The sequence below is a fragment of the Bacteroides faecichinchillae JCM 17102 genome (genome assembly GCF_000614145.1).
In the GTDB taxonomy this organism is placed as follows: domain Bacteria; phylum Bacteroidota; class Bacteroidia; order Bacteroidales; family Bacteroidaceae; genus Bacteroides; species Bacteroides faecichinchillae.
Genome location: NZ_BAKK01000002.1, coordinates 115,344 through 210,826 on the forward strand (window position 1 = coordinate 115,344; position 95,483 = coordinate 210,826).

Below are 95,483 nucleotides of genomic sequence, written 5' to 3' on the forward strand. Positions count from 1 at the left end.
AATACGTTCCAACTGCAACGGCTCCAACTCTTCATAAAATTTCTTATTAACGCGAAGGTTCACCTTATTAAGCCGGATAGAAGGTGAACGGATTTCTTTCTTCTCCATCACCGAACGATCACATTTTAATGACAAAGAAAAATATCCCAACTCTCCAACTTCTACGGTCCACCCTTGCGAGAGCCAACGCTGCAGTTCGTCTGTCACAGCTTGTAGACAACCTTCAATGGTAGCTTGACTAAAACCATTGGATTTGGATACCAATTCGATAAACTTCTTGGCATCAAGGGTTCCTGATGGAATAACACGCGCGTGAAGCGGTTGTTGTTCCTTCCGTTTCAGCAGATTGCCACTGGCGTAAAGATCATAATAAATGCTCATACTATAATTAATATATAATGGTTCAACAATTAATAGTTTTGTGTATACACATTAATTCGTAGAACTATAGTCCTTCGAAGCGACAACTATAGTTTTCGTTTCGTAGAATTATAGTCCAACAAAAGAAAAACTATAGTTCTACGAATTAATTTATGCACCCAAAGATATTACTTTATTCAGAGAAATAACTAAGTTTTTGGAATTAAACTTCATAATTGATATTTCTATATGAGGATAAGGATTATATAAAAGAGACAACAAAAATAAACATAAAAAGCTAATCATGTCATTTTGTAGAATTATTACTGAGAATAATTTTGATAGTTAAAAAATAATTATTTGTAGAAAGATTACAAATTAACAGATGATGATTAAATTAAAAAATATAGTAGAAATACAATCTAGTATCTACCTTAAACCATCGACAGTAGCTAATAGTTTGTATCTACAAGTTAATAACTTCGACAGTAATGGCAGTATACACTCAAGGCTAAAACCCACTATTGCACTTGACAGCACAAATATTAAATATCTTCTCAGAGAAAAAGATTTGTTATTATTTAAAGAATTTTTAAACAAAAACCCACGTCAATCACACCTAAAAAATATACCACCAAGAATCATCCGTATTATTTCTATACCCACCATTTAGTCTCGTATAAGAATTTACATATCATACATTATATAATATACCATTACAACTTAATAAAGACAGACAAGTGAAGCATGAATCTTGCTCATTACAGTACTGATTATAAGCCAAATAAATCAGTTAATAATTTAATTGAGAAACTTTTTTGAGATTTCCCCCTTAATTATTTTCGATTACATATCTTTGCATCGTGATCACGAAACAAAAACTATAAGTATTAACTATTAAAACTATTAAAAATTATGGCACTGAGATATGTAGTCAAAAAAACAACCTTTGGCTTTGATAAGGACAAAGCCGAAAAGTATGTAGCACGTCCGTTCAATGTAGTGAATGTTGATTTTAAGATGCTATGCAATCAAGTAACAGCGGTAGGATTCGTCCCACGCGGTGTAGTAAAATCTGTCCTCGACGGATTAATCGATTCCCTGAAAACATACATGGAAATAGGGGCCTCCGTCAGTCTCGGAGAATTCGGAACTTTCCGCCCTTCGTTCGGATGTAAAAGTCAGGATGAGGAAGGAGAAGTGGGTACAGATACGCTAAGAAATCGAAAGATTATTTTCACACCCGGCAGTTTATTAAAAGATATGATAAACAAGGTCAGTATTCAGAAACTGGAAACGGCAAGTAAAAATAATACAGTCCCTCCCAGCAGCGGCGGAGAAAGCGGTAGTGAAGAAGAAGGCGGTGGAGAATCACCGGACCCAACCTTGTAAGGCTAGCTTCATTCATTAGTATCAGAAAATCCGGCTTGATTTCATTCAAGTCGGATTTTTATTTTCCTATGATTTGCATTTTCCATATAAATTCCCGAATATTGCGAGGCTAATACTAATGAAATTCCCATGAAAAGAGTCGATTCCGTTATCTCCCTGATATATTCTCTATCAAAAGCTGAAAAAAAGCATTTCTCCCTTTTAGTCGTAAAGGACAGGGATGAGAAAGATTATCTGGTGATTTATGATATTATCACAAAAAGTAAACAACCAAACGGAAATACAATAAAGGAGGAGTTTTATAAACGCAGGCCGAACGGGTCTTTTGAAGTTTCTATTCAATATTTATATGAGAAATTGACAGATGCTTTACTCATTCTCCGAAAGAAAAAAGACATCTGCTATGACTTGTTCAACAATCTTTGCAAAGCCCGCATGCTTTACGAACGTTCTCTGTTTGAGGAATGCTTCGAAATACTATCCGACACCATTGAACAGGCACAATATTATGAAAATAATGAGGTATTGATCATTGCCCTCAAGCTAGAACTCGAATATCTGCTCCGGCTGAACTTTCCCGGTATGACTGAAAAAGAACTTTTTCACAAACACTTTATGCAGAATGAAGCATTAAAGAAAATCAGGAAGATCACCGAACAATCCTCACTGCACAATCTTCTAAAATACCGTCTGGCTCACATCGGATCCATTCGGACAGCTCAACAGAAACAAGACATGAACGATCTCATGGTCAATGAGCTTTATATCGCAGCCTCGTCCGAAACCGAGGGAAACTTTGAATTAACCCGGAATCACAAGCTTTTTCAGGCCAATTATTTAATGATGACAGGAAATTACAAAGCTGCCTTAAACTCATACAAAGAGCTTGATCTGTTATTTGAGAAGAATCAACAGTTCTGGTCGAATCCACCCATTTATTATCTATCTGTACTCGAAGGAGTACTTAGCAGTTTACGTTTTGTCGGCAACTATGAAGAAATGCCTTATTTCCTCGAAAAACTGAAAAAGCTAATTACAACCACTTCATTCGAATTTAAAGTCAATGCAACTTGTTTGCTTTTTCAATACGAACTCTTCCCGTCACTTGACAAAGGAAATTTCCTGGAATGCACCAAGCTTATGAATCTTTATCACGAACCACTTTATGACAAAGAAGTATGGTTAAGCCCCATTCGGAAAAGTGAATTATTACTTTATACTACACTAATTCATATCGGAAATCAGGACTACAAAGCTGCCAAAAAGCACATCAGCAACGCAATTATAGATCATAACATCAAATATCTTCCTCTAATGAGAACCATTCGGCTGGTCCGCTTGATTGTTTATTACGAAATGCAGGAATATGACTTAATCCGGCACGAATCCCGATCCATCAGTCGAGGCCTCTCATCTTCTAAAGAACAATCATTCAAAACAGAACACCTCATATTATGGTTTCTGAACAAGAAGAATCTCCCAATCTACGAAACGAACGGGAACTATTCTGGGAAAAACTAACTCCTGAAATCGAACATTTATTCGATGATAAATTCGAAAACCAGCTACTCCGCATTTTCGACTTTACAGCATGGATAGAATCAAAAATACTCAAAAAAAACCTGACGGAAACTCTCCAACAGCATATCAATGCAAAAAAACTATGAGAAAGAAATTTATCTGATAAGAATGACATTGAAATTATATAAATAATCAACAGAAGTATAACCTTTACGCACCCTGAGAAAAAAGAACAATTCGTTAAATGACCTTGTTTAATCAAAGAATAGAATTCACATTCATTTCTCGATACATACAAGGCTCATCGAGAAATATAATCAATTTGAGATTATATAAATAGAAGATTAATGTAGAAAACGGTATATTATTATTTTCTTCTTTTGTACAATCCTAATTTAAATACCATGGAAATAACGTCCATTCATAGACCTAAGATCGTAGTAATCGGTAGTTGCAACACTGATATGGTTGTCAAGGCCAACAGACTGCCTGTGCCCGGTGAAACCATTCTGGGAGGAACTTTCTACATGAATCCGGGCGGCAAAGGAGCCAATCAGGCAATTGCCGCTTCCAGGTTAGGAGCCGAAGTCACATTTATCTCTAAAATAGGTTATGATTTATTTGGCCTACAGGCATTGGAAATATATAAATCGGAGAAGATTAATACTGATTTTATCTTCACTGATCAGAAAAGTCCATCAGGGGTAGCACTTATATCGGTCGATTCTTTTGGTGAAAACAGTATCATTGTTGCCCCGGGAGCAAGTCGCTCGCTTTCTTTAGAGGACATAGACAAGGCCAAAGAAAAGATTAAAGAAGCGGACATCGTACTTATGCAATTGGAAGTTCCTTTAGAAACAGTAGAATATGCTGCATCTATAGCTAATGAATATGGTAAAAAAGTAATCCTGAATCCAGCCCCGGCCTCTACGCTAAGCGATTCCTTTTTAAGTAATGTACATACCATACTCCCCAATCGTATCGAAGCCGAAATGTTGTCGGGAATCAAAGTTATGGATACGGAAAGTGCACATCGGGCTGCCGAAGCGATCGGAGAGAAAGGAATAGAAAATGTAGTTATCACATTGGGAAAAGACGGAGCTTACGTAAAAGAGAAAGATGAATTTACGATGATTCCGGCTAAAGAAGTGGAAACAATTGATACAACCGGAGCTGGAGATGTATTTTGTGGAGCTTTCAGTGTCCATTTGTCCGAAGGGCACAGTTTGGCAGAAGCAGTGAGATTTGCCAATGCCGCAGCCGCACTTGCCGTAACCCGTATCGGTGCGCAGAGTGCCATTCCTTATAAAAGAGAAGTGATAGTATAAGAATAAACCTAAGTCGAATATATAAATTTATTTTTAAATGAGAATAGTAGTTGTTGGAAGTTCAAATATCGATATGGTGGCACAAGTCAGCCATATTCCGGCACCCGGAGAAACTGTCGGTAATGCCAGGTTTATTCAATCTTTTGGTGGAAAAGGGGCGAATCAAGCCGTTGCAGCAGCAAGACTGGGCGGTTCTGTGACTTTTGTCACCGCATTGGGAAATGATATGTATGCAGATATCCTGAAAAAGCATTTCACAGAAGAAGGAATCAACACGAATTATATCATCGACGATTCCCACCACCCCACAGGAACCGCACTTATCTACGTTGCTAATAGTGGTGAGAACTGCATAGCAGTGGCTCCTGGGGCTAATTATTCCTTGCTACCCGAATCTATCACTCAATTTTCTGAAATAATAGAAGAAGCGGATATTGTTGTCATGCAAGCTGAGATTCCTTACGAAACAATTAAAAAGACCGCTTTATTAGCCAAACAAAAAGGCAAAAAAGTATTGTTTAACCCTGCACCTGCCTGTCTAATCGATGAGGAGTTAATGACAACCATTGACATACTGGTAGTTAATGAACTGGAAGCATCTTTCATTTCCGGAATCGAATATACAGAAAACAATCTGGATGATATTGCTCAAGCCCTACTAAGATCGGGAGCACGCAATATAGTGATCACGTTGGGAAGCCAAGGTGTTTACATGATGAATGAACGGGAAACGATACAACTTCCCAGTTTTAAAGTGAAAGCAATCGATACTGTTGCAGCAGGTGACACATTTTGCGGAGCATTAGCCGTAACTTGTTCCCAAAAAGGAATCAGCAGAGAAGCACTAAGTTTTGCAAATGCAGCAGCTGCAATCGCTGTGACACGATTAGGAGCTCAGTCCTCCATTCCGACTCTCGTTGAAGTTAATGCTTTCATCCAAACCATTAAATAAAATCTTTAAATCCTTTTGATACTATGTTTATAGTTGATAGCTACACATTAGCAGTCGTATTCTGCTTCATCACAATGATCTGTTGGGGTTCCTGGGGAAACACCCAAAAACTGGCCAGTAAGAATTGGCGTTACGAACTTTATTATTGGGATTACACGATCGGCATACTATTATTTGCCTTACTTTTAGTATTTACGTTAGGTAGCTTCGGAAGTTCCGGTGTAGGTTTTCTTGAAAACATACGACAAGTAAGTACAGAGAATATAGTCAGTGCACTAATCGGAGGTATTATTTTTAATGCTTCCAACATTCTCCTATCAGCCTCCGTATCCATTGCAGGAATGGCTGTCGCTTTTCCTCTTGGCGTAGGATTAGCGTTGGTATTAGGAGTATTCATCAACTATTTCAGTGCTCCCAAAGGAGACCCGATCTGGTTATTTACAGGAGTATTACTGATTGTTATCGCCATTATTTGTAATGGGGTAGCAGCCGGACAAAAGCAAAAGGGAAATGCCGGTAGTAATAAAAAAGGAATTATCCTTGCCGCAGTTGCTGGAATACTAATGTCTTTTTTCTATCGTTTTGTTGCCGCTTCCATGGATTTAAACAATTTCGAATCACCAACTGCGGGAATGGCAACTCCCTACACAGCATTTTTCATTTTCACCATCGGTATTTTTCTTAGCAATTTTGTGTTCAACACCCTAGTAATGAAACATCCTTTTGTCGGAAAGCCAGTCACTTATAAAGAATATTTTACCGGAAAAGCCAGTACACATTTAGTTGGGATTTTAGGTGGATGTATCTGGGGATTGGGAACAGCACTAAGTTATATCGCAGCTGAGAAAGCCGGAGCAGCCATCTCCTACGCATTAGGGCAGGGTGCTCCCATGATCGCTGCTTTATGGGGAGTCTTCATTTGGAAAGAATTCAGTGGTGCCAGCAAAAAGATCAATTTATTGCTGACTATTATGTTCATACTGTTCATTCTGGGACTGGTTCTTATCATTCTGTCGGGAGGAAACTAAGAGCCGGCGTAAAGTTACCTTTATATATTTATATCTTCAAACGTATAAAAATACAAAAGAAATTATTAACCATAAAACTCTAAAAAGGAAAGACAATGAAACAACTACTAATTTATCTGTTCGCAGTATGCTTGTTTAGTAATTGCTCAAATGACAAGCAAACCACAAATTTGATTTTTGATACTGATATGGCACCCGATTATGATGATGTAGGTGCTTTGGCAGTTCTGCATGCCTTAGCTGATTCGGGAGAAGTAAAAATACTCGCAACAGTATCTTCTAACAAGTGTGAGACGACAGTTCCTTGCATCGATGTAATCAATACTTATTTTGGTCGCCCTGATATTCCGGTTGGTTGTGTAAAAGGGGATGCTCCCAACCTGACCACTTGGCATCGAGAAGCACGTTGGACGGATGAATTACCCAAACGCTATCCTCATAAGGCTCAATCAGCCTCTGAAAGTGAAGATGCGCTGAAAGTATATCGCCGCATATTGAGTCTACAACCGGATACAAGTGTAACCATCGTAACTGTGGGATTCTTTTCTAATTTAAAAAACTTATTGCAATCGCAACCTGATGAGTATAGTAAGTTATCCGGAGTTGATTTGGTTAAAAAGAAAGTTAAACTACTGGTATCAATGGCAGGTAGAATGCCTCAAGGAAAAGAATTTAACGTAGAGAAGGATTCTACAGCTTCTGTAGTTGTTTTTGAAGAATGGCCTACACCCATTATATTAAGCGGATGGGACATTGGTAATGAAATCTTAACAGGTAAACGTTTAGCTTCGTCCGATATTCAAGGTAGTCCTATTATTGATGCTTTCTCAATGTGTCTCCCACAAGACAATCCTGAAGGCAGAATGAGTTGGGACCAGACAGCAGTCCTTGTTGCCGTACGCGGAGCCGCCCCCTATTTCAAACTAGAAAAAGGAATAATGAAAGCATTCCCCGATGGTAGTAACACATGGACAGCCGATCCAAAAGGCTTACATTCCCGACTAATCTTCCAAATGCCCATTCCACAACTGACAAATATCATAGAGGATCTAATGCTTCATAAGCCCCAAAATAAACAGAATTAACAAAACCTAAAATACAAACTCTTGAAATGAGAAAGAAATGTCTTTTAAACACAATCATTTTATCTGTTATTATTAGTTTATGTACTGCTTCCACCACTGATAAAGCAAAAGCTCTGCCTCAACAAACCACCCTTTCCAAAGTCCAATTATTAGACAAAATAAAAGGGGGATGGGCGGGACAAACCATCGGAGTAACTTTCGGCGGTCCTACCGAATTTCGTTTTCAAGGCACTTTCATCCAAGATTATCAAGTCATTCCCTGGTATGAAGGTTATATCAGTAAAACGATGGATGAATGGCCATGGCTTTATGATGATATATACATGGATCTCACCTTTGTGGATGTATTTGAAAAGAAAGGTTTAGACGCCCCGGTAAAAGACTTTGCAGAAGCGTTTGCTCAGGCAAAATATCCACTATGGCATGCTAATCAGGCAGCAAGATATAATATTCTTCAGGGAATAGAGGCCCCCGGACACTGGCTGAACAATCCTCATGCGGACGATATCGACTATCAAATAGAAGCCGACTTTGCCGGATTGATGAATCCGGGCATGCCCAACTCCGCTTCGCAAGTCAGTGACAGAATCGGACATCTTATGTGTTACGGTGATGGTTGGTATGGTGGTGTTTACGTAGGAGCTATGTATAGTCTCGCTTTCGTATCCGACGATATTCAATACATTGTAAAAGAAGCCTTGAAAACAATCCCTAAAGAAAGTGGATTCTATAAATGTATCTCAAACGTTATAAAATGGCATAAGAAGTATCCCAAAGACTGGAAACAAACTTGGTTTGAAATACAAAAATATCATGCGGAAGACATCGGTTGTCCGGAAGGAGTATTTCACCCCCTCGATATCGACGCTAAAATCAATGCGGCTTACATTGTTTTAGGGCTTTTATATGGAAATGGTGATTTCACACAAACAATGGAAATATCTACAAGAGCCGGACAGGATTCAGATTGTAATCCTTCTTCCGCCGGGGGGATATTGGGTACAATGATGGGCTATAGCAAAATACCGGAATATTGGATGAAAGGCTTAAAGGGGGCAGAAGACAAGGTATTTAAATATACATCACTTTCCTTAAACCAGACCTATCAGATCAGCTATAAACATGCTTTGGAAATGATACAGAAAAACGGTGGAAATGTAGAGCAAGACAAAGTTATAATCAATGTTCAAAAACCCAAAGCAGTCCGCTTCGAACAAAGTTTCCCACATATGGTTCCCATCGCGAAAGTAGATTTGAATAACCCGGATATTAAAACACTTACATTCGATTTTGATGGTACCGGATTTGTATTAAGAGGAGAAACAATCCGTAGAAACCATAACCTACCGGATGCCGAAGTGAAAGCCAAACTTTATATTGATGGGGAATTTATTGAAGAGGCTGTCTTTCCAACCAATGCCAATGCCCGTCGTTTGGATCTTTTCTGGCGTTATCAATTGCCTAAAGGAAAACATCAAGTAAAAATAGAAGTCCTGGAGGATAACTCTAATGCTCGGTTGAGATCATGGGATTATATCATCTATTCAGACTAAGTAAAAATAGAATATTCCAATAAAAAGAGACTCCTTTATTTTTACTGAAGAGTCTCTTTTTTTACATATTTTCATTTCTTACGAAACCATTCAATAATGATGACTAGCATTTCTGTCAATGCCAACTGATTTACACCTCATAGCTAAATAGCAATTGATATAACATTATCATATAAAAGACTATTTGTCCATCCGTAATTCTACAATCAACGGACGATGATCGGATGCTATCGGTTCATTCACTACTTCTGTAGATTTTACAGAAACTCCCTTCATATTACGTTTTAAACTCACAATATAGTCTATAGTCACTTTAGGTTTAGAAGCAGGAAAAGTTAATTGTTTAGGATTGGATATAATCTGGAATTCTTTTTGTAGTTCTTTGATGAATTCAGAGTCCGGTTGATCGTTCATATCACCCGCCAGAAACAAAGGCTTCTTGCAAGTAGAAACAAACTCCTTTAGTATCTGCAATGACTTTATACGATCTTCTTCCGTTAAAGACATATGAGTACAGCAATAAATATAATCCTTAAATTCTGCCATCACCAACATACGAGATTCTTCTCTTCCCGGCAAAGCCATCGTTTTCAAACGAACCGGGACTTGTTTAGACAGTATTCCTATTCCATATTTGCCTCCATCATGTTTAATAGCCGGAGCATAATATGCGTGCATCCCGGTGAGTTTAGCAAGTTCACCCAATACATATTTCTTCCCGCTTCGGTTAGTCATACTGTCCAATTCCTGTACAGCTACAATATCAGGAGCAGCTTTATTAATCACATCTGCTATGCGTTGGTAATTACAAATATTGTCCATGCCATTCCCATTTCTGATATTATAACTCATCAGCTTCAATGTATTCTGGGCTTGTACCGGAAGGATAAAGAGACTCGTAAGAATCAATAAAAAGATACTTTTCATGTTTTTCAATAGATTATAATTATTAGAATTCCCCAAAGATATGAAAAAAACAAAAAGCTACAAAGATATGTAGTCATACCTTTATAGCTTTTATTATCAACTTTTATATTCATCAGATATTTCCCCTGACCCGATCATCAAAGGCAGAAAGTGCAGCTTTTGCGCCTTCGCCCATAGAGATAATAATTTGTTTATAGGGCACTGTAGAAACATCACCGGCTGCATAAATTCCCGGAACATTGGTACGGCAAAAAGCATCGATCACAATTTCTCCCGGACGATTCGTTTCTACCAAATCGCGGAAAACTCCACTATTCGCTGTTAATCCGATCTGCACAAATACACCGTCCAGCTCTATCACACGTTCCTCTTCTGTCTTTCGATCTTTTACACGCAGGGCAGTCAGTTTATCTCCATTGCCAATAACTTCAGTAGTCTGAGAACTTACAAATACTTCTACATTCGATAAGCTTCTGAGTTTTTCCTGAAGGACTTGGTCAGCTTTCAACTCATCCATAAACTCGAATACAGTAACTCTGGAACAAATACTAGCCAAGTCAATAGCTGCCTCTATACCGGAGTTCCCACCACCAACAACCGCCACATGTTTACCTACGTAGAAAGGGCCGTCACAATGAGAACAGAAAGCAACACCTCTTCCTATATATTCCGTTTCGCCCGGAACATTCAGTTTCCTCCAACTTGCTCCAGTAGCAATAATCAATGCCGGAGTAGTCAGTTTCTCGCCTACAGAGGTAGTTACTTGTTTCTCTTTTCCCACAAGTTCCACTTTCTCAATCTTCCGATGTTCCAGCAGATCTACCGGATAACGCAACAAATGAGTTTTCAGATTATCAGCCAGTTCACTTCCGGTAGTTTCCGGAACAGAAATCAGATTCTCAATTCCTACTGTTTCTTTCACCTGACCACCCACACGTTCTGCAACAATCGCAACTTTCAACCTTTTCGGGCAGAATAGATAGCTGCGGAAACTCCTGCAGGCCCTCCTCCGGCCACAATCACATCGTATAGTTTCTCTTCCGTTGAAAGTGAAGCCTCATCAACCCCGTACTGTTCTTCAAGTTTTGCCAGTAACTCTCCAAACTCTCCACGTCCAACATGAATCAGTTTTCCGTCCGCAAAGACTGAAGGCACTCCTTGTATCTTCAATGTTTCCACTTCTTCCTGATTCAACGCTCCATCTACCATCTCATGTGAAATGGACGGATTTAGAGTAGTCATAGCATTCAACGCCTGTACTACATCTGGACAGTTGGTACAAGTCAGCGATACATAAGTAGTTAGGTGGATGGGACCCTTTAAAGCTTTTACGCGATTACAAACACCTTCATCCGGGAAATTCTTGCCTTTACCATCCAGATTCAATATAGCAAGTAGCAAAGAAGTAAATTCGTGTCCATTAGGAATACCTCTAAAAGTAATACCTGTACGAGCACCGTTCTTTAAGATCGTAAACTCCAATCCGTCCCCTTCATTCACAGAACAAGTCAGGTGATCGGAACAAGCAGCTACATCCTCCAAAAGTTCCAGAAGTTCATTCCGGTCTTCATGTTGCGACGATACATTTATATCGAAGGTAAAGTTCGCTCCCAACCCGGCGAAAATATCTTTTAATTGTTCTTTTAATGCTGAATCTAACATATTCTATCTCCTTTCATTTTTTTAAAAGAAAGGCCGGCAGCGTTTCCCGTTACCGGCCTTTCGTATACATTATCGAGGTAGTTTATCAAATTTTACCTACCAGGTCAATGCTTGGTTTCAGGGTTGATTCTCCCTTTTTCCATTTAGCCGGACAAACTTCTCCGTCGTGAGTTGCTACAAACTGAGCAGCTTCTACCTTACGAAGTAATTCGCTGGCATCACGACCAATGTTATTATCATTCAGTTCAACGACTTTTATCTTTCCTTCCGGATTTACTACGAACGTACCACGATAAGCCATTCCTTCCTCTTCGATATAAACTCCTAATGCACGACTCAAAGCACCAGTCGGATCTGCCAACATCGGATACTGAATCTTGCGGATACTATCAGAAGTATCATGCCAAGCTTTATGCACAAAATGTGAATCAGTACTTACCGAATAAATTTCGACTCCCATCTCCTTGAACTGGTCATATTTCTCAGCCATATCTACCAACTCTGTCGGACATACGAAAGTAAAGTCGGCCGGATAGAAGAATAGAATCGCCCATTTACCTTTCAGGTCGTTGTTAGTTATAGTTTTGAAAGCTCCGTTGTGGAATGCCTCAACACTGAATTCAGGAAGTTGAGAATTTAAAATTGGTTCCATAATCTTTTATTTTTTATTGTATTTAATTGATTGACTTATAACAGTAAAAACGATTTTTTGTTTTTCGTTTCTGATGCAAAGATAAAAGTAGAAAGGGGGCTTCTACAAAAAAAGTCCAATCGAATAAATCTATGCACTGATAGACGAAACTAATCAGTAAGCTCAGATTGATTAAGATGAACACCTATACTTTTTCGGCTATATAAACAGTTATTTCCAGACGTACGTCCAGGAATACTGATCTATATTACAAAATTCGGTTCTTTTCATACTTCATTTACTAAAGTTATATAAGTAATGCCCATTAATAACTAATTCTGTGTATTTTTGTTGTTTTAATACAAGAAACTATTTAGACAATGATGAAACATCCTCTTTCACTATTTCGATATTGCCCGGAATGTGGCTCTTCTCATTTTGAGATTCATAATGAGAAATCTAAAAAATGTGCCGATTGTGGCTTTGTCTACTATTTCAATCCTTCATCGGCAACAGTAGCACTTATTCTGAATGATAATAATGAGTTATTGGTCTGCCGCCGTGCCAAAGAGCCGGCGAAAGGAACACTGGATCTCCCAGGTGGTTTTATTGATATGAATGAAACAGGCGAAGAAGGCGTTGCCCGCGAAGTTTTGGAAGAAACAAACCTGAAAGTAAAAGAAGCCACTTACCTATTTTCACTGCCTAATATCTATATCTATTCCGGTTTTCCAGTTCATACCTTGGACATGTTTTTCCGTTGTACCGTAGAAAATACGGAACACTTTTCTGCAAGGGATGATGTATCCGACTCCTTTTTTGTACCGTTATCTAAGGTCAATCCGGAGGAATTTGGACTGGATTCTATCTGTCAAGGACTTAAAAAGTTCTTATCAATATAGATAAAGCATTAAAATACAGGCATATTTTATTTTTATCATTATCTTTGTGACCGTCATTTATTTAATGATTATTATGGCACCTTTGCATAAATACCCAATTATGAAAAAAGAAATTACCAGACTTATTTGTACAGCCATCTGCTGCACACCAATCATGGGATTGGCTCAGACGAGTGAACAGATTACTTCTCCCGACAACCTTTACAAAGAAGGAAAAGAGCTTTTCCTTGAAAAAAATTATGCGGCAGCTGTACCTGCCTTAAAAGCTTTCGTAAAACAAAAACCAGTAGCCAGTCTTCGTCAAGAAGCTGAATATATGCTGGTAAGCTCTGCTTATGAGCTGAAAGACAAAAACCGTATTGAACTGTTGCGTGGATACCTTGATCGTTATCCTGATACACCACATGCCAACCGCATTTATGCACTTATAGCTTCCTGCTATTTTTATGAAGGAAAGTATGACGAAGCTTTAGCTCTTTTCAACTCGGCACGACTTGATTTATTGAGCAACGCAGAACGTGACGATTGTACCTATCAGTTGGCAACATGTTACCTGAAAACGGATAATCTGAAGGAAGCAGCTATATGGTTTGAAACCTTACGTGCCAGCAGTCCTAAATATGCAAAAGATTGTAGTTATTATCTGGCTTATATCCGGTATTCGCAAAGACGTTATGACGAAGCATTAAAAGACTTTCTCCCTTTGCAGGATGATCCGAAGTACAAAGCATTAGTACCTTATTATATTGCAGAAATTTATGCAATCAAAAAGAACTACGATAAGTCTCAGATCGTAGCACAAAACTATTTGTCGGCTTATCCGAATAACGAGCACGCTGCTGAAATGTACCGTATTTTAGGAGACGCGTACTATCATTTCGGACAATATCAACAGGCAATAGAAGCATTCAATAATTATCTGGACAGAGATCAATCTGCTCCACGACGTGATGCGCTTTATATGTTAGGACTCTCTTATTATCAAACAAAAGTCTATACCAAAGCTGTGGAAACGCTAGGTAAAGTAACTACCACCAACGATGCCCTGACACAAAATGCCAATCTGCATATGGGCCTTGCTACTTACAATTAGCAGAGAAAAATAAAGCTCGTATGGCTTTCGAACAAGCAGCTGCTTCCGATGCGAATATTCAAGTAAAAGAACTAGCAGCTTACAATTATGCCCTTTGTCTGCATGAAACCTCTTTCTCTGCTTTCGGCGAATCAGTAACTGCATTTGAGAAATTCCTGAATGAGTTCCCTACGTCACCATATGCAGAAAAGGTGAGTAGTTATCTGGTGGAAGTCTATATGACTACCCGAAGTTATGACGCTGCATTGAAATCTATCGACCGTATCGCACATCCAAGTGCACAAATATTAGAAGCAAAACAGAAGATTTTGTTCCAACTGGGTACACAGGCTTTTGCTAATGCAAACTTTGAACAAGCCCTCAGCTATTTGAACCAATCAATCAATCTTGGTCAATACAACCGTCAGACTAAAGCAGACGCTTATTATTGGTGTGGAGAATCCTATTATCGCCTGAATCGGATGACTGAAGCAGCGCGTGACTTCAACGCTTATCTGCAACTGACATCACAACCTAATAATGAAATGTATGCACTCGCCAACTATAATCTAGGTTACATCGCTTTCCACCGGAAAGACTATACTCAAGCGAGTAATTATTTCCAGAAATACATTCAGCTGGAGAAAGGTGAAAACACTACAGCTCTGGCAGATGCGTACAATCGTATTGGTGACTGCCATTTGAATATACGCGACTTTGAAGAGGCTAAACGTTATTATTCACAAGCAGAACAAATGAATACTCCTTCCGGAGATTATTCTTTCTATCAACTCGCTCTCGTTTCCGGTTTGCAGAAAGACTACAGTGGTAAGATCACTCTTTTAAATCGTCTGATTGGTAAGTACCCGTCTTCACCTTATGCAGTGAATGCTCTTTATGAGAAAGGACGTTCCTATGTGTTTATGGAAAACAATGCTCAGGCAATTACCTCTTTCAAAGAATTATTAAATAGATATCCCGAAAGCCCTGTCAGCAGAAAAGCAGCAGCAGAAATTGGCTTGTTATATTACCAGAACGGAGATTTCAATCAGGCAATCCCAGCCTACAAACAAGTAATTGAGAAATATCCGGGTAGTGAAGAAGCACGCCTTGCTATGCTTGACTTGAAATCTATTTATGTTGATATGAACCGTATCGACGAGTTCGCAGCTTTGGCTAATGCAATGCCTGGTAACATTCGTTTCGATACCAACGAACAGGACTCTTTGACTTACGTTGCTGCGGAAAAGATTTACATGAAAGGACGGGCAGAAGAGGCTAAAAGCAGCTTTGAAAAATATTTGCAATCTTTCCCGGAAGGAGCCTTTAGTCTGAATGCTCATTACTATCTCTGTCTGATCTGGAACGAGCAAAAGAATTATGATATGGTGTTGGAACATTCCGGCAAGCTGCTTGAATATCCTAATAATCCGTTTGCTGAAGAAGCATTGGTAATGCGCGCAGAAGTGCAGTTCAATAAACTCCAAATGGAAGAAGCCCTAGCTAGTTACAAGATGTTGAAAGAAAAGGCAAGTAATGTAGAACATCGTCAGCTAGCTGAGACTGGTATTCTACGTTGTGCATATGCTTTGAGAGATGATGTAGAAACGATTCAGGCAGCTACGGACCTGTTGGCAGAAGCCAAACTAAGCCCGGAACTGAGAAACGAGGCTCTTTACTATCGTGGCAAAGCATATTTGAAACAGAAAGCGGACACGAAAGCATTGGCCGATTTGCGTGAACTAGCCAAAGATACTCGTAACCTTTATGGTGCCGAAGCAAAATATTTGGTTGCTCAATCACTTTATGATGCCCATCAATATACTGCAGCAGAAAAAGAACTTCTCGGCTATATCGAACAAAGTACGCCTCACGCCTATTGGCTGGCACGTAGCTTCGTCCTTTTATCGGATGTATACGTTGCTATGGGCAAAGACCTGGATGCACGCCAATATCTGTTGAGTTTGCAACAGAATTATAAAGGCGATGACGATATCGAGAGCATGATTGAAAGCAGACTACAGAAACTTAATAAATAAAAGATTGAAGAATATGAAACGATCTCTTTATATAGCAGGAGGGCTTACACTAGTAGCTTTAATGCCATTCGAACTCCAAGCCCAGACTACTCAACCCAAAGATACAACTATGAACCGTACTGTAGTTGTAGAACAAGAATATAATCCGGATATCATGGACGCTTCCAAAGTAAACGTCCTTCCCAAAGTAGAAGAACCGACCATCTCTAAAAAAGAGGTAGAATATGCAATCGGATTCCTACCGGCAAGTTCTATCCCGGCAGATTTGATGCGCCCTTACACCGGAACTGAAATCCAGCCCGGCAGTAAACTCGGATATGTACGTGCCGGATATGGTAATTACGGCAATCTGGATGTACTTGCCAATTACTTATTTAAAATTTCAGACAAAGATAAACTGAATCTACGTTTCCAGATGGATGGGATGGACGGCAAACTAACCATACCAACGCAAGAAGAGAAATGGAAAGCTTACTATTACCGTACGCGTGCCAACATGGACTATATCCATCAATTCAACAAAGTTGATCTTAACATCGCTGCAAACTTCGGACTCAGCAACTTCAACCTTGCTCCCAATGAACCGAGCAAGCAAAAATTTACGGAAGCTGATTTTCATTTAGGTGTAAAATCGACCGATGAAACTTATCCGGTACAGTTCAAAGCTGAAACTAATTTCATGATGTATAATCGTCAGAATAACAATCTTCTGTTCTTCAACGAGACATTGGGAGAAACCCAGATCCGCACGAAAGGATTAGTTAGTGGCGCTATCAGTGATGAACAAAGCATTAATATAGGATTGGATATGCGCAATATCTTTTACAACAAAGATCTCAAATTGAACGAGATACCTGTTTATGAAGACCGTACTACTTTAGACCTGAATCCTTACTATAAACTTCAGAGCGACAATTGGAACTTACGTATTGGAGCTAATGTAGATTTCTCTTTTGGTAGCGGAAAGACTCTTCGCGTTTCTCCTGATGTAGTTGCCCAATATATCTTCTCTGAGAGCTATGTGCTTTATGCCCAAGCTACCGGAGGTAAACTGGTTAATGACTTCCGCAGATTGGAAGCACTTTGTCCATACGCACTTCCTGTAAATGCAATTCAGGATACTTACGAACAGTTCAATGCCGCTTTAGGTTTCAAAGCAAGCCCTTATCCGGGATTATGGTTTAATTTGTATGGGGGCTATCAGGATTTGAAAGATGATCTGTACCAAGTGAGTGAAGAAGTAGATAATAATGCAGGTCCGGACAGCGAACCAATGCCTTATCAGTTCCTGAACATGGCAATGACTAATTCTCATAACTTCTACGCTGGAATGAAGATCAGCTATGAGTATAAAGACATCGTTACGTTATCCGCATCGGGTACTTATCGTAACTGGGATTCTAAAGAAGATTATGCTCTATTGCTGAAACCGGCATGTGAATTTAACTTCAACGCGACTTTCAAACCGATAAAAGAATTGGGTATCAATATCGGTTATGATTATATCGGTCGCGAAGATGTTAAAGAATTCGGTAAACTTTCTGCAGTCAGTGACCTTTATGCAGGAGCCAGCTATAATGTATTCAAAGGAGTTTCTGTTTATGCACGAATCAATAACCTGATGAATAAGAAGTATCAATACTACCTTGGTTATCCTACAGAAGGATTTAATTTCATTGGTGGATTGAGTTTCAGCTTCTAATTAATATTGAAAACTGATACAAAGAAATACTATAAAACTCAGGTTTCAGAAGTTTCTAAAGAAGGGAATGCCCTTGTTACAATATCACGAACTGCATCCTAAAAGTTTTTTTGCCTAACTTTTAGGGTGCAGTTCATTTTTGGCAGTCGTAAATAAACCATCAAGCTATCGGGTTCTGCATATCCGAGGTCGTATAGCATAGTAGTTTTATCACAACAGTAAAGGCTGCAAAACAATTAATCTGAATAACTCGTTATGACAACTGAAAATAAAATAAAGTATTTTGAAAATCGAGAAGATTGGAGAAAGTGGCTAATGGACAACTTTGACAGTGCCAGTGAAATATGGTTTGTATTTCCCAATAAGACATCAGGCAAAAAAAGTATTTTATATAACGATGCCGTTGAAGAAGCCCTTTGTTTCGATTGGATTGACAGCACGATAAAACCACTTAACAAAGAACATAGAATTCAGCGCTTCACACCAAGAAATCCTAAAAGCACTTACTCACAAGCCAATAAAGAAAGACTTAAATGGCTATTGGAAAATAAAATGATACACCCTAAATTTGAGAATAAAATACAAGATGTTTTATCTATACCTTTTATTTTTCCCAATGATATAATTGAGAAATTGAAAGAAGATAAAATAGTCTGGAGAAACTATCAACAATTTTCTGACTCCTATAAAAGAATCCGAATTGCATACATTGAAGCCGCAAGAATACGTCCTGAAGAATTTGAGAAACGGTTAAACCACTTTATCAGCAAAACGAAAGAAAATAAAGCAATTGCAGGATTTGGCGGAATTGAAAAATACTATTAATCAAAAGAGAATACCAACACCTAACTTGCATCCTGCCTGTAAACAGATTGAAATTAACTATTGATTTTTATTGCTCGGATGAAGAAAAAGATAAATCCGGAGCTTAGTATAAAGTCCCTATGATATGTTTAGCAAATTGCTGCTTTACGAACGATCTATTAGAAATCAATCGTTACCTGATAAGTATCCTTATTTTCAAAGAAAGTTTGTTGTACTTCGTATTCAGGAAGCCACACATATTTCTTTTCACCCTTGTATTCTGCTTCAAGCAAGAAACTAAACCAGCGATTATAAGGTAATTCATCAGTATGCAAAGGTTCTGCAGGATTATCATACAAATCGGGAACACCTGTTATCAAATATTCTCCTTTTTTGTTCACTTCATAAGTACGATAAGGAGTTGGAATCAGATCATTAAACTGCGCGCGAGCTCCATATAAGTTGAGTTTCACCCCTTTCTTCTTTTTACCATTCACTTTAACAGATACTAAAATATTCTTAGGAAACATCTGTTTGAAAAGTCCGGAAAAATCACGTCTAGGACGTTTTGACTTTGCAGTATAGTTAATGATATTAACTGCATACGAACTCCATTTATAAGTATTATAATGATTATTCATCACACACGAGTCCGGCTCGTATTGAAGTTGATTTATCACATTCTTTTTTGCCTGAATTCTGTCAGCATATAGATCTGTTACTCCGCGATAGTGACCGAATTCATGCGCCACTCCCCTACAAAAATAATCGACATTAAACAAGTCTTCATGTTCGGTCTTACTACGGCTACGGCAAACCACCATAGTCAAATCGTCCGCAGCACCTCCACAATACCAGCCTTGTGATTTCTCTTCATCATCAAAGTCAAGTACAGAATCAATGATCAATAAGACATCATGGTTAGGGAAACCTGCACTCCGATTGTATACATTTTCCAACTGACGGGAAGAGCAATCATAAACCACCTGTAAATCGGGCACATAACGGAAATAAAAATTAAAACGTCCGTCGCCCGCCTTATTCCAGAAATCATTCACCTGTTCGAAGAAAGTATTCAGTTTTGCCCGATATGCTTCTTTACCGCCCCAATGCTCTACCCCGGCTTTATCCACAGCTACAAATATTCGATATTCGATCGTATCCAGCGGTTGTGAAACAACATCCTTCTGTACATTACCCGTATTCGTCCAAGAAAAGAGAGGTAGAACGGCAGGAAACAAAAACCATCTTTTCCAACTAATTTTCATATCTGTATTTAATTTATGTATATCTCATTTCTTTTAGATTCCGACTGTTTCCGTCTATCATAAAAATGAATTTATTGAAAAACATACTTTTAACTCTAATTACACCATATAAACAACCGAACATCCTAACTCATACTTTTCCAAAAGTTATAGTTCTACTATAATAGAACTATCATTTCACTATTGAGGAACGAAAACTAGAGTAGTAACGAAACAAATGTACATAGAAAAAACATATCTTAATCTATGCAATCTATTATTTTATTTAGTTCTTCTACCTATTTCAATAAAATAGATCCAAGAACAGTTTAGGATATTACCAACATAGTACCTTGAAAAAACAAAAGAAAATCTCATCGGGAAAATAGATTAGTCAATTAATATCCATTATACTTTTATCTCATTTTTCTCTCGGATAAAGGATTATTCAAAGGAAAAACAGTTTTTATAGATAGCAAATCCTATCATTTTTCCGTCCTGTCTACAAAATTAAAGAGAAGGCTTATCATTCGCTATAGATAGCGTTTCTAGCTATTTTTGCACCTAATATAGCGAATATTACACGTCAGATTTATGGGTACCGGCTAACTTTGCATAAAAAGAGAACAGAAATGTCAGACTTTTATACACCAAAGTATAATCTTTTGAACAAAACGAAGGTCATTCATTGACAGAACTAAATATATTATTAACCTACAAATTAAAAAGTATGAGAAACGCGCTCAAATTAAGAATCTGCTTTCTTATTACGTTTCTTTCATTCATACCTTTAATAATGTATGCACTTCCACCGGAAGGGATTACTATTAAAGGTACAGTAGTGGATGAAGCACTTAAAGAAGCCGTTCCCGGAGCAAACGTGACCGTGAAGGGCACTACTATCGGGACAATCACAGACTTTGACGGTAACTACTCAATCGTCGTTCCAAACAAAGAATCCGTATTGGTCATCTCTTTTATGGGATATGTAACCCAAGAGATCGTAGTCGGAAGCAAACAAATCATTAACGTTAGTTTAAAAGAAGACGCACAAAGCCTCGGTGAAGTAGAAGTTGTTGCGATTGCCTATGGTAACCAAGATAAGAAAATGCTTACCAGTGCAGTCTCTTCCATTGACAACAAAGAGTTGATCAAATCTCCGGCTATTAGTATTACTAATGTATTAGCAGGAGCTTTGCCCGGTGTATCTTCAGTACAGACTACCGGACAACCCGGTAAAGACGCTGCTACTATTTATGTACGTGGAGCCGGTACATTAAATGACTCACAGGCCAAGCCATTGATTCTGGTAGACGGAATCGAACGTGATTTTTCACAGATCGACCCGAACGAGATTGAGACCATCTCTATATTAAAGGATGCTTCTTCAACAGCCGTATTCGGTGTACGAGGTGCTAATGGTGTAGTATTAGTTACCACCAAAAGAGGTAAAGCCGGTAAAACGCAAATTTCTGTCAGCACCAAACTAGGTTTACAGCAGCCTATTTCGCTTGTTGAACAAACCGGTAGTTACGAATTCGCCCGTTTCTGGAATATAAAACAGAAAATGGATCATGTCACTAATCCCAAACTCTATTTCACACCGGAACAGGTAGAAGCCTATCGTACCGGTTCGGATCCTATCATGTATCCAAGCATGGACTGGAAAAAGTATATCTTTAATAATCTCTACCTTCAAAGCCAGAATAACCTTAATATATCCGGTGGTAGCGAAAATGTAAAGTATTACATTTCATTAGGATATACATACCAGAACGGTCTTTTAAAGGAACTTCCCGGACAAATGTATGATAACAATTACCGTTTTAACCGATATAATTATCGTGCTAATATCGACGCCAACCTGACCAAAACTACACTAATGAAACTTGGTATTAGTGGTATTTTAGGTAAGATACAAGAGCCACGTAGTGTTGTATCCGGTACCGGAGAAGATCAAAATCCTTGGGTGATTGCACAAATCTGGTCACATCCGTTCGCAGGACCTGGATTTATCAACGGAGTCCGTACGTTAGTTCCCAAAGACATGGTTCCTCTGGGAGAAGTAATGCGTGATGGTATGTTCGTATTTTACGGACAAGGTTATAATCAGAATTATGATACAAATTTAAATCTGGACTTAGATATCACACAGAAACTGGATTTTGTAACTCCGGGCTTGAGCGTAGCTATAAAAGGGGCTTACGACAATAAATTCACGTTAAACAAAGTTCGTACCGGAGGTGCCATAGAATCACAGACTGTATACTACAAGTCTTATTTTGATACGAATGGCTCCATGGCACAGACTGACCCGGATTATGATAAGACATATATCTATGTACCCAATGGAAGCGATACCCCGCTAAACTATTCAGAAAGTAGTGGACGTGGACAGAATTGGTATCTGGAAGGACGTATCAACTATGACCGCACATTTGGCGATCACAGAGTATCCGGTCTGTTCCTTTATAACCAATCACGAAATTATTATCCTGACAGCTATACCTATATCCCCCGTAGTTATGTAGGACTAGTTGGGCGTGCTACTTATGCTTATCGAAGTAAATACTTGCTTGACGTAAATGTTGGCTACAATGGTTCGGAAAACTTTGCTCCGGGTAGTACCCGTTTCGGTGTTTTCCCGTCATTCTCCGCAGGCTGGATAGCAACTGCCGAGAAATTTATGGAAAATCAAAAGGTAATTGATTACTTAAAACTCAGAGCTTCTTGGGGACGTGTCGGTAATGATAAAGGGGTGGATTCCCGCTTTATGTATATGCCTGCCGTATGGGGAGGATCAGGTGGCTACAGTTTCGGTGTAGATAATGCCTATTCACAATCAGCTTCCGGCATTTCCTCTATCGGTAACCCGGCAGTAACGTGGGAAACAGCCGAAAAGCAGAATTACGGTATCGACATCAAACTCTTAGATAGCCGTTTATCCGCTACATTCGATTACTTTATAGAGCACCGTACAGGTATTCTGATTTCTCCATTGTCCACACCGGGTATTATTGCAACTTCTTTACCCAATCTGAATATTGGTCAGGTAAACAATCATGGTTATGAAATCTCCATTGGTTGGAATGACAGAATCGGAAAAGATTTCAGTTATTTCGCTAATGCAAACATGTCATTTGCACGTAACAAAATCATTAACATGGACGAAGTTCCTAAGCAATTCAGTTACATGAACCAAACGGGCGGTTCAACCGGACGACAGACTGACGTGTATAAATATTTGAGACTCTACCAATATAGCGACTTCACCGAAGGTGCAAACGGAGAATTGACATTGAACCCCAATCTCCCCCAACCTTACCAGAAAGTGTATCCGGGTGATGCAATGTATGCCGACCTTAATGGAGACGGAATTGTAGATGGTAATGATAAATGTGTATCAGGCTATGCTACCCGTCCGGAATATACATTTGGTATGAATATGGGATTCGACTGGAAAGGCTTCAGTTTATCCATGCAATGGGTTGGCTCCACAAATGTTAGCCGTATGTATGATATCGAGTACCGGATTCCGTACACCAATGCCGGAAAACGTGGTTTGCTGACTTATTTCTATGATGGTTGCTGGACTCCAGAAAATCAGTTGGGAGCTGTTTATCCGCGACCGTCAGAAGAATCGGAAAGCTGGAACTCTGAACCTTCAACTTTATGGTTAGTAGATGCTTCTTACCTCCGTTTAAAGAGTTTGAACTTCGGATATACCATAACCGGAAAGAAATTCTTGAAAAAATTAGGAATTAGTTCACTTGGTCTGAATTTCAGTGGTTACAATTTACTAACCTTCTCACCCCTTAAGTATCTTGATCCGGAAAGTAATCCTGACCGATTCGGAGATTATCCACTCATCAAGACTTATAGTTTCGGTTTAAATCTTAACTTCTAAAAAAGACAACTTATGAATAGCATAATAAAAGGACTTGGAATTGCGTTTAGTTATATACTGATAGCATCCTCTTGTTCTGAAATCAGTTTTGGGGATAATTTCCTAGGCAACCAACCTGAAAGCTCCGGAGCTACCACCGAAGAAATGTTTTCTACAAAAATAAACGCTGAAAAAGTACTGACGAAAGCTTATACCGGTGTACCCTATGGATTGCCTACCGGTGGGGACTTCAAACTAGGAGGTAATATCCTCGAATCAATCACCGATTTGTGTCAGAGTTTTCGTGATAACATCAGCGATGGACCCATGAAACTATATTATAACGGAGCACTGAGTGCAAATAATGTTCCTAAAAGTGCTGCCTATCTATATGCAGGAAAATCCGACTGGACTACCATCCGTTACGCATGGCTGTTTATTGAAAATGTAGCCAAAGTACCTGACATGACCGACGATGAAAAGAACGAACGTATCGCTGAGGCCAAAACATTGATCGCTCTTTCTTATTTCGAAATGATGAGATACATAGGCGGTGTACCTTGGTTGGACCATGCAATAGATGTAAATGAGAAAATGGAGTTTCCACGAATCACCTTCGAACAAACGGTAAAAAATATCGTAGGCTTACTTGATGAAGCTATTAATTCAAACCTAAAATGGAAACAAGATGACCAGAATGACGGTCGAATGACGAAAGCAGGAGCCATGGCATTAAAGTTCAAGGTATTGCAATGGGCAGCAAGTCCGACATTCAATTCCAACACAAAATGGAATTCGAAAGCAGATGAGTACACTTGTTACGGTAATTACAGCGACCAACGCTGGAAAGATGCAGCAGCGGCAGGGGAGGCTTTCTTCAATGAAATCAAAAAGCAGCATGGATACGAACTGATCCAGCCTACTGAAGATACTCATCGGGCAAGACGTTTGGCATATCGTAAGGCATATTACAACCGGGGCGGAACAGAAATTCTGATTTCTACACGTAAAGGTTATGATGTAGGTACCCATTCTGATTATATTAACCAACGTTACTACACCGGTCCAACATTAAATTACGTGGATATGTTCCCGTGGGAAGACGGTTCTGATTTTCCGGAAGACTTCGACTGGGCAAATCCGTCTAAACAGCCATTCTTTACTTATACAAATGAGGAGATGGTACCAACCCGTGACCCGCGTTTGTATGAAAACGTAGCCTGCCCAGGAGATAAATACTGTACCGGTACTACTGCTCCTGTTTATATCAACCATGAAGATTACAAAGACGGTAGCGGATTCCTGATCATGAAATATATCCTGCAGGAAAACAATGATCGCAACAGTCCGGTACAGTGGGCACATACCCGCCTGTCGGAAATCATGTTGGGATATGCGGAGGTGCTGAATGAAGTGAACGGTCGTCCGAACGATGAAGCTTACAAAATGGTCAATGATGTACGGGCCAGAGTTGGACTTTCTGCACTCCCCAAAACAATGAATCATGACCAGTTCCTGGAAGCTGTCTTAAAAGAAAGAGCACTGGAGCTAGGATTCGAAGAAGTACGTTGGTTCGACCTTGTACGCAGAGATCGTCAAAATGATTTCAAGAAAACATTGTATGGACTGAGAAGTAGAGGGAACGACCTGCATAATCCTACTGCATTCACTTTTGAAAAGGTAGTATTGGGAGATCGTTATTGGAAGACCAATTGGGATACCAAATGGTACCTGGCTCCAATTCCTCAGAATGAAATCAACAAGAAATATGGAATGACCCAAAATCCGGGTTGGTAAATATCTTAACTAATATCAATCGAACAATGAATAAATTAAATTATATATTAATTACCCTGCTTTTGGGAGGTTCGGTTTCTCTGAATGCACAGAAATCAAAGGCTGTTTCGGAAACACAGCTTACTGATACACTGAGCGTCGGATATCAAATGAACGTATCTTCCCAGAATAGCAGTTATTCTATCAACGGAGTCAATGCTTCAGCGTTTGAAAAGTCTCCGTATGTAGATATAAGCAAAGCATTGTATGGTAAAGTGGCAGGTCTGAATGTGTATCAAGGTATAGGTGCATCTCCTGACAACGTATCTACTCTCTCTCTGCACGGCAATGCTCCTCTGATACTGATTGACGGTTTTCCTCGTGATATTACTGATATCACTTCTATGGAAATTGAATCGTGCTATGTTCTGAAAGATGCCGCCGCAGCAGCACTTTATGGAACACGCGGTGCAAACGGTGTCGTCCTTATCACTACTAAACGTGGTGCTAAAAGTGGACTGAAAGTGAATGTAGACTATAATTTCGGTATTAATACTCAATTCCGTTCACCGGAATTTGCAGACGCATACACATATGCTAACAGTCTCAATACGGCATTGAAGAATGATGGGCTGGATGCACGTTACAATTCACAAGAATTGGATGCCTTCCGCACAGGATCTACCCGTATGATTTTCCAAACGTAGACTGGTGGGATCAGACGATGAACAAAGCCGGTTTCACACACAATCTAAAGATGTCTTTCAATGGAGGTGGTGAGAAATTCCGTTACTTCACTGTGGTTGATTATTACCGTGACCGTTCCATGTTGAAGAAGAACACGGAAGATACACGCTATGACACGACTCCGACAGACACACGTCTTACTCTACGTACTAATATTGACGCAGATATTACTGAAAGCACTCATATGAAAGTAGGCTTAGTAGGAAAGTTACAGGAATATAGAGGCACCCGTTACGGACGTACTAATATCTTCCGTAATATCTATAACACACCATCGGCCGCATTCCCTATTCGCTACGAAAACGGCATTTATGGAGGTAGCTCTGTCTATGGAGCCAATAATCCGGTAGCCTTATTGAAAAACTATGGTCATATCAGAAATATGTACGGCACATTGCTGGCTGATTTAAGCTTACGTCAGGATTTAGATGTACTGACCAAAGGACTTGGTGCTGAAGTAGCAGTATCTTTTGATAATATAGGAGGAATGTACGAAACTTCCAGCAAGAGCTATCGCTACATGAATAACTCGGCAAGTATCACTAGTGATGGTACGCTGGTGACCACTCCTACTATGTGGGGAACAGACTCTGAAACACTGGGACACAGCCAGCCTTTCGAAAGTTTGATCATGCGTAGCGATTTTCAGGCAAAGGTAGATTATAACCGTAATTTTGGAAAGCACCAAGTGAGTGGAGCATTGATCTACGATATGCAATCTATCGTGGAGGATGGCAGAAACAGATCCCGGAAAAACCAATCCATATTGCTGAACGCAACTTATACCTATGATAACCGTTACAGCATTAATGCCGTAATCAATCATTCCGGTTCCGCTTATTTACCGGATGGAGATAAATTTACAACTTATCCGGCAGTATCTGCTGCATGGATCGCATCAAACGAGGCATTCATGGAAAATATAACTCCAATCAATCTCTTCAAGATTCGCGCATCATATGGTTTGTCCGGATGGGACGGCAACCTAAGCCATGAATTGTGGCGCCAATCTTACATTGGTAATACTGGTTATAACTTTGGAGTAAACGCCGGTTATATAGGCGGCGGCAGCGAAGGTGACCTGCCAGTCATAGGATTAGTAGCAGAGAAATCGACAAAAGCTACTTTCGGTTTTGACGTTGAAGCCTTTGATAATCGCTTGAGTGCAACTGTAGAAGGGTTCTACGAAAAGCGCTCGGATATGCTTGTTTCAGGAGCCAATTCTACTTCCGGCATCATCGGTATCACAGTGGGACAGGTGAATGAAGGAGTCTATAAATACAAAGGGCTGGATGCTTCCCTAAGTTGGAATGACAAAATCGGTGACCTTCATTATGGTATAGGAGCCAGTATGTCTTATCTGAATTCAAAAGTAGTCAATGTAAATCAGGAATATCAGGAATACAATTACTTGTATACGAAAGGTAATCGTGTCGGACAGATGTATGGTCTGGAAGCTATCGGTTTCTTCAATAGCCAACAAGAAATCAACAATAGTCCTCAGCAAACCTTCTCCACCGTAGCTCCGGGTGACGTGAAATATAAAGACCAGAATGGAGACAATGTTATTGATGAAAAAGACGTTGTGAAAATGTTCGGTTCATCCGTTCCACGTTTCTACTTCGGATTTAACCTGAACCTCGCTTACAAGAAATTTGAGCTTTCTGCTGACTTCCAAGGTATGACTGGTGTTACAGTTTCTTTGCTCAACAGCCCGTTGTATCAGCCACTTGTGAACAATGGAAATATCTCAAATACATTCTTGAACGAGGAAGTATATTGGACTCCGGAGAACAAAGCGAACGCAACCATGCCAAGACTGACTACTCAGGAAAACCTGAATAACTATCGTTCCAGCTCATTGTGGTACCGCGATGGTTCATTCTTGAAATTGCGTAACCTGCTAGTATCTTATACTTTCTCAAAATCACAGACTCGCTTTGCTGATCTGAAAGTATTTGTACAGGGAACTAATCTGTTCTCATTAGACAACCTTCATTTTGCTGATCCGGAACAACTCAGCGTTGCTTATCCATCGACAAGAAGTTATTGGGCAGGTGTCAAACTTAATTTTTAATTCAAAGTAACAAATGAATATTATGAGAAGTAAATACATAATCTTAACTCTCTTGTCTTCGTTGATCTTTGCCTCCTGTAATTACTTGGATTTTGACGAGACTAATAACCTGAAGACAAAAGAAGACATGTACAAGTATTTTGATACGAGCAAATCAATGCTTACGTATGTATACTCATTCATGCCGCAGGGATGCCAATGGTTTGCAACATCCAGCGGTAACTTTACTCCGGATGGACTTGCCATGCGCGATTGCGCCAGCGATGACGGTGAATTCGGAGCAGTAGCAGCCAATATCCAAAATACTAATAACGGTAACTGGTCTGCCATCAAGACATTTGATGACTCTTGGTCTCTTTACAAAGGTATTCGTGCTGCCAATAGTTTTATTGCAGAAATTGCTCAAGTAGACTTCACACGTTATGAGCATAATGCACAATATACCAACTGGATGAAGCAATTAAAGTATTTCCCTTATGAAGCCAGAGTATTACGGGCACACTATTTCTTTGAACTGGCACGCCGCTACGGTGACATCGCCATGCCATTAGAAGTACTGACTGAGGAAGAAGCTAATACCATTGGCAAGACATCTTTCAATGATGTTATTGATTTCATTGTCAGCGAATGTGATGAAGCCATTGCCGACAATCATCTGCCAGACAGTTATGTAAACGAGCCGAATGCGGAAATTGGTAGAGTTACCAAAGGATTTGCGATGGCAGTAAAATCAAAAGCACTTTTATATGCTGCCAGCAAGTTACACAATCCTTCCATGAACACAGAGCTATGGAAAAAGTCAGCAAAAGCAGCATTAGATATTATCAACACAGGGTTATACTCTCTGGACCCCAAAGAGAGTGCTAACAATCTCGAATCCAAAGAGACTGTACTGATGAGAATTAACGATAATAACGCAAGCTTCGAGCTATTTAACTTTCCTATTCGCTTCACAGCAGGTAAGCGTAACTCAAGCCAGATTCCTTATAGCAACTTCCCCTCTCAGAACCTTGTAGACGCATTCGAAACAGTCAATGGTTACAAAGTGACCTTAGAGAACACAGGCTGGGTTTCCGAAGACCCGGAATTTGACCCACAATTGCCTTATGACAAACGTGATAAACGTTTCTACCGTGCCATATTAGCCAATGGTATGAAATTCCAAGACAGGTCGATTGAAACCTATAAAGGTGGTGCCGATGACGGAATCGTATCAGAAGGTGGTTCACCTACCGGTTACTTCTTGAACAAATACATTCAGGAAGGAACTCTTTTCACCGACGGAGAAGAAACTACTAATAAACACCATTGGGTAATTTATCGCTATGCCGAGACATTACTTACTTATGCCGAATCTATGGTGAACGCCTTCAACGATGTAAATTACACAGACGAGACTTATAAATATTCTGCACTGTGGGCAATCAACGAAGTTAGAAAGAATGCTGATATGCCGGCAATTCCTTCTTCCGGCAAAGATGAATTCTTGGAACGTCTATATAATGAATGGCGTGTAGAATTTGCTTTCGAAGATCACCGTTTCTGGGACGTACGAAGATGGAAAATCGCGGACACAACTCAGCGTGAACTTTATGGAGTAAAAATCGAAAAACAACCTAACGGTACTTTTAACTTCTACAAAAATCTGTATGAAACTCGTAATTGGAGAGATGCAATGTATTTGTATCCTATTCCTCAAAACGAGTTGTACAAGAATGCAAACTTAAATCCTCAAAATACGGGATGGTAATTAATTGTCAAATCTAATATTTTAAAGAAATATGAAAAAGTTATATAGCAATACATTAATGCAACTGATTGTTGCTCTGTGCACATTCAGTTTTGTAGCATGCCAAGAGTACAGCATCGACTCTCAGCCAGAAGGTCCGCTCAATATCCAAATCGACGCTCAGGATTCTTATACAGCCTTGGCAACATCTCCAAGCAATGTAGTTTTCAACATCAGCTCCAATACTCCTTGGACTATCGAAAGTGATGCACAATGGTGTGTACCAACTCCTTCCATGAGTGCAAGCAGTTCACTGGTTTCAGAGATTGTGGTGTCAATGGAAAACAATACAGGAAAGCAATCACGTACTGCTAAATTGACTATCAAGGCAGAAGGTATTTCAAATACAAAGGTGATTACAATTGAACAAGTTTCTAAAGAAAAACTTGTTGTTGTTCCTTACGGAGAACTAGTTGCAACAGAAGGTGAAGAGATTCAATTCTCTATCATTTCCAACAAACCATGGGAAATTATTCCTTCTATTTCTTATGTAAGTGATATTGATAAGAAATCAGGTAATGGAAATGAAAATGGCCAGGAAGAAATCATCACTGTTAAAATACCGGCAAATGCAGGTGCACGTCGTGAAGGTACTATTACTGTAAGAACAGAGTTTGAAGAATACTCTTTTACTATTATTCAAAATGGTATTACCATTGTTCAAGAAGAAGATCCGGCAAACACAACAATGGCAATAACTAATGCCGGTCCGTCTGAAACGACTATAAAGATAAGCTCCAATAAAGAATGGAAAGTAGAAGTTCCGAAAGAATATCAAAGTTGGTTACAAGCAGAGGCTATCAGTGATTCTGAACTAAAACTTATTACTACTAGTTATAATCCTTTGTTCGCGTCACGTAAAGGTCAAGTGCTAATCAAAACAAAAGAAGTAATCGATGGATTTGATGGAATCACTTTTGACGTCGAACAACAGGGTAAGTCATTCTGGTGGAACGGAGGAGGTACTGCAGCTCAAGTTCAAGAGAATGGTTCAATTATTCTTAGTGGAACCGGTACATCTCAAATTGTTTCCAACTTTACAAGCAAGAAAGGTCGTTTGACAATTGACCTTGCTTCTCTAAACTTAACAGGTGAAAGCTGGATTGAGTTAAACTATTGGCCTAATATCGACTGGACAAGCACACCTAACTTCCATTTACACCTGAAACCTAACAAAGAAAGTAATTTTACATGTGGTGGAGGTTACAATTGGACACAAAAGACATTCACCATGACAACAGAAGAATGTAATGCGATCCGCCAAATCGTGGCCGAAGTAACTTATAAACCAGGTAGTACTGATAAACTTATTATCAGATTACTATTTAACGGTGAAGAAGTTGCTGTATTAGACAATAACATTCAAGATATTTATGCCTTTGGTGATGATAATCAGTATTGTCCACAAACCATATACTACAGACTACAAGCTGGTGCTGAGGATTCAAGCATGCATGTAAATTCGATGACTTGGGAACCGATAGAGTAATAAATAACCTCTAAATAATATAGAGTATGAAATTTAATTTAAAACAACTTATATACAATAGTTTCATTGGCATCTCCGTTCTCACCACATTCTCTGGATGCAATGACGACGAAGCCATGAAATGGGTAGATCTGCGCTATAGAGTAGAGGATTCATACCTAGTTGAAGCTAAAAATCCTGAATCTTTCTCTTTTCAGGTTAAATCAACTGATCCGTGGGAAGTATTCGGAAAATATGATTGGTATACTATTTCACCTAATAAGGGCGAAGCTAGTGATAAAACTTCTACTGTAACTATCACTTGCAAAGAAAACACTTCATTAGATGATCGTATAGATACAATCAATATCAAAAGTGATTACTGGATAGGTAAAACATTTGTACTTACACAGAAAGGTACTGCCTATTTGAATGTAGAGAATGTTGATATGATCAACCAAGAAGGAGATGACGAAACATTCGACGTAATTACTAACCAAAAATGGACTGCAAAAGTAACGGAGGGTGATGTATGGCTATCCATTAAATCCGGGAACTCCGGTGAATTAGATGGACAAATCACAGTAAAAGCAACTCCAAATACAGGTGAACAACGTACAGGTATTGTAACAATATACGACCGTCACGGGGTTGTGGCCCAGGAAGTACAATGTATACAAGATGGTGTAGTATTAAATCCGGAGATTCCGGAGAACGGAAAATGGTTCAGAATGTATGAAGAGGCACAAAAACTTACTATTCACGTAGAATCTAATACAGAGTGGACAATATCGAAAGAAAATGAGGCTGATGACATTTGGTATAATTTCGAAGAAACATCATTCAATGGTGATGGTGACATTGTGATCAATGTAAACGAACACACAGGAACCAGTGTCCGTACAGGAATTATCTTACTGACAACTAAAGCTGACGAAGGTGCTACTCCATTAATGAAAACTATAAAGATCAAACAAGCTAATCCACAAAGACCAGTCGTACATGATGTAAATCAAGCAATAACCAGCTATTCCGGTCCAGGCGGGTTGAAAGAAGGACGTTACAACTTCTATTTTGATCCATTTGGCAGTGCAAATCTTAGTTTCTTCATGATGTGGGCAGGACAAGCTGATGATGGAGGAAATGTAGAACTTCGTTTCCACATTCTAAGCCAAAAGACACAATTGAGTACAAGACCATGGAACGGTGATGTATACAATGAAAATAGCGGTCACGCTGTTGATACTAGCATTTCGAACGTCTTAACATTCGATATCAAAGAAGCAGTAGACGCAACAGATCCGACTAAATCGTGGATATACTCCGAATGGATATTAAATGGTGTGCTGTTAGGCAAAGCCACAAGTGATGGTGTAACAGATGCCAATGGCACAAATGATACTTATAAGATTCCATTTGAACGGACCAAAGTAGGTGCTAACTTCTCAATGTCAGCTTCTGGTGGAAATATCGGATTTATCAAGTGGGAATACATCGCCCCATTAGTATGGGGAGATTAATTCTCCAATAAGAGTGATTACCTGAGCCCCCAATCAGGTAATCGCTTCTAATAAACTCACAAATCAATAAAAAAGAAAAAGAGTATGATAAAAAGAAAAATATTACTTTTGCTGAGTATGGCACTTATGGGAATCTCCAGCATTGCCTGCTCAGATGATGAGACCAATGATATCACTCCACAGAAGAGATATCCGCTAACAACCTTTTCCGTAGCAGTAAAAGGTACGCAGGCTGATAATATATCCTATTATCATGGAAAGATTGACCAAACAACTCATAGAGTTGAAATTGGCTATATAGAAGACGCCAATATTATCACAGGCGTAGATTATACATTAATGAGTGAAGGGGCTACGATCTCACCTGATCCGAAAAAATTTATTGGAGAATGGAACAAAGAACAGAAAGTGACCGTCACCACTGAAGATAATCAAACGACCACCTATACCATTGTCCTGACAAAGTTCGATGAAGCGATGAAAAATATACTCTTCTTCGATAATTTTAGCGTAGACGGCAATCCAGATCCAACAAAATGGGTACTATGTAAAAAGCAAAGTTCTGACTGGAACGACGAGATGTCCGAAAGCTATGATCAAGCTTATGTAAAAGATGGCAAACTGATATTAAAAGCTGAAAAAATAAACGGTGAATACAAAGCCGGTGGCATTGAATCACAAGGCAAATTCGATTTCACATTCGGAAAAATAGAAGTGAAAGCAAGAATTACAAGCTATCCGAATGGTGCATTCCCTGCTATCTGGATGATGCCAAAAACATCCGTTTATGGAGGATGGCCTCAAAGCGGAGAAATTGATATCATGGAACACGTAAAACAAGAGTCTGTGATCCACCATACCATACATACCCACTACACTTATAATTTAGGTATAAAAGATCCGACAAATACTGCACAGGTAACCTGTGACTATCATGATTGGAATATCTATACAGTAGAAAAGGATGAGAATAAGTTGACATTCTTTGTCAATGGACAAGAAACTTTCTCATACTCGAACCAGAATCTGGAAAATGAGGCAGAAATGAAGCAATGGCCTTTCACTAATGAGAATCCATTCTACATTATTCTGAACATGGGATTAGGAGGAGATAGAGATGGCTCTTGGGCCGGTCCTATTGATGACGATAATCTACCCGCTATTATGGAAATTGACTATGTAAAAGTGTCCAAATTAGATAAATAGGTTTTAAGGTAGAAAACTATTGTTTTAGGAACTCTCAAGTTAAGAGGAATGAGAGCATGGAAATTCTTCCAATGACTTTCATTCCTCTATTTCTATAAATACAAAACTCACACAGAACAAAGTTCTATCCTATTTTCATAAGAAACTAAAATAGAAATATCGATGAAAATAATCAGGAAAAACATACTATCTTTGTTCACCGGAGTTATTATATTGAACTTATTGTTCAATCCTGTGAAAGGAATACTTGATATTCCCCATCAATCAGACCTATTGACGTGCACTTCACTATCAATACTAATAGGAATATCAACTTTCTTCTCTAATAATCGGCCTATTCAACGACTGACTGTTATTGATGAAGTATTCATTTTAATAGCTATAAGCAGTATTCACTTTTATCCCCCACAATCTAACCTCTACGGATTATCCCGTTTTGTCCTAGTCATCATATATTGGGGATACGTCAGACAGAGTACTGAAGAGAGGTTACAGATGCAAACAGAAGCAGCTTGGCGAGGATATACAGTACATGTTTGCCAATTTGGAAATATCCTAGTGGAATATAATGATTGTAACCTAATGGTTTATCAAAACCCTGAGGAAAGAAACCTTTATACAGATATTATATTTTTCGTTGAAACGCTAAAAGGAAATTGGGAGGATTATGATAAATTTGGATTAAAAGTAGATGGTTGGGTGTATACAGGAGTTAGTTATTCCGATGCAGAGGCAGATAATTGCCATAAGTGGCTTTCTAAAGTAACAAATGATGGAAAAATAATACCACACAAATAATTCAACAGAGGACCTTAGAAAATATGTCCAATTATATGGTAGAGTTAATCTTGCCTATAATCTAAACAAAGGTTATGAATATAATTCAAAAATGAATTATGAGGCAATAGCATCAAATGAGGCTTTAAAAAGAGCACAATAATTAATTTTAAAAATAAAGATATGAGAACAATTAATTGGATTCTTATTTCTAATAACATTCACATTGAATATTATGGTTCAATCAAAAAAGCACACCCATGAGGAAAAAAGTGAAGTTGAAACTTATAACGATTCCATTTGTAAAGTTATTAATAATGATGCTTTTGGTAATTATAGAGGTGAAATGAAAAGTTATCTGGTTATAAAGAATCAAATAGAATAAATATTAACTTAACTCACATTTATTATGACACGTTTATTACAAACATTATCAATCGTAATCTATATTCTTATTATGAGTTGTACATCTACCACTTCTGGTAGCAACATTTTACCAATTCCTGAGATTCCAGAGACTCAACCGGAAAAAATACAGCAAGTAGTCATTGGTTATCTGCCACTAGACGATTGGGAATTTAAGGCTCAATTCTCTTCCATAGAATGGAAGTACCTGACACATATCAATATGAGCTTTGCCAGAGTAAAGGCTGATGGCACACTTAATATCGAGTCAATTCGTGACAGAATCCAAGAGGTACGTGAAACAGCCCGTAAACATAATGTCAAAGTCTTGATTTCACTTGCCAAGAACGGCAAAGGTGAATTCACAGCTGCTATTAATGATCCGAAAGCAAGAAAAGAGTTAGTAAAACAAATCATAGCATTCACCAAAGAGTATGAATTGGATGGATTTGACATTGATTATGAAGAGTACGATAAGTGGGACGTCTATTTTCCTTCACTTTTGGTCTTCGCCAAAAGTTTATATGATGCAAAAGACAAAGAGATGCTCATGACTTGTGCTGTAAATAGCCGCTGGCTAAAATTTGGGACTGAGTGGCAGCAGTATTTCGATTATATAAATCTTATGAGTTACGATCGTAGAGCATTCACAGAGACCCCCATTCAACATGCCTCTTATGATGACTTTGTGAAAGACTTGGAATACTGGAATACAGTATGCATGGCACCAAAAGATAAAATTGTCGGCGGATTACCCTTCTATGGATATTCTTGGGATGAAAGTCTGAAAGATATAGTGGATGATGTCCGAGGAATACGTTATCACACAATTCTAGAACATCTCGGTACCAAAGCGGCAGAACTTGATGTGATAGATAAAACTTACTATAACGGGCGACCGACTATACGCAAAAAATGTAAATTCGTAAAAGAAAACGGATATGCAGGTGTAATGATCTGGCAGCTGTTTCAAGACGCTCACAACAATAATCAAGATTTAAAATTAATAAAAGCGGTAAGCGAAACAATTATACTTTCGCACTAAACACGATACATAGCTGCTAATCTTAAAAAATAAGTGGATTAAATGGATTTAATACCATAAGATATTCTTCTTATTTTTCTCAATTTATTCTCAATATGATGAGAAAAATGCTCACCATATTGAGAATAAATGTTCATTACTATGAGAAAATATACTCATTAATATGAGAAAGCATACTGGTTATAAACAAGAAATAAGAGATAGATTATATCTGTAATTTACTTATCCTGCTTTCTATATGCAGAAGGTATCTCTCCTTTTATGGCTTTGAACACTTTACTAAAATAACGCAAAGAAGAAAAGCCTACAACCTCCGAGATTTCAGTAATATTCATAGAAGTAGTATCAACAAGACAACAGATTTATCAATACGCAGTTTATTCACATAATCGATAATTCCCATTCCAGTAATCGCTTTTATCTTATTAAATAATAAAGAACGACTTATACACATATTTGTAGCCAAGAATGCCACACCTAACTCCGGATTGCTCATATTCTCTTCAATAATCGCATTCAATTTTAAAAGGAAAGCCTCATCCGCATTGCTAAAACTAATTTCTTTATGAGATAATAGTTTATCATTTATATATCTCTTCCGTATTTGTTCACGAAGTCTCAGTTGATTATATGCCAATGCCAATAAGCTATCTATCTCAAAAGGCTTAGGCAAAAAGATATCCGCTCCCGTTTTATATCCGGTATACATATTCTGCGAATTATGATAAGCAGTCAACAAAATAAAAGGAATATGACTGATATCCAGATTAGTTTTTACTTCTCTACAAAGTTCAAATCCGTTCATGCGAGGCATCATCACATCACTTATAATTATGTCTGGCAAACGTTGTTTGATCAATTCCAGTCCATCTTTCCCATCTTTAGCTACATACACCCGAGCAAAATAATTACCTAGTGTCTCCTTTAAATAATTTCGTAAATCAGCAGTATCTTCCACTACTATCACTGAATATTTCTGCAAGAATGTATAATCAATACTATCTGCCTCCTTAACCTCAACATCTCCTGGAACTTCCGCAGAAATAGGAGTTAACTGGCCATGTGCATTAGTAAAAAGCGGAAGCTCAAAATAAAAGACTGCTCCATGTCCTGACGCATTAGATGCCCCTACTTTCCCTTTATGATGATTAATCAGACTTTTTGCATAGGATAAACCAATTCCACTTCCACCTTTTTCGTGAGCTCCTTGATAAAAATTAGAAAATAGAGAATTCATATCTACTAACGTCAGTCCCATGCCTTCATCTTGTACAGACACTCTGATCCAATCTTTTTCTGGTGAAAGACTAGTAATAATAGTGGTAGTAGTCCCTGATTCACTGAACTTCAATGCATTCATCAAGAAATTAGAAAGGACAAATTCACATTTACTCTTGTCAAAAGGAACTTCCTTAATCTTTTCATCCAACTTATATTCTATTTTAATTCCTTTAGACTCAAACTCAAAGGTAAATTTATCTCCCACAGAACGTACCCACTCATTCAAAGAATGTGGTAGAATATGTAACATTTCTTTCCCTTCCTCCAACTTTCTCACATCTAACACCATATCAATTATACCTTTCATCTGATGTGCTTGTTTATAAATCGAAACCAACAACCTATTTACATCACCTTCTTCAGTTTCATGATTAAGTATACGTTTCAATGGTGCACAAATCAGTGTCAATGGGGTACGAAGCTCGTGGCTGATATTGGTCAGAAAATTAATCTTTTCTTCATACATCTTGTTTTTCAATCGCATGATTTCACGTTTTTGTTTGATTTTCTTTTTACGATAAAGAGAATACATAACTCCATAAGTTAACAAACAAATCAATATGATTAAACCCATGTAAAACCAATCTGTTTTCCACCAAGGTGGGGTAACAATAAGATGAAGAATCTGCTGTTTAGGTCCCCACTCTCCTTTACGGGTATAATAAGAGGCTGTTATTGTATATTCCCCAATAGGAAGATAATTTATAATCAAAGAATTAGAATTTGACTGCGTCAATTCTTGTTCATACCCTTCAATATGAAAACGAAACCTATTTTTACGAAATACATCATTTTCATTTAGTAATACTTTCAATTGAAGAGAAGAAAAATTCCATGGAACTTTAATTGATTCAGTAGCAACATCATGTTTTTCTTCCAACGAAACAGGTAAACCGTTTAATAACACATCCAACAACTCTATAGTAGAATTGACGTTCGCTTCAAAATGAATTGCAGGATCTATCAAAGTCATTCCTTCAGTTCCTCCCATCAATATATCTCCATTTTTGGCGAGAAGGGCAGCATTAAAAAGATATTCATTGGGTAAAACACCATCTACCTCATCCAAAATTACAAAATTCTGAGTCAATGAGGAATATACATATAGATGGCGCCGCGTACCAATCCAAATACGTCCTTGATTATCCGATACAACGGAAGTGGCTTCCTGGAATAAACCGGTTTCTACAAAGCCACTTTTTCCCGTTCGAGGATCATAGTGCAGTACCCCACCGGCAGTAGCTAACCAAAAAGTACCATTCTGGTCCATACAAGCATCATTTATTACATACTCTCCTTGATAAAGTGTTTTAAAAGTTTCTTTAGAAGCATCATATACACAAATATTTTTCAAATCTGTAAGATATGTTTTATTTCCTACCGTAGTAATTATTCCCGGAGAAGTACGCTCATATTCCTTTCCCATAGTTGCTACAATCGTAAATTTCCGAGTAGGGATATCATATACAAATACATGTTGTGCACTAAAAAGAATCTTATTTTCCGATATTCGCTGGATGTAGACTGAAAAGCCATTAATACAGGATTGAGCATTCATTTCCTGATTCATAAGTACAAAAGGATGTAGCTCTCCTGTATGTTTATTAAAGAGATAAAGTCCTTTATTAAAGGAGGAAAACAACAACTCGTTTGGACTATATTCGACAATGGAAACAATTTTTTCATACTTAGTGAAAGGGTAATGTTTAAAGGTAGAAGTTACTGCATCAAAACGATTGATACCACCACCATCTGTTCCTATCCAAATAATCCCATCGCTATCCTGAAAAAAACAATTTATTGTCTGATTACTTAAGCCATGCAAATTACCGAATGGTACATATTCATAAGATCGGGCATATACATTCTTAATACCAATCAAACCATTTCGTATACTTCCTGCCCACATATTGTCTGCTGGATCTACATACAAACGATAAATTGTATTAGCAGGAAATGAGTGAATATCCCCCTCAGTTTGTTGTATGTTAGAGAACGAAAAATCATTCAAATTAATCATATTGATTCCCCCACCATCAGTCGCCACCCAAAGCTGGTCATCTCTTTCTGTGATATCATGAATTACATCATACGTCAAAGGAGAATTGAGTGTCGTAAAATGTTTAAGTAATTTTTTATTTTGATAACAATATAAACCATTGCCATATGCACTAAGCCATAAGCGTTTATGAGAATCTAAGTAAATGCTGGTATAATTCTTCTCATTAAATGCTGTGACTTTATTAAACTCGCGAGTTACCATGTTGAATGAATAAATTCCATGCCAACGAGAATTTAGCAGGATATTATCTTCATCATAACGTACCATCTCCCAAAAAGGATTATATAAAGCGGGATCTTGGGCATAGTACAGTGGTTCTAACTGTTTGGTCTCATATACATATTTATAAATAGCTCCTGATCCTCCGAATATGATCCCTCCCTCAACCAACAGATAAGAAGCAACATATATGGGATTGCCATCTTTCATCAAAGTCGTAAAATTATCATTTTCTCTGTTATACAGACAAATACCATCAGTAGTACCCACCCAAAGGTTACAAATGGAATCTTCGGCTATAAAAATAATATTACTAGAAACTAGCGTCTTATCATCGCCCGATTGATGTAAATACTGTTTTAAATGATCACGATCATAACAATTCAATCCCGATTCTGTACCAATCCATAAATACCCCCTGTAATCATTCAAGATACATTGTACTCTTGATTGAGAAAGCCCTTCTTTTATACCCAACTGTTTATAATAATAGGAAGTAGTCTGAGCTTCAATAATTTGAATACAACTAACAAGTAATAAAAAACAAACGTATATTTTAAATAGTATCTTCATCATAAGTGAATAATATCATATTTGAGATGTAAATATAAAGAATTCTCTTTAAATAAAAATGTATTATATTAAAATCTATTCTCAAATCGTCGAAATTTCTTATTTCTCTTTCACTAATCAACAATATTTCTTATTACTTCCTCCTTTTTTCTAAAAAAATAATAGTTTCTCTTTATAATATAAGGTAAGGCAAATCTTTTTTTTTTACTTTTGCCCCGAATATTATGGTACAGGCCATTATAAAAGAAATAATTATGCAAAAAAACCTTGTCATTGTCGAGTCTCCGGCAAAAGCTAAAACCATTGAGAAGTTTCTTGGGAAAGATTTCAAAGTCCTTTCAAGTTACGGACATATACGCGATCTGAAAAAGAAAGAGTTCAGTATTGACATAGAAAAGAACTTCAATCCTCATTACGAAATTCCGGCAGACAAAAAGACTCTGGTTAATACGCTGAAAGCAGAGGCAGCAAATGCAACAACAGTATGGCTCGCATCCGATGAGGACCGCGAGGGAGAAGCTATTGCATGGCATCTGTATGAAGTCTTAAATTTAAAACCGGAAAACACCAAACGAATCGTCTTCCACGAAATTACGAAGACGGCTATTTTAAAAGCAATTGAACAACCACGCGATATTGACCTCAATCTTGTAAATGCCCAACAGGCACGAAGGATTCTAGACCGAATTGTTGGTTTTGAATTATCTCCTGTGCTTTGGAAAAAAGTAAAACCTGCTCTATCCGCTGGGCGTGTACAATCTGTAGCTGTCCGCCTGATTGTAGAACGCGAACGAGAAATTCATGCATTCAAAACAGAAGCATCTTATCGTGTCACTGCCATTTTCTTGGTTCCGGATACGGACGGAAAGCTGGTTGAGATGAAAGCTGAGTTAGCCCGTCGCATCAAAACTAAAAAAGAAGCAAAGGCATTTCTCGACGCTTGTCAGGGGGCTACTTTCACCATTGATGATATCAGCACACGCCCAATAAAGAAAACACCTCCTGCTCCATTCACTACTTCTACACTGCAACAGGAAGCTGCACGCAAGTTAGGTTATACTGTAGCGCAAACAATGATGATCGCACAACGCTTATATGAATCTGGACTTATCACTTATATGCGTACCGACTCTGTGAATCTATCGGAATATGCAACTACAAGTAGCAAGGAAGCTATTATTCAAATGATGGGCGAACGTTATGTACACTCCCGCCATTTTGAAACAAAGACCAAAGGAGCTCAGGAGGCACACGAAGCAATTCGTCCTACCTATATGGAACACCAATCTATTGAAGGTAGTTCACAGGAGAAAAAACTATATAGCTTAATCTGGAAGCGTACTATTGCTTCACAAATGGCCGATGCTGAACTTGAAAAAACCACTGCTAATATTTCAATCACTAATAGCAGTGACATTTTTACTGCAACTGGTGAGATAATCAAATTCGACGGTTTTTTGCGTGTTTATCGCGAATCTTACGATGATGATAATGAACAAGAAGACGAAAGCCATTTATTGCCTCCTTTAACTAAAGGCCAGAAATTAGAACAAGGTCCCATCATGGCAACGGAACGTTTCACTCAGCGTCCACCCCGTTATACGGAAGCAAGTCTCGTACGTAAGTTGGAAGAGTTAGGTATCGGACGTCCTTCTACTTATGCCCCTACCATTTCTACCATTCAACAACGCGAATATGTAGAAAAAGGTAATAAAGAAGGTGAAAAACGTACCTTCAATGTACTGACCTTAAAAGACAATCAAATCAACGATGAGACCAACTCTGAAATTACCGGTACAGAAAAAGCCAAGCTTTTCCCAACAGATACGGGAACAGTAGTAAACGATTTCCTTACTGAATATTTCCCGGATATCCTAGATTACAACTTTACTGCAAACGTAGAAAAAGAGTTCGACGAAATAGCAGAAGGAGATGTACAGTGGACCTCTATTATGAAAAACTTCTATGAACAATTTCATCCATCTGTAGAAAAAACGTTGTCTATTAAAACAGAGCACAAAGTAGGAGAACGTATTTTGGGAGAAGAACCGGGAACGGGAAAAACTGTTTCTGTAAAAATAGGCCGTTTCGGACCTGTAGTACAGATAGGAACAGTGGATGACGAAGAAAAACCACGTTTCGCTTCAATGAAGAAGGGACAATCCTTAGAGACGATCACATTGGAGGAGGCGTTGGATTTATTTAAATTGCCACGTACTATTGGTGAATACGAAGGGGTAACAGTTTCTGTAGGCGCTGGTCGTTTTGGCCCTTATATACAACATAATAAGGTATATGTATCACTTCCGAAAACACTTGATCCAATGAAAATTACACTCGAGGAGGCAGAGCAACTGATCTTAGAAAAACGTACTAAAGAAGCTAAACGCCATATCAAGAAGTTTGAAGAAGAACCTGAGCTTGAGATTCTAAACGGGCGTTATGGGCCTTACATTACTTATAAAGGCAAAAACTATAAGATCCCTAAAGATATTGTTCCACAAGATCTGAATCTAGAAAGTTGTATGGGGCTTATTAAAATACAAGAAGAGAAAGAAGCTGAGGCACCTGCTAATCCAAAGGCAAAACCTAATGTAAAGAAAGAGGAGCCCAAAGATGAACCTAAAACAAAGGCAAAACCAAAGTCTAAAATGAAGACTAAAACTACCACCACCAAAAAGATATAAAATCTTGAAGTAATATGTTTATAAAAAAGCCGGTAAGCTCGGAGATGTCCAGTTTACCGGCTTTTTCTTTTTATCGATCTATATTACTAGATTTTAGCATTTTACATTTAATATATTTTGTTTATCTACATTATTGTACTTATATTTGTAACCTAAGAAGTGGGAACATTAAAATACAAGTTTTACAAACAAACAAACGATTATGCTAACAAAAAAAATCACAGCAGTAATTTACGGAATTATATGCTTAGCTCCATTATCCAGTTGTATCGAAAAAGATTTGTATCAAACACCGGAAGCTAAACCAGCTGATACATACTTTGGATACACAACATCCTCTAATTGCAATGTAGATTTATCTTATGATTTTAAAAGCTATCAAGTAGTTTTTGAGTTATATGCTAAAAATCCACTTTCAGAAGACGGGAACGGTAATCTCATTAAGACAGAAGAAGAACCTGTTTACCGCGGGAGTACTGATAAATATGGTGCTTTTAATGGTGATATATCTATTCCATCTTATCTGACGGAATTATATCTATATTCAGATTTTCTCGGAACAATTAGTCCAATCAAACTTCCAATTGTAAATGGTAAAATTACTTTTGACCAAAACACATTTAAACAGAATCTGAATAATACCAAAAGCAAGATTAGAAGCTTTACACCAAACAATTATGGATATCCAGATAATTACAAAATTTTGGGTGACTGGAATCAAATAGGATGCCCAGCTTACCTTTCTCCTGTAACAACAGAAATAAATGACCAGCTTATGTACAACATTCGCGAAGTATTTATCAAACCAGGGGGGAATGCAAAAATGGGAGAAAAATTTCCACAATATGTAGATGATGGGGTAAACATAGAAATCAATATAGTCAAACCTACTAAAATTGGTTTGGTCATGCTTACTAGCACAGCTACAAAGCAGAATACTGTAGGATACTTTACTTATCCTACTCACCAAAAGCCGACTAACGTTTCAAATATTACTCCAATCATCGCTTATCCACGCATATCAACTGCTATATGTAACTCTACTACCACAGCAGGCAGTATGTATACTGGCGATCGAGTAGAATTAAAATATTGGAATGGAACAGAATTAGTAGATGAATTTCCTGCTGGAGTAAGTATTGCGTGGTTCATGATGGAATCTTCCTTCAATCAGACTAACTCCGGAATACGAAATAATAAACGCACATTTTACTCTATCCGGAAATTAAACAATAGTGGCGAGCACCGTACTATAGCTCTAAAAGACAAGACAGGGCAAGTAGTTGCATTTGGAATGGAAGATGCCACCAACTTCAAGCCTATTGACAATACTAAACAAGGGAATTTCGGTGATGCAGTATTCTATCTTGATTTCTCCGATGGAGAGTCTATTGAAACAGGTGGCGTAGAAGAACTTCCTGATACGCCATTCAACGATTTTTACACTTCGTTCAAAGGTGTATTATCATTCGAAGATTATTGGCCAGCCAAAGGAGATTACGACATGAATGATATGGTTATAGAATACAAACGTGACATTTATAAAAGTGCATTGACTGATAAAGTACAAAAGATCGTAGATACATTCGTTCCCAAACATAATGGTGCAACAACACAAAATGGATTTGGTTATCAGCTCAGTGGTATTTCCAATAACGATATAGTAAAAGTTAGCATCGAGTCCGAGGGAATTACCTCTAAATTCATGGAAGGACAAACATTGGAATCCGGACAAAATTACCCGACCATCATCCTATTTGACGACATAAAAATGGCTTTGAATAAGACCTTTACAGTCACAATAGACATTGTAAAAGAGAAATTCTCGGAACAAGCTTTTACACCTTTCTTCAATAATGCCTATTGGGAAAAGAATTATAGCAAATTTAATATGAATCCTTTCATTATTATTTCCAGTAACTCAGAGCGTGGCAGGGAAGCTCACATTGTAAAATTTCCCCCGACTCAAAAAATGGATAGTTCATATTTCAACGATAAATTTGATAAATCTAATCCAAATGAAGGACTATATTACGTAAATGATGAGAATTTGCCTACAGGACTTCAAATAAGTGGTGCCAGCGTAGGAACAATAAAAGGAACGGACTTCCTGATCCCAGTTGAAAAAACAAGTATCAAAGAAGCATACTCAAAGTTTGAGAGTTGGGCATCCAGTTTCGGAAAAAACAATGGAACTTGGTGGCATAGTCCTGATATGTCAAAGGTTATTACAGAATAGAAGTTATATTCTTAATATAAATAGACTGTCTCAAAATTTGAGAACACCGGAAAAGTAATTTCTATCTTGAGACAGTTTATTTTTTATATCGTTTTTTCTTACCTATCCTTTCATCTTATAACCTGCATCAGGAAATAGCATATCATAAACAATCACAAAGATAAATACTGACGTTATTATTATATTTATCAACAACAAAGAAAGATGATATACAAAACCACCCCATAATTCGTTTAAAGTTTGCCGTAAAATGATGCTTACCCAATACATAGTTAACGTAAAATGTTAGCCCTACTTGTATCAAGACATAACAAATAGCAAAAATAAGTCCTCGATAAGTAAAAGCACATGAAATAGCAGGTGTCATCAACGAGCCAATCCAAATCAAATAGTGTGATAAATAATGATAAAGTGTGTAACAGAAAACACATAAATCAAACAACAATTCGGAATAAGAAACTGAAGCTGTTTCTGCTTTTCTATTCCGAAGTAAAAGATAGAAAGAATAAAACATACGGGATTCCTTTAATAAATAATAGTAAAGAAATCCCGTAAAAGTATCTTTTATTCAGAGAAACAACCTACATTCTAGAGGGAACCTCAATTCCCAACAAACCCATTCCTAAACGAACAACCTTAGCAACATTTGCAGAAAGAGCAATCCGGAAGATTTTCAACGCTTCATTCTCTTCACGCAAAATACTAAAATCATGATAGAACTGATTATACTCTTTTACCAAGTCATATGTATAATTTGCAATGATAGAAGGACTATAATCTTCACCAGCTTGTTTCACAGTAGCAGCAAAATCTGCAACCATTTGAATCAATCCTTCTTCCTTTTCGCTCAATTGAATACCTGCAGGAATTTCTTTCGGAATCACAATCCCCGACTCTTTCGCTTTACGAAGTACAGATTGAATACGAGCATAAGTATATTGAATGAAAGGCCCGGTATTACCATTAAAGTCAATTGATTCTTTCGGATTGAAAGTCATATTCTTGCGAGCATCTACCTTAAGAATAAAATATTTCAAAGCTCCCAAACCTACGATACGAGCAATATCGTCTGCTTCTTCTTTGGTCAGCCCATCTAATTTACCAAGTTCTTCCGATGTTTCTTTTGCTGTAGCAATCATTTCTTCCATTAAATCGTCTGCATCCACTACAGTTCCTTCACGAGATTTCATCTTACCTTCTGGTAATTCTACCATCCCATAAGAAAAGTGTACCAACCCCTTTCCCCATTCAAAACCTAATTTATCAAGCAAGATAGAAAGTACCTGAAAATGATAATTCTGTTCATTACCTACTACATAAATCATTTTATCAATCGAATAATCCGCAAAACGAAGTTTAGCAGTACCAATATCCTGAGTCATATATACAGATGTCCCGTCACCACGAAGAAGAAGTTTATGATCCAATCCTTCCGCAGTCAAGTCAGCCCACACAGAACCATCTTCTTTTTTAAAGAAAAAACCTTTCTCTAGGCCTTCCATTACTTTCTCTTTCCCTTCAAGATATGTATCGGATTCATAATATATTTTATCAAAGCTAACGCCCATTTTTTTGTAGGTTTCATCAAATCCGGCATATACCCAATTATTCATCATAGTCCATAAAGCACGAACTTCCGGATCGCCAGCCTCCCACTTAACAAGCATCTCACGAGCTTCTTGCATTAACGGAGAAGCAGCTTCCGCCTCTTCTTTCGTCATGCCTTTTGCCATTAGTCCCGCAATTTCCGCTTTATAGTGTTTATCAAAAGAAACATAATAATCACCTACTAGATGATCACCTTTTTTGCCCGAATTCTCAGGAGTCTCTCCATTACCATATTTTTTCCACGCCAACATAGATTTACAAATATGGATTCCACGATCATTTACAATATTTGTTTTGACAACTTTATTACCATTAGCAGCAACAATATTGGCCAATGCATTTCCTAAAAGATTATTGCGTACATGGCCTAAGTGTAGTGGTTTGTTCGTGTTCGGAGAAGAATACTCAATCATAACTAGCGGAGACTTTTCTGTAGCCTTTACCAAACCATATTGTTCATCAGCTTGAATACCATTAAGCAATTCAATCCAAGTAGCTGAAGCAATAGTCAGGTTCAGAAAACCTTTTATCACATTAAAAGCTGCCACAGCCGGTTCATTTGCCTTTAAGTATTCACCTATTTCCAGAGCTGTCTGCTCCGGTCCTTTTCTTGACATTTTCAAGAATGGAAATACGACTAATGTCAGATGTCCCTCAAATTCTTTCTTGGTCTTCTGCAATTGCACCATCTTCACAGGCACTTCCTGACCGTAAAGTGCTTTCAGTCCGTTGATAACGGACTCTACAAGTTTATCTTCTATCTTCATAATCAAGTTGTTTCTTGCGCGCAAAGATACAAAAAAAGGAGACGCAACGCGCCTCCTCTTTTTAATTTCTTTCAACCATATATTTCATTCAACAGCTGCAGACAGTTCAGCACCCGGTTTAAATTTAGCTACTTTCTTAGCAGGAATAGTAATACTTGCCTTTGTAGAAGGATTAATACCGGTTCTTGCAGCTCTTTCACTAACAGCGAAAGTTCCAAAACCAACCAAAGATACTTTGTCACCAGCTTTCATAGCATTAGTAACTGAAGTGATGAAAGCCTCAAGAGCTCTCTTTGCATCGGCTTTACTCATTTGAGCTTCGGTAGCCATTGCACTAATAAGTTCAGACTTATTCATGATACGTAAAATGATTAATTAATATATATGTTACACAAAAGATTTCTCACAAGAACCTTACAAATATAGACGAACAAAACAACATATCAAATAAAAACATCAAAAAAACGCAGCAATTTATTGAAAAAGAGCTAATAGGATGTCATTTTCATGCTTTAAAACAGAATTTATTCGTACTTTTGCATTTAAACTATAAATAATCAGAAATCAAAATGATGCCAACTGTAACTAAAAACCTGATAATTATCAATATACTTATATTTTTTGGAACGATTGTTGCCCAACGTTACGGCATAGACTTAACTAATTATCTAGGATTACATTTTTTCCTCGCAAGCGATTTTAATCCAGCACAACTTATAACTTATATGTTTATGCATGCTGGATTCCTCCACATCTTTTTTAATATGTTCGCCTTATTTATGTTCGGCCCGATTCTCGAACAAACTTGGGGACCTAAACGTTTTTTGTTTTACTATATTGCTTGTGGTATTGGTGCAGGGCTTATTCAGGAAGGTGTTCAATTTGCTACTTATGCAACCAGCGATCTTTCACAGTTACAGTTATCAGACATGATTCCTGTAAGAAATCTAGTAGGAGGTATTACCAATATGACTGTACAGAGTTACCTCAACAATTGGACTACTGTAGGTGCTTCGGGAGCCGTATATGCCATCTTGCTTGCATTCGGTATGTTGTATCCCAATAATCGATTGTTTATTTTCCCGTTGCCCTTTCCTATCAAAGCAAAGTTTTTTGTTATCGGATATGCTGCAATTGAATTATGGTCAGGACTATCCAATAGCGCAGGAGATAATGTCGCCCATTTCGCCCATCTGGGGGGAATGTTATTCGGACTTATCTTAATTTTATATTGGAGAAAAAAAAGTAGAGGTAATGGGACATATTATAGCTGATTTAAAAGAAACATTCAGAAGAGGAAATATCTTCATCCAACTAATTTTTATCAATGTAGCCATTTTTGTTATTGGCACATTAATAAGTGTATCCTTGCAGTTGTTCAACCAAAGTGCCACAGGAATATTTGATCTATTTGCTTTACCGGCTTCTTTTCCCCGGTTCATTCTTCAACCATGGTCACTTTTCACTTATATGTTTATGCACGCCGGTTTTATGCATATTCTGTTCAATATGCTTTGGCTATACTGGTTTGGAAGCTTATTCCTCTATTTCTTTTCTGCAAAACATTTACGTGGGTTATATATCCTAGGAGGGGTTTGTGGTGGTTTACTTTATATGGCTGCTTACAATATATTCCCTTATTTCAGCCACGCTGTTTCAAGCTCCACTTTAGTAGGTGCTTCCGCATCTGTATTGGCCATCGTAGCAGCTACCGCTTACAGGGAACCCAATTACAAAGTACAACTTTTCCTTTTTGGTGCATTACGTCTGAAATACCTGGCATTAATTGTGATAGGAACTGACTTGTTATTTGTTACTTCAAGTAATGCAGGAGGACATATTGCCCATTTGGGAGGTGCTCTTGCCGGACTTTGGTTCGCCGCGTGTCTAAGCAAAGGAAAAGATATAACCAGATGGATCAATGGATTGCTGGACAGTTTCATGTCTTTATTCAAAAAAAAGACATGGAAGCGCAAACCAAAAATGAAAGTGCATTATGGCGGCCAGACTTCTCGTGATAAGGATTACGATTACAATGCACGCAAAAAAGCACAATCAGAAGAAGTAGACCGCATACTGGAAAAACTAAAAAAATCCGGTTACGAAAGTCTGACAACAGAAGAAAAGAAAAGCTTGTTTGATGCAAGCAAAAGATAGAAGCATGAAACATTTTGGCAAAATTGTCTCATATTTAATTTTAGCAATCAACGCATTCTTTGTAGGAATGTTAATCTTGACTGCTTATAGTCCGTATCTTCATCCGAAAATACATCCACTTGCTTCATGTCTAGGACTAACATTTCCTATTTTTTTAGTCATAAATATCGGCTTTGTTATTTTTTGGTTAATCATTAATTACCGTTACACTATCCTGACAATTATCGGTTTTCTGATCTGCCATTCGCAGATACAAACTTATATACCTATTAACTTTACCGACAAATCCATACCAGAGAATAGCATTAAACTTCTCTCCTATAATGTAATGAGATTTAACAATATGGAAAAGAAGGACGGACAAAGCCCAATACTGTCCTACCTGTCTGAGAGTGGTGCAGATATTATTTGCTTACAGGAATACAACGCATCCGAAAATCAAAAGTATGTGACAGAAAAAGATATAAAAAGAGCCTTAAAAGCCTACCCCTATTATTCTATTCGCCGACCTGGAACGGGTGATTCTCAACTTGCTTGTTTTTCAAAATTCCCTATACTCGCAGTAAGTCCTATCAACTATGAAAGTTCCTACAATGGCTCTATGCAATACACATTAAAAGTAAATGAAGACACCATCACTCTAATCAATAATCACTTGGAATCAAACAAACTCACCAAGGAAGACAGAGGAATATATGAAGACATGATTAATGACCCAAATGCTAAAAAGGTAAAAACCGGACTCCGCCAACTCGTCAAGAAACTAGCAGAAGCTTCCTCTATTCGCTCCGCACAAGTTGATTCTGTTGCCAACGCTATCACAGAAAGTAAATATCCTACTATTATTGCTTGTGGCGATTTCAACGATGTCTCCATCTCTTACACACACCGGATACTGACACAACATTTGAATGATGCCTTTACGCAATCCGGCAAAGGATTAGGTATCTCCTACAACCAAAATAAATTTTATTTCCGGATAGACAATATCCTTATTAGTCCGAATCTGAAAACCTATAACTGTACAGTAGACCGTTCTATCAAAGATTCAGACCATTATCCTATCTGGTGCCATATAACCAAACGATAAATACTGATTTTTTAATATATCCCCTATTATGATAAAAAAAACACTAACCATTTTAGCAATAAGTTGTATGATCTACTCTTGTTCTACAAAAACAGAAAACAACCCCTTTTTCACAGAGTTTCAAACAGAAAATGGAGTTCCTCCATTCGATAAAATAAAATTAGAACATTATGAACCTGCTTTTCTCAAAGGTATTGAAGAACAAAATCATCGTATCGAGGCGATCATCGAAAATACAGAAATACCCAATTTCGAAAATACTATAGTAGCATTAGATAATAGTGCTCCTATACTCAATCGTGTCAGTGCTATCTTTTTTAACATGACAGATGCAGAAACGACCGATCAACTAACTGAACTTTCAATCAAATTAGCTCCAGTACTCTCCGAACACGAAGACAATATTTCATTAAACAAAGACTTATTTAATCGTGTAAACGCTGTGTATCAGCAAAAAGATTCCTGTAACCTCACGTCCGAACAGAAACGTTTGTTAGAAAAAACTTATAAAGGATTTATACGTTCCGGAGCCAACCTCAGCACTGATAAACAAGCCCGACTTCGTGACATCAACAAAGAACTTTCTACACTCGGTATCACTTTCAGCAACAATATACTGAATGAAAATAATGCCTTCCAACTCTTTGTGGATAAAGAAGAAGATTTAGCCGGACTACCTGATTGGTTGCGCCAGAGTGCCGCTGAAGAAGCTAAAGCTGCCGGACAAGCTAATAAATGGCTATTCACATTGCACAACGCCAGTCGTCTGCCTTTCTTGCAATATTCAGAGAATCGCCCTCTCCGGGAGAAAATATATAAGGCCTACATTAATAGGGGAAACAATAACGATTCTTATGACAACAAAGAAATAATCCGGAAAATTGTTTCTCTTCGTCTGGAGAAAGCAAATCTATTAGGATTTGACTGCTACGCCAATTTTGTTTTGGATGAAACAATGGCGAAGAATGCCGATAACGTCATGAATCTTTTGAACAATCTTTGGAGTTACGCACTACCAAAAGCAAAAGCTGAAGCCATCGATCTCCAAAAAATAATGGACAAAGAAGGAAAAGGAGAAAAATTGGAAGCATGGGATTGGTGGTATTATACAGAGAAACTGCGAAAAGAAAAATACGATTTATCCGAAGAGGAAACTAAACCCTATTTTAGACTGGAAAACGTAAGAGAAGGTGCTTTCACAGTAGCAAACAAGCTCTATGGGATTACACTAAATAAATTGGAAGGTATTCCAACTTATCATTCGGACGTAGAAGTCTTCGAAGTAAAAGATACAGATGGATCTCAGCTTGGTATTTTCTATGTAGATTATTTTCCTCGTCCGGGAAAAAGCGGCGGTGCATGGATGAGTAATTACCGCGAACAGCAAGGATCAACCCGTCCATTAGTATGTAATGTAGCTAGTTTTACAAAACCCATAGGTAATACTCCATCTTTACTAACGATGGATGAAGTGGAAACACTGTTCCACGAATTCGGACATGGATTGCACGGTTTACTGACTAAATGCGAATATAAAGGTACTTCAGGCACTAATGTCGTACGTGATTTCGTAGAACTTCCTTCGCAAATTAACGAACATTGGGCAACCGAACCAGAAGTATTGAAAATGTATGCAAAACATTATCAGACCGGTAAAATAATCCCCGACGAAATCATCGAAAAAATTCAAAAACAAAAAACATTCAATCAGGGATTCATGACTACTGAATTACTTGCAGCCGCCATCCTCGACATGAACTTACACACTCTGACAGATGTAAATAATATGGATATACTTTCATATGAAAAAGAAGCGATGGATAAGCTCGGTTTAATCCCCGAAATCGCACCACGTTACCGCACGACTTACTTCAACCATATCATTGGTGGATATGCAGCCGGATATTATAGCTATCTCTGGGCTAATGTATTAGATAATGATGCCTTTGAAGCTTTCAAAGAACATGGTATTTTTGATAAAAGCACCGCAGATCTGTTCCGCTACAACGTATTGGAAAAAGGAGATAGTGAAGACCCAATGGTACTTTACAAAAGTTTCCGTGGGACAGAGCCCAGTCTAGAGCCATTATTAAAAAACAGAGGAATGAAATAATTCGGCAAAAAAACCCTTAAACATCAAATATTTGAGGGCTTATAACACATGAATGTGAAAAAAAAACTATATTTGCAGCCTTGTATACGACAAAATGGACTTGTATACGACAGAATTAACGAAAAATTAAATTAAAAAAGTAATCATCATAAATTAAAAGTAAAATGCAAAACAAAGGATTTGTAAAGGTTTTTGCGGTATTACTCACGCTGGTATGCGTGTTCTACCTCTCCTTCTCCTTCGTGACTCGCCATTATACAAATAAGGCGAAAGAAATTGCGAAAGGTGACGCTCAAGTAGAACAAGACTACCTCGATTCTCTCGCAAATGAGAAGGTATGGCTGGGTAACTGGACGCTGAAACAATGTCGTGAGATGGAGATTGGTTTAGGTTTGGACCTAAAAGGTGGTATGAACGTTATCCTTGAAGTTTCTGTACCGGATGTTATCAGAGCATTAGCTGACAATAAGCCGGATGAAGTTTTCAACAAAGCATTGGCTGAAGCCGCTAAACAAGCTATCAATAGCCAAGACGATATCATCACTCTATTCGTCAAAGAATACCATAAAGCCGCTCCGGATGCAAAATTATCCGAACTATTCGCAACTCAACAGCTGAAAGACAAAATCAATCAGAAATCTTCAAATGCAGAAGTTGAAAAAGTATTGAGAGAAGAAGTTAAAGCTGCCGTTGAAAACTCATACAACGTACTTCGTACTCGTATCGACCGTTTCGGCGTTGTTCAGCCAAATATCCAAAGTTTGGAAGACAAGATGGGACGTATCATGGTGGAACTTCCAGGTATCAAAGAACCTGAACGTGTGAGGAAACTTCTTCAAGGTTCTGCCAATCTGGAATTCTGGGAAACTTATATAGCAAAGGATTTACTTCCGGCTATGCAAGCTGCCGATGCTAAATTGCGTACTATTCTGACTCAGGAAAATACAACGGACTCTATTACTGCAAACACTGCTGATACAATCCCTGCTGCCGAACTTACAGTAGCCACTCCGAGCAATAAAGCGGTCAGCGCTGCGGACAGCCTTGCAGCTGCACTGAAAGGAGATAAGAATGAAAATACTACTGCTGTAAATATAGAAGAAGCTAAAAAGCAATATCCATTGTTGGCTATTCTTCAATTGAACACCAGCGGCCAAGGTCCTGTAATTGGCTATGCAAACTATAAGGACACTGCTGAAATCAATAAATATCTGGCTATGCCAGAAGTAAAAGCACAACTCCCGAAAGACCTTAGCCTGAAATGGGGTGTAGCTGCCGCTGATTTTGACAAGAAAAAGCAGACATTTGAATTATATGGCATCAGATTAACCGAACGTAACGGTAAAGCTCCGTTAGAAGGTGACGTTATCGTTGATGCAAAAGACGAATTCAGCCAGTATGGTAAGCCAATTGTTACCATGGCAATGAATAACGATGGTGCTCGCCGTTGGGCACAGCTAACTAAAAAAGTAGCAAATCCTACCGAAAAAGGACACATCGCTATCGTACTTGATAACTATGTATATTCTGCACCGGGTGTAGATAAGGAAATTACAGGTGGACGTTCTGAAATCTCCGGAAGTTTTACCCCAGAACAAACAAAAGACTTGGCAAACGTATTGAAATCTGGTAAGATGCCTGCTCCGGCTCACATCGTACAGGAAGATATTGTTGGACCGTCATTGGGTCAAGAATCTATCAATGCAGGTATTTTCTCATTTGTTGTGGCTCTAATCCTGTTGATGATTTATATGTGTTCTATGTATGGCTTTATCCCAGGTATGGTTGCTAATGGAGCATTAATCCTCAACTTTTTCTTCACACTGGGTATCCTTTCTTCCTTCCAAGCGGCATTGACAATGTCAGGTATTGCCGGTATGGTATTGGCTTTGGGTATGGCAGTGGATGCAAACGTACTTATCTACGAACGTACAAAAGAAGAGTTACGAGCTGGTAAAGGAGTGAAGAAAGCACTTGCTGACGGTTACTCTAACGCCTTCTCTGCAATCTTTGACTCTAACCTGACATCTATTATTACGGGTATCATCCTGTTCAACTTCGGTACAGGTCCTATCCGTGGTTTTGCTACAACTTTGATTATCGGTATTTTGATTTCCTTCTTTACAGCTGTGTTCATAACTCGTTTGGTATACGAACACTTCATGAGTAAAGATAAGTGGTTGAATTTGACATTTACTTCTAAGATTTCTAAAAACTTGCTGGTAAATACTCACTTCGACTTCATGGGAACCAACAAGAAAGCGTTGATCATTGTAAGTATAATCATCCTTGCTTGTATTACTTCATTCGCATACCGTGGTTTAAGTCAAAGCATTGACTTTACCGGTGGACGTAATTTTAAGGTACAGTTCGAAAAACCTATAGAACCGGAACAAGTTCGCGAACTGATCTCAAGTAAGTTCGGTGAAGCTAACGTAAGTGTTATTGCTATCGGTACAGATAAAAAGACAGTACGTATCAGTACCAACTACCGTATTAATGATGAAGGTAATAACGTCGATTCTGAAATCGAAAGTTTCTTGTATGAAACACTGAAACCGTTGCTGACTCAGAATATTGACTTAGCTACTTTCATCGACCGTGATAATCATACAGGTGGTAGTATCGTTAGCTCCCAGAAAGTAGGTCCAAGTATCGCTGATGACATTAAGACAGGTGCTATCTGGTCAGTTGTTCTGGCATTGTTCGCTATCGGCCTTTACATCCTGATTCGTTTCCGCAACATTGCTTATAGTATAGGTTCTATTGTTGCATTGACTTGTGATACCATTATGATTATTGGTGCTTACTCACTGTTGTGGGGTTTCGTGCCGTTCTCATTGGAGATCGACCAAACATTCATCGGTGCTATCTTGACGGCTATCGGTTACTCTATCAATGACAAGGTGGTAATTTTCGACCGTGTACGTGAGTTCTTCGGTTTGTATCCGAAACGTGATAAACGTCAGTTATTCAATGATTCTTTGAATACTACGCTGGCGCGTACTATTAATACTTCATTGAGTACATTGATCGTATTGTTGTGTATCTTCATCCTTGGTGGTGACTCAATCCGCAGCTTTGCATTTGCAATGATCCTCGGTGTAGTAATCGGTACATTATCTTCATTGTTTATTGCTTCTCCGATCGCATACAATATGATGAAAGGTAAAAAAGCTACTGAAGATTAATAATCATACATAGCAAAAAGAGCATCAATGGAATACTCATTGATGCATCTTTAAAAAATTCCCTTATTTTGTCCTCCTTCATTTGAGAAATAGGATTAAAATAAGGGGATTTTTACATAAAAAGATAAAGAATATCATTCCATTAGAATAACTTTCTATGATAGAGAACTTCAAAACCTATTCTAATAAAAAAACTAAATATGCTTTATTAATAGGAAATACAACATTTTTTGCCTTCTGACCTAGACTTATTATAAGAGATATTCATATCATTTATGTTATTCAATAGAGTTGTATATACGGTGGAAGAGACATTTATCTCATTAGCAGAGGACAAAGTTACAAACATATCCACCTTCTTCCAATTTCACTTGACTGTAAAAACGATATAAAGCGGCCTCCATTCGAGCCAAATCATCTCCTTAACATTTCGCGTAGTATTCGTAGCATTTGTTGCCTGTAATGAATTTACGTTAAGATCAATATAGGTATTATCCTCTACATATTTCTTTGCAGATAGATTTATTACCTTCATTTTGTATTTCAGCTTTAGATGAAGATTTTTCGCTAAATTAATAACTAATCAACCCATAAGCGAATATAACTAGCACGATAACAATTATTCATTCATAAACTTTATTTTTTAGTTAATCACTCGGTCAGTCTGGTTCGAACGGCTCCCTACGAGCAACAGCTGTAATGAATGCCACATCAGAAATTGTAGACAATGTAAAGGCGAATATCCCAATATACAATATTTACCACCATCAGTCTCAAACATAGGAAGAATTATATAGGAACAAGAACACTGAGGATCTTTTCCTAAAAAATCGAGACATTCTACCGCTAAAGTAATACCTAAAACATTATTATCTTTATAAAACATCTAATTACATTGCCCACCTTCAAATACCCACTTACTTTTCCATCTCATTTAGTGATGGAAAAAGTAAAGTCTTTAAAGCTGAACACTCATCTTTTTTAATCCTTGTTTGCCCAGCAATATCTGATATCATTAACAATACCATAAATAAAATAAACACTTTTTTCATCTAAGTTTTTACAATATGAATACTATAAATTCATTATTTAACTAAACAATTATTGAAAATAAAGAAATAAAAATGTATAATAAAAAGGTCTTCAACAGTTTAACAACATAGAATTAATTTCTTCACCTAATTAGATTATATTTATTAACCCCAAATTTAAGCCAAAGAGAGAATATAAAATCATTTTACAACAAAATAAGTTGATTAACATTTACGCTATATATTTAAAGAATAAAAAGGATTCTATTCGCAAATTAAAATCGAAAAGAGTATCTTTACAGCGAATAAGATGTTCACAAAATAGTTGTAAGTAGTATATTAGACCTTAAAGAAACATGGACAACAGAGAAATACTTAAATTAAAGAGAAGATGTGACAGCACATCAAGCAAATCACATAGACATGGACAAAGTGGTAGCCTCGAGGGGAATCGAACCCCTATCTAAAGTTTAGGAAACTTCTATTCTATCCGTTGAACTACAAGGCCGTTTCTATTTTGGTTGCAAAGATAAAGGTTTCTATTGATTTAACAAGAATAAAAATACAGGTTCCTTTCAGTTATTTCAAATCTTTAGCGTCAATAGGACAATAAAGCTCGATTTATTTTGATAATTCGATTAACTTTCCGACCTTTGCACTCACAAATTGAAAGCAAAATCAATTTTAAAATTAAATATAGTAATTAAAGTTATGGCAGACGAAATGATGGTTAAAGAATTGGAGGAAGTAGTAGTACGTTTCTCCGGCGACTCCGGCGACGGTATGCAGCTAGCCGGTAACATCTTCTCGAACGTGTCGGCAACAGTAGGTAATGACATCTGTACATTCCCCGACTATCCGGCAGACATCCGTGCCCCGCAAGGTTCGCTGACCGGTGTCTCCGGTTTCCAAATCCATGTAGGTGCCGGACAAGTATATACTCCAGGAGACCGTTGTCACGTATTAGTAGCAATGAATCCGTCAGCACTGAAAACTCAAATCAAATTCTGTAAACCGCAAGGACTGATCATTACGGACTCCGACTCATTCGAAGCCAGAGATCTAGAAAAAGCCAAATTCACGACTAACAACCCTTTTGAAGAATTAGGCATCAAACAAGAAATACTGGAAGTTCCTATCTCTTCCATGTGTAAAGAGAGTTTGAAAGATTCCGGACTAGACAACAAAACAATCCTCCGTTGTAAAAATATGTTCGCACTCGGATTGGTTTGCTGGTTATTCAACCGTAACCTGTCAGCAGCAGAAAAGATGTTGCGTGAGAAATTTGCCAAGAAACCTGAGATTGCGGAAGCTAATATTAAGATTCTAAACGATGGTTACAACTACGGAGCTAATACTCATGCTTCTACCTCTACTTATAAAATTGAAAGCAAAGCTCCAAAAGCAAAAGGTCTTTATACAGATATCAACGGCAATAAAGCAACCTCCTACGGACTGATTGCTGCTGCCGAGAAAGCCGGTCTGGAACTTTATCTAGGTTCCTATCCTATCACCCCGGCAACTGATATTCTACACGAATTATCCAAACATAAATCCCTTGGAATAAAAACCGTACAATGCGAGGATGAAATTGCTGGTTGTGCTTCGGCTGTAGGTGCTGCTTTTGCCGGCGCACTCGCTGTTACAACGACTTCCGGCCCGGGTGTATGTTTAAAAAGTGAAGCAATGAACCTTGCTGTAATCGGAGAACTTCCATTGGTTATTGTCAATGTACAACGTGGTGGCCCTTCTACCGGATTGCCTACGAAATCGGAACAAACTGACTTGTTGCAAGCACTTTACGGACGTAACGGTGAAAGTCCAATGCCTGTCATCGCCGCTACTTCTCCAACTAACTGTTTCGAATCCGCATATATGGCTGCCAAAATAGCATTGGAACACATGACTCCGGTGGTATTGCTGACTGACGCTTTCATCGCTAACGGTTCTGCTGCTTGGAAGCTTCCAAATTTGGATGAATATCCATCCATCAATCCTCCATACGTTACTCCAGATATGGCTGGCAAATGGACTCCATACCAACGTAACGAAAAAACAGGAGTACGTTATTGGGCTGTTCCGGGAACAGAAGGCTTTATGCACCGTATCGGTGGCCTTGAGAAAAGCAACGAAACTGGTGCGATCTCCACTGAACCGGAAAACCATGACAAGATGGTACACCTTCGCCAAGCGAAAGTAGATAAGATTGCAGATTCTATCCCTGAATTGAAAGTGTTAGGTGACGAGGATGCAGATTTGTTGATCGTTGGTTGGGGAGGAACTTACGGACATCTCCGTCTGGCTATGGACTTTATGCGTGATCATGGAAAGAAAGTGGCTTTTGCTCACTTCCAATACATCAATCCGTTACCAAAGAATACAGCTGACGTACTACGTAAATACAAAAAAATCATCGTAGCAGAACAGAACTTGGGACAGTTTGCCGGTTATCTGCGTATGAAGATACCTGGATTAAACATCAGCCAGTTCAATCAAGTGAAAGGACAACCTTTCGTTACAAGAGAATTGATAGATGCATTCACTAAATTATTGGAGGAATAAGAGATGAGCGAAACAGTATATACCATGCAAGATTATAAATCAGGCCAACCTCGCTGGTGTCCGGGATGTGGTGACCACGCTTTCCTGAACTCACTGCATAAGGCTATGGCCGAACTGGGAGTAGCTCCGCACAACATTGCCGTGATCTCCGGTATCGGTTGTTCTTCCCGTCTACCTTACTATGTGAATACCTATGGGTTCCATACTATTCACGGACGTGCTGCAGCCATTGCAACTGGCGCAAAAGTTGCCAATCCGGAATTGACTATCTGGCAGATTTCCGGAGATGGTGACGGTCTGGCAATTGGTGGAAACCACTTTATTCACGCTATTCGTCGTAACATCGATTTAAATATGATTATGTTGAACAATCGTATTTATGGTCTAACCAAAGGACAATACTCACCGACTTCAGCTCGTGGATTTGTCAGCAAGTCTTCTCCTTATGGCACTGTAGAAGATCCGTTCCGTCCGGCAGAACTCACATTTGGGGCTCGTGGACGTTTCTTTGCACGCTGTGTAGCTGTAGATGCTGCGGCAACTGTAGAAGTGTTAAAAAAAGCAGCTCATCATAAAGGTGCTTCAGTAGTTGAAGTTCTTCAGAACTGTGTTATTTTCAACGATGGCACACATGCTTCCGTAGCAACGAAAGAAGGACGTGCCAAGAATGCTATTTACCTGGAACATGGCAAACCGATGTTGTTTGGTGAAAACAAAGAGTTCGGATTGATGCAGGAAGGTTTCGGTCTGAAAGTTGTAAAGCTTGGTGAGAATGGTGTAACAGAAAAAGATATTTTGGTGCATGACGCTCATTGCCAAGATAACACATTACAATTAAAGCTCGCATTGATGGAAGGTCCTGACTTTCCGATTGCATTGGGTGTGATTCGTGACATTGAAGCACCAACATACAACGATGCAATTGATGAACAAATCGAGGAAGTAAAAAGTAAAAAGAAATACCACAATTTCCAGGAACTGTTGATGACCAATGATACTTGGGAAGTAAAATAATTCCCATCTATGATATAAAATTAGAAGGCGTAGATTAGAGAATAAAATCTTAACTACGCCTTTATTATTAAATCAATTAAACTCTAATATCATACTATCAAAATATTCTTTCAATATCAAACTTAGACTACTTTATACATCTCTCAAAAAAGCTCCAGATCTCTTCAAATGTATTTAAATCTTGCAAGGCCCATCCATGTTTACCATTCACGACCTCATACAACCAAACCTCATTTTCATTGTCACCTCCCATATATTTATGGGTAATAACATAGTGATCATTTTTGTTTTTTTTGACCAGAAGCGTATCTGTGACTTCATAGGTACAATGATTTTGTGCAGCCCAGTAACCCACCGCTAAAGGTACAGCCATATAAGCCCCCCAACCACCTTTATTAGTTGGATCACCACACCATTCTGAAGTCCTGTCTTCTGTCCCATGTACTTCAAACAATGAAATCGGTTTTCGACATTTGAGTATTTTATTCATCCAGACCAGAGTTAATCCCGCTATGGGAGCAACAGCAGAAAAGACATCAGGTTTTTCATACGCCAACAAATAACACATCTCTCCACCGTTCGAAAGTCCGGTACAAAACGTATTTACTTTGCTCAGCTGATACTTTTTCTGTAAATGTCGTGCCAGCTTACATAAAAAATCTACATCATCGACAGTCATATTTTCTTGGAACGGATAGCCAACATTCCAACAAGTCTTTCCTCTGCCGTCTTTTACCCCCTGCGGATAACAAACAGCAAACCCTTTCTGATCGGCTAAGGAATCTAGAATAGCATGTTCACGAAATCGCGCATTACCGCCATATCCATGCAGTACAAAAACGAGCGGTGCGTCTTCTGCCAAACCAATAGGCTTGTGAAGGTAGTAAGTGCGTTCCAACCGTCCTGCCTTGAATGTGTATATGGAATCATTTATTTGAGCAGACGTTTGTCCGGATACGGAAATAAACAAAAACAAGAGATATATCTGCCATATTGTTTTTCTTTTCATTGCAGATTGATCCATAAAAGTATTTTTATATTAACTTGTACCTAAATATTTCCAAGATTCTAAATAGGAAACATTATAATGCCTAATATAATAAGTACTCCTTCTAAATTAGTTTGCTATATGTGGATGATCTTCAATAGTATTAATTAATTATGATATACTACTTATTAGCCATTATATGACACTACTCAGTTTCAAAAATAAAAAAATAATCTTTAATACAAATGACTTTTATTAAATATCTGATGCAAGTATCAGAAAATCAAATACGAACTTTGCTATTTAAAGACAAGAGAAAAGAAAAATATCATAAAAGGCGCTTACTTAAATAACGTACAGGATACCATACAGAAAGGAATCCAACCGTCAACACTGTCACAAAAACAAGTACGATATCCCAGACATGAACACTCACAGGATAAGCATCTACCACAAAAGTACCATTTCCACCACCAAGAGTAATGATACCAAACTTATCTTGGATGAAACACAAAATCAATCCCATAATAATACCGGAAAAAGCACCGAAAAGAGAGATAAGCCGTCCTTCAAACAAGAATATTCGAGAAATCATTTTATCACTTGCCCCAAGACTACGCAATGTAACAACATCATCTTTCTTATCCAATATCAACATAGAAAGTGAACCTATCACATTAAAACAAGCGATCATTAAAATAAATGTTATAAGCAGATAGGAGACTAATTTCTCAATCTCCATAATACGAAATACATCTTCTTGTTGTTGATAACGGTTTTGCACTACAAAATCACTTCCCAGTATTTTTTCTATATTAGCTTGAACAGAAGCGAGATTCACGTTTGGCTTCAATTTCAATTCAATGGCAGAAACTTCTGTTGTATAATCCAACAGATGACGCAAGAAATCAAGAGAAGTAAGAATATATTTAGCATCATATTGCTGCTGATTTACAGAGAAAACAATGCCTGGAGAATAAAGATAATCATGATTGAAAGAAGCTCCCGGATTCGCCATATTTACTTTCACATTCCTTTTAGGAAGATATACCTGCAAAGGATCAACAAATTGCAATCCTGTACCAGTGTTGCCACTAACTCCACTCCCATAATCCCATAATCCACAATAGAATCATGGAGTAAAAATTCTCCAGCTCCATAAAGAAGGCTATCAATTTCAGTCAGCTGGTTAAAGTTATCTTCCACTCCTTTGAGAACTACCATAGCCTGACGATCTTTATACTGCACCATTGCATTCTCTTCAAGTGATTCTGAAAAGACATCTATTTCAGGCAATGCAGAAATCGCGCGAATCCGTTCATCCTGTCCATCAAACACTTTACCTTCACGCACAATAATCTTTAGTTCCGGATCGAATGCTGTGAAAAAGCTAGCTACCATATCTTGAAATCCGTTGAAAACAGAAAGAGTACAGACTAAAGCCAGCGTAGCAAGAGCTACTCCGCACACAGAAATGCCGGAAATGATATTAATAGCATTATGTTTCTTTTTAGAGAGAAGATAACGCTTGGCTATGTAGAAAGGAAAATTCACTTCAGCAATGAATCAATCTTTTCGATATAATCCAGAGAATCATCCACAAAGAACTTTAGTTCTGGATGATACGCAATTGATGACGTACCCGAGTCCCAAGTTCATAACGAATGGACCTCATATTTTCATTAATATTTTTCACCATTTCTTCTGCTTTCTCAGAAGGAAATATACTGAGGTAAACACGAGCAATGCTCATATCTGGACTGATCCGTACTGTACTTACAGATACCAATGTTCCATGCATTGCCTTGGTTTGCAACAGGAATATCTCGCTCAATTCTTTTTGCAACAGGCGAGAAATCTTATTCTGTCTGGTTGTTTCCATAAATCTACTCCTTATTTTACTTTTTTCTTATAATTGTCAATCCGTCACGCAAAGGTAAAATGACTTTCTCCACCCGTTCATCACCGGCAAGCAGATCATTGAATGCTTTTATGCCAATAGTCTGCGCATCTGTTTTACGGGGTTGTTCAAGTACATGACCGTCCCATAATGTATTATCAGCAATGATATATCCGCCGTCGGAAAGATGTGCCAATGTCATCTCATAATATTCTATATATTTGCGCTTATCTCCATCGATAAAAGCCAGATCAAACGTGATACCCAAATCGGGAACAAGTTCCAAAGCGTCACCTATGTAGAAACGGATTTTATCTGTAAACGGAGAATTTTCCAACCACGGACGAGTAAAGTCTTCTTGCTCATCATTGATTTCGAACGTATGCAACATCGCACCCGCCTGCAAACCTTCTGCCAGACAAAGAGCAGAATACCCACTATACGTTCCGATCTCCAAAATCTGCCGAGGCCGAATCATCTCAACAAACATTTTCAACATCCTTCCCTGTAAATGTCCGGAAGCCATACGGGGACGAAGTAGTTTCACATGCGTATCCCGATAAAGCGCTTTCAGATAATCGCTTTCCACATCGATATGCTGCAAAATATATTCGTCAATAGATTCGGTCTCCTGCATAAGATGTTCCTTACAAATAACGGTTATTGTTAGGTAACACAGTATCTTCTGCATGCTTCAACGCATCTTCCACAACATTAATTTCGAGGAAGGAAGTCTGCGTACCTTCTTTTCCACTGCTTAGATAGCCTACCATGTCGGCAGGTTGTAAACGCCCTTCCTTCAGCAAACGGCGTAAAGCAGCAAAATAATATTCTTGTCCATTGGCAAGTTCCGGCATATAGATAGCTTCCACACCATAAGAAAGAGCCAGATGACGCATTGTCTTTTCTTTATAGCAGATTGCCAATACAGGATACTTACCACGAAAAGCAGCTAAGTTACGGGCAGTACGTCCACTATAACTATCTGTAATAATGGCACGAATCTTCAACTTAGAAGTAGCCTTCACAGCCTGTTTAGCGAGGAATGCAGTAACATCATTGCTGTTCTCGTCCAATGGAATACGGATATCATTTTCTTCCAATTTATCTTTTTCTGCTTGAGCAGCAATCTTGGTCATAGTCTTCACCGCCTCAACAGGATATTTACCATAAGCCGTTTCGCCACTTAGCATTAAAGCATCTGTACGGTAATAAATAGCATTGGCGATATCAGTCACTTCAGCACGAGTCGGACGTGGATTATTAATCATTGTATGCAACATCTGAGTAGCAACGATTACAGCTTCTTTGCCAATATACATTTGCGGATCAATACACGTTGAATTCCCGGGATACGTTCTTGCGGAACTTCGATACCTAAGTCTCCACGAGCAACCATCACCCCATCAGCCACTTCAAGAATTTCGTCAATATTATCCACACCCTCCTGATTCTCAATCTTGGCAATGATCTTGATATCACTGTTATGAGCATCCAATATTGCGCGAATGTCAAGCACATCCTGACGATTACGAACAAAAGAATGCGCTATAAAGTCAATATCCTTTTCAATAGCATACAAGATATTATTACGATCTTTTTCCGTCAATGAAGGAAGGTTGATACGAACACCCGGTACATTTACACTCTTACGACTTCCAAGAGTTGCTTCGTTTTTCACTTCACAAAGGAGATAATCGGCCGTTTTATCAATAACTTCCAATTCCAAATCACCGTCATCAATCAAAATGGTACCACCAATATTCAAATCATGCACAAAATTCGGATATGAAACGGCAATACACTCGCGGGTAGTCTCCAAATCCGGATTACCTACAATTTTAACTTTCTCACCTATTTTATATAGAATCGGCTCAGCATTGGCAGTTGTACGCACTTCAGGACCTTTGGTATCCATCAATATCGCAATACGGTTAGATACCGCTCGCACATTTGCAATTAAAGCTTCAAAACCTTCACGACTGGCATGAGCCGTATTCATACGTACTACATTCATCCCTGCATCAAACAATTGTTTGATAAAATCTACATCACAACGCCTGTCCGAAATAGAAGCAACAATTTTAGTCTGTTTCAGTAACATAGTCTTTTTACCTATTTATATTATTATCTTATTTATTCTCTAACAAAGCTTCCAAAGCCAAATGATAAGAATTCAGCCCAAAACCACAGATTACTCCTTTGCAGGCACAGGCTATCATGGATACATGCCGAAAGGATTCGCGGCTATGCACATTAGAAATATGCACTTCTACCACAGGAGAAGTCACAGAACGAATGGCATCCTGCAATGCAATGGACGTATGTGTATATGCACCTGCGTTCAGGATAATTCCATCAACATCAAATCCGACTTGCTGAATGCAGTCAATCATTTCTCCCTCAATGTTCGATTGAAAATAGTCGATCTTCACGTCAGCATACTTTTTACGAAGTTCAACCAGATAGTCTTCAAATGTAACACTTCCGTATATGGAAGGTTCACGTTTACCCAACAGATTAATGTTCGGGCCGTTAATAATTTGTATCCTCATCACGTAATCCTGTTTTTTTAATACCTTTGCATCCAAAGAACAATATTTCAAGGTGCAAAGATAGTGCAAACCGAATGCAGAAACAAATTTATTTGTATTCTGCTGAGTGGCAGCCTATTTTCGCGGAGCAAAGGTAGAAAAAAGAAATGGAAATCAACGAAAAAATGCAAAAGAAGGAACAACAAGCACTGATAATCAGAAAGTATCAACAATACTTGAAGCTGGAAAAGTCTTTATCTCCCAACACGTTGGATGCCTATCTTACCGACTTAGATAAACTCATGAGTTTCCTGACCCTTGAAAGTATCGATGTGTTAGACGTATGCCTGGCAGATCTACAACGTTTTACTGCCGGACTGCACGATATCGGTATTCATCCCCGTTCTCAAGCACGTATTCTATCAGGTATCAAATCTTTTTTCCGCTTCCTGATTCTGTCTGATTATCTGGAAGCTGACCCTAGCGAACTATTGGAAGGTCCCAAGATCGGCTTTAAAATTCCCGAGGTACTGACCGTCGAAGAAATTGACGCCATTATTTCCGCAGTAGATCGTAGCAAAACGGAAGGACAACGTAACAGAGCTATTCTGGAAACTTTATACAGTTGCGGACTGCGAGTATCTGAACTTGTTAATCTCAAGCTTTCAGACCTTTATTTTGACGAAGGTTTTATTAAAGTAGAAGGAAAAGGCAGCAAACAACGCCTTGTTCCCATCTCCCCACGAGCAATTAACGAAATAAAACTTTATTTTATAGACCGCAACCAAATAGAAGTTAAACAAGACTACGAAGATTTCGTCTTCGTCAGCCAACGCAGAGGCAAATCTCTTTCGAGAATTATGGTTTTTCATATGATAAAAGAATTATCACAAGAAGCAGGTATTACCAAAAACATTAGTCCACATACTTTTCGCCACTCTTTTGCTACTCATTTGCTGGAAGGCGGCGCCAATTTACGAGCTATTCAATGCATGCTCGGACACGAATCCATAGCAACCACAGAAATCTATACACATATCGACCGTAATATGCTTCATAGCGAGATAATTGAGCATCATCCCCGAAATATTAAGTATCGGCAAGAAAAAGGAGGAGGTTTTTATTAAATTATGATAAAATCAGGCCTTATCTATATAATTATATTAAGAATTAATATCTTTGCCCTACTTTATTCTACCTTAGGCAGAAAAAGTGATTAAATAGGCGAAATTTCAATTACAAACATTTAATTTTATACCTAAAATGACTAAGAAGTTGTACTTGCCTTTACTCATGGCAATGGTTGTTGCATTATTCTCTTCTTGCAGCAAAAAAATGGGTGAATTGTCAGCAGATTACTTCACTGTAACTCCGCAAGTGCTGGAGGCTATTGGTGGCAAAGTTCCTGCAACCATTAATGGTAAATTCCCTGAAAAGTATTTCAACAAGAAAGCGGTAGTAGAAGTTACTCCGGTTTTGAGGTGGAATGGTGGCGAAGCTAAAGGTCAGCCTGCTACATTCCAGGGTGAAAAAGTAGAAGGTAACGACCAGACTATCTCTTACAAGATGGGTGGTAGCTACACAATGAAAACTTCTTTTGACTATGTTCCTGCAATGGCTAAGTCCGAATTGTACCTTGAATTCAAGGCTACTATCGGCAAAAAAGTGGTTACTATTCCCGCTGTTAAAATCGCTGATGGTGTGATTTCGACTTCTGAATTGGTAAACAATACTTTGGCTAACGCTAACCCGGCTTTGGGTGAAGACGCTTTCCAACGTATCATCAAAGAAAAACATGAATCTAACATCATGTTCCTTATCCAACAAGCTAACATCCGTTCAAGCGAGTTGAAAAAAGCTAAAGAATTCAACAAAGAAGTTGCTAACGTAAACGCTGCTGAAAACAAAAAAATCAGTAACATTGAAGTTTCTGCATATGCTTCTCCTGATGGTGGTGTAAGTTTGAATACTACTCTTGCTGAAAACCGTGAAGAAAATACAACTAAGTTGTTGAACAAAGATTTGAAGAAAGACAAAATCGATGTTCCTATGGACGCTAAATATACTGCTCAGGACTGGGAAGGCTTCCAAGAACTAGTTTCTAAATCTAACATCCAAGACAAAGAATTGATCCTTCGTGTAATCTCTATGTATCAGGACCCAGCTCAAAGAGAAAGCGAAATCAAGAACATTTCTGCTGTATACAAAGAATTGGCTAACACTATTTTGCCTCAATTGCGTCGTTCTCGTTTGACATTGAACTATGAGATCATTGGTAAATCTGACGAAGAAATCACTAAATTGGCATCTTCTAAACCTTCTGAACTGAATGTTGAAGAATTGCTGTATGCTGCTACATTGACTAACAATCCTTCTCAACAAGAAGCGATCTACACTCAGGCAACTAAACAATTCCCAAGCGATTACCGTGCATTCAATAACCTTGGTAAATTGGCTTATCAGGCAGGTAACATTGACAAAGCTGAAACTTTCTTCAAGAAAGCTGCTAGCGTAAATGCATCTCCTGAGGTTAATATGAACTTAGGTTTGATCTCTTTGATGAAGGGTGACAAGGGTGCTGCTGAAACATACTTCGGTAAAGCTGCTGGTACTAAAGAACTTGGCGAATCAATGGGTAACCTCTACATCGCTCAAGGTCAATACGAAAGAGCAGTAAACTCATTTGGTGATTCTAAGACCAATAGTGCTGCTTTAGCTCAGATTTTGGCTAAAGACTACAACAAAGCTAAAAACACTTTGGCTAATGTTCAAAGACCGGATGCTTACACAGACTACTTAATGGCTGTTCTGGGTGCTAGAACTAATAATGCTTCTATGGTAATTAGCAGTCTGAAGAGCGCTGTTGCTAAAGAACCTGCATTGGCTAAGAAAGCTGCAACTGACTTAGAATTTGCTAAGTTCTTCACTAACGCAGATTTCATGAGCATTGCTAAATAAGAGATTTATCACTTATTTTAAATATTAAGAATTGCCTGTCACGACAAATGACGGGCAATTCTTTTTTTTATCTGTAAAAAACCGTACTTTCGCAGAAAAGTAATCAAAGTAATGAAAAAGAGCAGTATTTTAATCCTCATAATCATCTGTTTAGTCAGTTGCAAAAAGACTTCGGATAAAGTCAGTATCACTGGAGAGATCAAGGGACTGGGAACAGATACAATTTACTTATATGGCATGGACGAATCGTATGACCGGATAGACACGATTTATGCCAATGATAATAAATTCTCTTTTACAACAAAAGTAGATACAGTTATTTCTGCTTATTTATTATTCAACAATCGGATAGAATATCCTATTTTCTTTAATAAAGGTAATAAAATCACTATCAAAGGAGATATAGCTAATCCGGATATTCTTTTTATTGACGGCAATATATATAATGAAGAATTCTCTAAATTTCAAAAGGAATTAGGAGAATATGAAAACCCTACTACGGAAGTTGTGGAACAGAAAGCCGAAGAGTTTATACAGCAGCATCACTCCTCATACGTAAGTCTCTATCTATTGGATAAATACTTTGTTCAAAAGAATACACCTGATTTCAACAAGATTAAAAAATTAATTGAAGTTATGACGGGAGTATTGCAGGATAAGTCATATATCGAACGTCTGAATGAAACAATGGCTCAGGCTGAAAAGACAGAAATAGGTAAATATGCTCCATTCTTCACCCTGCCTAATGAGAAAGGGGAAAAAATTTCCCGTTCATCTGAAGGATTCAAAGACAAGAATATATTAATCAACTTTTGGGCTTCATGGGGAGATAGTATTTCTAACCAACAAAACAATAAAGAGCTAAAAGCACTCTATCAAACATATAAGAAGAGTAAATACCTAAATATTCTTGGCATTTCTCTCGATATTGACAAGCAACAATGGAAAAATGGTATCAAACGAGATAGTTTAAGTTGGGAACAAGTATGTGACTTCAACGGAATGAATTCAGATATTGCCAAACAATATTCTATCAAACATTTACCCTCAAATGTATTACTCTCACCAGAAGGAAAAATTGTTGCTAAGAATCTGCATGGACAAGAGTTGAAAAAGAAATTGGAAGAGGTAGTTACCAAAGCAGAAGAAAAAGAAAAGAATAGTAAAAAGAAAAAATAATCACTAGCCATCGTGTTAATCAAAGTTTTCGGAGCGGCTGTTCAAGGAATTGATGCAACACTCATCACAATTGAAGTAAACAGCTCTCGGGGCTGCATGTTTTATCTCGTCGGCCTTCCGGATTCTGCGGTAAAGGAAAGTCATCAACGCATTATCTCTGCACTGCAAGTTAATGGCTATAAAATGCCTACCAGTAATTTAGTAGTCAACATGGCCCCTGCTGACATTCGTAAAGAAGGTTCTGCTTATGATTTGCCACTTGCAATCGGTCTTTTAGGTGCTAGTGAGACGATATCCTCTGAAAAGTTTTCACGCTATTTATTAATGGGTGAACTTAGTCTGGATGGTAGTATTCAACCCATCAAAGGAGCTTTACCTATTGCGATCAAAGCACGTGAGGATGGATTCGAGGGGCTAATTATTCCACAACAAAATGCGAGAGAAGCAGCTGTTGTTAATCAACTAAAAGTTTATGGAGTAAGTAATATTAAGGAAGTTATCGAGTTTTTCAATAATGAACGGGAACTAGTGCCGACAATTGTCAATACACGGGAAGAATTTTATGCCCAACAAAGTAACTTTGAATTTGATTTTGCGGACGTCAAAGGTCAAGAGAATGTAAAACGAGCTTTAGAAGTAGCTGCTTCTGGAGGACACAACCTAATAATGGTAGGTGCTCCTGGGAGTGGTAAATCAATGATGGCTAAACGCTTACCCTCTATCTTGCCTCCACTATCTCTAGGCGAAAGTTTAGAAACAACAAAAATACACTCTGTGGCAGGCAAATTGGGCCGTAACTCCTCGCTGATTACACAACGTCCATTCCGCGCACCACATCACACAATCTCTCAAGTAGCAATGGTAGGAGGAGGTAGTTTTCCACAACCCGGAGAAATCAGTTTAGCCACAATGGGGTTTTATTTCTAGACGAACTTCCTGAATTTTCAAGAAATGTATTGGAAGTATTACGCCAGCCGTTAGAAGACAGATGCATTACCATTTCTCGCGTCAGAAGCAGTATAAATTATCCGGCTAGCCTAATGTTGATCGCATCCATGAATCCTTGCCCTTGCGGATATTACAATCATCCAACAAAGCCCTGTGTTTGCAGTCCGGGACAAGTACAGAAATACTTAAATAAAATATCCGGTCCACTACTTGATCGAATTGATATTCAGATAGAAATAGTGCCTGTTCCTTTCGACAAGATTTCCGACCAGCGACGGGGAGAAACAAGTGCTATAATCCGAGAGCGGGTAATGAAAGCACGACAAATACAAGAAAAACGTTATAAGGATTTTCCCGGGCTACATTGTAATGCACAAATGAATAGCCAATTATTAGACATTTATGCGCATCCTGATGAGAAGGGACTTCAATTATTAAGAACTGCTATGACCCGGCTCAATTTATCAGCCAGAGCTTACGACCGTATATTGAAAGTAGCACGTACCATTGCCGACCTGGAAAGTTGCGAACAGATACTTCCTAATCACTTGGCAGAAGCAATCGGTTATCGCAATCTGGACAGAGAAACTTGGGCAGGATAAGAATAGCATAAAGAAAACAACACAAGGCCAGTTTAGTGTTGCCAAAACCATGGAAGGAATAGAGAATATCTTTAGAACAAAGGGAGTTCCGATATTTGCTAAATTTGATCATGGTAAAAACACTGAGGAAGTCGGGCTAAAAACTTCTCCCTAATCAAATAATAGTCTTCGGTTCCCCTAAAGTAACGAATCTGATGATTGAGTATTCAAGTATTTCTATCAAACTACCTCTAAAAATATCTGTATGGAAAGATATAAAAGAAAGTGTATGGGCTACTTTCCCACAGATGCAGCAATTAGTCACAGATTACGAAATGGATGACAATCCGATTATTATTAATATTCAAACTTTGTTGGAAGGTCTTGTGACAAAGACTGTATATGTGTATTAACAGCTAATTAATCTATTATTCTTCGTATTGACTTCTTAGAAAATTACCATTGCCAATATTCCCATGAAACAATAAAGAGAACATAGTTTTTTAAGTATGCTTAAAGTACCTGTTCTCTTCACTATCTTATGATATGTTTCAACTCAATATATCTTTCAAAACAATTCTCTTATTTCACCACTACGGGGCTAATTACATCACCATCAATAGTTATCACACCATCATCGGAGAAAGTAAGATCCTTAAAGTAAGAGGTACGTGGTTGTATTTTTTCTTGGCTCCAATGAGCATGGAAAATGTATTTGTAACTCCCATCTTTACACATAAAAGGAGCACCATGTCCCGTACCAACTAATTTCATAGTACGGTCTTTATCTTTGTGCAATATTGGATTTCCATCATACTTTTTCCAAGGTCCGAATGGAGAAGAGGCAGTAGCATAACCCACCGCATAATCCTTACTTTTATAATCATTGGCAGAATAAATTAGATAGTACAAGCCATTCTTTTTCAAAACGGAAGGTCCTTCTGTTACATTAGCTTGTACACGCTCCCATGGAGTCTCTGCTCTCACACACTCTACCAGAGTTTCTTCTTTAATACTTTTCAAATCTGCATTCATTTCAGCCACCCAAATAACATTTCCATTGGTAACACGCACAAAGTAGAGATAAGGAGTACCGTCATCATCAATAAATAGATTGGTATCAATACTCTTCTCCTTCCAGATAGGTTCTTTTTTATCCTGTACAAAAGGCCCTGTAGGACTATTAGAAGTAGCTACGCAAATATGCTCATTTACGGAATAAAACATATAAAATTTCTTTTGGGACTTTATATAGTATACTTCAGGAGCCCAATACCATGTAGTTCCCCAGGAATCTTTCGGTGATAATGCCAGTTTATTTTCCCGCCTCCAGTGTTTCAAATCATCTGAAATATAAACCTCAAAACCTTCGACATTTGTACCATAGGCATAGTATTTATCATTATAAAACAATACATAGGGGTCAGCGATAGGTAAACGATCTTCTATAATATCATCAGGTTTATTACTCAAATATGAGCCATTCCGATTTTCGGCACCACACGTCACTATAAGACAATAAAAAAAACAATAAAAAAACAAATAATCTCTTCATATTATAAGTTTGTTTTAATTTTATAATCCCAAAACAGAAATCACAACTTATATTCTACACGACAAATGTACAGAAATTCAGTAAGATACAAAAAACAATAATATAAAAACATCCGCATAATACTATAAAAGACACTAACATATTACCTCTTGCATAACAGTTAAATACATCTGGTTCATGGATAATCCATTTATGTCTTGGAGAAAAAAAATAGATATTTATTGTCATTCGTCACTTTTGAGAACCAAACCTCTGATAATCAATAATAGATTGGTGACAATAGTCGGTGAAAATAGAGTGACAATAAAAGTTAAAGACATATCTATTGTCACTTCCACCTTACTATTCTAATTACTTATTTCTCTAATAATCAGCGACTAATTACATAACAAATAATAATCTCGCGAGTAGTAAGATACAATTTAAAGATGTTAAGTCTAGAGTTTTCCACTCCATTTTCATCGGATTCTCTCATAAATCCATACTATGCAACCATTTCATTACTTGTTTTTTATTAATTAGTAGAATTGTTACTCAATCAATAATACGGTATGCAGTAGAACAAATACTGCTAACATTAACATACAAACAAGGCTCGATTACTGTTTTTTGCAAAGTACATATCCTCGTTTCACGTACATGAACCATTCGGATGAGGTACGTGAACCCAAAGGACCACGTACGTGAAGCCATGGGACCAAGTACGTAAAACGATATTTACTATCTCAAAAAGCCATTAATTGAAACCTCAAAACAACTAAACAAACGGCTTAATTCCTTTTATATAAAGGGGATAACGCAATTTTACACATCAAATCTATTCAACTGAAACAAAAAGATTGTTTTGCTTCTTTCTATCTATCTTTTTAAAGAGATACTCTATACTACTTCACCACTTCAGGTCTAATCAGTTCTCCATCAATAGAAATTACTCCATCATCCGAAAATGTAAAATCAGCAATGAACGAAGTACGTGGAGCTACTTTACTCTCGTTCCAATGAGCATGAAAGATATATTTATAACTCCCGTCATTGCAAACAAATGGCGCCCCATGTCCCGTACCAAACAATCCCGAAGCTACTTTTTGATCTCTCCGTAAAATAGGATTTCCGGTATATTTCTTCCAAGGACCTAGTGGTGAAGTTGCTGTTGCATATCCTACGGCATAATCCTGACTTTGATAATGGTTGGCTGAATAAATTAAATAATATGTACCGTTCCTTTTAAGTATAGAAGGACCTTCTGCCACTTTATCACGAATCGTCTCCCACCCATCTTCAGCACTAATGCATTGTTTCAAAGTTTTCTTCTTAACGCTTTTCAAGTCAGATTTCATTTCAGCCACCCAGATCACGTTACCACCCGTAAAACGTACAAAATAGAGATAAGGAGTACCGTCATCATCGATGAACAGACTGGTATCAATACTTTTTTCGTCCCAGATAGGTTCCTTCTTATCCTGTACAAACGGACCTTCGGGACTATCTGAAGTAGCGACACAAATATGTTCGTCTACAGAATAAAACATATAAAACTTATTTTTCGACTTTACATAGTATACTTCAGGAGCCCAGTACCATCTTGTTCCCCAAGAATCTTTTGGAGAAAGAGCTAATTTTTCTCCTTGTTTCCAATGTTTTAAATCATCTGATATATACACCTCAAAACCATTCCCATGTGTACCATAGGCATAATATGTACCATCATAATTCAATATATAAGGATCAGCAATAGGCAAATTAGATGACACCTTATCACAGGATTCATCTATTCGAGGTACTCCATCATTATTTGTACCATAACAAACAAACGACACACAACTGCAAAATAGCAACAAAGAGAATAGTCTTCTCAAATTACAACTCATAAACTAGCTTTTAAAGTATTATATATTTCTGTATCAATCTCTTCCAAATGTCATCTCAATATCTCAAGCCAAATCGTACCTTCTTCCGATTTTCCGACGTAAAATACCAACTGGTAACTTCCCTTCGAAGGTAACTCCAGTGATTCAAATTCAAAAGTCTGAACGCCATCTGTAAGTGGAACTACCTTATCTATATACTTAACGGACAAATTCCTCATTGTTTCCAGCCTGACAATCATATCTGATTTTTGCAATGACTTCGCTTTAAAACGAACAGATACCTTCTCACCTTTATTCGCATTGAATTCCCATTTCAAGAATCCCATTCTAGGCATATCTCCCGATTTAAGTATCTCAATCTTAGCAGTTTTCTTTCCCGAAATAACTTGCATAGTATCAATAGAAAATTTAATTTTTGCTTTTTCACCGTATGAGCATACCCAACCTCCGAAATTATCTCTAAATTCTCCATTTATACATTCGCGTTTGTAGTCACGCTGACGTTCGCCATAAAAACGAGTATCCATAGGAAGAACTCCAACCTCTGCCGCCCATTGTTTCCATGCAGCATAAAGTTCTAACTTTTTTTCGGGATATTTCGAGGAGATATCATTCATCTCTGTCGGATCCTTTTTTATATCATACAATTTGATTGAGTCTTCACTAAAGGTTTCTCCTTCCATCACTTTGGTGACAATCTTCCACTTGCCGTCTCTTACAGCAATGTTGGCTTCATGTTCCCAAAATGTTTTACCTCTTTCCGCTTTCTTCCCTTGCCAATCCGGAGTCAGGCTAACTCCCTGCATAGGAATAATTTTATGCCCTTTATACAATTGTGGATAGTCGGCCTTTCCTAGATCAACACAAGTAGCCATAATGTCTGTGATATGTCCATACTGGTCGATAAACGAATTACGCATTTTCTTCTTGATACCTTCAGGATAGTGTACTATCAACGGCGTAGCAATTCCTCCTTCATTCGTGTGATGTTTATACTCTTTATAAGGGGTGTCACTCAGGTTTGCCCAATTAATGCGGTAACTCTCATAAGTATCTTCCTTTCCATCAACCGCTTTCCTCTTACCTCCACTGATAAATTCGGCACATGCTCCATTATCGCTCAGAAACATAATCACTGTATTCTCTAATTGCCCCCTTTTCTCGAGTTCATCAATCACTCTGCCTATGCCTTGATCCATCGCATCTATCTGAGCGGCATAGATCGCCATACGCATAGCAAACTCATTCTGCTCTGTTTCTGAAAGACTATCCCATGCAGGAACTTTTGAATCACGAGGTGACATCTTTACATCTTTCGAAAACAACCCCATCGCTTTTTGCTTACGGAAACGTTCTTCACGTAAACGGTCCCAGCCAGCTTTATATACTTCCACATATTTATCTATATCTTTTTGCAAAGCATGCAAAGGCCAGTGTGGAGCTGTATAGGCAAGATATAAAAACAAAGGAGATCTTTCGTAATCATGACGATGAATAAAAACCGTAGCACTGTCACTGATAGCATGAGTAAAGTAGAAACTTCCATCTTTAGGGGATTGGAATTGATCATTATTATAGTTATAAGTGGTATTAAAGTAATTGGCTGCTCCCCCTACAATACCATAAAAACGATCAAATCCTCGCTGATTGGGCCAATTATCTTTAATACCTCCCTCATTCTGGCGGTCACTACTTACATGCCATTTACCACTCATATAAGTGCTATATCCGGAACCTTTCAACACTTCCGCTATCGTCATACATTCTTTGTTCAAGCATCCTTGATAAGATGGGCACTGCATATCAGCAGCAGCCATCCATCCCATTCCTGCCTGGTGAGCATACAATCCCGTTAAAAGGCTAGCACGAGTAGGACAACTTCTCGCACCATTATAAAATTGCCGGTAACGAAGCCCGTTTTTAGCCAATCGATCTAAATTAGGAGTTTCTACCTCTCCACCATAACACCCGATATCGGAGTATCCCATATCATCTGCCAAGATTACAATGATATTAGGTTTCCTTGTATTGCGAGTCTGGGCTAGCACAGAAACACTAACAGCCGCAATTGCGGCTGTTAGGATCAAGGGAAGTTTAATCATACGATTTGTCTTTTATACAAAATCATAGTATAATTACTTTATCTTTTCATCCATCATAAGGATTACTTTGTCAATAGTTCCTCTGCACGTCCCGGAGTAAACAATTCCCAAAGAGATGCAACCGTCCATCCTGGAGCAAAAATATCATTATAATATCCTTTTCCATTCTTTCCATAATCCAATTCGTGTGCTGTACCACTTCCGGATAATAACCAGTCAAGGAAATTCCACACAAATGTCCTTCATGAGGTAACAACTGTCTCATAGAAGTTGAGATAACTTCCGCAAAGTCAGAGAAGCGAGGTTCATTGTACTCTTTCGATAGCCATTGCAATACAGAGGCAAATTCAAATACAAACACATCGATATGATTATTTTCTACGGATACATTACCCCAGCCACGAGTTTTCAAACCGATATCACCCAACATTTGTCCCTGAGCAAAAGGAACATCCCATAAATAATACCATGACAAAGCAAAATAAGCAGCCTTCTTTGTCAAATCAGCATAATGACGACGTTCTTCTCCCTTGGTAATCAATGAAAGATAATAAGTAGCTGTAGCTGCATAAAGAGAAGCCTCTTTATCTTCACAGTTTGCATCGAGTGTAGAAGAGAAATAGTCGGATTTCGAAATCAACTCATTTTCCAGATAGGTTGCCGTACGTTTAGCACTCTCCAGATAACGTTTATCCTTAAAATATTTGTATCCCATCACAAGAGGTAAGGTTGCAGAAGGAGTACTACCGCCACTCTTATCTACAATCGTAAAGTCATCATTGAACTTACGCGGAAAGCTACCATCAGCATTTTGCAACCGTAACAGCATATCCAGCATTGTCTTCATGCGTTGTTCCCATTCCGGGTGACGGCGACCATTTTCTTTTTCATAAGCCAGATAATGAAGCATTGCGTAGATTCCTTCCGACTGACGACGAATACTATGAACCGGATCTTCAGTGTTACGATCAAAATTCACTGATTCTTTAAAGAAACCTGCCGGTGTAAAGCCATTCTTCAGATAGCTTTCAAATATTTTGGTACTGTTGTTTTTCAGGTCTTCGCGGTTGTTCTCCCAGCCATATTCTAATGCATTGAAAGCATTCAAAAGTACCCGTCCGATAAAACCAACTTCAGCCTGCCCATTTTTATGGCATTCATCAGTTCTAAGATGTATTCCGGAATTAAATACTAATGGATATTTTTCCACCAGACTGTTTACAAAGAAAGCACTCATTGTTTCCTTCATATCTGCTACAGAATAAGGAGTTTCAACTGGTTTCGGAGAGTATGTGTCATAGCAATATTCCCACGCATGTTGAATAAACTCAGAAAAGTCTTCTGCTTTATTTTCCGCAAGCACCCATGTTAATAATACAGTTTCCCCTTTCTTCAGGAATTGGAAAGCCTCTACTTCCGGTGCTAATGTAAGCTTGCGAATATAGGTTCTGGGAGCCTCACGATAAGGAAAGCCAAAAGAAAGAGTAGCTGTTCCGTTCTTGTTCTCAAAGCCTGTAAAACCGATGGAAGTTTTGCCAGAAAGAATAACCTCCCCTTCCCGATGGGTAGTCAGGGCATCATCCGTAAACGCGTCCAGACGATTTACTGTCATATAACTTTTTTCCTTCTCACAATAAATACCAGTAAGCGGTGCACTCAATCTATCTTCACGAACCAACCAGCTATCCGATGTATGGAATGACGGTGCCTCCTTCGGTGAACGAAGATTACGGCGATACCAGAAACCAGGCATGTAAAATTGACAATCATCATGGCGAAAACCTGTAGATACTTGCTGATTATAGTTAAAATAGACATCTTCTAATGCAGTAATGCACACTTTGATATTTACTTTGCCATCGATATTCTCCACTCTTTGAGAAATGGTCAAAGGAATACTTTCAGAAGCTTCCAATAAATAAGCAGAACCATCATTGTGCAACTTTTGCATGTTCAAGGGATATTGTTTTGCAATGTTTCCAGGCACCTTCAAAGAAATAGATGCAGAAGTGTTTTGCGGGACATAGTCAATAGCTTTAGCAGTCACTGTAAATGTTACAATAGCTATACCCAAAAATAAGTATTTCAAATTCATATAAATTAAATTATTCGAATCAGCCATATTTCCTGATTCTGTTAGCACTAAATTCGGTTGTTCATTTCATGTTTCGTCATCACATGATTATGTGACGTAGGCAAAGTTAGCGAACATAATCTGCTCATAACATAACAAATTGGTCAATAAATAAAAAAATTGTTCCAAACGAACTATATTCCCCTATCATATAGATATTTTGGATACTAAAGGGAATGAATTCATATAAAAACAATAGTAATAATCTCGTTTTTGAGACACATATACAATAATCTCGGAATTTTTATATAAGTTTGCATAGCCTTAATATAAAAAGCTAGCCAATTCTCAATTGTGTCATTATTTGCATTATGAAAAAGATAAAAGCTCTGTTGTTTATCCTCTGTATTGTCTTTCTCTATGGCTTTCCGTTGTTTGCGCAAGATAATATCCAACACTATTTCAAAACATTGGATATCAAAAACGGACTGTCACAGAATACCATATTTGCAATCCTGCAAGACCGACAAGGCTTTATGTGGTTTGGTACAAAAGAAGGATTGAACCGCTATGACGGACAGAGTTTCCGTATCTTTAAGAAAGAAGAATCCGGCCTGGGAAATGATTTCATTACAGCTTTATTTGAAGATAGAAAAGGAAAAATCTGGATAGGAACAGATGCTGGAGTATACATATATGACCCGAGAGAAGAAAAGTTTACCGCCTTTAATATAACCAGCGATACAGGAGAAGTAATCACTCAAGCCGTAACCAAAATCGGAAGTGATAGGAATAATGATATCTGGATTTCTGTAGATTACCAAGGTCTGTTTAAATACGACATGAACCAACAGACATTATCCAATTATTTGTCTCTTAAGAAGCCCGGAAAGTCATTGGCAAATATCAGTCATTTCTGGTTTGAAGATCAAGCCTGTTGGCTAGGATTGTATGCTGACAATCTCTATTATACAAATGATGACTTCAAAACCCTACAACCTTTTAAGGACAGTGAGGGAAAAGAAACATTCAAAAACGAGATAATCACTGCAAGACTCGTTGGAGCACATAACTGCTGGTATATCGGTTCTTCAAATGGACTGACAGAGATCAATCTGACAACCCAAAAAACCAGACGGCTACTTGAACATTATGTTCGCGATCTGGAATTATGCTCTGATAATGAATTATGGGTAGGTACTGAAAACGGATTATACATTTGCCACTTAAATGACGGTACAACCGAACACCTTACAGATTCAGACGGTAATGATCCATATTCATTGGCAGATAATGCTATCTATTCTATTTATCAGGACAGAGAGGCTGGAATGTGGATTGGCTCTTTTTTTGGGGGAATTAACTACCACCCGTATCCCTATACTTACTTTGAGAAATTCTATTCCGGAAGAATCGGAGACTTTGGGAAAAGAGTACGAGAATTTTGCGAAAGCAATGATGGTACGATATGGATCGGTACGGAAGATTGCGGACTATTCAACTTTAACCCAGTCAGCGGGGAGATAAAACCTTTCCGACATCCTGATATTTCTCACAATGTACATGGCCTGTGCCTGGATGGAAATTACTTATGGGTAGGCAACTATTTGGGTGGATTAAACCGTATAGACCTACGAACAATGCAAGTGAAACATTTTCAGAAAGGGACAACCTCCAATGCTGTGGATATCAGCGATATAATGTCAATATGTAAATCAACTACAGGTGATCTATGGTTGGGTACTGTCCGAGGACTGATACGTTATAATCCCGAATCTAATAATTTCACGCCTATTCCGGAACTCTCTAACAAAAACATTTATCATATTCTTGAAGATTCGCATGGCAACGTCTGGGTATCTACTTATGCTAGTGGAATATTCCGTTATGATATCAAACTAAAGAAATGGAAAAACTTTCATTATCAGGCAAATGATCCGAATTCTCTACCTTACAATAAAGTAACCAATTGTTATGAAGATAGTCAAAAAAGGCTATGGATAATGACTCAAGGAGGAGGTTTCTGCCGTTACATCCCGGAAAATGATAATTTTCTCCGTTATGGTATGCCACATGGATTCCCGAGTAATACTATTTACCGGATGGAAGAAGATAATATGCATCAACTATGGCTAACTACCAATAACGGACTAGTTTGTTTCAATCCGGAAACGAATGAGAAACGTATTTATACCACTGATGATGGATTGTTGTGTAATCAATTTAACTATCAGTCTAGTTTCAAAGATAAAAAAGACCGTATCTATTTCGGATGTATCAATGGTTTTATTGCTTTTGAACCTGACATGCTTATGGAAAATCCTTTTAACCTCCCATTGTAATAACCGACTTTTCCATATTCAATAATCGGGTAATTGTGGCTGATGAGAATTCTCTACTAACAAAAAGTATCCTATTCTCAGATAAAATCCAGTTGCTACCAAAACTAAATTCGTTCTCATTACATGTTGCTGCTTTGAATTATCAATCACCTTCAACGCAGCAATTAATCTACAAATTAGATGGATTCAGCGAAAAGTGGGCTCCGGTAGAGAATAACTTCATTATCAATTATTCAAATCTACCTTATGGTACCTATACGCTCCGGTTAAAATTAGCAAAAAACAAGAACCTTTCCGGAACAAATATGGAACGTACCTTAGAGATTGAAGTTCTTCCTCCGTTCTATCTGTCAAAATGGGCATATTTTATTTATGCTCTGTTTAGTTTGTTATCAACTTTTCTATTGCTCTCTTATTTTCAGAAAAGGAACAAGGAGAATCAACTGAAACTAATAGAGAAAATTAAACAAGAAAAAGAACGTGATCTATATACAGCAAAAATAGACTTCTTTACAGACGTAACTCATGAGATACGTACCCCGCTAACTTGATCAAAGGCCTTTGGAGAACGTTCTCTCTTATAATAAACTCCCTAATGAGATACGTGAGGACCTGGAAATTATGAATATGAATGCCAACCGATTATTGGATTTGGTCAATCAGCTTCTTGATTTCCGGAAAGCAGAGATCCAAGGTTTCCAACTAAAGTTTGAAGAATGCAACATTACAGAGTTACTGCAACAAACTTATAAAGGTTTCACGTCATTAGCATTACAAAGGAAGTTGGAATACATCATTGAAGGAGCCGATCAGGTAAATGCATCAGTCGATCGGGAAGCACTAATTAAGATCATTAGCAACTTACTGACAAATGCTATTAAATATTCTGAAACTTATATACATGTCAGATTATGGATAGAAAATAACTGTTTTCTATTATCTATATGTAACGATGGAAAGCCAATCCCAGAGGATATGAGAGAAGAAATTTTCAAGCCTTTCATTCAATATAAGAATGAACAAAATCAGCTGACATCAGGTACAGGTATTGGTTTAGCTTTGGCCCGTTCTTTAGCAGAGTTACATCATGGTACTTTAGTCATCGACCAAACCATGGATTATAATCGGTTTATCCTCTCAATTCCGATTACCCATCATCAGTCAGAAGTGAAAGATTTAAGTGAAGAGAAAGATATAATACTTGAGAAAAATGAAGCTTCTGCTACCATAAAAATACCTGAAACTGATATAGAAAACAAAGAATTGCCTTCTATATTGGTCATAGAGGATAATAAGGATATGCAGGCTTTTATAGTACGTCAACTATCTCCTTGGTATAAAGTAGTGACAGCCAGAAATGGTGTTGAGGCATTAGAAATGCTCAAACAAGAGGAAATCAAATTAGTGATCAGTGATGTAATGATGCCTGAGATGGATGGATTAGCACTATGTAACCAATTAAAGAAAGATGTAAACTATAGTCACATACCTATCATTCTATTAACAGCAAAAGTCTCACTGCAAGCTAAAATAGACGGTTTAAAATCCGGCGCTGATGCGTACATAGAGAAACCTTTCTCTATGGAGCTTTTAAGAACATCCATAGATAACTTGCTGGAAAGTCGTGAACGATTGTATGCAGCATTTGCAAATTCACCTTTTCTTCCAACGAATTCGGTAGCAATGACAGAAGCAGATCAGAAATTCCTACAAACATTGTCACAAACTGTAGAGACAAATATGCAAGATCCGGAATTCGACTTGGATAAAATGGCTGTATTGATGAATATGAGCCGATCAAGCATGAACCGCAAAATAAAAGGGATTTTAAACATGACTCCTAATGATTATATCCGATTGGAACGACTAAAGAAAGCTGCTCTACTTTTAAAAAAAGGAGAGTATAGGATCAATGAAGTTTGCTATATGGTAGGGTTCAATACTCCATCTTATTTTGCTAAATGTTTCCAAAAGCAATTCGGCACTTTACCTAAAGACTTTTAAAATAAGCGTCCTTAGGAATATAGAGTGATTAGAAATATGAATAATTAAAACTTATTGCACAATTTCTATTGTATATTGGAAAGAATATGCAGCCTAATATTTCACATTGATCCAAGGAGCTTTCGCTGCAATCCACTTTTTGAGTTGTATTGGGATATCAGTACACATATAATCGCAGCCTAAATACGCTCCTAACATAAAATCTTCAACAGATTTTCCTGGCCATAAGCTTACAATAATTCCCTCTTTATGAGCTTTTTGAACACTCTCGCGACTTGTTCCATTCATAGTTGCTCCTAAACGGTTTATTCCAACGGTTCTGCATAAAGCTATCGTTTCGGCATTACAAGGTTTTGAAGTTATCAATAACAAATCAACACCTGGATAATGTGACTGAAGATAGCGCAAAGCCCGATAATCACTTGAAGTAAATACATAAAGAGCATCCGAGGGTCGTTTTTCCATCACTTTTTTATATAACTTATCACAATATTCTTTCAAACGATCTTCAGGATAAAGAGATACAGGACTCGTTTTCATCTCAAATTCCACATACAGCCCCTTTTTATCTTGCAAAAACACAAGTAATTCATCAAGGAACATCATTTTGTTCCCTTGTTTTGTCTGCAATTGCATGATCTCCGTTTTTGTATGATCTTCAACAACACCTTTACCATTAGTGGTTCGTTCCAATGAACTATCATGCGTAATTACTAGTTCTCCGTCCTTAGTCATTCGTATATCAGTCTCAAAACCACGATAACCAGCATCATAACTGGCTTTAAAAGCTTTTAGCGTATTCTCATCGTTTTCCATCCGTCCGCCACGGTGCGAGAACAGGCGTATTTCCTGAGTCTGTCCGAACAACTGTAGGGATATGAAAAGCGCTACTAACAAAGTGAAAGATAACCGATGTGTTTTCATTTTCTTTATTAATTTAACAGACTTAATAGTCTGGTATATTACAGTATGGCCTGAGAATAAATACGAGGGACAAAGGTTAATTACCAGGAAACCGATTGAGGAGTATTAGTCGGGCCATCCACTTTCAACCTCCCCCTTTCATCAAAATAAAGCCTATCTATGCAAACTACACGATCCCAATTCGGTTTCTTACAATGTGCATCTGCATGACGATGATAGACTATATATAAATTTCCATCCGGTGCTTCAATAATTGAATTATGTCCGGGAGAAGAAATGTTATTCGAAAGATCAGTTGTCATCAGAGGGTTATCAGCACATTTCCTCCATGGACCTAACGGATGCTGTGCTAATGAGACTCCAACACCGTAGAAACCTTCCCCCGTATCGTTAGCAGAATAAGTCATATAATAGGTATCGTTCTTCTTAAAAACAAAAGGACCTTCGTTACAACGATTTACATCCCAACGCACTTTCTCCCATTCCTGAGATGCTCCGGACACAAACACAGGCTCTCCGTCAAGTCCGGAAAGATCTTCTTTCAATTTCGCGGTATAAAGTTCTCCCGTTGCAACACCATTCGGCATGCCGTTTTTACTATAATAAACATAAGGAGTACCATCATCATCCACAAATATATCAGCATCAATAACAGAGTACCCCAAATCAAACCAAGGGGTATAGAGATCAGTAAAAGGGCCATCAGGATTTTCGCTTACGGCCAGACACGTTTGCAACATATCTTTTCCCGGAACGTAACAGCAGTAAGTCATATAAAACTTGCCTTTGTAATATCTCACTTCGGGCGCCCAAAAAGCACTAGTTCCAATATGATTAGCAGATTTGCGGTAAAGAGCCCCTTTATTTTCCCACGTGATAAGATCTTTAGAAGTATAATAATCGAAACCGGAATCATTTGTCGTCCCTGTCAGATAATAGATACCATTATACTGATAGACAAACGGATCTCCTATAGACAAATCTTTATTTTCCGTTGTTTTCACAGGATTAGCATATTTTTTCTCCGGTTTGCAGCACACTTTATTCTCTCCGTCTACTACCAACGGGTCGAAAACATTTTTCTCAGACACCAGATTTTTATCGAGGACTTCAAACTTGCCATCCTTAATCTTAATATCCATAATTGTCAATGTCTCGCGTTTCGCTCCTTTTGATTCATTAGGAGAATGAAAGGATATCTTCAAATTTCCTTGTAAATCTTCAAAAATCATCTGATGTCCACCATTATTAGAAAAAACAGGTTTCTCTTCGTGCTCCCAAGGACCTAATACTTTACCACTTTTGGAAATAGCCTGACCAATAGAATAAAGCGGAGAGAAGCTGGACCAAGTCAATATCAAGTTTCCACTTACTTTATCTTTCCAAATGAAAGGAGCATCAGTAACTAATACTCCATCTCCTATTTTTGTCGGCCATTTTGCATCAGAAGCTCTAAACAATCGGTGTGGTTTACCAACAGTTCCTGTCAAGTTACGCTTCAATTTCTGTGCCCATATTTCTCCAATTTTATTTTGAACATTCGGACCGCACCACTCCACACTGAAAATGATCCAAGGTGTACCATTGTCTTCTACAAACAATGATCCATCCAGGCATTGCATAGATTCCGGAGTTATATTCAACTGTCGTGCCGGCAACACAGGCTTGTAAGTACCTAAAGCACCTGTAGTCGATTTCAAAATAGTAGTTCCCCGCAAGATCCCTTTTTCCTTGTTACTTAAAGTCAGAAAAGAATAATAGTTACCTTTATATTCATATGTGTCAGGAGCCCAGAAATCATCTTTACCTAAATAATCAGGAGCCGCCTGAAATACAAAACCTATTTCTTTCCAGTTTTTCAAATCCTCACTCTTATAAGCAAAAAGTCCCCCCCGACCATCTTTCCACCGGGAAGTAATAATATAATAACAATGATTTTTACGATCTACAGTAACAAAAGGATCACGCATATGCATATCTCCGGCAGAAATGTTATAACCCGCCTTCTCTGTTACCGGCTGAGAATCCTGTTGTGCCAGAAGAGCATAACTATTCAACATTACAATAATTAGACAAACTCCAATCTTTATTATATCTACTTTTTTATGTATTCTATTCAAACGCATATTAATATTATTATTTATATTTATCAACTATTGTACAAATACATCAAGTTCTTATACCAACGGATTAACTATCCATTAAAGCACTAATAATTAAAAATAAACCATTAATAGTTGAGAGATCAGTCTTTAATAGCCTACGCCTCAACTAGTAATACTCAATAAATAAAACAATTCACTTCTGAGTCCCCAGAAAAACATTTAGGACAAGATAGAGTATTTAGATATTACACAAGACTGTTGTACCACTCTTTATCCTCTTATTCAGTACAATCTTTCCAGCTTTTTCTATTTTAATACGAATCATCTCTCCTTTCACACGTTCCACTATAATATCAAAATCCGCTCCAAAAGCTTTCATTTTTCGGAATGCCATACGATCCCACTCTTCCGGCAAACGTGGCGTCAATGAAAACGAATGAAGCCCGGTAGGACGAATACCAAACATCCCTTCTGTAAAAATACGACCATACAATCCACTCTCTGCAGAAAGATGACGCTGGTTCCCTTCCGGCCAAGCCTCTACCGCATAAGGGACATGACTTCCCAACAAACGCGTCACAGAATAACGTCTCAAAAATGTCATTGCCTTCTCTATCTCACCCACTGTAAACACTCCACGCAGCGCATACAATGTAGAGCGATCCCAAAAAGTACTTGTACCAGCTTGCGTCAGCAAACCGTTTTCTGTCCATAGCCTGGGGGAAAAAAGTGCATCAATTGTCCCCGGTGCACGCTTGTCGATCCCCATCACTAAAGGGATACAGATCCATGAACGCAAAATATCATTTCCCTCATAGTAAGCATACGTATCAAAACCTTCCACTGTAGAAGCAAAATAACTGTCTATGTTCTTTTCCATCTGAGCAGCTTGCTCACGATATTTCTTCACTACAGCACTCCCTTTCCCTAAATCTTCTGCCAAATAGGCAGCCGAAAGTAAAGCATCATAATACAAAGAAGAAGTACAAAGATTTGCTTTTCCGGAAGGGAAACGGTTTTCCAACTCATCCGAGTCAGAGGTCACGACTCCTTTATCGTTAAGTTTTTGACGACAAAACTCCAGACACCATTCAATCAATGGCCATAACTCTTCTGCTTCAGCCTTACTTCCCCTTGCCAAAGCATAACGAGCAGCTCCGTAAGCAACCATAGCGCCATCACCACGGTCACCCGCCACCCCAAAATGATCGAGTCCTTCAGCAATGATCGAACTAGGCATTGGCTTACCCTCATCATTTATATATTTTGAGAACAATCTGAATGAATTTAAAGCAGAGGCATTTCCATAAGAATAACCTACAAATGGAAAATAAGGATTAACATACTCAGCCTGATCATTAGCCCAGATCGCAGCATAATAAGCTTCACCACCCGGACCGTGCATCGGACCGGACTTGGTTTCATAAATACTTTCGCATGCACGTATCTTGGAGAAAGCGAACATTTCATTGAGTACAGGTTCTGGAGTTTCCAACACCAAATTATTCATCCATCCCGCTACCAATTCCTTACGCTTATTCATTTCTACAATGCCATCTATCACTTGTACCTTTTCCGAAGACTTATAAGCTGAAACCGATGCTGGGAACGAATATGATTTCCCCGGACTTAAAACCACATATCCCGATTTCCAGGTCTGTAAATGTATAGTATAACTACCTTCAACTCCGCGACTCGGATCTGTCGTAAGCACTGAATGAATCTCCGGAATCTCAAGATTCACTTTTTCTTTCCCTGTATTGGTAAACTCATAAACCTCCACTAAAGAAGGGGAATCCACAGACGGGAAATAAATCCGTCTTAAAGATAATGATGAATTATTTCCTAAGGATATCTGGCTAACCACCTCCATTGTACCATTCAATGTCACAGTCTTCACTTGTTCACGAATACTGTTTCCATTCACTGTCACCGCATCCAGTGGATTCCAGTCGAAACTGCGAATCACATTGCCATGGGTATTATTAGGTATCGTACGAAGCATCGGCCAGACTAAACTCTTGCTCAGTTTAAAAGCGCCTTCTTTATTCACTCCATACCGAAGCACCATGGCTAGCCGTTTACCGGCCATTTCAATATGATCCGAATGGGCTTCTCCTTTTCTCACCTGCCATGTGATACTATTTCCCAAACTGTCTATCTTCCAGAACTGCTGCGCATTACTAGTAGCATTTAAGAAAAATAAGAGAACTACCCACAAGCTTATCTTTTTCACCATTATCTTTCAAATATTAGCAGATTACTTTACCTGAATTTTAGCTACATATCCTCCGCCCGGATACATCTTAACTTTCAATTTCTTATCCGCTGGTAAACCTTTCTCTTCCCGACGATAATCCGTACCTTTACGATGAGCATTCACTCCATCACGAAACTCCTCTACCTGATAGTCGCCATCCGGTAAGAAAGATAGATCGATCGTCATTTCTCTCGTATTCCAGTCAGTGATTCCTCCAACATACCACACATCACCATCCCGACGTGCAGTCACAATATATTCACCCATCTTACCGTCTAATACCTTACTCTCATCCCATACAGTAGGTATACCGGCTATAAAACTAGTGGATTCCGGCTCACGCATATAATTACTAGGAGAATCGCACAGCATATTAAACGGTGACTCAAATATTACATATAAAGCCAACTGACGACAACGTGTACCTTGCTCATCGGTTCTGTATTGCATGGATAATAGTTTCCTTTAACTGCATTATGCATTGCACCTTGCGTGTAGTCCATCGGTCCGGATACTTGACGAATAAAAGGAATCATCACATCATATTTTACCTGATCAAGAGTAGCCGGGCTCCATTTCAACTGCTCTAATCCGTTCACACCTTCAAAGTTTAACACATTTGGATAAGTGCGGTTCAAGCCCGCAGGTTTGGAAGTACCATGTAAGTCGAGAATCAATTTATATTTGGCACACATTGCTGCCGCACGATAATTAAAGTCTGTCATCAATTGGTCGTCACGGTCCATAAAATCCACCTTGAAACCTTTTACACCCATCTCCGAATAATGACGGCAAACATTTTCCATATCACGATCAAACGCATGGTAACCAGCCCACAATATAATTCCTACATTCTGAGCCGCAGCATAACCTACCAACTCTTTCAGATTAATATCATCCACTACTTGCATTAAGTCTGCCTTCTTATTCACAGCCCAACCTTCATCAAGAATCACATATTCAATACCTTTTGCAGAAGCAAAATCAATGTACGCCTTATAAGTAGCATTGTTTACTCCAGTAGCAAAATCAACACCTTCCAGATTCCAAGCATTCCACCAATCCCAAGCAACTTTTCCCGGTTTAATCCAAGAAATATCTTTCAATCGGGATGGAGCAGCCAGTAGATAACTCAGATTACTAGCAGCCAGATCTTTGTCCGAAGTGGTCACAATAGCAATACGCCATGGGAAACTCCTTTCTTTATCTACTTTGGCAATATAATTTTCACGTTCCTCTACCAACATTTGAAGATTATTATGGCCACCTTGAACCATTTTCTTAGGATAAGGAGCAAATACACCACTCAAACTATTTTCCCCTTTCGCTGTCGAAAGATAAAGTCCCGGATAATTCTCTAAATGAGTTTCAGTAATACACACTTTAGTTTCTTCATCTACTTCTACCACTAACGGAAGAAACATCAAGCGTTCTTTATTTAACTTCGATAGTTTATCTGTAGTATATTCATTCTCAAACGAATTAAAAAATTGAGTTCCAAAATCGCCATCTTTTCCTCTCTTCACATAAGGAACAGTTGCCGACAAATCAGAAGGGAAACAAAAATCAGCCTGCTCATTCACTACATTGAAAGGTCTTTTTACCTGACTGACAAAGCGGTAAGCCACTCCATCATCATATGCACGGAATTCAACGGAATAATTTCCTTTAAAACGAAGTACTAATTCATTATAGCAATCTTTTATCTCCTTTGCACGATAAAAAGGAGAAGGAACTACCTGATCAACTTTTTTCTGTTTACTACCCGCCAATCCGGCATTTACTCCCCAAACGTGTCCGTTATCCAATGTCATAGAAATCGGAGAAGGAGCCAGTATCTGTTTGTCATTACAAGTGATGTCATATACTAACTGCTTACCAGCAGCAATCTTGACACATAAATTACCATTCGGAGAATTAAGTTTAAACACCTTTTGTGCCTGAGCGGAAAGCACTAGCATCCCACAAGCAATCATTAGTACTAGCTTCTTCATTTTTATCATTTTTATATAGGTATAATATTTATTTAATCAACGAGAAAAATTATCATCTTCTTAAAACTGCGTATCCAACAGTATCTTTCCATCTTTATCAACTACTTTGGCTTTAATCTTTCCATCTTGAATATCCAAACGAGTAGCACTGTGATTACTTCCTACAATAACTGGAAAAAGATTACCTCCACTACCTGCTTCAAAGAAAGCATAACGATGCGTATGGCCGGAAATCATAAGATCAATGTTTGCTTTATTTAACACAGGTAACATTTTAGCTGCTAAATCGCTTATTCCATGATCAGTATCCCGACCTTTGTCGAGGGAAGTAATCATTGGGAAATGCGATATGACTATACGGTATTTGGCTTTCTTAAATTCTTTGCTTTTTACCAGTTCTTTCAGCCATTCCGTTTGTTCGGTACGATAGTTGTCGAAATCATTCAAACCTGCATAGACAGGAGCAGTGTCAGGTTTATCTTCCCCACAATCTAACATTACTATCATAATATCTCCTACCAAACGACTACCATATATTTTGTTAGTTGTCTTCGGAAATAGTTTCGGATAGGTACGTGCTAATTTTCCTCGTGTTTCATGATTGCCTCTGACCATTTCAAAAGGAATAGATGTAGCAAAAAGACGTACACTGGTATCAATGAAAGCTTTAAATGGAGTCTCATCATTTTCCATAAAATTCATAAGATCACCGGCATAAAGAAAAACATCACAAGTCCTATAGTCGCACAAATTCAGTAATGTTTCCAATTTCTTAGCATCGTTATGTGTATCACTTACAATAAACAGTGAACCACCCTTACCTTTGGGATCGGTAGTTTGAAAAGAGTACCATTGAGAAGTGATACTATCCCCATAAACAATCTTATAAGGGTTGAACTCATGTATTTCTTTGGTGAGAATACGATATTCATAAGTAGTCTTTGGCTCTAAACCTTTTCCTCGAATGAAATGAAAAGTATTATATGCATCATGCAATCCATATTCTGTATGGTGATACATTTTAGTTTGTGTTTCTCCCTGCTTTCGTAATTCGATACATGAAAAAGCAGGAAGTGAGGTAGTAAAAATGAAACTTACACCATCGGTAGTAACCTCTTGCAAATAAGGGCCATGAGAGATTTTAAAAGTTTCAATTTGTTTGGCAGAAAGACTGAAAGTAAACCCAATAATCAGAATAAATGCCAAAGTAAATCGTTTAAGATGTAAAAGTGTGTTTCTCATTACATTTTCAGTCTACATATAGTTATTTAAAGGAGTCCCGATTAATCTTTGCAAAACTAACCCGTTATTTTTTAAGCAAATGCAACATTTGAGTCAAAACCTAGAAAAATCGATTCAACCAATTAGTGTATAAATACCAACTCATATCTCTATTTTATTCAATTTATCTTAGTCAATATAATACAGCAATCATTTCTTTAACTCATATACTAAAGTATTGACAAAGATATAAAACCTCATTACATATCCCCTTTCTCAATCCTAATACGTGCATCAACGGCTATAACAGACTTATCTGTAGCTAGAAGCGGATTTATATCCATCTCTTTAATTTCTGTTGCAAATCGGAGAAGTGTGGATAAACGGACAATAATCTCTGCAAACTTATCTTCATTCACCCCTTTTTGACCACGTGTTCCTTGTATAATCTTATAAGCCCGCAAAGAATGAATCATAGAATATGCCTCCTCATAAGAAAGTGGAGCCAAACCGGAAGATACATCTTTCAGAACTTCCACAAAAATCCCTCCCAATCCACAAAGTACTACATGACCGAATCTCTCTTCATATTTTGCACCGATAAATAGTTCGGTTCCCCTCAACATGGGTTGTACCATCACTGCACGAGCTTCGGGTATTCTCATCATCCGGTCAAATTCTAATGCAAGATATTGCTCTCCTTTAATATTTAGGGAAACTCCTCCAACATCTGACTTATGTACCGGACCTACTACTTTAGCAACAACCGGAAACCCGCAACGATGGGCAAAAGCAAGAATTTCTTCTTTCTTATCAGAAACAAATTCATCCACAATCGAGATTCCCGCGGCATGAAGCAAGGCTTGAACATAATGTGGTTCGATGTAGCCATCGTTCGGAATAGAATCAATGATACGACGAATTCTCGGCACATCTACTCCGAACAATTCAATCTCGGGCGCTGCAGGTTTAGGAGCATTCACAATACGGGAAAGAGCTGTTCCTAATGTTACTTCATCTGCAAAATTCACATGACCTTTTGCCAGAAATGCCGCCACTTCTGCGCCAGCAGTATTTATGGATGGTAAAATAGGGAAAATAGGTTTGCGACAAGCCTGCATTTTCTCATGAAGTACATCATACATCTCAAACATCGTCACTAATCCTGGTGTACCAAAGATAGCCATCATTGCATCTATATTCTCAAACTTCTCCTCACAATAATCAATACATGTACGCAAATGTTCTGGAGTTCCGGTAGCAAGAATATCAATTGGGTTACCAACAGAAGCACCGGGAAAAAGCTGCGTTTTCAACTCTTCCACTTGTTCTCCTTCCAGTTTGGGAACATTCAATCCACCTTTGCTTAAAGCATCAGTCAGCATGACTCCGGGACCACCCGCATGGGTTATGATAGCAAAATTCTTCCCCTTCAATTCCGGTAAAGTAAAGATACAACCTACAGTAGTGAGTTCTTCACGTGAAAAGCAACGAACAATACCTGCTTTACGAAACAAAGCTTCAACCGCTGAATCTGAACTAGCAATTGCCCCTGTATGCGAAGAAGCTGCACGACTTCCACTTTCCGAACTTCCTGCCTTTATAGCTGCTATCTTGCAACCTTTCCTAATTAAAGAAGAAGCATGGAATAACAGCCTATCCGGTTTTTTAATACTCTCAATATAAAGTAATTTAAGATGAGAATCTCTTTCCGGATCAAAATGCTCATCCATAAACTGAAGCACATCTTCTACCCCTATTTGTTTCGCATTACCTACCGACCAGACGGAATTAAACTGTAATCCTTTCGTTACGGCACTCTCTAAAATAAATACAGCTGTAGCTCCAGAACTGGAAATTAAATCAACTCCCCTTGAATTTAAATTAGGAATAGGCTGACTGAAAACACTATGATGACAAGTATTCATTAATCCAATGCAATTGGGACCGATCAAAGATGCACCATATTGATTGACCGTTTCTAAGATCTGCTGTTCAAGCAAGGCTCCCTCATAGGTTTCCTCCCCAAATCCGGCAGAAAGAATAATAAAAGCCCTCGTTTTTTTTTCTTTTGCCAACAAATCGACTACATCCGGGCATAAAGCTGCCGGGATAGCCAATACAGCCAGATCTGTATCAGGTATATCTTTTACATCAGCAAAAGCAGGAATTCCTTGTACCTCTTTTTCTTTTGGATTCACAGCTCTAAGTTCTCCACGATATCCTCCATTAATCAGATTCTTCAATATAGCGCCACCCGGCTTATGTACATTATTCGAAGCCCCTACTACAACAATGCTTTCAGGACACAGTAACTGGGTTGTTATCATATCGTATACAGGTTTTATTTAACTTAAGTACAAATATATCCTTTTCTGAAAGAAATATGAAAAAATATGCAGAAAGATTATGCCACTTATTTATTGAAGTGCCTATAGTATAACCTAATGA

Annotated in this window: 50 protein-coding genes, 1 tRNA gene and 11 pseudogenes (1 of these 62 only partly in view); 36 read left to right on the plus strand and 26 right to left on the minus strand. The window is 38.1% G+C overall.

The window, feature by feature from the left end:
* Nucleotides 1–381: the 5' portion of an HU family DNA-binding protein gene (locus JCM17102_RS01555; RefSeq protein ID WP_025073704.1), read on the minus strand. It extends 219 nt beyond the left edge of the window; only the first 381 of its 600 coding nucleotides appear in the window; its start codon is at nucleotides 379–381; the stop codon falls past the left edge of the window.
* A gap of 894 nt (nucleotides 382–1,275) precedes the next feature.
* Here JCM17102_RS01555 and JCM17102_RS01565 point away from each other — a divergent pair.
* The 7 genes and pseudogenes from JCM17102_RS01565 to JCM17102_RS21470 all read left to right on the plus strand — a co-directional run bounded on the left by JCM17102_RS01565 (nucleotide 1,276) and on the right by JCM17102_RS21470 (nucleotide 9,219).
* The gene (locus JCM17102_RS01565; protein ID WP_025073706.1) at nucleotides 1,276–1,752 is read left to right on the plus strand and encodes an HU family DNA-binding protein; all 477 of its coding nucleotides are present in this window, start codon (nucleotides 1,276–1,278) and stop codon (nucleotides 1,750–1,752) included.
* Nucleotides 1,753–1,881: 129 nt separating this feature from the next.
* Nucleotides 1,882–3,419, plus strand: a pseudogene (locus JCM17102_RS25730) (BT2802 family ribose utilization protein).
* Between the two features lie 258 nt (nucleotides 3,420–3,677).
* A complete protein-coding gene (gene rbsK / locus JCM17102_RS01575; protein ID WP_025073707.1) occupies nucleotides 3,678–4,601 on the plus strand; it encodes a ribokinase in 924 nt (307 codons plus the stop codon).
* Nucleotides 4,602–4,638: 37 nt separating this feature from the next.
* Nucleotides 4,639–5,553, plus strand: coding sequence for a ribokinase (gene rbsK, locus JCM17102_RS01580; protein ID WP_025073708.1), 915 nt, complete (start codon nucleotides 4,639–4,641; stop codon nucleotides 5,551–5,553).
* 23 nt (nucleotides 5,554–5,576) lie between these two features.
* Complete coding sequence (locus JCM17102_RS01585) at nucleotides 5,577–6,581, plus strand: GRP family sugar transporter (protein WP_025073709.1); 1,005 nt, start codon at nucleotides 5,577–5,579, stop codon at nucleotides 6,579–6,581.
* Nucleotides 6,582–6,676: 95 nt separating this feature from the next.
* Entirely contained in the window at nucleotides 6,677–7,666 is a 990-nt protein-coding gene (locus JCM17102_RS01590) for a nucleoside hydrolase (protein WP_025073710.1), read from the plus strand.
* A 26-nt stretch (nucleotides 7,667–7,692) separates the two neighbouring features.
* Nucleotides 7,693–9,219, plus strand: a complete 1,527-nt coding sequence (locus JCM17102_RS21470; RefSeq protein WP_033886413.1) for an ADP-ribosylglycohydrolase family protein — start codon at nucleotides 7,693–7,695, stop codon at nucleotides 9,217–9,219.
* 192 nt (nucleotides 9,220–9,411) lie between these two features.
* Here JCM17102_RS21470 and JCM17102_RS01600 read toward each other — a convergent pair.
* From JCM17102_RS01600 to ahpC, 3 genes and pseudogenes are all read right to left on the minus strand, one after another.
* Nucleotides 9,412–10,146: pseudogene (locus JCM17102_RS01600) on the minus strand (endonuclease/exonuclease/phosphatase family protein); the annotation flags it as partial.
* 112 nt (nucleotides 10,147–10,258) lie between these two features.
* Nucleotides 10,259–11,808, minus strand: a pseudogene (gene ahpF / locus JCM17102_RS25735) (alkyl hydroperoxide reductase subunit F).
* An 85-nt stretch (nucleotides 11,809–11,893) separates the two neighbouring features.
* Nucleotides 11,894–12,460 carry an alkyl hydroperoxide reductase subunit C gene (gene ahpC / locus JCM17102_RS01610; protein WP_025073712.1) on the minus strand — a complete coding sequence of 189 codons (567 nt, stop codon included), beginning with the start codon at nucleotides 12,458–12,460 and terminating at the stop codon, nucleotides 11,894–11,896.
* A gap of 362 nt (nucleotides 12,461–12,822) precedes the next feature.
* Between ahpC and JCM17102_RS01615 the strand changes: the two genes are divergently transcribed.
* The 4 genes and pseudogenes from JCM17102_RS01615 to JCM17102_RS01630 all read left to right on the plus strand — a co-directional run bounded on the left by JCM17102_RS01615 (nucleotide 12,823) and on the right by JCM17102_RS01630 (nucleotide 18,979).
* The gene (locus JCM17102_RS01615) at nucleotides 12,823–13,341 is read left to right on the plus strand and encodes an NUDIX hydrolase (RefSeq protein ID WP_025073713.1); all 519 of its coding nucleotides are present in this window, start codon (nucleotides 12,823–12,825) and stop codon (nucleotides 13,339–13,341) included.
* A 100-nt stretch (nucleotides 13,342–13,441) separates the two neighbouring features.
* Nucleotides 13,442–16,452 (plus strand): annotated as a pseudogene (locus tag JCM17102_RS25740) (tetratricopeptide repeat protein).
* A gap of 13 nt (nucleotides 16,453–16,465) precedes the next feature.
* A complete protein-coding gene (locus JCM17102_RS01625; protein WP_025073714.1) occupies nucleotides 16,466–18,154 on the plus strand; it encodes a TonB-dependent receptor in 1,689 nt (562 codons plus the stop codon).
* A 255-nt stretch (nucleotides 18,155–18,409) separates the two neighbouring features.
* Nucleotides 18,410–18,979 (plus strand): YdeI/OmpD-associated family protein, encoded by a 570-nt coding sequence (locus JCM17102_RS01630; protein ID WP_025073715.1) that lies wholly within the window; start codon nucleotides 18,410–18,412, stop codon nucleotides 18,977–18,979.
* A 158-nt stretch (nucleotides 18,980–19,137) separates the two neighbouring features.
* Here JCM17102_RS01630 and JCM17102_RS01635 read toward each other — a convergent pair whose 3' ends face one another.
* Nucleotides 19,138–20,226: a hypothetical protein gene (locus JCM17102_RS01635; RefSeq protein ID WP_025073716.1), complete on the minus strand. Its 1,089-nt coding sequence runs from the start codon at nucleotides 20,224–20,226 to the stop codon at nucleotides 19,138–19,140.
* A 709-nt stretch (nucleotides 20,227–20,935) separates the two neighbouring features.
* Between JCM17102_RS01635 and JCM17102_RS01640 the strand changes: the two genes are divergently transcribed.
* The 10 genes from JCM17102_RS01640 (at nucleotide 20,936) to JCM17102_RS01685 (ending at nucleotide 36,901) form a co-directional block, all read left to right on the plus strand.
* The gene (locus tag JCM17102_RS01640) at nucleotides 20,936–24,112 is read left to right on the plus strand and encodes a SusC/RagA family TonB-linked outer membrane protein (protein WP_025073717.1); all 3,177 of its coding nucleotides are present in this window, start codon (nucleotides 20,936–20,938) and stop codon (nucleotides 24,110–24,112) included.
* A 12-nt stretch (nucleotides 24,113–24,124) separates the two neighbouring features.
* Nucleotides 24,125–25,888, plus strand: a complete 1,764-nt coding sequence (locus JCM17102_RS01645; protein ID WP_025073718.1) for a RagB/SusD family nutrient uptake outer membrane protein — start codon at nucleotides 24,125–24,127, stop codon at nucleotides 25,886–25,888.
* Between the two features lie 26 nt (nucleotides 25,889–25,914).
* Nucleotides 25,915–26,574 (plus strand): TonB-dependent receptor plug domain-containing protein, encoded by a 660-nt coding sequence (locus JCM17102_RS31160; protein WP_275564303.1) that lies wholly within the window; start codon nucleotides 25,915–25,917, stop codon nucleotides 26,572–26,574.
* Nucleotides 26,575–26,591: 17 nt separating this feature from the next.
* A complete protein-coding gene (locus tag JCM17102_RS25745; protein ID WP_275564304.1) occupies nucleotides 26,592–28,691 on the plus strand; it encodes a SusC/RagA family TonB-linked outer membrane protein in 2,100 nt (699 codons plus the stop codon).
* A gap of 22 nt (nucleotides 28,692–28,713) precedes the next feature.
* Entirely contained in the window at nucleotides 28,714–30,441 is a 1,728-nt protein-coding gene (locus JCM17102_RS01655; RefSeq protein ID WP_025073719.1) for a RagB/SusD family nutrient uptake outer membrane protein, read from the plus strand.
* 31 nt (nucleotides 30,442–30,472) lie between these two features.
* Nucleotides 30,473–31,969: a BACON domain-containing protein gene (locus JCM17102_RS01660; protein ID WP_025073720.1), complete on the plus strand. Its 1,497-nt coding sequence runs from the start codon at nucleotides 30,473–30,475 to the stop codon at nucleotides 31,967–31,969.
* A gap of 26 nt (nucleotides 31,970–31,995) precedes the next feature.
* Nucleotides 31,996–33,468, plus strand: a complete 1,473-nt coding sequence (locus JCM17102_RS01665) for a BACON domain-containing protein (protein ID WP_025073721.1) — start codon at nucleotides 31,996–31,998, stop codon at nucleotides 33,466–33,468.
* Between the two features lie 84 nt (nucleotides 33,469–33,552).
* The gene (locus tag JCM17102_RS01670; protein WP_033886415.1) at nucleotides 33,553–34,674 is read left to right on the plus strand and encodes a DUF4971 domain-containing protein; all 1,122 of its coding nucleotides are present in this window, start codon (nucleotides 33,553–33,555) and stop codon (nucleotides 34,672–34,674) included.
* A gap of 162 nt (nucleotides 34,675–34,836) precedes the next feature.
* Entirely contained in the window at nucleotides 34,837–35,472 is a 636-nt protein-coding gene (locus tag JCM17102_RS01675; protein ID WP_025073723.1) for a hypothetical protein, read from the plus strand.
* A gap of 388 nt (nucleotides 35,473–35,860) precedes the next feature.
* Nucleotides 35,861–36,901, plus strand: coding sequence for a glycosyl hydrolase family 18 protein (locus JCM17102_RS01685; RefSeq protein ID WP_025073724.1), 1,041 nt, complete (start codon nucleotides 35,861–35,863; stop codon nucleotides 36,899–36,901).
* A 218-nt stretch (nucleotides 36,902–37,119) separates the two neighbouring features.
* Here JCM17102_RS01685 and JCM17102_RS31165 read toward each other — a convergent pair whose 3' ends face one another.
* Together JCM17102_RS31165 and JCM17102_RS25750 are read right to left on the minus strand one after the other, a co-directional pair.
* Nucleotides 37,120–37,236, minus strand: a complete 117-nt coding sequence (locus JCM17102_RS31165) for a helix-turn-helix domain-containing protein (protein WP_275564305.1) — start codon at nucleotides 37,234–37,236, stop codon at nucleotides 37,120–37,122.
* Nucleotides 37,233–41,039: a hybrid sensor histidine kinase/response regulator gene (locus JCM17102_RS25750; protein WP_275564306.1), complete on the minus strand. Its 3,807-nt coding sequence runs from the start codon at nucleotides 41,037–41,039 to the stop codon at nucleotides 37,233–37,235. The genes JCM17102_RS31165 and JCM17102_RS25750 overlap by 4 nt, the downstream gene beginning before the upstream one ends.
* A gap of 251 nt (nucleotides 41,040–41,290) precedes the next feature.
* Between JCM17102_RS25750 and topA the strand changes: the two genes are divergently transcribed.
* Together topA and JCM17102_RS01700 are read left to right on the plus strand one after the other, a co-directional pair.
* Nucleotides 41,291–43,723 carry a type I DNA topoisomerase gene (gene topA / locus JCM17102_RS01695; protein ID WP_025073725.1) on the plus strand — a complete coding sequence of 811 codons (2,433 nt, stop codon included), beginning with the start codon at nucleotides 41,291–41,293 and terminating at the stop codon, nucleotides 43,721–43,723.
* 202 nt (nucleotides 43,724–43,925) lie between these two features.
* A complete protein-coding gene (locus tag JCM17102_RS01700; RefSeq protein ID WP_033886416.1) occupies nucleotides 43,926–45,962 on the plus strand; it encodes an LruC domain-containing protein in 2,037 nt (678 codons plus the stop codon).
* 581 nt (nucleotides 45,963–46,543) lie between these two features.
* Here the strand turns inward: JCM17102_RS01700 and argS are convergent.
* The gene (gene argS / locus JCM17102_RS01710; RefSeq protein WP_025073727.1) at nucleotides 46,544–48,337 is read right to left on the minus strand and encodes an arginine--tRNA ligase; all 1,794 of its coding nucleotides are present in this window, start codon (nucleotides 48,335–48,337) and stop codon (nucleotides 46,544–46,546) included.
* 84 nt (nucleotides 48,338–48,421) lie between these two features.
* A complete protein-coding gene (locus JCM17102_RS01715; RefSeq protein WP_025073728.1) occupies nucleotides 48,422–48,694 on the minus strand; it encodes an HU family DNA-binding protein in 273 nt (90 codons plus the stop codon).
* 215 nt (nucleotides 48,695–48,909) lie between these two features.
* On the opposite strand from JCM17102_RS01715, the gene JCM17102_RS01720 reads away from it, so the two are divergent.
* The 5 genes from JCM17102_RS01720 to secDF all read left to right on the plus strand — a co-directional run bounded on the left by JCM17102_RS01720 (nucleotide 48,910) and on the right by secDF (nucleotide 56,888).
* Nucleotides 48,910–49,611 (plus strand): rhomboid family intramembrane serine protease, encoded by a 702-nt coding sequence (locus JCM17102_RS01720; protein WP_025073729.1) that lies wholly within the window; start codon nucleotides 48,910–48,912, stop codon nucleotides 49,609–49,611.
* The gene (locus JCM17102_RS01725) at nucleotides 49,592–50,494 is read left to right on the plus strand and encodes a rhomboid family protein (RefSeq protein WP_025073730.1); all 903 of its coding nucleotides are present in this window, start codon (nucleotides 49,592–49,594) and stop codon (nucleotides 50,492–50,494) included. Before JCM17102_RS01720 ends, JCM17102_RS01725 begins: the two co-directional genes overlap by 20 nt.
* A gap of 4 nt (nucleotides 50,495–50,498) precedes the next feature.
* Complete coding sequence (locus JCM17102_RS01730) at nucleotides 50,499–51,584, plus strand: endonuclease/exonuclease/phosphatase family protein (protein WP_025073731.1); 1,086 nt, start codon at nucleotides 50,499–50,501, stop codon at nucleotides 51,582–51,584.
* 28 nt (nucleotides 51,585–51,612) lie between these two features.
* A complete protein-coding gene (locus JCM17102_RS01735; RefSeq protein WP_025073732.1) occupies nucleotides 51,613–53,697 on the plus strand; it encodes a M3 family metallopeptidase in 2,085 nt (694 codons plus the stop codon).
* Between the two features lie 164 nt (nucleotides 53,698–53,861).
* A complete protein-coding gene (gene secDF / locus JCM17102_RS01740; RefSeq protein ID WP_025073733.1) occupies nucleotides 53,862–56,888 on the plus strand; it encodes a protein translocase subunit SecDF in 3,027 nt (1,008 codons plus the stop codon).
* A gap of 1,464 nt (nucleotides 56,889–58,352) precedes the next feature.
* Here secDF and JCM17102_RS01760 read toward each other — a convergent pair.
* Nucleotides 58,353–58,427 (minus strand) — tRNA-Arg (locus tag JCM17102_RS01760).
* Nucleotides 58,428–58,630: 203 nt separating this feature from the next.
* Between JCM17102_RS01760 and JCM17102_RS01765 the strand changes: the two genes are divergently transcribed.
* Together JCM17102_RS01765 and JCM17102_RS01770 are read left to right on the plus strand one after the other, a co-directional pair.
* Nucleotides 58,631–60,481 (plus strand): 2-oxoacid:acceptor oxidoreductase subunit alpha, encoded by a 1,851-nt coding sequence (locus JCM17102_RS01765; RefSeq protein WP_025073735.1) that lies wholly within the window; start codon nucleotides 58,631–58,633, stop codon nucleotides 60,479–60,481.
* Between the two features lie 3 nt (nucleotides 60,482–60,484).
* A complete protein-coding gene (locus tag JCM17102_RS01770; RefSeq protein WP_025073736.1) occupies nucleotides 60,485–61,495 on the plus strand; it encodes a 2-oxoacid:ferredoxin oxidoreductase subunit beta in 1,011 nt (336 codons plus the stop codon).
* A gap of 127 nt (nucleotides 61,496–61,622) precedes the next feature.
* On the opposite strand, the gene JCM17102_RS01775 is transcribed toward JCM17102_RS01770, so the two are convergent.
* From JCM17102_RS01775 to aroQ, 6 genes and pseudogenes are all read right to left on the minus strand, one after another.
* Nucleotides 61,623–62,519, minus strand: coding sequence for a CE1 family esterase (locus JCM17102_RS01775; protein ID WP_136498374.1), 897 nt, complete (start codon nucleotides 62,517–62,519; stop codon nucleotides 61,623–61,625).
* 292 nt (nucleotides 62,520–62,811) lie between these two features.
* Nucleotides 62,812–64,037, minus strand: a pseudogene (locus JCM17102_RS25755) (FtsX-like permease family protein).
* Nucleotides 64,034–64,365, minus strand: a pseudogene (rbfA, locus tag JCM17102_RS25760) (30S ribosome-binding factor RbfA). Before rbfA ends, JCM17102_RS25755 begins: the two co-directional pseudogenes overlap by 4 nt.
* A gap of 16 nt (nucleotides 64,366–64,381) precedes the next feature.
* Nucleotides 64,382–65,020, minus strand: coding sequence for an O-methyltransferase (locus tag JCM17102_RS01790; protein ID WP_025073738.1), 639 nt, complete (start codon nucleotides 65,018–65,020; stop codon nucleotides 64,382–64,384).
* 10 nt (nucleotides 65,021–65,030) lie between these two features.
* Nucleotides 65,031–66,487 (minus strand): annotated as a pseudogene (gene pyk / locus JCM17102_RS25765) (pyruvate kinase).
* 28 nt (nucleotides 66,488–66,515) lie between these two features.
* Entirely contained in the window at nucleotides 66,516–66,938 is a 423-nt protein-coding gene (aroQ, locus tag JCM17102_RS01800; protein WP_025073739.1) for a type II 3-dehydroquinate dehydratase, read from the minus strand.
* Nucleotides 66,939–67,084: 146 nt separating this feature from the next.
* Between aroQ and xerD the strand changes: the two genes are divergently transcribed.
* The 5 genes and pseudogenes from xerD (at nucleotide 67,085) to JCM17102_RS28770 (ending at nucleotide 72,996) form a co-directional block, all read left to right on the plus strand.
* A complete protein-coding gene (gene xerD, locus JCM17102_RS01805; protein WP_025073740.1) occupies nucleotides 67,085–68,044 on the plus strand; it encodes a site-specific tyrosine recombinase XerD in 960 nt (319 codons plus the stop codon).
* A gap of 136 nt (nucleotides 68,045–68,180) precedes the next feature.
* The gene (locus JCM17102_RS01810; RefSeq protein WP_025073741.1) at nucleotides 68,181–69,875 is read left to right on the plus strand and encodes a tetratricopeptide repeat protein; all 1,695 of its coding nucleotides are present in this window, start codon (nucleotides 68,181–68,183) and stop codon (nucleotides 69,873–69,875) included.
* 111 nt (nucleotides 69,876–69,986) lie between these two features.
* Nucleotides 69,987–71,054: a TlpA disulfide reductase family protein gene (locus JCM17102_RS01815; protein WP_025073742.1), complete on the plus strand. Its 1,068-nt coding sequence runs from the start codon at nucleotides 69,987–69,989 to the stop codon at nucleotides 71,052–71,054.
* A 12-nt stretch (nucleotides 71,055–71,066) separates the two neighbouring features.
* A pseudogene (locus JCM17102_RS25770) lies at nucleotides 71,067–72,604 on the plus strand (YifB family Mg chelatase-like AAA ATPase).
* A 158-nt stretch (nucleotides 72,605–72,762) separates the two neighbouring features.
* Nucleotides 72,763–72,996, plus strand: a complete 234-nt coding sequence (locus JCM17102_RS28770; RefSeq protein ID WP_345719275.1) for a DUF302 domain-containing protein — start codon at nucleotides 72,763–72,765, stop codon at nucleotides 72,994–72,996.
* A gap of 169 nt (nucleotides 72,997–73,165) precedes the next feature.
* On the opposite strand, the gene JCM17102_RS01830 is transcribed toward JCM17102_RS28770, so the two are convergent.
* The 4 genes and pseudogenes from JCM17102_RS01830 to JCM17102_RS25780 all read right to left on the minus strand — a co-directional run bounded on the left by JCM17102_RS01830 (nucleotide 73,166) and on the right by JCM17102_RS25780 (nucleotide 80,203).
* Nucleotides 73,166–74,056, minus strand: coding sequence for a glycoside hydrolase family 43 protein (locus JCM17102_RS01830; protein WP_275564307.1), 891 nt, complete (start codon nucleotides 74,054–74,056; stop codon nucleotides 73,166–73,168).
* A gap of 966 nt (nucleotides 74,057–75,022) precedes the next feature.
* Entirely contained in the window at nucleotides 75,023–76,006 is a 984-nt protein-coding gene (locus JCM17102_RS01835; RefSeq protein WP_033886420.1) for a glycoside hydrolase family 43 protein, read from the minus strand.
* Nucleotides 76,007–76,056: 50 nt separating this feature from the next.
* A complete protein-coding gene (locus tag JCM17102_RS01840) occupies nucleotides 76,057–78,108 on the minus strand; it encodes an arylsulfatase (protein ID WP_025073745.1) in 2,052 nt (683 codons plus the stop codon).
* Nucleotides 78,109–78,170: 62 nt separating this feature from the next.
* Nucleotides 78,171–80,203: pseudogene (locus JCM17102_RS25780) on the minus strand (hypothetical protein).
* 350 nt (nucleotides 80,204–80,553) lie between these two features.
* Between JCM17102_RS25780 and JCM17102_RS25785 the strand changes: the two are divergent.
* Nucleotides 80,554–84,528 (plus strand): annotated as a pseudogene (locus JCM17102_RS25785) (hybrid sensor histidine kinase/response regulator transcription factor).
* A gap of 93 nt (nucleotides 84,529–84,621) precedes the next feature.
* On the opposite strand, the gene JCM17102_RS01855 reads toward JCM17102_RS25785, so the two are convergent.
* From JCM17102_RS01855 to JCM17102_RS01885, 6 genes and pseudogenes are all read right to left on the minus strand, one after another.
* Nucleotides 84,622–85,452: a glycerophosphodiester phosphodiesterase gene (locus JCM17102_RS01855; RefSeq protein ID WP_051572671.1), complete on the minus strand. Its 831-nt coding sequence runs from the start codon at nucleotides 85,450–85,452 to the stop codon at nucleotides 84,622–84,624.
* 80 nt (nucleotides 85,453–85,532) lie between these two features.
* The gene (locus JCM17102_RS31170) at nucleotides 85,533–87,578 is read right to left on the minus strand and encodes a family 43 glycosylhydrolase (RefSeq protein WP_083564654.1); all 2,046 of its coding nucleotides are present in this window, start codon (nucleotides 87,576–87,578) and stop codon (nucleotides 85,533–85,535) included.
* A 217-nt stretch (nucleotides 87,579–87,795) separates the two neighbouring features.
* On the minus strand, nucleotides 87,796–89,796 hold the full coding sequence (locus tag JCM17102_RS01870; protein WP_081800178.1) for a glucosidase family protein: 2,001 nt from the start codon (nucleotides 89,794–89,796) through the stop codon (nucleotides 87,796–87,798).
* Nucleotides 89,797–89,817: 21 nt separating this feature from the next.
* A pseudogene (locus JCM17102_RS25790) lies at nucleotides 89,818–91,811 on the minus strand (retaining alpha-galactosidase).
* A gap of 60 nt (nucleotides 91,812–91,871) precedes the next feature.
* A complete protein-coding gene (locus JCM17102_RS01880) occupies nucleotides 91,872–93,053 on the minus strand; it encodes a purple acid phosphatase family protein (protein ID WP_051572672.1) in 1,182 nt (393 codons plus the stop codon).
* Between the two features lie 239 nt (nucleotides 93,054–93,292).
* Nucleotides 93,293–95,362, minus strand: coding sequence for an acetate--CoA ligase family protein (locus tag JCM17102_RS01885; protein WP_025073749.1), 2,070 nt, complete (start codon nucleotides 95,360–95,362; stop codon nucleotides 93,293–93,295).
* Between the last annotated feature and the right edge of the window lie 121 nt (nucleotides 95,363–95,483).

Coding starts and splice junctions, on each gene's coding strand:
- ahpC (WP_025073712.1), bottom strand. CDS start 12,460: ATGGAACCAATTTTAAATTCTCAACTTCCTGAATTCAGTGTTGAGGCA.
- xerD (WP_025073740.1), top strand. CDS start 67,085: ATGGAAATCAACGAAAAAATGCAAAAGAAGGAACAACAAGCACTGATA.
- JCM17102_RS01735 (WP_025073732.1), top strand. CDS start 51,613: ATGATAAAAAAAACACTAACCATTTTAGCAATAAGTTGTATGATCTAC.
- JCM17102_RS01685 (WP_025073724.1), top strand. CDS start 35,861: ATGACACGTTTATTACAAACATTATCAATCGTAATCTATATTCTTATT.
- rbsK (WP_025073707.1), top strand. CDS start 3,678: ATGGAAATAACGTCCATTCATAGACCTAAGATCGTAGTAATCGGTAGT.
- rbsK (WP_025073708.1), top strand. CDS start 4,639: ATGAGAATAGTAGTTGTTGGAAGTTCAAATATCGATATGGTGGCACAA.
- JCM17102_RS01870 (WP_081800178.1), bottom strand. CDS start 89,796: ATGGTGAAAAAGATAAGCTTGTGGGTAGTTCTCTTATTTTTCTTAAAT.
- JCM17102_RS01635 (WP_025073716.1), bottom strand. CDS start 20,226: ATGAAAATTAGTTGGAAAAGATGGTTTTTGTTTCCTGCCGTTCTACCT.
- JCM17102_RS01655 (WP_025073719.1), top strand. CDS start 28,714: ATGAGAAGTAAATACATAATCTTAACTCTCTTGTCTTCGTTGATCTTT.
- JCM17102_RS01670 (WP_033886415.1), top strand. CDS start 33,553: ATGATAAAAAGAAAAATATTACTTTTGCTGAGTATGGCACTTATGGGA.
- JCM17102_RS31165 (WP_275564305.1), bottom strand. CDS start 37,236: ATGAATATTACTGAAATCTCGGAGGTTGTAGGCTTTTCTTCTTTGCGT.
- JCM17102_RS01590 (WP_025073710.1), top strand. CDS start 6,677: ATGAAACAACTACTAATTTATCTGTTCGCAGTATGCTTGTTTAGTAAT.
- JCM17102_RS01715 (WP_025073728.1), bottom strand. CDS start 48,694: ATGAATAAGTCTGAACTTATTAGTGCAATGGCTACCGAAGCTCAAATG.
- JCM17102_RS01720 (WP_025073729.1), top strand. CDS start 48,910: ATGCCAACTGTAACTAAAAACCTGATAATTATCAATATACTTATATTT.
- JCM17102_RS01625 (WP_025073714.1), top strand. CDS start 16,466: ATGAAACGATCTCTTTATATAGCAGGAGGGCTTACACTAGTAGCTTTA.
- JCM17102_RS01585 (WP_025073709.1), top strand. CDS start 5,577: ATGTTTATAGTTGATAGCTACACATTAGCAGTCGTATTCTGCTTCATC.
- JCM17102_RS01880 (WP_051572672.1), bottom strand. CDS start 93,053: ATGAGAAACACACTTTTACATCTTAAACGATTTACTTTGGCATTTATT.
- topA (WP_025073725.1), top strand. CDS start 41,291: ATGCAAAAAAACCTTGTCATTGTCGAGTCTCCGGCAAAAGCTAAAACC.
- JCM17102_RS01660 (WP_025073720.1), top strand. CDS start 30,473: ATGAAAAAGTTATATAGCAATACATTAATGCAACTGATTGTTGCTCTG.
- secDF (WP_025073733.1), top strand. CDS start 53,862: ATGCAAAACAAAGGATTTGTAAAGGTTTTTGCGGTATTACTCACGCTG.
- JCM17102_RS01565 (WP_025073706.1), top strand. CDS start 1,276: ATGGCACTGAGATATGTAGTCAAAAAAACAACCTTTGGCTTTGATAAG.
- JCM17102_RS01815 (WP_025073742.1), top strand. CDS start 69,987: ATGAAAAAGAGCAGTATTTTAATCCTCATAATCATCTGTTTAGTCAGT.
- JCM17102_RS31170 (WP_083564654.1), bottom strand. CDS start 87,578: ATGCGTTTGAATAGAATACATAAAAAAGTAGATATAATAAAGATTGGA.
- JCM17102_RS01630 (WP_025073715.1), top strand. CDS start 18,410: ATGACAACTGAAAATAAAATAAAGTATTTTGAAAATCGAGAAGATTGG.
- JCM17102_RS25745 (WP_275564304.1), top strand. CDS start 26,592: ATGAACAAAGCCGGTTTCACACACAATCTAAAGATGTCTTTCAATGGA.
- JCM17102_RS01665 (WP_025073721.1), top strand. CDS start 31,996: ATGAAATTTAATTTAAAACAACTTATATACAATAGTTTCATTGGCATC.
- JCM17102_RS01810 (WP_025073741.1), top strand. CDS start 68,181: ATGACTAAGAAGTTGTACTTGCCTTTACTCATGGCAATGGTTGTTGCA.
- JCM17102_RS01725 (WP_025073730.1), top strand. CDS start 49,592: ATGGGACATATTATAGCTGATTTAAAAGAAACATTCAGAAGAGGAAAT.
- JCM17102_RS01770 (WP_025073736.1), top strand. CDS start 60,485: ATGAGCGAAACAGTATATACCATGCAAGATTATAAATCAGGCCAACCT.
- aroQ (WP_025073739.1), bottom strand. CDS start 66,938: ATGAGGATACAAATTATTAACGGCCCGAACATTAATCTGTTGGGTAAA.
- JCM17102_RS01700 (WP_033886416.1), top strand. CDS start 43,926: ATGCTAACAAAAAAAATCACAGCAGTAATTTACGGAATTATATGCTTA.
- JCM17102_RS01885 (WP_025073749.1), bottom strand. CDS start 95,362: ATGATAACAACCCAGTTACTGTGTCCTGAAAGCATTGTTGTAGTAGGG.
- JCM17102_RS01775 (WP_136498374.1), bottom strand. CDS start 62,519: ATGGATCAATCTGCAATGAAAAGAAAAACAATATGGCAGATATATCTC.
- JCM17102_RS25750 (WP_275564306.1), bottom strand. CDS start 41,039: ATGATGAAGATACTATTTAAAATATACGTTTGTTTTTTATTACTTGTT.
- JCM17102_RS01835 (WP_033886420.1), bottom strand. CDS start 76,006: ATGAGTTGTAATTTGAGAAGACTATTCTCTTTGTTGCTATTTTGCAGT.
- JCM17102_RS01730 (WP_025073731.1), top strand. CDS start 50,499: ATGAAACATTTTGGCAAAATTGTCTCATATTTAATTTTAGCAATCAAC.
- JCM17102_RS01765 (WP_025073735.1), top strand. CDS start 58,631: ATGGCAGACGAAATGATGGTTAAAGAATTGGAGGAAGTAGTAGTACGT.
- JCM17102_RS01640 (WP_025073717.1), top strand. CDS start 20,936: ATGAGAAACGCGCTCAAATTAAGAATCTGCTTTCTTATTACGTTTCTT.
- JCM17102_RS01615 (WP_025073713.1), top strand. CDS start 12,823: ATGAAACATCCTCTTTCACTATTTCGATATTGCCCGGAATGTGGCTCT.
- JCM17102_RS01645 (WP_025073718.1), top strand. CDS start 24,125: ATGAATAGCATAATAAAAGGACTTGGAATTGCGTTTAGTTATATACTG.
- JCM17102_RS01790 (WP_025073738.1), bottom strand. CDS start 65,020: ATGCAGGAGACCGAATCTATTGACGAATATATTTTGCAGCATATCGAT.
- JCM17102_RS31160 (WP_275564303.1), top strand. CDS start 25,915: ATGAATAAATTAAATTATATATTAATTACCCTGCTTTTGGGAGGTTCG.
- JCM17102_RS01840 (WP_025073745.1), bottom strand. CDS start 78,108: ATGATTAAACTTCCCTTGATCCTAACAGCCGCAATTGCGGCTGTTAGT.
- argS (WP_025073727.1), bottom strand. CDS start 48,337: ATGAAGATAGAAGATAAACTTGTAGAGTCCGTTATCAACGGACTGAAA.
- JCM17102_RS01675 (WP_025073723.1), top strand. CDS start 34,837: ATGAAAATAATCAGGAAAAACATACTATCTTTGTTCACCGGAGTTATT.
- JCM17102_RS01855 (WP_051572671.1), bottom strand. CDS start 85,452: ATGAAAACACATCGGTTATCTTTCACTTTGTTAGTAGCGCTTTTCATA.
- JCM17102_RS21470 (WP_033886413.1), top strand. CDS start 7,693: ATGAGAAAGAAATGTCTTTTAAACACAATCATTTTATCTGTTATTATT.